The organism is Saccharopolyspora phatthalungensis, from assembly GCF_014203395.1.
In the GTDB taxonomy this organism is placed as follows: Bacteria; Actinomycetota; Actinomycetes; order Mycobacteriales; family Pseudonocardiaceae; genus Saccharopolyspora; species Saccharopolyspora phatthalungensis.
The window spans coordinates 1,777,841-1,893,183 of record NZ_JACHIW010000002.1 but is presented as its reverse complement, the minus strand read 5'-3'; the positions used below and the strand labels follow the sequence as shown (position 1 = coordinate 1,893,183).

The 115,343-nt window shown below is 67.1% G+C and carries 101 protein-coding genes and 1 pseudogene (2 of these 102 running past the window's edge); 56 read left to right on the top strand and 46 right to left on the bottom strand.

Annotated elements, in window-relative coordinates:
- From BJ970_RS34490 to tatA, 3 genes are all read left to right on the top strand, one after another.
- Nucleotides 1-776, top strand: partial view of a PHP domain-containing protein gene (locus BJ970_RS34490; RefSeq protein ID WP_184731992.1) — the 3' portion only. The gene continues 928 nt to the left of window position 1, outside the view; only the last 776 of its 1,704 coding nucleotides appear in the window; the start codon falls outside the window, past its left edge; the stop codon is at nucleotides 774-776.
- On the top strand, nucleotides 773-1,381 hold the full coding sequence (locus tag BJ970_RS34485; RefSeq protein WP_184731990.1) for a hypothetical protein: 609 nt from the start codon (nucleotides 773-775) through the stop codon (nucleotides 1,379-1,381). The genes BJ970_RS34490 and BJ970_RS34485 overlap by 4 nt, the downstream gene beginning before the upstream one ends.
- A 233-nt stretch (nucleotides 1,382-1,614) precedes the next feature.
- The gene (tatA, locus tag BJ970_RS34480) at nucleotides 1,615-1,896 is read left to right on the top strand and encodes a Sec-independent protein translocase subunit TatA (protein ID WP_184731988.1); all 282 of its coding nucleotides are present in this window, start codon (nucleotides 1,615-1,617) and stop codon (nucleotides 1,894-1,896) included.
- A gap of 122 nt (nucleotides 1,897-2,018) precedes the next feature.
- Here the strand turns inward: tatA and BJ970_RS34475 are convergent, their stop codons facing one another.
- From BJ970_RS34475 to BJ970_RS34465, 3 genes are all read right to left on the bottom strand, one after another.
- Nucleotides 2,019-3,140, bottom strand: a complete 1,122-nt coding sequence (locus BJ970_RS34475) for an NsdA family TPR-like regulatory protein (protein ID WP_184731986.1) — start codon at nucleotides 3,138-3,140, stop codon at nucleotides 2,019-2,021.
- 815 nt (nucleotides 3,141-3,955) lie between these two features.
- The gene (locus tag BJ970_RS38570; protein ID WP_246471950.1) at nucleotides 3,956-5,239 is read right to left on the bottom strand and encodes a tetratricopeptide repeat protein; all 1,284 of its coding nucleotides are present in this window, start codon (nucleotides 5,237-5,239) and stop codon (nucleotides 3,956-3,958) included.
- 430 nt (nucleotides 5,240-5,669) lie between these two features.
- Nucleotides 5,670-5,945, bottom strand: coding sequence for a helix-turn-helix domain-containing protein (locus tag BJ970_RS34465; protein ID WP_184731984.1), 276 nt, complete (start codon nucleotides 5,943-5,945; stop codon nucleotides 5,670-5,672).
- Nucleotides 5,946-6,504: 559 nt separating this feature from the next.
- On the opposite strand from BJ970_RS34465, the gene BJ970_RS39780 reads away from it, so the two are divergent.
- The 3 genes from BJ970_RS39780 to BJ970_RS34450 all read left to right on the top strand — a co-directional run bounded on the left by BJ970_RS39780 (nucleotide 6,505) and on the right by BJ970_RS34450 (nucleotide 8,470).
- The gene (locus BJ970_RS39780) at nucleotides 6,505-7,038 is read left to right on the top strand and encodes an FxLD family lanthipeptide (RefSeq protein ID WP_221468391.1); all 534 of its coding nucleotides are present in this window, start codon (nucleotides 6,505-6,507) and stop codon (nucleotides 7,036-7,038) included.
- Nucleotides 6,986-8,128 (top strand): methyltransferase domain-containing protein, encoded by a 1,143-nt coding sequence (locus BJ970_RS34455; RefSeq protein ID WP_312864605.1) that lies wholly within the window; start codon nucleotides 6,986-6,988, stop codon nucleotides 8,126-8,128. The genes BJ970_RS39780 and BJ970_RS34455 overlap by 53 nt, the downstream gene beginning before the upstream one ends.
- A gap of 165 nt (nucleotides 8,129-8,293) precedes the next feature.
- Nucleotides 8,294-8,470 carry a hypothetical protein gene (locus BJ970_RS34450; protein WP_184731982.1) on the top strand — a complete coding sequence of 59 codons (177 nt, stop codon included), beginning with the start codon at nucleotides 8,294-8,296 and terminating at the stop codon, nucleotides 8,468-8,470.
- A gap of 8 nt (nucleotides 8,471-8,478) precedes the next feature.
- Here BJ970_RS34450 and BJ970_RS34445 read toward each other — a convergent pair whose 3' ends face one another.
- The gene (locus BJ970_RS34445) at nucleotides 8,479-9,900 is read right to left on the bottom strand and encodes a helix-turn-helix domain-containing protein (protein WP_221468390.1); all 1,422 of its coding nucleotides are present in this window, start codon (nucleotides 9,898-9,900) and stop codon (nucleotides 8,479-8,481) included.
- A gap of 229 nt (nucleotides 9,901-10,129) precedes the next feature.
- Between BJ970_RS34445 and BJ970_RS34440 the strand changes: the two genes are divergently transcribed.
- Nucleotides 10,130-10,393, top strand: a complete 264-nt coding sequence (locus BJ970_RS34440) for a hypothetical protein (protein WP_184731978.1) — start codon at nucleotides 10,130-10,132, stop codon at nucleotides 10,391-10,393.
- Nucleotides 10,394-10,441: 48 nt separating this feature from the next.
- Here BJ970_RS34440 and BJ970_RS34435 read toward each other — a convergent pair whose 3' ends face one another.
- Nucleotides 10,442-11,509 (bottom strand): aldo/keto reductase, encoded by a 1,068-nt coding sequence (locus tag BJ970_RS34435; protein ID WP_184731976.1) that lies wholly within the window; start codon nucleotides 11,507-11,509, stop codon nucleotides 10,442-10,444.
- 222 nt (nucleotides 11,510-11,731) lie between these two features.
- Between BJ970_RS34435 and BJ970_RS34430 the strand changes: the two genes are divergently transcribed.
- Nucleotides 11,732-12,712, top strand: a complete 981-nt coding sequence (locus BJ970_RS34430; RefSeq protein ID WP_184731974.1) for a galactokinase — start codon at nucleotides 11,732-11,734, stop codon at nucleotides 12,710-12,712.
- A gap of 34 nt (nucleotides 12,713-12,746) precedes the next feature.
- On the opposite strand, the gene BJ970_RS34425 is transcribed toward BJ970_RS34430, so the two are convergent.
- From BJ970_RS34425 to BJ970_RS34405, 5 genes are all read right to left on the bottom strand, one after another.
- Nucleotides 12,747-14,384 (bottom strand): NAD-dependent epimerase/dehydratase family protein, encoded by a 1,638-nt coding sequence (locus BJ970_RS34425; protein ID WP_184731973.1) that lies wholly within the window; start codon nucleotides 14,382-14,384, stop codon nucleotides 12,747-12,749.
- 170 nt (nucleotides 14,385-14,554) lie between these two features.
- Complete coding sequence (locus tag BJ970_RS34420; RefSeq protein ID WP_184731972.1) at nucleotides 14,555-16,555, bottom strand: NAD-dependent epimerase/dehydratase family protein; 2,001 nt, start codon at nucleotides 16,553-16,555, stop codon at nucleotides 14,555-14,557.
- A gap of 3 nt (nucleotides 16,556-16,558) precedes the next feature.
- On the bottom strand, nucleotides 16,559-17,332 hold the full coding sequence (locus BJ970_RS34415) for an N-acetyltransferase (RefSeq protein ID WP_184731971.1): 774 nt from the start codon (nucleotides 17,330-17,332) through the stop codon (nucleotides 16,559-16,561).
- 23 nt (nucleotides 17,333-17,355) lie between these two features.
- Nucleotides 17,356-18,180 (bottom strand): glycosyltransferase family 2 protein, encoded by an 825-nt coding sequence (locus BJ970_RS34410; protein WP_184731970.1) that lies wholly within the window; start codon nucleotides 18,178-18,180, stop codon nucleotides 17,356-17,358.
- Nucleotides 18,177-19,013 carry a class I SAM-dependent methyltransferase gene (locus BJ970_RS34405; protein WP_184731969.1) on the bottom strand — a complete coding sequence of 279 codons (837 nt, stop codon included), beginning with the start codon at nucleotides 19,011-19,013 and terminating at the stop codon, nucleotides 18,177-18,179. Before BJ970_RS34405 ends, BJ970_RS34410 begins: the two co-directional genes overlap by 4 nt.
- Nucleotides 19,014-19,333: 320 nt before the next feature.
- Here BJ970_RS34405 and BJ970_RS34400 point away from each other — a divergent pair, with 320 nt between their 5' ends.
- Nucleotides 19,334-20,782 (top strand): N,N-dimethylformamidase beta subunit family domain-containing protein, encoded by a 1,449-nt coding sequence (locus tag BJ970_RS34400; RefSeq protein ID WP_221468389.1) that lies wholly within the window; start codon nucleotides 19,334-19,336, stop codon nucleotides 20,780-20,782.
- A 53-nt stretch (nucleotides 20,783-20,835) separates the two neighbouring features.
- Here BJ970_RS34400 and BJ970_RS34395 read toward each other — a convergent pair whose 3' ends face one another.
- From BJ970_RS34395 to BJ970_RS34385, 4 genes are all read right to left on the bottom strand, one after another.
- Nucleotides 20,836-21,540 (bottom strand): HAD family hydrolase, encoded by a 705-nt coding sequence (locus BJ970_RS34395; RefSeq protein ID WP_221468388.1) that lies wholly within the window; start codon nucleotides 21,538-21,540, stop codon nucleotides 20,836-20,838.
- A gap of 2 nt (nucleotides 21,541-21,542) precedes the next feature.
- Nucleotides 21,543-22,361: a serine/threonine protein kinase gene (locus tag BJ970_RS34390; protein WP_246471949.1), complete on the bottom strand. Its 819-nt coding sequence runs from the start codon at nucleotides 22,359-22,361 to the stop codon at nucleotides 21,543-21,545.
- Nucleotides 22,362-22,435: 74 nt separating this feature from the next.
- On the bottom strand, nucleotides 22,436-22,654 hold the full coding sequence (locus tag BJ970_RS38560; protein WP_246471948.1) for a hypothetical protein: 219 nt from the start codon (nucleotides 22,652-22,654) through the stop codon (nucleotides 22,436-22,438).
- A gap of 58 nt (nucleotides 22,655-22,712) precedes the next feature.
- The gene (locus tag BJ970_RS34385) at nucleotides 22,713-23,810 is read right to left on the bottom strand and encodes a radical SAM protein (protein ID WP_184731968.1); all 1,098 of its coding nucleotides are present in this window, start codon (nucleotides 23,808-23,810) and stop codon (nucleotides 22,713-22,715) included.
- Between the two features lie 432 nt (nucleotides 23,811-24,242).
- On the opposite strand from BJ970_RS34385, the gene BJ970_RS34380 reads away from it, so the two are divergent.
- Entirely contained in the window at nucleotides 24,243-24,938 is a 696-nt protein-coding gene (locus BJ970_RS34380; RefSeq protein WP_246471947.1) for a dienelactone hydrolase family protein, read from the top strand.
- Between the two features lie 10 nt (nucleotides 24,939-24,948).
- On the opposite strand, the gene BJ970_RS34375 is transcribed toward BJ970_RS34380, so the two are convergent.
- Together BJ970_RS34375 and BJ970_RS34370 are read right to left on the bottom strand one after the other, a co-directional pair.
- The gene (locus BJ970_RS34375) at nucleotides 24,949-25,869 is read right to left on the bottom strand and encodes a glycosyltransferase family 2 protein (RefSeq protein ID WP_184731967.1); all 921 of its coding nucleotides are present in this window, start codon (nucleotides 25,867-25,869) and stop codon (nucleotides 24,949-24,951) included.
- A gap of 67 nt (nucleotides 25,870-25,936) precedes the next feature.
- Nucleotides 25,937-27,631 (bottom strand): carbamoyltransferase C-terminal domain-containing protein, encoded by a 1,695-nt coding sequence (locus BJ970_RS34370; protein WP_184731966.1) that lies wholly within the window; start codon nucleotides 27,629-27,631, stop codon nucleotides 25,937-25,939.
- A 180-nt stretch (nucleotides 27,632-27,811) separates the two neighbouring features.
- Between BJ970_RS34370 and BJ970_RS34365 the strand changes: the two genes are divergently transcribed.
- The 6 genes from BJ970_RS34365 (at nucleotide 27,812) to BJ970_RS34340 (ending at nucleotide 33,331) form a co-directional block, all read left to right on the top strand.
- Nucleotides 27,812-28,546 (top strand): creatininase family protein, encoded by a 735-nt coding sequence (locus BJ970_RS34365; protein ID WP_184731965.1) that lies wholly within the window; start codon nucleotides 27,812-27,814, stop codon nucleotides 28,544-28,546.
- Nucleotides 28,547-28,837, top strand: a complete 291-nt coding sequence (locus BJ970_RS34360; RefSeq protein WP_312864604.1) for a WXG100 family type VII secretion target — start codon at nucleotides 28,547-28,549, stop codon at nucleotides 28,835-28,837.
- On the top strand, nucleotides 28,838-29,530 hold the full coding sequence (locus tag BJ970_RS34355) for a WXG100 family type VII secretion target (protein WP_184731964.1): 693 nt from the start codon (nucleotides 28,838-28,840) through the stop codon (nucleotides 29,528-29,530).
- A 29-nt stretch (nucleotides 29,531-29,559) separates the two neighbouring features.
- On the top strand, nucleotides 29,560-30,276 hold the full coding sequence (locus BJ970_RS39775; RefSeq protein ID WP_184731963.1) for a CdiA C-terminal domain-containing protein: 717 nt from the start codon (nucleotides 29,560-29,562) through the stop codon (nucleotides 30,274-30,276).
- 126 nt (nucleotides 30,277-30,402) lie between these two features.
- Nucleotides 30,403-30,672, top strand: a complete 270-nt coding sequence (locus BJ970_RS34345) for a hypothetical protein (protein ID WP_184731962.1) — start codon at nucleotides 30,403-30,405, stop codon at nucleotides 30,670-30,672.
- Between the two features lie 1,822 nt (nucleotides 30,673-32,494).
- Nucleotides 32,495-33,331, top strand: a complete 837-nt coding sequence (locus BJ970_RS34340; protein ID WP_312864633.1) for a transposase family protein — start codon at nucleotides 32,495-32,497, stop codon at nucleotides 33,329-33,331.
- A gap of 23 nt (nucleotides 33,332-33,354) precedes the next feature.
- Here the strand turns inward: BJ970_RS34340 and BJ970_RS34335 are convergent, their stop codons facing one another.
- The 5 genes from BJ970_RS34335 to BJ970_RS34315 all read right to left on the bottom strand — a co-directional run bounded on the left by BJ970_RS34335 (nucleotide 33,355) and on the right by BJ970_RS34315 (nucleotide 39,354).
- Nucleotides 33,355-34,359, bottom strand: a complete 1,005-nt coding sequence (locus BJ970_RS34335) for an LnmK family bifunctional acyltransferase/decarboxylase (protein WP_184731960.1) — start codon at nucleotides 34,357-34,359, stop codon at nucleotides 33,355-33,357.
- A 425-nt stretch (nucleotides 34,360-34,784) separates the two neighbouring features.
- Entirely contained in the window at nucleotides 34,785-35,831 is a 1,047-nt protein-coding gene (locus tag BJ970_RS34330) for a methyltransferase (RefSeq protein WP_184731959.1), read from the bottom strand.
- Nucleotides 35,832-35,975: 144 nt separating this feature from the next.
- Nucleotides 35,976-36,983, bottom strand: coding sequence for a 3-oxoacyl-ACP synthase III family protein (locus tag BJ970_RS34325; protein ID WP_184732645.1), 1,008 nt, complete (start codon nucleotides 36,981-36,983; stop codon nucleotides 35,976-35,978).
- Nucleotides 36,980-37,618 (bottom strand): SRPBCC family protein, encoded by a 639-nt coding sequence (locus BJ970_RS34320; RefSeq protein WP_312864603.1) that lies wholly within the window; start codon nucleotides 37,616-37,618, stop codon nucleotides 36,980-36,982. Before BJ970_RS34320 ends, BJ970_RS34325 begins: the two co-directional genes overlap by 4 nt.
- 5 nt (nucleotides 37,619-37,623) lie before the next feature.
- Nucleotides 37,624-39,354 carry a thiamine pyrophosphate-binding protein gene (locus tag BJ970_RS34315; RefSeq protein WP_184731957.1) on the bottom strand — a complete coding sequence of 577 codons (1,731 nt, stop codon included), beginning with the start codon at nucleotides 39,352-39,354 and terminating at the stop codon, nucleotides 37,624-37,626.
- A 519-nt stretch (nucleotides 39,355-39,873) separates the two neighbouring features.
- On the opposite strand from BJ970_RS34315, the gene BJ970_RS34310 reads away from it, so the two are divergent.
- The 4 genes from BJ970_RS34310 to BJ970_RS34295 all read left to right on the top strand — a co-directional run bounded on the left by BJ970_RS34310 (nucleotide 39,874) and on the right by BJ970_RS34295 (nucleotide 47,392).
- The gene (locus BJ970_RS34310) at nucleotides 39,874-41,049 is read left to right on the top strand and encodes a nucleotide disphospho-sugar-binding domain-containing protein (protein ID WP_184731956.1); all 1,176 of its coding nucleotides are present in this window, start codon (nucleotides 39,874-39,876) and stop codon (nucleotides 41,047-41,049) included.
- Nucleotides 41,050-41,069: 20 nt separating this feature from the next.
- Nucleotides 41,070-42,329 (top strand): class I SAM-dependent methyltransferase, encoded by a 1,260-nt coding sequence (locus BJ970_RS34305; RefSeq protein ID WP_184731954.1) that lies wholly within the window; start codon nucleotides 41,070-41,072, stop codon nucleotides 42,327-42,329.
- Entirely contained in the window at nucleotides 42,329-43,084 is a 756-nt protein-coding gene (locus BJ970_RS34300; RefSeq protein WP_184731952.1) for a TylF/MycF family methyltransferase, read from the top strand. Before BJ970_RS34305 ends, BJ970_RS34300 begins: the two co-directional genes overlap by 1 nt.
- Nucleotides 43,085-43,360: 276 nt before the next feature.
- The gene (locus BJ970_RS34295; protein WP_184731950.1) at nucleotides 43,361-47,392 is read left to right on the top strand and encodes a WXG100-like domain-containing protein; all 4,032 of its coding nucleotides are present in this window, start codon (nucleotides 43,361-43,363) and stop codon (nucleotides 47,390-47,392) included.
- Nucleotides 47,393-47,407: 15 nt separating this feature from the next.
- On the opposite strand, the gene BJ970_RS34290 is transcribed toward BJ970_RS34295, so the two are convergent.
- The 8 genes from BJ970_RS34290 to phzG all read right to left on the bottom strand — a co-directional run bounded on the left by BJ970_RS34290 (nucleotide 47,408) and on the right by phzG (nucleotide 55,183).
- Nucleotides 47,408-47,623, bottom strand: a complete 216-nt coding sequence (locus BJ970_RS34290) for an MbtH family protein (protein WP_184731948.1) — start codon at nucleotides 47,621-47,623, stop codon at nucleotides 47,408-47,410.
- A gap of 11 nt (nucleotides 47,624-47,634) precedes the next feature.
- The gene (locus tag BJ970_RS34285) at nucleotides 47,635-48,894 is read right to left on the bottom strand and encodes an MFS transporter (protein ID WP_184731946.1); all 1,260 of its coding nucleotides are present in this window, start codon (nucleotides 48,892-48,894) and stop codon (nucleotides 47,635-47,637) included.
- A gap of 16 nt (nucleotides 48,895-48,910) precedes the next feature.
- Complete coding sequence (locus BJ970_RS34280; protein WP_184731944.1) at nucleotides 48,911-50,029, bottom strand: iron-containing alcohol dehydrogenase; 1,119 nt, start codon at nucleotides 50,027-50,029, stop codon at nucleotides 48,911-48,913.
- A complete protein-coding gene (gene pgk, locus BJ970_RS34275; protein WP_184731942.1) occupies nucleotides 50,026-51,234 on the bottom strand; it encodes a phosphoglycerate kinase in 1,209 nt (402 codons plus the stop codon). Before pgk ends, BJ970_RS34280 begins: the two co-directional genes overlap by 4 nt.
- Complete coding sequence (gene argC / locus BJ970_RS34270; protein WP_184731940.1) at nucleotides 51,224-52,321, bottom strand: N-acetyl-gamma-glutamyl-phosphate reductase; 1,098 nt, start codon at nucleotides 52,319-52,321, stop codon at nucleotides 51,224-51,226. The genes pgk and argC overlap by 11 nt, the downstream gene beginning before the upstream one ends.
- Nucleotides 52,318-53,397: a zinc-dependent alcohol dehydrogenase gene (locus tag BJ970_RS34265; RefSeq protein ID WP_184731937.1), complete on the bottom strand. Its 1,080-nt coding sequence runs from the start codon at nucleotides 53,395-53,397 to the stop codon at nucleotides 52,318-52,320. Before BJ970_RS34265 ends, argC begins: the two co-directional genes overlap by 4 nt.
- A gap of 3 nt (nucleotides 53,398-53,400) precedes the next feature.
- Nucleotides 53,401-54,402, bottom strand: a complete 1,002-nt coding sequence (locus BJ970_RS34260) for a hydroxyacid dehydrogenase (RefSeq protein ID WP_221468387.1) — start codon at nucleotides 54,400-54,402, stop codon at nucleotides 53,401-53,403.
- Between the two features lie 100 nt (nucleotides 54,403-54,502).
- Nucleotides 54,503-55,183: a phenazine biosynthesis FMN-dependent oxidase PhzG gene (gene phzG / locus BJ970_RS34255; RefSeq protein WP_312864602.1), complete on the bottom strand. Its 681-nt coding sequence runs from the start codon at nucleotides 55,181-55,183 to the stop codon at nucleotides 54,503-54,505.
- A gap of 806 nt (nucleotides 55,184-55,989) precedes the next feature.
- Here phzG and BJ970_RS34250 point away from each other — a divergent pair.
- From BJ970_RS34250 to BJ970_RS34200, 11 genes are read left to right on the top strand one after another with little or no spacing between them, the layout of a single operon-like run.
- Nucleotides 55,990-57,132, top strand: a complete 1,143-nt coding sequence (locus BJ970_RS34250; protein ID WP_184731935.1) for a pyridoxal-phosphate-dependent aminotransferase family protein — start codon at nucleotides 55,990-55,992, stop codon at nucleotides 57,130-57,132.
- The gene (locus BJ970_RS34245) at nucleotides 57,129-59,426 is read left to right on the top strand and encodes an FAD/NAD(P)-binding protein (protein WP_184731933.1); all 2,298 of its coding nucleotides are present in this window, start codon (nucleotides 57,129-57,131) and stop codon (nucleotides 59,424-59,426) included. Before BJ970_RS34250 ends, BJ970_RS34245 begins: the two co-directional genes overlap by 4 nt.
- Nucleotides 59,427-59,475: 49 nt before the next feature.
- Nucleotides 59,476-60,336: an isocitrate lyase/phosphoenolpyruvate mutase family protein gene (locus BJ970_RS34240; protein WP_184731932.1), complete on the top strand. Its 861-nt coding sequence runs from the start codon at nucleotides 59,476-59,478 to the stop codon at nucleotides 60,334-60,336.
- A 32-nt stretch (nucleotides 60,337-60,368) separates the two neighbouring features.
- On the top strand, nucleotides 60,369-61,340 hold the full coding sequence (sbnA, locus tag BJ970_RS34235) for a 2,3-diaminopropionate biosynthesis protein SbnA (protein ID WP_184731931.1): 972 nt from the start codon (nucleotides 60,369-60,371) through the stop codon (nucleotides 61,338-61,340).
- Between the two features lie 28 nt (nucleotides 61,341-61,368).
- On the top strand, nucleotides 61,369-63,078 hold the full coding sequence (locus BJ970_RS34230; protein ID WP_184731930.1) for an amino acid adenylation domain-containing protein: 1,710 nt from the start codon (nucleotides 61,369-61,371) through the stop codon (nucleotides 63,076-63,078).
- A gap of 17 nt (nucleotides 63,079-63,095) precedes the next feature.
- Nucleotides 63,096-64,235 (top strand): nucleotidyltransferase domain-containing protein, encoded by a 1,140-nt coding sequence (locus tag BJ970_RS34225; RefSeq protein ID WP_184731929.1) that lies wholly within the window; start codon nucleotides 63,096-63,098, stop codon nucleotides 64,233-64,235.
- 29 nt (nucleotides 64,236-64,264) lie between these two features.
- Nucleotides 64,265-64,921, top strand: coding sequence for a maleylpyruvate isomerase N-terminal domain-containing protein (locus BJ970_RS34220; RefSeq protein ID WP_184731928.1), 657 nt, complete (start codon nucleotides 64,265-64,267; stop codon nucleotides 64,919-64,921).
- Nucleotides 64,922-64,953: 32 nt separating this feature from the next.
- On the top strand, nucleotides 64,954-65,604 hold the full coding sequence (locus BJ970_RS34215; RefSeq protein WP_184731927.1) for a dTMP kinase: 651 nt from the start codon (nucleotides 64,954-64,956) through the stop codon (nucleotides 65,602-65,604).
- A gap of 31 nt (nucleotides 65,605-65,635) precedes the next feature.
- Nucleotides 65,636-66,472: an amino acid kinase family protein gene (locus BJ970_RS34210; protein ID WP_184731926.1), complete on the top strand. Its 837-nt coding sequence runs from the start codon at nucleotides 65,636-65,638 to the stop codon at nucleotides 66,470-66,472.
- Nucleotides 66,469-66,729, top strand: coding sequence for an acyl carrier protein (locus BJ970_RS34205; RefSeq protein WP_184731924.1), 261 nt, complete (start codon nucleotides 66,469-66,471; stop codon nucleotides 66,727-66,729). Before BJ970_RS34210 ends, BJ970_RS34205 begins: the two co-directional genes overlap by 4 nt.
- Nucleotides 66,730-66,775: 46 nt before the next feature.
- Entirely contained in the window at nucleotides 66,776-74,674 is a 7,899-nt protein-coding gene (locus tag BJ970_RS34200) for a non-ribosomal peptide synthetase (RefSeq protein ID WP_184731922.1), read from the top strand.
- 92 nt (nucleotides 74,675-74,766) lie between these two features.
- Here BJ970_RS34200 and BJ970_RS34195 read toward each other — a convergent pair whose 3' ends face one another.
- Nucleotides 74,767-75,417, bottom strand: a complete 651-nt coding sequence (locus tag BJ970_RS34195; RefSeq protein ID WP_184731920.1) for a GntR family transcriptional regulator — start codon at nucleotides 75,415-75,417, stop codon at nucleotides 74,767-74,769.
- A gap of 72 nt (nucleotides 75,418-75,489) precedes the next feature.
- Here BJ970_RS34195 and BJ970_RS39770 point away from each other — a divergent pair, with 72 nt between their 5' ends.
- From BJ970_RS39770 to BJ970_RS38550, 6 genes are all read left to right on the top strand, one after another.
- Nucleotides 75,490-75,606: a putative leader peptide gene (locus BJ970_RS39770; protein ID WP_312864601.1), complete on the top strand. Its 117-nt coding sequence runs from the start codon at nucleotides 75,490-75,492 to the stop codon at nucleotides 75,604-75,606.
- A gap of 293 nt (nucleotides 75,607-75,899) precedes the next feature.
- Nucleotides 75,900-76,571 carry an ABC transporter permease subunit gene (locus BJ970_RS34190; RefSeq protein ID WP_221468386.1) on the top strand — a complete coding sequence of 224 codons (672 nt, stop codon included), beginning with the start codon at nucleotides 75,900-75,902 and terminating at the stop codon, nucleotides 76,569-76,571.
- 2 nt (nucleotides 76,572-76,573) lie between these two features.
- Entirely contained in the window at nucleotides 76,574-77,290 is a 717-nt protein-coding gene (locus BJ970_RS34185) for an ABC transporter ATP-binding protein (protein WP_184731916.1), read from the top strand.
- A gap of 52 nt (nucleotides 77,291-77,342) precedes the next feature.
- A complete protein-coding gene (locus BJ970_RS34180; RefSeq protein ID WP_184731914.1) occupies nucleotides 77,343-78,413 on the top strand; it encodes an NrtA/SsuA/CpmA family ABC transporter substrate-binding protein in 1,071 nt (356 codons plus the stop codon).
- Nucleotides 78,400-79,764 carry an LLM class flavin-dependent oxidoreductase gene (locus BJ970_RS34175; RefSeq protein WP_184731912.1) on the top strand — a complete coding sequence of 455 codons (1,365 nt, stop codon included), beginning with the start codon at nucleotides 78,400-78,402 and terminating at the stop codon, nucleotides 79,762-79,764. Before BJ970_RS34180 ends, BJ970_RS34175 begins: the two co-directional genes overlap by 14 nt.
- On the top strand, nucleotides 79,761-80,180 hold the full coding sequence (locus tag BJ970_RS38550) for an OsmC family protein (protein ID WP_184731910.1): 420 nt from the start codon (nucleotides 79,761-79,763) through the stop codon (nucleotides 80,178-80,180). The genes BJ970_RS34175 and BJ970_RS38550 overlap by 4 nt, the downstream gene beginning before the upstream one ends.
- A 66-nt stretch (nucleotides 80,181-80,246) precedes the next feature.
- On the opposite strand, the gene BJ970_RS34165 is transcribed toward BJ970_RS38550, so the two are convergent.
- Entirely contained in the window at nucleotides 80,247-81,434 is a 1,188-nt protein-coding gene (locus BJ970_RS34165) for a cytochrome P450 (RefSeq protein ID WP_246472147.1), read from the bottom strand.
- A 553-nt stretch (nucleotides 81,435-81,987) separates the two neighbouring features.
- A complete protein-coding gene (locus BJ970_RS34160; protein WP_184731906.1) occupies nucleotides 81,988-82,974 on the bottom strand; it encodes a cytochrome c oxidase assembly protein in 987 nt (328 codons plus the stop codon).
- Between the two features lie 189 nt (nucleotides 82,975-83,163).
- Here BJ970_RS34160 and BJ970_RS34155 point away from each other — a divergent pair, with 189 nt between their 5' ends.
- Nucleotides 83,164-85,470 (top strand): heavy metal translocating P-type ATPase, encoded by a 2,307-nt coding sequence (locus BJ970_RS34155; RefSeq protein ID WP_184731904.1) that lies wholly within the window; start codon nucleotides 83,164-83,166, stop codon nucleotides 85,468-85,470.
- Here the strand turns inward: BJ970_RS34155 and BJ970_RS34150 are convergent.
- The 4 genes from BJ970_RS34150 to BJ970_RS34135 all read right to left on the bottom strand — a co-directional run bounded on the left by BJ970_RS34150 (nucleotide 85,439) and on the right by BJ970_RS34135 (nucleotide 90,653).
- A complete protein-coding gene (locus BJ970_RS34150; RefSeq protein WP_184731902.1) occupies nucleotides 85,439-87,436 on the bottom strand; it encodes a bifunctional copper resistance protein CopD/cytochrome c oxidase assembly protein in 1,998 nt (665 codons plus the stop codon). The genes BJ970_RS34155 and BJ970_RS34150 overlap by 32 nt on opposite strands.
- 7 nt (nucleotides 87,437-87,443) lie before the next feature.
- A complete protein-coding gene (locus BJ970_RS34145) occupies nucleotides 87,444-88,082 on the bottom strand; it encodes a DUF5134 domain-containing protein (protein WP_184731899.1) in 639 nt (212 codons plus the stop codon).
- Nucleotides 88,083-88,213: 131 nt separating this feature from the next.
- The gene (locus BJ970_RS34140) at nucleotides 88,214-90,001 is read right to left on the bottom strand and encodes a chloride channel protein (RefSeq protein ID WP_184731897.1); all 1,788 of its coding nucleotides are present in this window, start codon (nucleotides 89,999-90,001) and stop codon (nucleotides 88,214-88,216) included.
- Between the two features lie 148 nt (nucleotides 90,002-90,149).
- Nucleotides 90,150-90,653: a MarR family winged helix-turn-helix transcriptional regulator gene (locus BJ970_RS34135; protein ID WP_246471944.1), complete on the bottom strand. Its 504-nt coding sequence runs from the start codon at nucleotides 90,651-90,653 to the stop codon at nucleotides 90,150-90,152.
- Between the two features lie 263 nt (nucleotides 90,654-90,916).
- Here BJ970_RS34135 and BJ970_RS40290 point away from each other — a divergent pair.
- Nucleotides 90,917-91,006: pseudogene (locus BJ970_RS40290) on the top strand (hypothetical protein); the annotation flags it as partial.
- A 78-nt stretch (nucleotides 91,007-91,084) separates the two neighbouring features.
- Here the strand turns inward: BJ970_RS40290 and BJ970_RS34130 are convergent.
- Both BJ970_RS34130 and BJ970_RS34125 read right to left on the bottom strand, forming a co-directional pair.
- Nucleotides 91,085-91,294, bottom strand: a complete 210-nt coding sequence (locus BJ970_RS34130) for a DUF397 domain-containing protein (RefSeq protein WP_312864598.1) — start codon at nucleotides 91,292-91,294, stop codon at nucleotides 91,085-91,087.
- A 26-nt stretch (nucleotides 91,295-91,320) separates the two neighbouring features.
- Nucleotides 91,321-92,232, bottom strand: a complete 912-nt coding sequence (locus tag BJ970_RS34125; protein WP_184731895.1) for a helix-turn-helix domain-containing protein — start codon at nucleotides 92,230-92,232, stop codon at nucleotides 91,321-91,323.
- Nucleotides 92,233-92,581: 349 nt separating this feature from the next.
- On the opposite strand from BJ970_RS34125, the gene tgmA reads away from it, so the two are divergent.
- The 3 genes from tgmA to BJ970_RS34110 are packed head-to-tail and all read left to right on the top strand — an operon-like array spanning nucleotide 92,582 to nucleotide 95,013.
- Nucleotides 92,582-92,908, top strand: a complete 327-nt coding sequence (tgmA, locus tag BJ970_RS34120) for a putative ATP-grasp-modified RiPP (RefSeq protein WP_184731893.1) — start codon at nucleotides 92,582-92,584, stop codon at nucleotides 92,906-92,908.
- 3 nt (nucleotides 92,909-92,911) lie between these two features.
- On the top strand, nucleotides 92,912-93,868 hold the full coding sequence (locus BJ970_RS34115; protein WP_184731892.1) for an MvdC/MvdD family ATP grasp protein: 957 nt from the start codon (nucleotides 92,912-92,914) through the stop codon (nucleotides 93,866-93,868).
- Complete coding sequence (locus BJ970_RS34110) at nucleotides 93,865-95,013, top strand: methyltransferase domain-containing protein (RefSeq protein WP_184731890.1); 1,149 nt, start codon at nucleotides 93,865-93,867, stop codon at nucleotides 95,011-95,013. Before BJ970_RS34115 ends, BJ970_RS34110 begins: the two co-directional genes overlap by 4 nt.
- A gap of 308 nt (nucleotides 95,014-95,321) precedes the next feature.
- Here the strand turns inward: BJ970_RS34110 and BJ970_RS34105 are convergent, their stop codons facing one another.
- Nucleotides 95,322-96,785 (bottom strand): ROK family transcriptional regulator, encoded by a 1,464-nt coding sequence (locus BJ970_RS34105; protein WP_246472144.1) that lies wholly within the window; start codon nucleotides 96,783-96,785, stop codon nucleotides 95,322-95,324.
- Here BJ970_RS34105 and BJ970_RS34100 point away from each other — a divergent pair.
- From BJ970_RS34100 to BJ970_RS34055, 10 genes are all read left to right on the top strand, one after another.
- Complete coding sequence (locus BJ970_RS34100) at nucleotides 96,769-97,725, top strand: substrate-binding domain-containing protein (protein WP_221468382.1); 957 nt, start codon at nucleotides 96,769-96,771, stop codon at nucleotides 97,723-97,725. The genes BJ970_RS34105 and BJ970_RS34100 overlap by 17 nt on opposite strands.
- 43 nt (nucleotides 97,726-97,768) lie before the next feature.
- Entirely contained in the window at nucleotides 97,769-98,809 is a 1,041-nt protein-coding gene (locus BJ970_RS34095; RefSeq protein WP_184731883.1) for an ABC transporter permease, read from the top strand.
- Nucleotides 98,806-99,597 (top strand): ATP-binding cassette domain-containing protein, encoded by a 792-nt coding sequence (locus tag BJ970_RS34090; RefSeq protein ID WP_184731881.1) that lies wholly within the window; start codon nucleotides 98,806-98,808, stop codon nucleotides 99,595-99,597. Before BJ970_RS34095 ends, BJ970_RS34090 begins: the two co-directional genes overlap by 4 nt.
- Nucleotides 99,594-100,574 carry a nucleoside hydrolase gene (locus BJ970_RS34085; RefSeq protein WP_184731879.1) on the top strand — a complete coding sequence of 327 codons (981 nt, stop codon included), beginning with the start codon at nucleotides 99,594-99,596 and terminating at the stop codon, nucleotides 100,572-100,574. The genes BJ970_RS34090 and BJ970_RS34085 overlap by 4 nt, the downstream gene beginning before the upstream one ends.
- Nucleotides 100,575-100,607: 33 nt before the next feature.
- The gene (locus tag BJ970_RS34080; protein ID WP_184731877.1) at nucleotides 100,608-101,498 is read left to right on the top strand and encodes a sugar phosphate isomerase/epimerase family protein; all 891 of its coding nucleotides are present in this window, start codon (nucleotides 100,608-100,610) and stop codon (nucleotides 101,496-101,498) included.
- Complete coding sequence (locus tag BJ970_RS34075) at nucleotides 101,491-102,150, top strand: nucleoside/nucleotide kinase family protein (protein ID WP_184731875.1); 660 nt, start codon at nucleotides 101,491-101,493, stop codon at nucleotides 102,148-102,150. Before BJ970_RS34080 ends, BJ970_RS34075 begins: the two co-directional genes overlap by 8 nt.
- Before the next feature lie 102 nt (nucleotides 102,151-102,252).
- The gene (locus tag BJ970_RS34070) at nucleotides 102,253-102,468 is read left to right on the top strand and encodes a ferredoxin (protein WP_184731873.1); all 216 of its coding nucleotides are present in this window, start codon (nucleotides 102,253-102,255) and stop codon (nucleotides 102,466-102,468) included.
- Complete coding sequence (locus BJ970_RS34065; protein ID WP_184731872.1) at nucleotides 102,465-103,652, top strand: NAD(P)/FAD-dependent oxidoreductase; 1,188 nt, start codon at nucleotides 102,465-102,467, stop codon at nucleotides 103,650-103,652. Before BJ970_RS34070 ends, BJ970_RS34065 begins: the two co-directional genes overlap by 4 nt.
- Entirely contained in the window at nucleotides 103,645-104,826 is a 1,182-nt protein-coding gene (locus BJ970_RS34060; protein WP_184731870.1) for a cytochrome P450, read from the top strand. The genes BJ970_RS34065 and BJ970_RS34060 overlap by 8 nt, the downstream gene beginning before the upstream one ends.
- An 80-nt stretch (nucleotides 104,827-104,906) precedes the next feature.
- Complete coding sequence (locus tag BJ970_RS34055) at nucleotides 104,907-105,908, top strand: helix-turn-helix transcriptional regulator (protein ID WP_184731868.1); 1,002 nt, start codon at nucleotides 104,907-104,909, stop codon at nucleotides 105,906-105,908.
- On the opposite strand, the gene BJ970_RS34050 is transcribed toward BJ970_RS34055, so the two are convergent.
- The 6 genes from BJ970_RS34050 to BJ970_RS34025 are packed head-to-tail and all read right to left on the bottom strand — an operon-like array spanning nucleotide 105,905 to nucleotide 111,551.
- Nucleotides 105,905-106,423: a flavin reductase family protein gene (locus tag BJ970_RS34050; protein ID WP_184731866.1), complete on the bottom strand. Its 519-nt coding sequence runs from the start codon at nucleotides 106,421-106,423 to the stop codon at nucleotides 105,905-105,907. The two genes, BJ970_RS34055 and BJ970_RS34050, sit on opposite strands and share 4 nt — an antisense overlap.
- Before the next feature lie 28 nt (nucleotides 106,424-106,451).
- Nucleotides 106,452-107,696: a bifunctional 3,4-dihydroxy-2-butanone-4-phosphate synthase/GTP cyclohydrolase II gene (locus tag BJ970_RS34045; protein ID WP_184731864.1), complete on the bottom strand. Its 1,245-nt coding sequence runs from the start codon at nucleotides 107,694-107,696 to the stop codon at nucleotides 106,452-106,454.
- A 16-nt stretch (nucleotides 107,697-107,712) separates the two neighbouring features.
- Nucleotides 107,713-108,900, bottom strand: coding sequence for an FAD-dependent monooxygenase (locus tag BJ970_RS34040; protein ID WP_221468381.1), 1,188 nt, complete (start codon nucleotides 108,898-108,900; stop codon nucleotides 107,713-107,715).
- 12 nt (nucleotides 108,901-108,912) lie between these two features.
- Nucleotides 108,913-109,587: a maleylpyruvate isomerase family mycothiol-dependent enzyme gene (locus tag BJ970_RS34035; RefSeq protein ID WP_184731862.1), complete on the bottom strand. Its 675-nt coding sequence runs from the start codon at nucleotides 109,585-109,587 to the stop codon at nucleotides 108,913-108,915.
- On the bottom strand, nucleotides 109,584-110,429 hold the full coding sequence (locus BJ970_RS34030) for a fumarylacetoacetate hydrolase family protein (protein WP_184731860.1): 846 nt from the start codon (nucleotides 110,427-110,429) through the stop codon (nucleotides 109,584-109,586). The genes BJ970_RS34035 and BJ970_RS34030 overlap by 4 nt, the downstream gene beginning before the upstream one ends.
- A 12-nt stretch (nucleotides 110,430-110,441) precedes the next feature.
- Nucleotides 110,442-111,551, bottom strand: coding sequence for a cupin domain-containing protein (locus BJ970_RS34025; RefSeq protein ID WP_184731858.1), 1,110 nt, complete (start codon nucleotides 111,549-111,551; stop codon nucleotides 110,442-110,444).
- A 173-nt stretch (nucleotides 111,552-111,724) separates the two neighbouring features.
- Between BJ970_RS34025 and BJ970_RS34020 the strand changes: the two genes are divergently transcribed.
- The 4 genes from BJ970_RS34020 to BJ970_RS34005 all read left to right on the top strand — a co-directional run bounded on the left by BJ970_RS34020 (nucleotide 111,725) and on the right by BJ970_RS34005 (nucleotide 114,398).
- Complete coding sequence (locus BJ970_RS34020; RefSeq protein WP_184731856.1) at nucleotides 111,725-112,471, top strand: IclR family transcriptional regulator; 747 nt, start codon at nucleotides 111,725-111,727, stop codon at nucleotides 112,469-112,471.
- 574 nt (nucleotides 112,472-113,045) lie between these two features.
- Nucleotides 113,046-113,585, top strand: a complete 540-nt coding sequence (locus BJ970_RS39765) for a DddA-like double-stranded DNA deaminase toxin (protein WP_184731854.1) — start codon at nucleotides 113,046-113,048, stop codon at nucleotides 113,583-113,585.
- Nucleotides 113,586-113,596: 11 nt separating this feature from the next.
- Complete coding sequence (locus tag BJ970_RS34010) at nucleotides 113,597-114,133, top strand: Imm1 family immunity protein (RefSeq protein ID WP_184731852.1); 537 nt, start codon at nucleotides 113,597-113,599, stop codon at nucleotides 114,131-114,133.
- A 76-nt stretch (nucleotides 114,134-114,209) separates the two neighbouring features.
- Nucleotides 114,210-114,398: a hypothetical protein gene (locus tag BJ970_RS34005; protein WP_184731850.1), complete on the top strand. Its 189-nt coding sequence runs from the start codon at nucleotides 114,210-114,212 to the stop codon at nucleotides 114,396-114,398.
- Nucleotides 114,399-115,191: 793 nt separating this feature from the next.
- Here the strand turns inward: BJ970_RS34005 and BJ970_RS34000 are convergent.
- Nucleotides 115,192-115,343, bottom strand: the final stretch of a protein-coding gene (locus tag BJ970_RS34000; RefSeq protein WP_184731848.1) for an Imm1 family immunity protein. It continues 304 nt past the right edge of the window; only the last 152 of its 456 coding nucleotides appear in the window; its start codon lies off the right edge, out of view — the gene reads right to left on this strand; the stop codon is at nucleotides 115,192-115,194.

The window sequence follows — 115,343 nt, the reverse complement described above, 5'->3', positions numbered from 1 at the left end:
CCTACGGCGGGTTCGACTGGATGACGGCCAAGGTCGGCGGCCTGTGGGACTCCCTGCTGGCCGAGGGCAAACCGTGGTGGATCACCTCCACCTCCGACAGCCACCAGGTCTTCACCGACACCTTCAAGCCCGGCACCCAGGACTACAACGCCACCGGCAGTCGCGGCACCCCGATCGACACCGGAACGCCCCAGAAGTACGGCGACTTCTGGCCAGGCTTCTACAGCCGCACCTTGGTCGGTGCGCGTTCGAGGTCGTATGTGGACGTCATGCAGGCGTTGCAGGCGGGCAAGATCATCGCCGTGCACGGGCGGCTCATTGATGGCTTGGACCTGCGGGTGCGGGCCCTCACTGAAGGCGACCGCCGCGGCGCAACCATCGGCGGCCATACGTTCGTCCGCCGAGGCAGCGACGTCGAGGTCACCATCGATGTCACCCCGGCCGGCGGAGCGAACTACCACGGGTTCGTACCGAAGCTGGCCAAGGTCGACCTCATCGCCGGCCCGGTCACCGGACCCGCCGGCGACCCCGACGCGCTCGCCGCGCCCGCGACCAAGGTCGTCAAGACCTTCGAGGTGCCCGGCAAGGCGCGAGGTGCGGTCCGCTTCACCCACGTCTTCAAGGGCGTCGACGGCCCGTTCTACCTGCGGTTGCGCGGCAGCGACGGCAACCGGCTCGCCGCCGACGGCGGGCCCGTGATGGACGTCTCCGGTGCCGCCGACCCGTGGTCGGACCTGTGGTTCTACGCCAACCCCGTCTTCATCGACACCCTGTGACCTGGGCGATGAGCAACGGCTACTGGATCGGTGTCGCCCCCAGCCGCGCGGCCGGGGGCGACACCCTCGCCCACGTCGACGCGCACATCCTGTCCGCCCTGGACCGCAGCGGGCTGGCGGCCGACCTGGTCTGCACCCACATCGACCACAGCGGCCCGATCGCCGCGATCACCGCCTCGGCGCGCCTGGACACCCCGCCCAGTGCGGACGCGCTCGATGCGCTCGCCCGCCACGTGGACGGCACCGCGGTCGGTATCGGCCCGAACCACGAACCAGTCACCGAGCCTCAGTCCGCATCCGAAGAAGCTGCGGTGCGGGCCGCGCTGGCAGCCCGCGCGGGGCTGGATGGGCGGTGTGTGCGGTTCCCTGGGCAACGATTGATCACCGACGTGCACCCGGCGGCCCGGATCATTGCCGATTCGGCCATCGAACAGGTGCTCGGCGTTGGCATCGAAGTCACGCCGGAGGTTCTCGTGGATACCCGCGGATTCCTCCGCCCGCAGTACCGGGACCACCAACTCGTCCTGCTCGTCGAACCGGCCGCGGGCGGGATGCTGCGGCCGGTCGAACTCGAAAACCCCCACCAGTGCTGCGGCGGGCACTAGCGAAGAAACGGACACGAACGGCACAACCTTCAAAAGGGCGTTCGGCGTTCAAGACCACGTTCGGCCTGACCAGGGCATGGGCGGGCATCCTGGACAGCGACCGAACTGAGTAGACTTTCCACACGGGAGAAACCAGGCCAGCTGATCTCGCCGGGCTGACAACACCGCAGCCACACACCACACGCCCGCCACCCGTGGCCCGGGTGGCCACGACAGCGAAGGGAACGATTCCCATGGGTTCGCTCAGTGCCTGGCACTGGCTGATCGTGCTCGCCGCGGTCGTGCTGCTGTTCGGCTCCACCAAGCTTCCGCAGATGGCCCGTTCCCTCGGCCAGTCCGCCCGCGTTTTCAAGGCGGAGGCGCGCGGCTTGAAGGCCGATGAGGAAGCGGCGCGCCTAGACAGGGCCGAGCGGGAGCAGAAGCGGGAGTCGGCCGCCGGTGACTCCGGTCCGCCGTCGGCCGCATCGCCGTCGCCGCTTGACGAGAAGCAGCGCAACGACCCCAGAACTGACTGACGACGGGAAAACGGTAGGGCTGTTCGGCGCTACCCGAACCCGTTTAAGACCGCCGTCGGGTGGGTGCGCAGGCACAACCCCGAGGGCACCATGGTGCTCGTCCTCACTCCCTTGTTCTGCGACTACGCCAATGCATCGAGTCGGCTGGTCAGTTTGTCTAGACGCTCTCGAGCCTGTACAGAGTTGACTGTGGCCATTGCCCGCCGGGCCGCTTCTGCCTGCTCTCGTGCATCCTCTACCCGGCCCTGAGCTAGACGGACCAGGCCGAGACGGACCATGACCGTGACCCTCCCCCGGCCCCTCTCTGGGCCGAAGCCCCGGAGGGCTTGCTGGCAGTACGAGGCAGCCTTTTCGTACTCCCCGATCGCTTTGTACGAGTCGCCCAGTATCGCGCACAGGTGCGGTTCCGACAGGAATCCGGCCCACGAAGGCAACCCGTCCGGGTAATCCTTGCCGATCAAGTCTTCAGCCATACCTAGCAGGTTCTTGGCTTCTCGAACCTCTCCCGCGTTGCCAAGGTGGAGGGCTCTCCCAGCCGCCACGTTGGCACGCTCCAACGGATGCACCCCGCTCTGTTGGGGGATCCCCGTAAGCATCGCAGCCGCGTCTCGCGGCATCGTCTCCATGAACGCGGCAACGTTCAGCCGAACATGTGCGGTAAGGGTCGGATCGTTTCCCTCGCTGCTTGTACGGATCGCCAACTCAGACAGACGCCGAGTCTGGTACTTAAGCCCGGAATCGTGGAATGACCACGCAACCCTGTCCGTGAGCGATGCCACGGCACTCGAAAGCGCCTTGCGGGTTTCGGATGTCATGGGCCGATCCAAGAGGCTTACGGCCCACCTCAGGGACTCCCCTGCGACGTTGGCTGCGACTTTGCCGCCGTACTGGAGATCCATCGCTGAGTGGTGCCGGGCGGCCTCCCGAATGGCCTCGACTTCGATCCTGCCAACTTGCCCGGCTTCCGCTGGGGCCACCAGCCCGTCAAGGAGTCGTGTCAACGGTTCGCCCGCCGCAGTTGCGGCGAGCGCTCTGAGGAGTGCTCTCCTGTCCATGTCGTCTGCCAGTCCTTCCACACCTAGAGCTCGTTCGTATGCCTTTATGTGGCTGGGGAGTACTGGTCGCTTTCCGGTCTCAAGCCTGGACAAGTGGGGAGCGTCGATACAGACGCGCAATGCCATCTCCCGGAGGCTGACCCCCGCGCCTATCCGCGCGGCTCTCAGTACGGCACCTATACCGGTCACGGGTTTCCCTAACCTATTGGCAACCCCTGGCAACACTTATCCACTTCCCAGGATAGCGACAGGCGATCAAGGTGGATACCGAGCGGGCCCGGTTCGCACAAAACCGGGGAACTGCATCCGACGGGGCAGCAGCAAACCGGTTTGTCTTCCCCCTCGACCGGGCCGGGTCCGCTCACCCAAATGGACGGCATTAGGTAGGTGTTGCTGTGGACAATGCGGCCCTGGATCAAATCTCCTGGGATCTCATCCGAGTCGCTTACCGGATCATCGGTGATCCGGCCGTTTCTCAGGATGATCTGAGCAAGCTAGCTGAGACTCTGACCGAGATAACCGAAAGGCTCCGAAAGCTAGAGCTGTGATGAGACCCGCTGTGAGCGCATGGTTCTCTGTGTCCGGGGAGTTGGACGACGGTTGTCAATGGTACCCGGGATTTTCCGTGCCCTGCGGCACCGTATCGGACCAGACGCACGCAAGGTGAAAATACACGGGCGAGTTTTCCTCTTCTCGCTATGCGGCTCCGCAGTTGTGGATAGGGAAGCTTCCCAGGATATCGAGCAGTGCCCGAAGTGTAAGCGGCATCCGTGAGCCGAAAAGGCCCCCGGCCAGCAGCTACCTACCGGGTCCGCCAAAGACTCTACCGCGCGTAGCGCGTAACGATGAATGTGGGTGTGAGTTGTCGATAGAAACGTTTAACCCCGATGAGCCTCTATCGTGGCCCTGCGCCGCTGATTGCTGCTCATTTGCTGACGAAGACCCTGATGTCTTGGGACAGCACGAGCGCGACGCGCACGGCCCCGCGTTCATGTCGGGATCATCTACCGTGATTTTGTCGAACGACCAATAGACGTGGGGAGATCTGTTGGGGTCGGTAAGCGACCAGACGGTTGGGCTTCATCCGCCTGAGGGCTGGCTGATCTTGGATATGGCCGGGCTCGATGTCGCCCGGTGCCTGCTCGCAGAGCGCGGAGTCCCGAACGAAGATGTTCGTCAGGCAGCCTCGACACTGCGGGACGGCGCGCCGTTTCCGGTCGAGTCCGGCCCGTAAGGCCAAGATGCTGGAAGAGCATCGAGAGTTGGAGCGGCGGCCGGAAACGCCTGCCGACTGGGGTGCTGGGATCGACCAGGCAGCTGAAGCAGTCGCAAACGCCGTGGTCGCTCTGCGCGATCGGGATCAACGCCTTGCCGGTGCTGCCCTGGTGCTCGGCGGCGTCGTAGTAGCACAACCACGGTGGGTCCGTGCCCGGATCGCTGTCCTGGAAGTGGGCGTCGGCGCGCTCAACATCTGCTTGGGCTTCGTCGTGCCTGCCGATCAGCGCGAGCAAGCGCGCTCGAAGGGTCCGCAGCATGGCTCGTGCGGTCGCGGTGAGCCGGTCGGCGCGGACTTGTGCCAGCTCGATCAGTGACAGTGCATCGTCGAGCTCGCCCAGGTAGGCGGCCTTACGTGCCATCTCCGCGAGGGTGTTCGCGCGCAACTGCCAGGATCCGCCTTCGTCGGCGCACCAGAGCGCGAACTCGAAGCAACGATCGGCCGCCGAGTATTTGGCGATGTCGAACGCGGAGTACGCCACCACGCTGGCAAGGTTGCCGACCGCCTCGGCCATAGCGTGATACACGTCCTTGCTCGCCCGAATCTCCAGGAGCTGACCTGCCCAGCGCAGCTGAGCTACCGCTGCGTCGCACGACAACCCGCCTCCGAAGAAGTTCTCGGACAGTGCGACGGCCCGCGTGGTCGCGCGAACGTGCTCCACCTCAGTCCACCCCAGGGCCTTGGGCAAGGGTGTATCGACCGTGGTGCTGGCCAGAAACTCCGTCGGGCTTGCACCGAGGTCGATACGACCGCAGTAATCCGGAACCGATCGCGTGGTTCTTTCCGCGCGGGTCGGCGTGGTGGTATTTCCGCGTCGGGTGGGATGGAACCCCAAATCCGCATCGGTGGCCGCGCCGAGTACCGCGCGGAATCCTGACCGATAGTGGGCGCTTGGCCAGCGGACGTCGCCTCGCTCGTAGCGTGCGATGGCGTGGGCGTCCAGCTCGTGCCGCTTGCCGGTGGTGTCCCAGAGGTAGCGGTTGACGGCTTCCGCCAGCTCGGCACGGCTCATCGGTTCTCCGGGAGCAATGCGGGAGGCGATGGCCTCCCGGCGCGCGGAGATTCGTGTTGGTCGCAGCCACAGTTACCCCCTTCGCCGCACGCTGCGGCGAGCCAGTGTACCGCCACTGATCATCTTCTGCGTCGCAGATTGTCCTGCCCTGTCCCTGAATGCCGCGCAGAGTGCACTCCTCCTCCGCATGTATCTGGTCGACAGTGGACGCATGGCCAGGACGGCGCAGACCTTGAAGCGCGCAACCAGCATCGACACGACGTCCTGCAGTGCTTCCAAGGGCAGTGTCTGAGGAGACGTGGTGGATGTGATCGCCGAGTTCAGCGAGGAATGCCGAGCGGATAACCGCTGCGCTGGAGGGACTCCGACCCCCACCCACACCCGACAAGGCCATACGGGCACTGGGAATCGAAGAAGACGATCACGCCAGCTATGTAGGGGACCGGCCGAACCGGGGGACGGGTCCCGCCGCTGCACCCCGAAGGTGTCGGCTGGGCACAGCGGAGACCCGGGATTGGGACAAGCCGAGCAGGTCGGCGAGCTGGAGTTGCGACAGACCTGTCTGCTGCCGCACGGCGGCGAATACCGCACCGAAGTCGTAGTTTGCCAACGCGGCGCGCAGGTCCGCGTCCTCGTAAAAGCCCTCCGGGATCGGCTTGCGGAACCCGGCGGCGCGGGCGCAGGGTCCGCACAACGAGTCATTCACGCCGACACGCAGCACAGGCCGCAGCGCCAGCAGCGTTGTCCCGGACCATTCATTGCTTGCCTTCCATCAACGGACGGGTGCTCGTCCGGGGCCAGAGCGTAAACCCCGCTCGGTACCAGTCGGTCGTGTCGAGCCCGGCACTGTCAAGCCCCAACGGGGCTAGCACCACTGGGGATCGGAATGGTCGGAGCGGACCACGATGGTGATTGACGTGGCCACGCCACTATCGACGACAGATCAGGACGCACCTGGGTCGATCCTCGCTGGTCCACCCCGCTGTGCGGCGGGCCGGACTCGTCGATGACGGCGGCGGCCGACGCAAGCCCCCGGGGGTCCGACTCGGACCCCCGACCCGGGTCGGACCACCGGGTTCCCACCGCCGCGCCGTCAGCCGGGCGCCCAGCGCTGACCTTCCCCACCGGAAGCTGGAGAACGAGGCCGAGCCGATCATCGAGCTCCGCGACCCGCGCGTGCTGGCCGTGCCGCTGGAACCGGTGCCAGCAAGCGACATCCGCCTCAACGACCTTGGTGCTTCCCGACCTCGGGGAGCTTTCCCCCCGTGATCGGCGTCTGGCCGTGCTCGGATCGGTACGCGCGCCTGCTGTACGTGTGCACCGACAACGGCGACTGGGCACACCGCTGCGCGGACAGCCCGCTGCTGCGCGCCAACATCCGCTCCCCGACCCGTCCCGGTCACCTGGCGCGCTGGACGGGACCACAACAGGGTCCTGCCCAGAAGTCCTTGCCCTGCAACGCTTTCACTGCCAGGTCAATGAAGATCCACCTATCAAACAACGGGAGGTTCATGATGTCCGCAGCCCTCACCACCAAGTCCCCGGCCACGAGCCCGGCCGCCGCCACCCCTGCCACCGAGGACCCGTTCGCCCTGGACCTTCAGGTCATCACCGGTGTCGCGGCGGGTCATCCGCTCGCCGCCGGCAAGGGCGGCACCGACGACGGTTGTGACCCGACCTGCGCGTCGGCGTGCATCAGCGACGGGATGCCAGCGCCATCGCCCACCTACTGGCACAAGGAGCGACGTGACCACAGAGTGGAAAGACCGAGCCGCAGCCCTGGCGGACACACTGATTGACCAGGACAAGCTGTTCTCGCCGGAGTGGATCGCCGCCGTGCGGGAAACACCCCGGCACGTGCTCGTCCCCCAATTCTACGAACAAGAGCCAGGCACCGGTGAGTGGCGCGAAGTCACCAGCTCCGGCGACGGGCTACAGCGCATCTATTCGAACACCGGGCTATTCACCAAAATCGGTCCTGATCCCTTGTGGGGTTACACGGTCGGGCTGTCCTCGACCAGCACCCCGGGGTTGATGACCCGGATGCTGGAGGCACTGGATGTCCACGATGGACACCGTGTGTTGGGGATCGGCACTGGGACCGGTTACAACGCGGCGCTGTTGTGCCATCGGCTCGGTGAGCAGCATGTTGTCAGCGTGGATGTCGAAGCCGATCTGGTCGAGTTGGCTCGCGGCCGGCTTGCCGAACTCGGCTACCGGCCCACGCTGGCGGCCGTCGACGGTGCAGGCGGCTTCCCCGACGCGGCGCCATATGACCGGACGATCGCCACCTGCGCCGTGCCCAGAGTGCCCTGGGCCTGGATCGACCAGGTTCGCGACAGCGGCCTGGTGCTCGTCGACGTCAAGCGGGCCATCAGCGCGGGAAACCTTGTCCTACTCCGTCGCAACGGCGACTACGCCGAGGGGCGGTTCGACTCCAGCTGGGGCAGCTTCATGCCCCTGCGCACCAGGGACACCCAGCACGTCCAGCCGCCCGACCGCGACCGGACCAGCACGAAGCCCCGGACCAGTAGCATCGGTTACCTCCGCCCGTGGGAGAACACCGTCGCCTGGTTCCTCGCAGCGCTGACCATGCCCCAGAACGTCGTATTCGGGTTCACGCCTGATCCCGACACCGGCCAGCCCGGCGACGTCTTCCTCTACGCCCCAGACGGCTCCTGGGCCGAGATCGCCAACCAACCCGAGGACGGCCACTTCCTCGTCTGGGAAGGCGGACCGCACCGCTTGTGGAGCCACGTCGAACAGGCACGCACCCTCTACAAGCAAGCCGGGCAACCCGGCTGGGGCAGGCTCGGGCTGTCCGCGACCCCGCAGCGGCAATGGATTTGGATTGATGACCCCCGGGGGACGCTGACCTGGGAAATCTAGGCCCGTTGGCTTAGGAGGTCGCCCCGTCCAGCGTCGGCCGTCGCGGCTCTGTTCCTCGACGCTTCTCCGGGCACACCCCCGAAGATGATGGCTTCGCCGCCATTTCTTGCCCAGACGCAGAGACTTACCACGACGCCTCCACAGGTCCACGGAAGTGAACGTGACATGGCTGAGCAGCACGACAACCACGATGGCCACGTCGAGATCATCTTCACTCAGGACCGCCGGAGCTATTACCCGGTCATCCAACGTCAAAACTGTCCGACGACACTGATGTTGTCGACCGTATCGAACAAGTCCTGTAGTGCTGGCAGGCCCGGGCAGGCGGCTTTCGCGCGCTGACGGTTGGCTTACCGGCTGCTAGCGGCTGTGGTGACCGCAGTGCGGATGTGCTCGCGGAGGTCGGCGACCTCGGATTTGCCGCTGTGCGGTGCGGCGACGGTGTCCAGGACGCGCAGCCGGGCGTAGCCGCGGGTGGAGGACAGTCCGGTGATCGTCTTCACCGCGTCGTACCCGGTAGTCACCGCGGCGTCGATGTCACCGGCCTGGAACTGCGCCGAGGCCAGCGGAGGCAGGGTCACGGCGCGGGTGCGTTCGTATTCCGCGCCGTACGTGGTGGTTGCGCTGGTCAGTTTTTCGATGGCTTGGGGCGCGAACTCCGGGCGGGACAGCGATAGCAGGTACAGGGAGTAGCCCTGTTGGCCGTTGATCTCGGCGTTGGTGACGAACTTTGTCCACGGCGATGTGGTGGCCGGATCGGCGGCGGCGTAGGTCTCTTGGGCTTGTCCGATGGCGCGGCGGGTGGGCTCGGGCTCGCCGAGCGCGGCGCGGCACCAGCCAAGGACGGAGAAAGTGTGGCCCTGTGTGATCGTGCTGACCGGGTGTTTGCGGTTGGCGGCGGTCGCCGAGGCGAGCTGCACCAGGCGCAGTGCTTCATCTGCGCGTTCGAGGTGCAGTGCTTGGTGTGCCATATCCAAGAGCACGTGGACTGCCAGGTCGGTGGCGCGGGGATGATCGTCGGCGCGGCGGGCAGTGTCCAGGGCGTAGGTCCAGAATCGGCGGGCAACGTCATGATCGTCGACATCATAGGCATTCCACGCGGCAATGCGCGCCAGGTCGGCGATGGCCACCAGCAGTCGGGTGCGGGTCTCCGGCGAGGCGAGGGCGTCCTCCAACTGGCGCACCTGGTGCAGTTGTGTGACGGCTGCGGCGCGGCATAGCCCACCGCCGTAGGCAAAGGCTGAGCGGCTGAACCCTTCGGTGACCGCCTCGACGGCGTCGACATCCGCCGCGCCGATCCGGGGCCGGGTTACCGGCTCGACTTGGCCGGGCAGCAACGTGCCTAGCCGGGCGAGTTCGGGATTGAGGCTGGATCCCACCGTGGCGGCCGTGACCAGGGAGAGAAAGTCCCTGCGTTCCAACCAACTCACCTCCTTGGCATTCACGTTATCAGTCATGTCGGTTTGGTTGGTGGGAAATCCGAGCAAGGAGGCCGGGATACGCAGGACCGTGGCCAGCCGGGTGACGATCCTGACGTGGGTCAACCGCCGCTTGCCCCGCTCGACAGCGGAGACCCGGGATTGGGACAAGCCGAGCAGATCGGCGAGCTGGAGTTGCGACAGGCCTGTCTGCCGCCGCACGGCGGCGAAAACCGCACCGAAGTCGTAGTTTGCCAACGCGGCGCGTAGGTCCGCTGCCGCGTAAAAATTCTCCGGGATCGGCTTGCGGAACCCGGCGGCGCGGGCGCAGGGTCCGCACAACGAGTCATTCACGCCGACACACAGCACAGTGTCGCAGCACCGGCAGCGTTGTCCCGGACCATTCATTGTTTGCCTTCCATCAACGGACGGGTGCTCGTCCGGGGTCATGGCGTTACGCCCATTCAGTCGAGGTGTGCCGTGCACCACCACAGCATTCGATCATAGTCAGTCGCGTCGGCTACCGCGCTGTCAAGCCCCATTGGGGCTAGCAACGTTGGGGATTGGAGACGTCGGTGCGGATGTGGACGCTGAACGGCATGGCACTGCCAACGTCGCCGCCGCTGTGGAAGACCGAGCACGACGGGAGCACGAAGACGACAACGACGAGATCCTGCCGACGATCTTTCTCGGCCAGGTCGCTGACTGGTACGTCGAGGGATGGCGTCGGCGACAGACCGAGCCGAATGCCTTCGAAGAGGCCGAGCGCTTCGCGGCCCGACTGGCAGCGTGCTACCCCAACGGTGAGCGCTGCCGAGCAGAACATGATCGCGGTCGGGTTCCTTGAGTCGCTCCCGAAACCGCCGCCTCCGGGATGTGGCGACTTCAATGGAAATCAGCGCGTCGTTTTCCCCTGAAATCGCCCGTGGAGGGCGCGGTCGGGTTGGCCGAAGCGTTCGGCGGCGAGGGTGGCTTGGTGCCAGTGGGGGTAGATCAGGTCGGGGGTACTGATGGTGTCGAGGGCGGCGAATTCATCCTCGGCCAGTACGACCTCTGCCGCGCCGAGGTTGTCCCGCAACTGGGCTTGGGTGCGGGCACCGATCAGCACCGAGGCGACGCCGGGTTTCTTCAGCAGGTAGGCCAGGGCGATCTGTGCGGGCGACGCACCGTGACCGTCGGCGATGCCGACGAGGGTTTCTATCGTGTCGTAGAGCTTGTTCATGTCGCGCACCGGTGGTTCGTCCCAGCGTTCGTCGACATGGCGGGTTCCGGTGGGTGCGTCGGCGTCGCGCCGGTATTTGCCGGTCAGCAGTCCACCCGCGAGCGGACTCCAGACGAGAATTCCCAGGCCTTGGTCCAAGGACAACGGGACCAGTTCGTACTCGGCGTCCCGGGACTCCAGCGAGTAGTAGATCTGATTGCTGACGAAACGCTGGTATCCACGGGCGTCGGAAACGGCTAGGGCCTTCATCAGTTGCCAGCCCGCGTAATTCGACACCCCGAGGTAGCGGACTTTGCCCGAACGGACCAGGGTGTCCAGCGTTTCGAGGGTTTCTTCCAGCGGCGTCTGCCCGTCCCACTGGTGCACGTGGTAGATGTCGACGTGGTCGGTGCCGAGGCGGCGTAGGCTGGCTTCCAGCTGCCCGATGATGTGGTGGCGGGAAAGGCCGCCGTCGTTGGGACCGGGGCCGACGACCATGCGGACCTTGGTGGACAGCAGGATTTCATCGCGTCGACCGGCAATCGCTTTGCCCAGAAGGTCCTCGGCGGCACCGGCCGAATACGCGTTGGCCGTGTCGAAGAGGTTGACGCCGGCGTCGATCGCCATTCGTACCTGTCGCGCGGCCTCGTCCGCATCGGTTCTACCTACGATCTCCAGAATTCCATTGCCCGCGAAGGTCATGGTGCCCATCGCCAGTGTCGACACCCGCAAACCCGAACGGCCGAGTTGCCGGTACTCCATGTTCAGCCTCCCGCGAGCACGGCGGTCACGATCATCCGGTGGGCACTGTTACACGAGTCCTGGTTGGAATGGCGCGACATTGTCGGAGTTCACCGAGATATACCAGTTGGTGCCCTACCGGTTCCACCCTGATGGCCCTAGGCCGTCGCGGAGATGTCCAGCATGATCATCGAGGCGCTGATCTCGTGCCGGAGTGGTCGATGGACACTGGGGAGGACCGGTATGAACGAGCGAAGTGGACAGTCCCGGCGCGAGTGGTCCGCCGCCTCCTCCCACCCGGTCAGGGCATGCCTGTCCGGTGAGGATCTGGACTGGCTAGGCGGCAAGTCGGTCTGCGTCGCGCTGGACCTGCACACCACGGTGCGGGCCGATGATCCCGGTGCGGGCGAACCCGAGGGCGATGGGATTCCCGTGGAGCCCTGGGCGACCCAGGTGTGGACGTACCTCCGAGAGCGCGTACCCGGGATGGCCGCCGAGCCGCCCGGAGTCGTGGCGAGCACGCGGGCTCCCTCCGCCAGCGGGTTGTCATCGTCCACCGCGCTCATTCTGGGGTTGTTCGAAATCTTCGCGGGATCTTCGCCGGCCTGCGCGGGGATTCCGCTGAGCATCCTCGTGCAGTGGGCCTACGAGTTCGAGTTCACCATCTTCAACGGCGGCGGAATGGACCACGTGTCCATCACACGAGGCGGTGCGACCCTGTTCCAGGGGCGTAGCCGGGGGCTGCCCGTGCTGGCCGAGCAGATGGCTTTCCCGGCCGAATGGGCCTTGCTGGTGGTGGATTCCGGGATGTCGAAGAATACCCAGGATCACGTCCGGTCCGTTCGCAGGCAGGAAGCGGCAGGTGATCCCGCGCTGGCCAGATACATGCGGGTGGCCAACGATGCCTCGGAGGCGGTGTGGTCGGCGATCCGTTCCCGTGAGCTGGTAGCGCTCGGGGAAGGCATGGAATTGGCGCATACCGCGATGCGCGACCATCAGGGTATGTCGACGCCCTTTCTGGAACAGTTGCGGGATATTGCTTGGGCTACCGCGTGGGTAAGGCTGAAGCTCAGCGGGGCAGGAGGCGGGGGAGCGCTGGTCGCGGTGTGCGCTCGGGCCGACGCCGCAAGCGTGTCGGACGCGCTCCGATCTCGGTATGGCGCGGTCTTTCCGGGAGTACGGGTACATCTGGTCGATGCGGTAGCGCCGCGAGACGAATGGTGATGCGGCGCAAGGCCTTCTTTCAAAAGAAGGGTGTTCAGCCCGTAATGACCGATCCACTGGCATCGTGCGATTCCAGGGGTAGCGGCCGGGTTTCGTAGGCCAGCCACTGGGCAAAGGTGTGCAGGCCGAATCCGAGCTCGACGAAATTTCCTTCGCCGATGCCCGAATGCGATTCCGCCGTCGGCCGGGCATTGGCTTGGCAGCCGAACTCGATCGGGACCGGTCTGACGGTGTTTCGGATGCACTCGGCGATTTCAGCGATCGTGTGCGCTGCCGGGTGCGGCAGCCGTACGTGCTCGCCGACCGGACGAGTGCGCAGGACTTCGTGCAGGGCTTTGACAAGATCCTCGACATGAATGGGACGCAGGCAGGTGTCGGGATGTTCGTCCACGTGGATCGCGCGACCAAGAACCGCGGCGAAGACCATGCGGCCGATGCGGGACCGCGGCGAGCATCCGGGGCCGTAAACCTCTCCGACGTGGAGCAGTTGGCTTCGCGAGCGGCGTTGGTCGCGAGGATTCCAGATCAACCTGATGGAACCTTGCGCTTGCGGCACCTCGCCGGGCGGCACGGACGCGACTGCGCCGACGTCCAGGATGACATCGCACTCGTGATCTTTTGTGTGGAACGGCGTGGCATTCCAACCGTGGTCTCGCAGTCCGCGGACAAGGAAGTCCACCAACGCAAGCTCATTGCCGGCAACACCGATCCGTAGCATAGGCCCGCCGGACAGAGTCGTCCTGGCCTGGATGTCGGCGGCATGGCCCGCGCCTGCGCGGATACCGCGTTCGGCCACCTCCGCGAGAATCTCGCTGACCTGGGCGAGCTTTCCGGCCGGGGTGTTATGGCACAAGCCGCCGGGACCTATCGTGCGGATCGCTTCGGCGACAACCTTCGGATCGGGACAAACCCCATGCGGGTTCACGAGAGAGACGCCGGGGTCGATATGGCGGACCACCCCCATCGCGAGGCCGGTCAGCCACACTTGCCATTCGATCGCGGCGTCGCACCTGCCGGAAGGAGTGAATTCGCGTTCTAGTCGGGTGCGTGGCAGGCCCACGCTCGCCAGATATCGCTCGGTGGGGATGTCGTGCCACCTGGGCGGCTGCGTATCCGACATGCGCACCGAGCACTGCGCCTTGCCGAGTTTGTAGAAGGGGATTACGGACATGCCCGTGAGCAAAGCATCTTCATCGGAGGTTGCGTCTTCGTCCGGCCAGCAAACGGATTTGCGAGGTCCGCGGAAGCGATTGCCCGAGATGCTGGGAAGGTCTGCGTGCTCGGCGGCGTTGGGGACGCTGACGTAGCTGGCGACTCCTGCCTCTCGCAGGTACTGGCGCATCAGGATGTCGTCGGGCCAAGTATCCGTGCGGCGCTCGGCGAACTCGACGAACCCAGCCGCCACGGATCGAGGAAGCAAAAGCACCGCGCTCGGGGTGTATTCGCTCGCGGCAGCGACCCACCGGGCGCCGGCGAGCGCACCGAGACGGACGGCACCGCCGTTGCGGGAGTCCCAAATCGAGAAGAAGGACAGCGCCGCGTCGGGCATCGCGGACGCGGCTCGCCGAGCGCGCTCGACAAGTCCGTCGGAGAGGATCATGTCGTCCTGAACGACGAGATGATGCGTCGCTTCGGGCTCGATGGAACGCCAAGCGGCCAGCGCGGTGCGCAACGCGGACGGCGGCCCATCCGGATCCGGGTCCATGACCAAGGACAGCGTGCCGTGCGGTTCGCGGTCGACCAGCCGTCGCGCGAGGTCGGCGCGGCTGGGATGGGCGAGCACCGAAGCGGTGAGCTTGATGTCGTGGCCGGGACGGCGCACGAGGCAGTCGCACCGGTCGGTCATACGAGCCCCGCCCATGTCGCCCACGAGGCGACCTGGCTCATGCCCGCTGGAAGGTCGGTGGTGGAGCCGAACCCGGCCTTGCTGAGCCGTTTCGTTCTGATGGTCGTTTGTCCGGCGTAGAACCGCCGGAGCCGATCGGGCCATTTCACGTGATCGGCGATGCCGTGGTTGCGGAGTCCCAGCATGGCGCGATAGTGGTCATAGAAGGTGCCCCAGCTCACCGGCTGCGGGCCGCTCAACAGGAAGCACTCGCCGTCGACCCCGTCGGCGGTGGCCAGAAACGCGACGGCCGCGGCGACGTCGAGCACATACACGGCGTTGCAGATCCCGCCGCCGGAGCCGCTGGGCAGGGATTCATTGTCGGCGCGAAGCGCGTTCAGTGCGTCGACAGTCCATTTTGGACCCCATGGTCCGTAGACGACGCCGGGTTGCAAGCAGCTCACTTCCAGCGATGCTCCTCCGTCGTCGAAAGCGATGCGTTCGGCGGCGAGCTTCTGCTGCGCGTACGAGCGGTCGTCTGGGCGGTATGCAAGTCTGGGAGAATCTTCGTCAATCTCGGCTGTCTCGCCGGTGTCGTAGACGGCCATGCTGCTGATGTGGATCAGCCGCCGCACTCCCGCCGCCTTCGCCGCTTCGACGACAGCTGCCATGCCGTCCACCGTGGTCGACCACCGCTCGTCCTCGTTTCCGGACTTGCCATACGCGGCGTGGACGACGACTTCACTGCCGTCGAACGCTGCGCGCAGTGCGGCGGTGTCACGAATGTCGAGGGGCCGATGGCCAACCCTGGAAGGGTCGAGGTGCGCGAGCCGGGCGAACGACGGTCGGCTATGGCCGATGGCGGTCACGGCGGTTTCGGCGTCCTGATCGAGAAGTTCTTCCACCACGTTCGAACCGATGAATCCGGTCGCACCGGTGACCGCCACGCGAGCCGGTCGCGGAATCCGGTTGACGGTGCGCCCGGAGCGCCACGGCCGAGGTAGCGGATCCGCCGCCAAGGAATGACATTCCTCGATCAACCGAATCGTCGATCCGATATCGGCCAGCTGCGGCAGGCGCGAGGGTGCACCCGTAATGGCTCGCCGGAATTCAAGCAGCTGCTCGTGGAAAAGCCCGGCCCGGTCGCGCAGCGACGGCGGATCAGCCGGAACGTCACCCTCGTCCAGCACGCTGCCGTCGGGTTCGTACTCCACGTATCGGGCGGCCCGGTTGGTATCGACCCGCAGTGTTCGTCGCTCGCCTTCGATCACCACGGTATTGGAAAGTTCGCGCAGTCGGCTCAGGTTGATCAGCGCGTCCACCCCGGCGTATGAAGTGCGCAGCTCAAGCTCGGTGCCGGTGCTTCCAATCCCGTTGTGGGCGGTGGAAATGACCTCGGCGGGGCCGCCCAGCCAGTATCCCAGCAAATCCAGAATGTGCGGGCCCAGGTCGTTGAGCAGTCCGCCGCCCGCGGATACCGGACCAAAGGTGAACGTGCTGCTCAGTGGCCACGAAAACGGGGACCCCTCGTCCCAGCGGACGTTGCGGACCGGGCCCAGCCGCCCGCTGGCAAGCACGTCCGCGACCCAGCTCGACGCCGGGTACAAGCGGCGCACGTGAGCGGGAACCGCGATGGCGGAGCTGTTGTCCATCGCGACGTGCAGCCGCGCAAGTTCGGCGGAGGAGCAGGCGACGGGCTTTTCCACGAGAACGTGCTTTCCCGCTCGGACCAGCGCCGCGGCGATGTCAACGTGACTGTCTGGCGGGGTCGCCACGATTGCGGCGTCGAATTCGTCGAGGACGTCCTGGACGTCGCTCGCGGTACGGACGGCGGGTCGGTCCTGGACGCCGTGGGTGGCGAGCAGTTGCGAATACAGGTCCGCGGTCGTGCGCGCGTGTTCGGCGGCCCGGTCTACGAGCGTGGTGAGCCGGAACGGCCCGGGCGTGACCAAAGCCAGAAGGTGACACAGCCTGGTAACGGCTCCGCATCCGATGATGGCCAGACGATCCCCGGTCACGGTTCAGTCTCCTTCGGGTTCGGCCGTGATGTCCGTCGGGTGCACGATCCACACGTTGGGTTCCCAGTAGGATCCCAGGTCACGGCCTCGGTCGATGTGCAGCGGCGCGAGGCCACCCGGGAAGATGTAATCCCCGTCGCCGGGAAACGCCATACCGGTCCACGACTCCCACTCCGCCACGGATCCGGTGATCCGAGAAGACAGCGGAATCGCTTTCGCGATCACGCCGCCATGTCGCACGTGCAGACGGACCCAGGGGTCGAAGGGCGTTCCGTCCTCCCGCGTCCACCGGGCGTACTGCTCGATGGGGGTGAGCGGATACCGGTCTTTGCGGGTGGGGCGCACCGGAACGATCACACTGGACAACCCGCATGATCGCGCGCCGCGACACACCTCATCGAGCATGCGTCCGGCGTATCCGGAACCCTGGTGCCGGGGCGGCACCTCGATGCCGATCGCGCAGAGCACGTTGGGCTGGACGCCCCTGTCGTAAGTGTCAAAGCTTCCGGTGATCGCCTCGTCCAGGCCGGACCCGAGGTCGGCGGCATTCCCGTTCCACGTAACCGGAATCGAGCGAGCCGCTGCCACCACGTCGTCGGCTTCCTCGTCGTAGAGCACGAACTGGTACCGGTCGAAGTCGCGGTGCAGACGTTCCCAGCGCCCGCCGGCCATGACGTCGCCGTGCAGGTTGTACTCCGGCCAGACGCCGGCGAACAGTTCCGGCAACCTCGACCACAGGTCTGGTCGGTCGCGGTATCGTAAGGCGACCAATGACATCGTCGATCACTCCGCGGATTCAGTCAGTCCACCGTGAACACTTCGCCATCGGCTCCGTGCACGGTAACGGGTCTAGGAATGGGGTAGTGGTCGAGTGCCTGCCGGATCTCATCCGCGCGGGCCCGGATCTGGCTGCTCGGCAGGCTGTGCTCGGTCATGCGCAGGTGGTGTTCGCGGGAGAACGTGTTGCCGCCGTGGTAGGTGTAGAGGTAGAGCAGCCCCATGTCGTCCGGGGTGACGACCTCGGCGTCCCGGTGCAGGTCCAGCATCAACTGCCAGTCCTCGCCGAAGTGGGCGTAGCGGCCCGACTCGGGATAGCGGAAGCGCGGGTCGCGCCGCATGATCATGGTGGTGGGCAGCAGCGGATACCGAGGTTTGTTCCTGCTGTTGCGCCAATCGATCCAGTGCAGCGACCCTTCCGGTTCGAAAAACTGAAGGTGCGCGGACAGGAACGAGGCTTGCGCGCCGGCTCGCAGCAGATGCCGCACCTGCCGCAAGAGCCGATCGGGGTGGCTGCAATCGTCGTCGTCCCAGACACAGACGAGCTCTCCGCGCGCGGCGTCGAGCGAGACATTGCGCAGCGCCCCCAACCGTAACCGTGGGCTAGCCGCGATCACCCGAGCGTCCGGTACGGCCGACGCTTCGATGTGGCGGCGTAGTTCGTCGCGGTAGCCCTCGTTGCCTTGGCACACAATCACGAGTTCACGGTTCTGGTACCGCTGCTGCTGGTAGCACCGTATCGCGCGCTTGGCGAGACCGAGGCGGTCATTGGTGACCATCAGGCAGCTGACCAGCGGCGAATCTTGTCCGGGTAAGGCCGGAAAAGGTGCCTGGACCGGGATGTTCACGCTCGGACCCGAAGGTGCCATACCAGGACGGACGGGATGCCGGCCCAGGCGGCCTGCGCCGCTTCCGCGATCCGCTCCTCGTGTCCCTCGGGCGGCAGCAGACCGTTGAAAAGGGGTTCCGCGCACGATTCCACGACAAGCCCGGCCGCGGCGAAAGCATTGAGGTACTTGCTGACCGGATGGAAATGGTTCCGCACGAAGGCGAGCTCGCCGCCGTGTGCGAAAAGGGCTTGCCCGCCCTGCAGGATGACCAGGATGGGGTGCACGTCCGTGATGATCACGTGGCCGCCTTCCCGGGTGACGCGCGCGAATTCGCGGACCGCTGCGGAGACGTCGGCGAGGTGGGTCAACGCGAGCGAGCACACGGTCAGGTCCACCGAACGGTCGGGCAGCGGCAAAGCGGTCAGGTCCCCGGTGCGGAACTCGGCGTCCGGTGCCTTCGCGCTGGCCTGGGCGAGCATTTCGGCGGACTGGTCGACGCCCGTGGTGTCGTGGCCGCGCGCGACCAATGCTGCCGCGTGGCGCCCGGTACCGCAGGCGGCGTCCAGCGCCTTGCCCGCCGGGAGCCGGTCGATGATGCCATGGACAACCGGCTCTTCGGTCTGAATGACCGAACTGGGCAATGAGTCGTACGTCGTAGCCCACGAGGCGTAGCCCGGGGATACGCCCAACTCGGTCACCGCCTTCGAGGGGTCGTTCGGTTCACCGTCCAGGAGGCTCTGTATTTCCCGCAAGCGTGCGTCGACGAATTCCTGCGATCCGTCGATGGCGTTTCGCAGCAGCGCGACTCCTTGGATCCCAAGCATCATCTCGCGCACGCGCAGGTTTTGCATGGTGCTCCTCTCTCCCGGCAGGACCAACGCTAGGGATTCTCCTTGCCACCGGCAAGTATCCGGCGGCTTTTCCACCAATGGGCGCACCCGTCCTCACAGAGCGTGATCTTGATTTCCGGTGGATCGGGAATGCCGGTCCTTCGGATGGCGGATTACCGAATATAACCGCTCGGGTTAGGGTCGGTTTTCCCTGCGGACGGGCCGGCGTAGGAAAAGATTTGTTTGGGAGTAGCAGTTTGGGAGTAGCAGTTTGGGAGTGGCAGGTTAGGAGTGGCAGGTTAGGAGTGGCAGGTTAGGAGTGGCAGGTTAGGAGTGGCATTGTGATCGAAGGGTATCTGGGGCGGGAGAGCGTGTGTCTGGGAGACCGGCTCGCGATACACGTCGCTACCACGGCTGTCCGGTTCCGGGTGGATTTCTATCGCCTGGGCTCGGTGTTGGAATTCGTCGGCAGTTCCGACTGGTTCCCCGGCGTGGCTGCGGCACCGCCACCACACCCGGACGGCCTTGTCGAGCACGCTTCACCTGCGGTGGACTGGAACTGGCCCGGTTACGAGTGCGCGGTGCCCGCCGACTGGCGGCCCGGTCTTTACCTTGCTGTCTTCGTCGAAGAATCCGACGAGCGCGTTCCGTGCACGCTCCCGAACGAGCCCGGCACGCTGCGTGGATTCGGCCGGGAATTCTTCGTCGTCCGGCCCCGTCCAGGGGCGGAAACCGGGCCCATTCTCTACAAGAAGTCCACGCTGACCAGGCATGCCTACAACCATTCGGACAACGAATCCCAGATTCGCGGTAGCAGCCTTTACGACAACCCGGTCTACGTCCTGGACAAGCCGACGGAACCGCGCGGGCACAAGGTGAGCATGCATCGGCCCGGTGGTATCAACGATGTGGCTTACTGGGATGCTCCTTTCATCAAGTGGCTCGCGGACAACGGGTATTCGGTCGATTTCTGTACCGATCTCAATCTGCACGAAAACCCGGAAATGCTGTCGCGCTACCGGTTGTTACTGAGCGTCGGGCATGACGAATACTGGACCGAGGCGATGCGCGCACATGTCGAGCGCTTCATCGCCCAAGGCGGCAATGTCGCCTTCCTCAGCGGCAACACGTGCTGGTGGCGGGCGCACTTCGTGGACGACAACACGGCATTCGTCGTGGACACGGACCATCACGTCGGCACTACCTTTCCGAATCTACCGGCCACCGACCAGTGGTGGACGCCGCCGTCGGACGGGGTGGGCCGCCCCGAGAACTCCTTGACCGGGGTCAGTTTCCGCAACGGCGGCATGTGGCCCGGTGACTGGCCCGGCGACCGCCCGCGCACGGGTTTCGCCGTGCAGCACGCCGATCACTGGGTTTTCGCCGGGACGGGCCTACGGGACGGAACCGACGGGAGACCACAGGATTTCCTCGGAGCGGGTACACCGCTGATCGGCTATGAGTGCGACGGTGCCGCGTTCGAGTACGACGATGCGGGCATCGCCCATGCCACCGGCGTCGACGGCACCCCGGAATCGTTCCGCATCCTCGGCCTCGCCCTCCTCGAACCGGTCAACGACGACTACTACACCATGCACATGAGCCACTGGAACTGCCCGGCACGGGAACCCGAGATCACCAGCCCGCGCGCCGCCACGATGGGCATCTACACGGCCAATGGCACGGTATTCACCGCGGCCACGACCGACTGGCCGGTGATCGTCGGCAACCGGCTCGACGCGAACGTCGAACAGGTGACCCGTAACGTACTGAACAAACTGTCCGAATGACCGCGGCACCCGGCGGGGGTGAGGGGCGATTCCGCGCGAAATCGCCGCCGACACTAGGAAATCTGGCCGATGACTTCATACAACGATGACAGTCTCGGTACATCGGCTCGCCGCGGCGGGGCGGCTTCGGCCGCCCGCTCGGGACGCCACAGGTGGACGGCGCGAATTCCCGCCGCCAGCGGGCCGATCACGTCGGCCTGCCAGCTATCGCCGACGAAAAGCGCCTCCGCGGGTTGAAGCCCGCACAGCTGCAGCGTCCGGTGGAAGATCAGCGAATGTGGCTTGCGGGCCCCGGCTCTGGCCGAGGTGACGGCCACGTCGACCAGGTCGGTCAGCCCGACCTGGTCGATGACGGCATCGAGATCCCAGTACCAATTGGAACACACCGCAACCGCCACGTTCCGGCGACGCAGCTCGCTGAGCACCTCCACGACGTCGTCATAGAGCGACATGGTGAGGGTCTTGTTGGCGCGATCCAGCTCCCGCACCACACCGTCGATCCGGTCCGCGGGGACTCCGCAGCGGCGAGCGCGTGCCGCGAGGCGGGACAGCTCCCACCGGTGGTAGCCGTCCCGGTCCTGGGAATGCTCGCGGTGGTCTTCGCCATCGACCGGACCGACGAGCCAGCCATCACCCCACCGCTTGCCGGCCGCGGTCAGCCCCCACCGGTCGAACACGTCCTGGTGGCTCTCCCCCCAGCTTTCCAGCCGGGCGAGGGTGCCGTTGAAGTCGAACAGCACCCCCTGCACGTCGGGCACGATCAGAATCTCCCGTAGCGCACCGGGAAGTAGTCCTCCAGCACGCCCTCGCGCTCGATGTCCACAGTGGCGCAGTGCAGGCCGCCACCGAAAGGTGCGACGGTGCGGAATGGCACCGGGACCACCTCGAATCCGTACTGGGTGAGCTGGTCGGCGAGCCGGGCTTCCTTCTCCTCGATGCAGAGGGTCTTGGGGTCGAGGCTGAGCATGTTGACCGCCAGCCACGGACTGCAGAACGACAGCCGCTGCTTGTGTTCCCAGCTCTCCGGCTGCACGGCTTCCACGATTTCCCAGTCGTTGGCCCGAAAGTAGCCCATGAGTTCGGGTTCGGCGGGCCGCTCCCCGCAGTGCAGCACGAGCCCGGGACGCAGCGGCACCCAGGTGGAGTCGATGTGCAGCGGGTGGGTATTGGTGAACGTGATCGGGTGCACGCGGTGATCGGGGAAGTGCCGCTTGAGCCATTCATAGCCGCTGCGGTTGGTCACCAGTGACAGCTGGACGAACAAGTCCTTGCCGCAGCGCGCGATGTCGGCGGCATCGAAAAGCGGCTCCTCCTCGGTGAGCACCAGGTCGTGGTTGCGGACCCGTTCCAGTTGCTCACCCAGGGGGAGTTCGTTGTAGGTGTCCCAGAAACCGTGCCGATAGGAGGCATCGGTCAGCCGGGGTTTCGGGGCGGCTTCCCATCTCATGTTCGGGTCGGCGTTGAACAGCGATTGCAGGATCGGGCGGTAGCACAGGTACTCGAACCACCGGCTCCGATAGCACATGGTGGCTTCCAGGATCTCGTTGCCCACCGTGAGGAGCACGTCACGCGGTGGCATGCAGCCGAACATGGACTCTTGCTCCCAGTCCGGCGTGCTGACCTGCCGGCCGAAATCCAGTGGAGCCGGCCGCTCTACCCGGATGCCCCGGCGCTCCAGCAGGCCGCGAAGTTGTCGAGTTGCTCGTTGGCCGCCGCCGTCATCTCCTCGGGGATGCGTCCGTAGGTGCCCAACGGGAACCCGTCCTCCGGAAAGTCACGCTGTACCGCGGGTTCCGGGGCCTGCACCATGGTCCCATCCGCCCTGCCGACGATGACCTGCTTGAGTGGATCCCAGCCGTTCCACGAATTCACTTTGATGGGGCTTGAGTTCACAGCCGTCCTTTCCGCAACGGATCAGTTCGCCGTTTGCTCAGATGAAGGGGTCTTCGTCGGTGTCGAGCGCCGGACGGCCGCGGCCGACCTTGATCGCTTCGAGTTCCAGGTTGGAATCGTGCCTGGCACAGTGGAACCTGCAGTCCACGCTGGGGTCGATCAGGCCACGGTCGGCGTTCTGCCATATTTCCGGCAGGCTCTCGGTCACTGCGTCGCCGAGCTGTGCTTTGGGATTTCCTCGGTGGTATGGGCAGATGTAGACGCCGGAGGGCGTGACCAGAGTTCTCAGTTCGGCGATGCGGCAGCGGTCGTAATCCTTGGGCTGCACGGGGCCGCTGCGCGTTCGAAGCGAGAGCATGGTGGAGGAGTCGATGATCGAGAATCCGTCGTCCTCCAGCTTGCGGGCCTGCGCGATCTGGCTCTCGACCGACTCCAGGACTTCGTCGGGGACGCCGACGATGTGGTGGTCATCGTCGAACATCGCCTTGACCTCGAAGTAGTCGCAGCCGATTTCCTTTGCCAGCTCGGCTGCTTGCAGCACCTCGTGGTGATTACTGACGGCGCTCGGTGATTCGTCCTCGCGAACCATGACCAGGAATGAATATCCCAGCGCGCCCCGCTTCGACTCGGCCAGCGCACGCATGTTTTCGATTACCTTGTCGAAGACGCTGCCGCCCTTGCGATCGGGGCGGAAGATCCCGAAGGTCTCGCGAGTGGCCGCATCCACCGAGACCCGCACCCAGGATGCATAGGTGCTCAGCTCGTCGAGGTTCTGCTTGATCAGAGTGCCGTTGGTCACCACACCAACGGCGATTCCAGCCTCCCCGAGTGTCTTGAGGACACTGCGCGTGCCTCGGTGAGCGAGCGGTTCACCACCTCCGATGAGGATCACCGCCTGCACACCCATTGCGATGATCTCGTCGGCCAGCGAACCCAGCCGCTCCGGGGTGAACCGGCCTTGATTCAACAGTTTTCCGCTAATGCACTCAGGACAGGCCAGATCGCAGAAGGTCGTTGGATCCAGGTCGACGACCACCGGGCCGGTCGACGTCGAGCCGTGGGCGACGTCGGTCACCTTCTGCAGCATGGCGGGCTGGTACAGCTTGCTCACGAGATCGAGTCGGTTGAGTGTCAAGATGTATCCCAACTGCGGACAGGGAACCCGGGCGGATTTGTCCGCGGAGATCGACGCCACAGTGCGAGTCGAGAAAGGCAGCTCCGAAAGAAGCCCGGCGGGCCGTCTTGTGCGGTGGTGCCGAGGAATTCCTCGGAAGACGTTACGTCGCGGTCGCTGTGCCGGATAGGGCCGATCGCGTGAACGGAATTCGGCGGATTTTGTCCGCCAATCGGAGCTACGCACTGCTCGTCTCTTGGCAACCGAGTAAGCCCCGTCCACTCGTACGGACGATTCGCTGCGGCATCCGCTGTGCTTTGGTGGAATTGCGAATTGTCGCCAATGTGGAGGCGCTTCCGTCGTCCGGTATGGGAAGAATCCGCCACGCCCTAGGGGTTCGCCCGGGGCGAGTGCCGGCGCGCGTGTCGCGCTTCACAGTGGAAAGGGGAACTGTTGGTCGAGCCTCGGTTTCTGCGCGTGGCCTATCCGAGCAACGAGTCCACGGCCCACGGCTACCTGGCACTGCCGGAGCGCGGTTGCGGACCCGGGGTGGTCGTGATTCAGGAGTGGTGGGGCCTGACCACGCACATCGTGGCAATGACCGATCGGCTTGCTGCCGAGGGTTTCGTCGCGTTGGCGCCGGATCTCTTCGGCGGGTCCACGACCCACGACGTCGCGGAGGCGGACCGGTTGATGCGCGAGTTGCCGGTTGGCAGGGCGGCCCGCGATCTCGCCGGAGCGGTGGATTTCCTGTTGGGGCACGAAGCTGTGACGAGCGGATCGGTCGGAGCAATCGGGTTCTGTATGGGAGGCGGGTTCGTTCTCGTGCTCGCGGCGCAGCAAGGTGACCGGGTCGGCGCGGCAGTTCCGTTCTACGGCGTTCTTGGCGAGGAATATCCCGGTTTTGGCGATCTTTCCGCCCCGGTGCTGGGTCATTTCGGGCTGCAGGACACGACGCCGTCCCCGGCGGAGGTGCTGGCGCTTGCCGAGCGGATCGAAACCGAATCGGGTCGTCGCCCGGAGTTCCGTTTCTATCCAGCGGGGCACGCCTTCCTCAACGACGAGAACGTCCTGGGAACATACGACTCGGTCCAGGCCGCGGAGGCCTGGACCGCCACTCTCGACTTTCTCCGAGCGAACCTGTCCTGACGCGAACCTGTCATGATCCCGGGATCTGGCCCCCCGGTGTCGTGTGGGCAGCGCGGTCGGCCTCGATCATCGCCTCCGCACCTGCCATGAGTCGTTCGACGTAGCGGGAATCGTTGGCCCTTTCCGCCGCGGAGCCGGCATACGGGAGGGAATGCTCGAAATGCAGGCAGCAGAGCGACGGTTCGGCCCGCCAGCCGCACACGACCCGACTGCGCGCGGTGACCTTCGTCAGGAGATCGTCGTCTTCGCGGCCCCACCCCGAATACTGCTCGCAGTATCCCGCCACGGCCCAGAAGGTCCGCGTTTCGACCAGCAGGCCGCCCCAGTGATACGGGGCTCGCCACTGATGTCGCTCCAGATTGCCGGGATCGAGCGTGGTGTTCGGCGCGAGAACCATCGGTCTCTTGACGGGGTCTTCGTCGCGGCCAGGGTCTCGCCAAACGAACCGTTCCCCCTTGATCGGCCGGAGTCGTCCGTCCGGCCTCATGGCAACGAAACAGAACGAACCGGTGCCTTGCAGCCGGGCGTCTACCGCCGCGTGCGAGGCCAGCGCCTGCACTCCTCCCGGCAGGCGGTACATCCAGGGCTGGGCGAGCGCTCCACTGCCGGCCAGCCGGAGGGCCCGGTCGAGATAGTCCCGCCCGAGAGGGGCGATGTCCGCATCGGACAGATAGAGCCAGGGCGAATGTGCCTGGGATGCTGCGATGTTGCGCAGCAAGCCCGGCGCCGTCGCTCCCGGGGCGGCTCGGACCACCCGAACCCTCCGGTCGCTATCGATGTCATCGGCCACAGACACCGGGATCTCCCCGGCCGTTGCCACCACGACTTCGCACGGCACTTCTTGTGCCAGCCAGGCCGACGTGACCGCGGCGAGGCTGTGGCGGCTATCGTGCTCTCCGTATGCGGGGATGATCACCGAGACGTCGGGCATCTGCGCCCCCATTGGACGAATCGCCGTACATGGCAATGTGGTGATGGGCCCGTTGTCCGCCCTGGCGTCAGGAGCGCTGCACGACATAGGGTGGCATCACGAGCATGTCGATGTCCTCGCAGCCCGTCATCAGCTCGATGGCCTGATCCGGGCGAAGGGCCATCGGTTCGCCCCTGGTGTTCAGCGACGTGTTGATGACGGCCGGAATCCCCGACTCCTCGCCGAACGCGGTCAGCAGCGCCCCGAAGCCTGCCGTGGAATCGGGAACATGCTGGGCCCTGGTCGTGCCATCCACATGCACGCCACCGACCACCCGGCGTGTGCCCGCCTCGCCGACCGCGTGAGTGCAGAGCATGTAATCGGACAGTCCCCGCACCGGAGGTTCCATTCCCAGTTCGGCAAAGCCCTGCGTGGTCAGCGAGAGCGCCGCCGGACGCCACGGTTGACGGCCTTTCACCCTGTTCAGCCGGTCCAGGGTGGCGCGGTTATGAGGTGCGGCGAGAAGACTGCGGGCGCCCAGCGCTCGGGGCCCGAATTCGTTGCGTCCGTCGAACCAAGCCACGATCGCATCCCGGTCAAGGGCCTGTGCGACCTGCTTGCGCAGTTGGTCGGGTTCGGCTACCGCGGCCTCGATGCGGTGCTTCTGCAGAGCCGTTTCGATGTCCTTAGTGGACATTCTGGGCCCAAAGAAGATCGGCGGGGCCGCATCGCTCGGCAGCGGCTGCGGCGTCTTTCCCAGCAGCGCCTCGGCCAGCATTGCCGCACCGAACACCGTGCCGCCATCATTGGGTGCGACCGTGCCGGAAACGACGCGATAGCCGCTTTCACGAGCTATCCGGCGATTCATGTGGGCGTTCAGTGCGACTCCGCCAGACAGCAGCAGGGCGTCCGCACCGGAGAGCTGACGCAACCGCGCGGCAAGCCCCAAGCCAAGTTCCTCAACGGTCAGCTGGACATCGGCGGCAAAGGTCGCGTAATCGAATGCGTTCGCCGAGGCGGAACTGAACGGGAAGCAGCGCTTTTCGAATGCCTCCAGCCATTGCTCGCCGAGCAGGTCCCAATCCCGCGCGTCCACCAACGATCCCCGCAACCGGGAGTCGAGGTGGAAGGAAGCGGTAGCCGAGTCGAAGGTCATGAACCGCATCCCCGTTGAGTGCCCGTAGGAACTCAGACCCATCAGCTTGCCCGCGCCCCACCAGCCGAGGTTGGCGTATGCTGAGGCGGCACCGTAGAACATCCCGAGCGACCAGCACTTGTCATACCGTTCCAGCAGGCGGAACCGGCCGCCCTCCGCATGGAACAGCGATGTGGACCCGTCTCCTCCCCAGCCGTCGGCTACCAGGATGTCCGCCGAGTGGTAGGGGTTGAGGAAGTAGGCCTGTGCCGCATGGCACAGGTGGTGGTCGAAGAAGATGATGTCCTTCGTGCCAAGTTCGTCGGCCAGCGTGGGTAAGAAGGTTTTCGTCAACTGATCGCTGATGTGTACCCCGCAGGGCAGCTCCGTTTCGACCCGCGGCGTGCCCTCCGGCGCATCGGCCCACGCATAACCGATCGCCTGCACCTCGGACGGGTGCACTCCGTGGTCGTCCAGCAAGGCCCGAACAGCGCCTTCCGCGCCTTCGCCATGCGCGTGGCGGAGTCTGCTGATCCTTTCCTGCTCCAACGCCCCGACCACCTCGCCGTCGATGACTAGACATGCCGCGGAGTCATGGCACGCCGGCACATCGGGGCGACCGACCAAACCGAGAACAATCACCTGCACCCTCCAGACGGGACAATGTTGGATGAGACAACACTGGCCAGATAGGGCAACGTTGCCCCCAGGCGCGGAACGGCAGCACGCGTCCATTGCGGTCCGACGCGATGGATAGCGGTAACGCCGGACTTCCGTCAGCTGTCCGGTGATGTCATGGTTTGAACCAAACAGCTGTCCCAATGTGCCATGAAGATCACGCGCAGGAGAAGCAACGACATCCAAATGGATCAACGCCGACCGAAAAGTCCCTTGTGGGCGATTTCAAGGGAAATCGACCTGCCGGTTTCCATTGTTGAATACGCGACCTCACCAATCGGGGACCCCATGTCGCCCATTGGGAGCTGCCACTCGGCAAAGTCCGGGAGGGATGCCCGTCATGGCGACGGCAGCTTTGCTGCGATTGCGGTCCCGAGGACCATGTCGCGGTCACGAGCACATGAGCAGGCGCAATGCGTGCTCACCAATCACCAGGACCTGCACGCTGGCGAAGCCGAGGCCAGCATCCTGCTACACGCCGCGCCCGACCTCGTCCACGACACCTACCTCGATGCCGACCATCGCGCCGACGACCGCCCGGATCTTCTCCTCCACGGAATGGTTCACTACACCGCCAGCGGCGTCATCGGCCAACCCTCCGCTGCGACCGTGGAGAAGGGCAAAGCCTTACTCTTACGTAGCTGCAGTCTCGGCCATAGCGCGCGACGCTGCGGCTCCGTCGGACCCGCGCCCGTCCCGGTACCTCGCACTGTGTCGCCGGACACACGCGCAGTCTCCGGCCTGCCCGGAAGATTCGAATATCGTTGGTGCCGTTGGGCGGTTCTGGGGTTGACGTTCGCTGAATCGGTTGTGAGATCCGCTGCCGTGTGTAGATTCGGCGGTCCGTCAAGGTGGCGGGCTGACGATGGACTGGAGAGTGGATAGGTGGATCAGATCGCGGTCGATTTCCGCGCTCTGGAGGCCGGTGAAGATGCGTTACGGCGGGCAGTCGACGAAATCGATTTTCGGCTCACAGACCTGGAAGGCGTTGCAGGGCGACTGCTCAGCACGTGGACCGGCGAGGCCGCCGATGCGTATCAGGCCGCGCAACGCGAGTGGAACCAGGCCGCCGCCGGGATGCGGGAGAACGTGCGCGAGATGCACCAGCTTCTGGTGACCGCGCACAGCAACCAAGCGACAGCGGTGCGGTCGAACGCCTCGATCTGGGAGGTCTGAATGTCGTCGCCAGCACCGTCGCCCTTGGCACCTGCGCCCGAGCCTGGGCCGGCCACACCGGTTGATATCCGCCCGGAGGACTACTACCGGGTCGCCCAGGACTTTCTGGCCGGGCAAAGCCACGTCATGCGAGCCTACGAAGCCCTTGGCGACGGTCTGCGGGATCTCAGTGGAGCGGCGGGAGATGATGAACCGGCGCAGAAGTTCGCCGAGTCCTACACACCCGCTGTGCGCAACATCTTCGATGGGTTCGTGCGACTGCACGAGTTACTCGGCGGCATCGCCCGCGGCATTGCCGCCTCCGCCGAAAACCACCGGCGAGCTGATGCCGAAGCCGCAGGCGCAGACCCCGGTGGTGGCTTTCCGCCGCTGTGGCCAGATAAATGTCCTGCGGCAGCAGAGCCACCGCCGATCCTGGGGGATGGAGACAGCAACCTACTGGCCAGGATCTCAGACTGGGCGAACCCCTACTACCCCAACGGCGACGTTGCCAGAATGCACGACGTCGCAGGAAAGTTCGCCGCAGCACGCGACGGCGTCACCACGATCGCCGATGACTTACACGCCCAGCTACGCTCGCTGGCGAGCAACACATTGCCGAAGACCTCGACGCGCTGGAGGCGTTCTGGCGGCGCGTCGCCATCGGTGAGACAGCACTGCTGGAGGCGTTGCCCACCGCCTGCGACGCCGTAGCCAGCAGTTGCGGCGACTACGCCTCATCGGTGGAACACACCCGCAACACCATCGGTGACATCGTCGAAGACACCAGCGCCGAACTGGCCGCTGTCACTGGCGTCGCCATCGTCGTGTCGCTGCTGACCACACCCATCGGAGGCGGCGTTGTTGAAGGCGGCGCCGGTGCCGCCGTCGTGGACGCGGCCGGGGTGCGCATGGCCGCAGTCGCCAGCGAATTCGTGATCGCGATCGGTGGTGCCGTCAGCACCGTCGCAGCCGCAGAAGCAGGGGCCGCCCTCGCGATGGCCATCAACAACACCCCCGATCCCAACGTCACACAGCATGAAGCCACCCAAGTGAGCAACGACGTCGGGCGAGGCACCATTGACGAGTCTGCGGGCAAATTCACGCCCGAGGAACGGCGACTTGCTGAGCGTCTCGCCGCCGAAGGCAAAGACGTCAAGAAGATCCCTGAGTCGACAACACCAGGACTACGTACTCCCGATGCGCTGGTAGATGGTAGGCCCACAGAATTCAAGGGATTCACGAAGCCCGACCCGAACGACCTCACACTCAGCCGAACCCTGGAAGGAAGCTCCAAAAAAGGCGGCCAGGCAAGAGAAATCATTATCGATGCAACCGACAAGCCTGGGTTCACGCAGGAGATGGCAACCAAAGGTGTTGAACGGTTCCTAGGGAAAGACATCGACGGCTACGATAAAATTCGAGTCATTGGTGATGGATGGAATTTCACATGGCCGTGACAAGCGAACCGATCAACAAGGGATGAGACCGTGAGCAGGCACTACGAAATCTTCCTTCGCCCCCTGGCTCCGTCTGCGACCCCTGACGATGTCGCGGCTGACGTTGGGCGAGCGTCTGGAACGACCATGTCGGTAGTGGCCTCGGCGCCCGAGCAGGAGTACGGAGGGCGTGCTGCAACGGCAGTCGTGGAAATGTTCGTCGGACACGATTTCGAGGATGACGACGACCTGCCGTTCAGCAGTCATCAGTACATGATCCAGTTTCGTGACTTCGAGCAGGATCTGGACCGTGAGAAGCAAACCATGTGGGATGCCTACCGATCGATCTCAGCGACCGGACGGTACCACCTGTTCGCCACTCTCGATCTCCAAGTTCGTGCTGATCCACAAGACTGATCTGCTTGACGATTGACACGCCGAGCACCGCGCGACCTCGTCAAGGGAGCGGAGCCGCGGGGCGAGGCCGTGGTGGGCTTCACGGTCGGGCGTTGGACGAAGTTCGTTCCGGGCTTGCCGACAAGCACCGCTGTGCACAGGCGGCTCCCCAACGGGGAGGCATTCGGCATACCAGAGCCAGATCGAGTCAAAGCTTGCCCAGTGACGGGCTTCTGGGAGCGTCTTGTCGCTCCGCCACCGGACGGGGCGCTGCTCGGCGAACCGCACCAGATCGGGCGTGGCAGCGGCCCGACGGGCCAGAGCACGGCCATGAGACCACACACATCAGCCGCGAGGCAACGGCTAGGTCACCACATCCACTGGTCAGTGGTAAGTCGTTCATGTCGAGACCGTGGTCGACGAACTGAGTGACGTGCAGGTGTGGTGTGTCCGGCCGGGCACGAGTGGTCCGAATCGGTGAGGGACCGCACCGCGTCGCGGAAGTGGAAACGTGGCAGTGTCGACGCGTGCGGCCTTTGCCTCGGCTACCACGTCATGGAGGTCTGCGCGTGCGGGCAGCAACGCCTAGCGAAAGCCGCGTCGCCTCCCCCGGGGTACAAGTGCCTTTCTTGCCAGTCGGCGAAGATGCAGCCACGTCGGCGGTATGAGCGACTGCGGGCCGAGGCCCGCACCGGCTACGTCGCGGACTTCGCCGACAGCCAGGCGCTGCTGGATCGCGTCGTTCCTGCCCTGCTGCCCCCAGCGCTGGCAGCCGAGTGGCGCCGCGTGGTCGGGCCGCGTCTTCGCCATGCGATGGAGGACGAGCTCGGTCACGGGAAGCTCGGTACCGTTGGCGCGATTGACGCGGCGCTGCGGCGGTTTCCAGGGCAAGGGAAAGTTGCTCTTGCGTCAGCCCCCATTGCGCGCGCTGCCGTGCCAAGCGAAGTCGCGTCCGGGCGCACGTCCCCGATCTGCCCGCCCATATCTATTTGCGCAGGTTGAGATCGTGCGAGCAGCGTTGGTGCAGCATTCGTGCAGCGGCCCTGCTCTGGTTTACCGTGCCCACCGCCGGTTGACTGCCAGGTCAGCAACCCACTTCCACCGAGGTTCTGACCGAGTGCCGTGAGCGGGGCTCTGTCCTGGCAGTTAAGGGGCTCGCTGGATAAGGAGACATCGTGAAGTTCTCTCAGCGATTCGTTGGCGAACGCGCGCCGCGATCCCATCGCGTAGACCATTGGCTCGCATTGCGCACCATCTTCTACCGTCCGATCCACCGGGGCTCGCTGGCCGCTCGTGCAGGACATCGGGCAGACGGGAGAAACTGGTGGTGAGACGATACCGCTGGCTGCGTTCTTCTCTCCGGGTTCCTGCCAGCGGCGGTGATGCGATGGTGCAGGACCGCATCCCGTGTCGGGACGGCCGGGGACGATGCGTGTGGATCTGCGTCCGCGTTCTTCTCGACGGCAACGTTGGGATCGACTTTCCGGAGCAGGGCACGCTCTACGTCCGTCCGCTCGATCTTGGACGCCTACGTAGCGCCCTCCGGTCGGCCGTACTGATCGAACAGGCATCGCTCGAATGGCAAGGACGCCTTGCGCCGTAGGTGTTCTCCGCACAAGTGCGTTTCCTCCTGATCTCCGATCCTCGTCCTATATGGAATGTTCCATGCTGCGGGAGACGTGAAACGGGCCTGAAACGCCCGCACCTTCACTGAGGTGATCTCAGAGAAATGGGGGCGGGGTGCGGGAGGCTTGTGAGCAGGGGGTTGTGAAGACAGGACGTGGGGTCCTGGTAGAAGAAGGTCTCGCTACAAGATCGTCTTCGTTACCAAGGACCCCACGTGATTACCTATACTGCCACGCTCGATGTCGACGACGAACTCACCCGCTACCTGTCGCGGCTGCTGGCCGCCGAACGCCGCCGGCGCCTCACCCCGCGCGGGCGACGGGCGTTGACCCCGTTCAAACAAGCGGTTCTGGGGCTGCGGTGGTTCCTCGACCGCACCCCGATCCCGAAACTGGCCAGGGACAACAACATCGGCCGCGCCACCGGGTACCGCTATATCGACGAGGTCATCGACGTCCTCGCCGATCAGGCCCCTGATCTGCACGAAGCACTCGAAGACGCCGCCGGGCAGGGGGCGGCCTACGTCATGGTGGACGGCAAACTGTTCAGCACCGACCGCCTCGGCGAAACCACCGAGAACAAAAACGGCATCCTCATCGACCGGTGGTTTTCCGGCAAACACCACACCCAGGGCGGCAACGTCCTGATGATCACCGACCCCACCGGATTCCCACTGTGGACCTCACCGGTGGAACCCGGCAGCGTCCACGACAGCACCAGCGCCCAAGAGCACGTCCTGGGCGCCCTGTACTGGGCCTATTCCGAACTCGACCTACCGACCCTGGGCGACGGCGGATTCCAGGGCTCCGGCATCGGGGTGTTCACCCCGATCAAACACAGCAAAAGCGCCCCCAAGGGCTGCCCACTGGATATCGACAACAAAACCTACAACGCCCTGCTCAGAGGCCTGCGCGCACTCTGCGAACGCGGCTTCGCCCTGCTCACCCAACGCTGGCGCACCCTCCAACACATCACCGCCAGCCCCCGCAAGATCACCACCATCGTCCAAGCCGCGCTCACCCTCACCCGCCACGAACACGGCAAAATCCACTGAGATCACCTCAGTGAAATCGCCGGTTATGGCACGCCGCCGGCGTCCGCGAAGCGGAGGGTGCAGACCGCGAGGGCACGGCTGGTGTCGGCATCGAGGAGGACCACATCGGCACACTGTTCCGTCGGGTCGCTCGCCCGCGTGAAGCCCTGCACGTCGACCGCGATGACCGTGTTCAGGTCGGCGTTGCCGAGAAAGCACAGCTTCTGGTCCAGCACTACGCGGTTGAGGAAAGCTGCGTCGGTGCGGCCAAGGGCGCGCCAGAATTGGAGGAGCGACCAGTCGACGATGGCGAAGTAGGTCGCGAAATAGAGCAGTCCTACGCCGTTGAGATCTCGGCTGACATCGACCGGATACTTGAGCCGGAGCGGCTCCCCGAAGGGACGATATTCGTCGGATCTATCCGGCAGAAATGTGTGCTGGGAGCGGGCCATATGGCAGGTGGGACGCGGCGAGTATTTGCGCGGTAAGGTCGGCAGATGGGCATGCCGGAAATCGACCGGGGACGACCGCAACAGATTTGTGTTCCCGCCGCCGTCGCTTCGCGTGATCCAGCGGTTGAAGGTCTCCACATACAAGCAATCCGGATTGCGGGAAGAATAGAATTCTTCCGGATCGACGCTAGTTTCGGTCAGCGTCGGGTCAGGATCATGGCCGACCGGTGTCCGCGCGATGCGGTGCAGCGTGAGAACCGATTCACTACCGAGGCTGAATACGCTTGAGGTAACGTGCAGCAGGTCGCCGAAACCGGGGGTACGAAGATGAAATTCGCTGGAACCCCTGATGTGGTAATAGTAAAAGGAAAGATAGGTGGGCGCCCCCGACTGATTCCGGGCGTTGAGGACCTGGATACCACACAGAGCGCTCACGGCATCCCATGTCCAGTCGCCGATACGCCCGCACAGCAGCGAGGTCTGACCGCACATGCTGGGTTGTACCAGCTCGGTCCGGGCAACGGTGGTGCTATCGACACGCCGCAGGTTCGGCACGAGCAGCGGCGGGCTGGACTGCCTCGAGAGTGCTATCGACATGGTAGGCAACTCCATCCGTCTCGAACACCGAACATGACGCGCGCGTCGTTGCCGAGGCACACCGGAGCCACTACCGTGCCCGCTTCGCAGCGTTCAGTGGCGAAAAGAAATAAGGATCATGCCGGAACGTGATATGTTTATGTCTCCGCGATGAGTTATGAGATCAGCGACGTCGTTCTTTGCCGAACAAGCTATAGCCGCGGCTAAGGCCGCGCAACGCCTACCGCCCGTTTGTGCCCGTTTGTACTCAAAATTTGACCGGCCGGGCAGATTCTTCGAATGGTGATTACGTGTGACATGCCTTCCGCTTGCACGTTTCAGTGCTTTTTAAGCTGAGAAACCCGGAAATGGTCGCGTCACGGGCCTTTTCGGCGATTGATCTCGGCCACCCACCGCTACGCACACACTTGTGAAACACTCTCTGGTCAGTGCCCGGGGTTACGTGCTTCGATCAGGTGTAGGTAGGAGGTAGGAGTAGCTCCCGTGTAGGTGAGCCCCGCCCGTTCGAAAAGTTTGGCGAAGTCGTCCTCGGCGCGTTCACGCGCGCCGAGCAGGACGAACATGTGTAGGTCGATCATTGCTTCGGCCGCGGACAGACGTCCAGTGTCGTCGAGCAGAAGCTCAAGGACGACGACACGGGCTCCTGGCCCGGCAGCCTCGGCACACCGGGACAGGATGCGCACGCACGTTTCGTCGTCCCAGTTGTGCAGCACGCCGCGGAGCAGGTAAAGATCGCCCGCGGGTGGGACTGATTCGCGCGCGTCACCCGAAACGATCTCGCACCGATCGGCCAGCTCGCCGCAGCGCAGGTCGGCAAGGGCGTGGGCCACCACCTCCTCGGTGTCGAACAAGACGCCGCCGATGTGTGGGTGGCTGCGCAGGAGATCCCGCAGCAAGCTGCCTTCGCTGCCGCCGACGTCGACGACCCGTTTGACGCCGGTCAGGTCGAGGGCATTGATCAGTTCGTCGTTCCTGGCGGGCTCGTTGGGGTCATTCATCGCCGCGTGGAACGCTTCGCGCTTGTCCTCGTGACGTGACAGGAAACCGTAGAAGTCCAGCTCGTGGAGCGTGACGAATGGGCAGTCGCCGTTGCGCACGCCGTCGGCCAGTCGATTCCACGCCTGCCAGAAGCTCTCCTCGGTGAGAGCCTGAACGATCAGCTGTCCCACTCGCCCCGAGCGAAGCAGGTCGGAGGCCGCGTTCTGCTCGTATTCGTTCTCGCCCACGGGGCGGAAAACGCCGATTGCGCTCAGGGCTCGCAGCAGGCGTTGCAGGATTGCGGGGTGACTATCGGTGCGTCGTGCAAGTTCTTGGACCGACACGCTGTCATCGCCAACGGCATCAGGCAGCCCGAGTTGCATGGCGGCGCGCAGCACGTGCGCCGCGCAGGCATAGGTCATGAGTTGCCCAAACGGGTCGCGTTCGCCGTCGTGCCTATTCGGTACCGGGCCGCTTGACGTTTCGGTGGTCATCAGGTGTCTCCTCTGCCGTCAGGACAGCCATCGCGCGAGCTGGGCATACATAAGTCGGGGATCCCGGAGTCCAGGCGGCGACGGTAACTCCCGCAGGGGGGCGCTACCGGCACCGCTACGCAAATCTAGTGCTCCGTTAGCTGGTCACGGCCGCCAGCGCACGGCTGCTGCGGCGGCGAAGTCTCCGGTGTGTGCGAACCCGGCCAACATGAGCAACGAGCCACCCGGGATGGTGCCGTCCTGGATCGCGCGGTCGAGAGTCACCGGAATGCCTGCGCCGAACATGTTGCCGCAGTCGTCGAACGTGTCGGGGTGCCGTTCCGGCGGTAGCCCGAGCTCTTCGCGCCAGTTGCTCAGGAAGGTCCGGTTGGGCTGGTTGGTCACCAGCACGTCGATGTCTGTGGTGTGGGCACCGATTCGCCGGCAGGCCCTCCTGACCACCTCGGGTACTACTCGGTTGCCGTGGTGCAGCACTTCCTTGACCGAGGCGTCGGTGAATTGGAAATGCAGTTCGCCGGTTCCGGGCTGCCAGTACTTGCGGCCGTCTGTGCAACCGAGTTTCATGTGGCCGGCGAGGTCGCTGTTCACCAGGGTTTCGACATGCAGAATCGGCGAATCGGCGGACGCCGTCAGCAAGGCGACAGCCGCGCCGTCGCCGGGGATCGCCGCCTGGGACAGCTTGCGGACCTGGGGCTGGACGAACATCTGGCCGCCCATGTTGGCGACGTTGCACACCAGCGCGGATGTCGCCTGCTCGGCCTGGAGCAATTGGCGCGCCACCTTGAGCATGTAGACAAACGACACGCAGGTGGCGTTGTGCAGGTCGATCACCCACTCCGGATTCGCACCCACGCGGTGGGCAAGTTCGCCGCCGCAGCCATAAATGGGAACGTCGAGCAGCATCGTGTTGGTGACGATGGCATCGACCGACCGGATGGCCGCCGACCCATGCCGTTCGACCAGTGCGGCAACGGCGCGCTCGGCCATGTCCGCGGCCGTTTCGTCCGGGGCGATGTGGTGCCGGTACGACGGGGCCTTGAACATCACGCTTCCGGCCTGTTCATCCGATTCCGCGTAGCGGGTGAAGTACTCCACCGGAATTCGGTTCTTGGGCAGGTAGCTGCTGACATCCAGCAAGCTGATCTGCTTCACGCGTCCACCTCGGACCAGTTGGGGATCAGAGACGTGCCTGTTGCGTGGCGATGTTCGCAGATATTCTTGAGGTTTTGCAGTTCGAGCCAGTGCGCGGCGTAGAACAGGTCCCACAGTTCCCCGACCCATTGCCGGTTGGGACTGGGAACCAGTTCCGGCCACGGATTGTCGGCGTAGAAGGGGTGGCGGCAGTTCGTCCACAGCAAGACGGTGCCCGGCCGGTTGAAGACGAGCTGGGAGTCGATGACCCGGAACAGGTAGATCATCCACAGATGCTTCCCCTGGTCCCATGCACAGTGGTAGTCCACCGTCATGGCCTCCGGGTTGGCCACCGTCCGGGTGTAGATCTGGGTGCTGTCGCCCATCATTTCGTCGCCGACCCACAACCCGGCCTCGTCGGTCTCCCGCAACTTGCGCAGGGTCAGGGTCCACTCGGCGAGGCTACGGGTGTCGGCCATGTACTCGTAGACCTCGCGTGCCGGGGCATCGATGTGGTCGCTGATCGAGCAGTACTGGCCGAAAACCTCGTCGTGCCGCCATTTTCCCGGTGTGATGTCCCGCATCTTGGCTAGGACCTCGTGCCGTGAACAGTTCTCGATGCGGAACAGGCCGGGTACGCCGCTCAGGGTGGACACGATATTCATCTCCTTGCGAGGAAAGAGGTAACGGGCGGGATCTCGTCAACGTCGCAGTCGACCGAGATGAACACTGGTCCCGGCGACGTGCGCGTGTCGGTGAGTGCTTGTGCCAGTTCCTGGGCCGATGCGGTGCTGCGCGCCTCAAGCGCGGGGAACATGGCATCAACACCAGCGGCCAGGTTCGCTGGGCCGAATCGGTTGTAGCTGTACTCGCTTCCGTAGAAGACCTGTTCTCGGGTCACACACATCGCGTGGGCGTTGTTGTTCAGCACGATGAAAGTGATCGGCAGGCGGTACTCGACCGCGGTGTGCAGCTCGGAACCGTGCATGTAGAACGCGCCGTCACCGGCCACGACATAGGTCCGGGCGGATTTGTCGGTGTTCGCGAAGTGCGCACCGATCGCGGCGCCGAAGGTGTATCCCATTCCGCCCATGCCGAGCGTGAGCACGAATCGCCCGTGCCGGGGCGCGGAAAGATGGTGGATCGCTGCCGCACCGCAGTTTCCCGCGTCGACGAACACTGCCGCGTCGCTGGGCAACGCATCGCCGATGACGGTCATGGTCTCGCGGTATCCGAGCCCGTTGCCGGACCGCGGAGGTACGACGAGGTTCCTGATGCCCGTCGCCCTGGTGATCGACCGTGTAAACCCGGCACTCAGGCGGGTGGTCAGTGCGGGCAGTGTCTCAGTCAGCAGCCCGGCCACCACGAGCGCCTCGATATAGGGAGGCTCTTCGGCCACGCATACCACGGGAATCTTCGCGAGCAGATCGTCCAGCCCGTCACGAGCTATCACCGGAAGCCGGGTGCCGACCAGAAGGCACGCCGACGCCTCACCCAGGTGCTCGGCCACGGTGGGATGCCCCATGCCCCCGGTGACACCGACGAAGCGCGGATCGCTGTTGTCGAAGACGTCTTTGGCGTCCGGGGTGACGGCAACCCTAGCCCCGAGGGCATCGGCGAGTTGCCGGAGAGAACCGCGAACGTCAGCTCTGGCCACACCATCGCCTGCGACCACGATGACACCGCTTGCGTTACGTGCCTCTTCCAGCACCGAGACCGCGCGGGAGAGGTCGTATTCGGGCGGTGCGTCTGCGCCCCGCGCACGCGGCGGCATGTAGTGCGTCCGGCTGCTCACGTCCTGCTGCATGTCCTTTGGCAGCAACAGGACAGCAGGTCCGCCAGGGGAAGACAAGGAGGCGGAGACGGCGTCACCGAACCGGGCAGGCAGTTCGTCGGGGGAACTCACCCGGGCGCAATAGCGCGATACCGAGCCGAAAATGTCTTCGGCGTTGAGGGTTCCGCTTTGCCCGCTGGAGTCTTGGAAGGACCCCCTTCCGTTGAGCTGGGATGGGGGCTGACCGACCAGCGCGAGTACGGGAACGCGGGACGTGTACGCCTCGCCCAGGGCGGGTACTACGTTCAAGGCCGCGCCACCCGAGGTGGTGGCGACGACACCGAGACGACCGCTGGTCCGAGCGTAGCCATCCGCCATGGTTCCCGCGGAGAATTCGTGCTTGGCGAGGATTCCGGTCACCGCCGGGCTGTGGTGCAATGCGTCGTAAAGATCCTCGATGTTGGCCCCACCCACGCCGAACACGTGCGTGGTCCCGAGGGCGGCCAGCTCACTCACCAGGTAGTCGACCGCCCTGGCCGGTGCCGTGGCCCGAGGAGCTGCGGTGCGGCAGGCGGTATCGCCCGCTTGCGCCGAATTTGAGCAGTCCGCGCTTCGCATACAGTCCTCTGAATATCTTGAGGTGAGCCAACACTGGAACGACGGCCATGTCGTGGTGACCCGCATACCGCAGGGAGGTCTTGCACAGAATAGGGCAGGGCAGCCTCTTCCACGAGCGTATCGAGGCCATGATTTCCCGGTTCATCCAATGGGGTTCAATAGCAACCCAGACCTAGCAACCCAGATCCTGCCCTGCCCTGTCTATCGTCCCAGCAGGAGTGACAACCACCGATCCTGGATGGCGGAATTGTGTCTTGCGCTCGCAAATGCTGACCAAGCGTCAATGATGTGCGGCAGCGGCGCACGGCCACCCAATCGTGCACTCGACCGGGCGTCGCGCTAGGCCGAAGATCTCCTAGTAAGAGGCCCAGACGGCGAGGCATCGCCACGGATTCCTGAAGGGGCATCGAGGAGACCAACAGTGCACCAGCCAACGGAAACATCTAGGTGTCCGAAACTTCATCGACATTTGTCCAAGGCCACCGACCACACCGGATGCACAACGGAAGGACGGAGCACATGCGGGTACTCTTCGTGGCGTTCCCGGCACACGGACACCAGCTCCCGCTGGTTCCGCTCGCTTGGGCCGCACGGGTTGCCGGCCATGAAGTCCTGTTCGCCGGCGATCGCACGACCGCAGATCTGATTGTGCCTGCCGGCCTCCCCACGATCGAGATCTCCGACATTGATGTCTTCGCCACCTGTGATCGCATACTTGGCTTCACCCGCGCTACCGACACGCAGATCTACCTGGAAACCATCAGGGAATGGCACTACAACGGAGCGCTCCCCGATGTCATCGCCAAGATCTTCGCCCTGGCCGGAGATCTCACGGCAGAAGGGCTCATCCGCGTCGCGCGGGAATGGTCGGCCGACGTCATAGTCTACGAGCCGTTCATGCCGGTGGCGCAGCTGGCAGCGAGCGTTCTCGGAATCCCGGCTGTCATGCACGGAATAGGAATTCCCTTCCCCAGCATGACAACGATGTTCGCCAAGACGAGCAAGGCTTGGAAACAATGTGGCGGTGGTATTCCGCCAACCGCACCCGCGGCGACGATCGACGTGTGGCCCGCCAGCATGCGACCGTCCTATCTGGACTCCGGCTGGCCCATGCGATACTGCCCGTACAACAAGGGGGCCGTGCTCCCGAAGTGGCTGCACGAACCGCTCGTAAGACCTCGTGTCTGCATCACCATGGGCACCGCGGTTCCGGTGACCGGGGGCACGCAAGCGCTCGACTTGGCAATAGACGCGGTGTCCAAGTGCGACGTCGACGCCGTGGTCCTTGACTCCTCGGCGCGTGCCGGGGACTCGCTACCCGACAACTGCCGTAGTGTCGGCTGGATTCCCCTGAACGCGATTTTGCCCACCTGCTCGGCCCTCATCCACCACGGTGGCGCGGGAACGACTTCCGCCGCGCTGGCAGCCGGCGTCCCGCAACTGGTCATTCCGCATTTCGCGGATCAACCCGCCAACGCGGAGGTGGTCGCGGACCGCGGCGTCGGGTTGTGCCTGCGGCCGGATGAAGTCGAGTCCGACTCCATCCGCAACTGCCTCGGCCGGATCCTTGACGACGCCGCGATATCCATCGTCGCGGCAGCGGTACGTGCGGAGATCAACTCCATGCCATCGCCCAGCGAACTGGTCGAACGGCTGGCTGCGCTGGCCGCCGCACGGTCCACCGAAAGTCGATAGCACGCAGAAAGAGGTGCCGGATGGCAAAGGTGAAAGTGAAACCTTGGGGCCCGGTGGAACCGCTGCTGCGAAGTGCGGCATGCGGCGAGCACGAGCTGGCCTCCACGATCGAGCGTATCGGGCTGGAACAAACGACCGACGTCGTCGTAGCCGAGATGGAGATGCGCTGTGAGCCGCCTCGGCTCTCGTCGAGCGTTCCGTTCCGATTCGAGGTGCTGTTCAAGGACGCGCGATCAACACGCGATCTGACGATCGGCAGCAACGGACTCGCGGTCGCGCACCACCACGAAGCACCGGTTGCCGTTGTCCGGTTTGACGCGATCGACCTGCTCGAAAGCCTTTTCGGGCCGTCCGGCCGCCGACCGCATGTCAGCCGCGAGGTGGAGTGGGATTACGACAGGGCGCTGACGAGCTCAACCGACTGGGACGTGAATTTCCGGCGCTGGCACGAGATGACCACGGCGATGGAATGTCTGGTCGCGGCGTGCTCGGTCGTTGCCGATGATCTCGGCAGGTTGTCGGCGCGTTGCGGCTCCGACAAGTGGGCCAACCTCCACTGGTATACCCAGCACTACGAACACCACTTCGCCCGGCTTCGCGACGAACCCGTTCGCATGCTGGAGATCGGGATCGGCGGCTATCAGCTGACGGATCAGGGTGGGGCGTCGCTGAGCATGTGGCAGCGCTACTTCCGCCGAGGGCTCGTGTACGGTCTGGACATCTTCGACAAGCCCGGGGTCCGCGGCTCACGCATCCGGGCCGTCCAGGGGGACCAGAGCGACCCCGAGTTCCTTGACGATCTTGGTCGTGAGCTCGGCCCGTTCGACATCATCATCGACGACGGCAGCCACGTCAACGATCACGTGAAAACATCGTTTGCGGCGCTTTTCCCGCATGTCCGGTCCGGCGGCCTGTACGTCATCGAAGACCTGCAAACCGCCTACTGGCCGGGATTCGGTGGAAACGACCGTGATCGGACCGCCAGCGACACCTCGATGGGCATGCTCAAGACACTCGTTGACGGGCTCAACCACAAGGAAATGCCTATGCGGGCACGAAACGGTCAATCCTACACTGATCGTCATATAGTGGGCGTGCACTTCTATCACAACCTCGCGGTGATCGACAAAGGCCTGAACGCGGAGGCGCCGATTCCCGCTTGCATCAGCGAGGTCTTCTCGGAGGAGAAGCAGTACACCGGTGGGGCCGTGAACTTCGGAAGCTTGGCCTCCGCGTCAACCCCTGACGGGTCCGCCGCGCAACCTGTGGGGGAAGACTGATGGACGGCAACGCCGAGAGGTACCTTGGCCTGCTCAAGAAGACCTTGACCAACGTCATCTATGAAGACACCCCCACGCCGAACCCGTGGCTGTCCGGTGGCACTCCCTACGACGCCTCGGCCAGAATCGAAGGACGGGACTGGCCGAGCGCGGCGCACACAATGGTTGGCCTGAAACGACTCGACAGCCTGCATGAGTGTCTGAATCGGGTTCTTGCCGACAACGTGCCCGGGGATTTCATCGAAACCGGAGTATGGCGGGGCGGAGTCTGCATCTTCATGCGCGCCTTCCTGGCGGCGCACGAATGCACGGATCGCACCGTCTGGGTGGCAGACTCGTTCGAGGGTTTTCCCGACGTGGCGCAGGGAAGTCACGAACTGGATAGAGAAATCCCGTTCCAGGAAGCGAACGAGGTGGTGGCGGTGCCACTCGCCACCGTCCAGGACAACTTCAACCGGTACGGGCTGCTCGACTCGCAGGTGAAGTTCCTACGTGGCTGGTTCAAGGAGACCTTGCCTCGCGCGCCGATGACACGGCTCGCGCTGCTACGACTCGACGGCGATCTCTACGAATCGACCGCAGACGGGCTCGAAAACCTTTACCCCAAGCTGTCTCCCGGCGGATTCGTCATCGTCGACGACTACGCCCTGCCGAGCTGCCGGCAAGCCGTGCACGAGTTCCGGGAAAGGAACGGGATCCAGGACCCCATCGAGAACATCGATTACACCGGGGTCTTCTGGCGGCGTTCGGCGTAGGAAGCGGGCGTTTTCGCGCGAAATCGTCGTCGGCTCCGCACCAGGGCCGCCGATTTCGCGCGAAAACGCCAACCCATCCGGAAGCCAGGCTCGGCCCGGGCCTGCGGTCAAGGTGGGGCGAAGGGGAAGGGTTAGGTTGCCTTTTTTCCAGCTTCTTGACGGCTGACGGCGCATAGTCGCCGCATCTGTGGGGTGCACGGTCTGGTGCCGGGACTTGGCTGGCTCATACTACGGTGTGATGGTTGTTTCTGGCTGGTTCAACGTTGAGCTGAGTGGGTGGCTGGTGTGTCGGTGCTGGTGCCGGAGGAGGTGAGGCGGCTTTTTCAGGTGTTGACCGGCGAGGACATGACGGATGCGGACGAGGATGCGTTGTTCGCGGTGGCGGAGCGGTTGGAGTTGGGTGCGGCAACGGTGGAGGTGTTGGGTCCGGCGGTGCGGGAGGTGGTAGGTCGGGTGCGGGGTGGGTTTTCGGGTAAGGCGGCGGACCGGTTCGTGCAGCGGTTGGAGGCGTTTGGTCCGGTGCTGGAGGCCGGTGGTGCGGGGTTGCGGGAATTGGCGATGTTTGTGCGGAATCTGGCCTTGCAGGTGCAGTATCTGAAGTTCGTGACGGTGGGGGGCCTGCTGCTGTTGTTGGCGGAGGTGGCGTGGGCGGTGTCGATGGCGGGGCTGACGGCGGGGGCGAGTATGGCGTGGTTAGCGGCCCGGTTTGCGGTGATGCGGTTCCTTTTATCGCGGTGGTGGGGGCAGTTATTCACCCGTTTGGCGGTGGCCCAGGTCGTGGGGATCGGGTTGCAGCTGATGGTCGAGGTGGGGGCGCAGGGGGCGCAGTTCGTACTGGGGACCCGAAAGAAGTGGGACGGCCAGCTGACGGCCATGGCAGTGGGAGTGGGCTCGTTCAGTGCCTTGCTGGCAGTGCCGCTGTCGGCGTTGGGCAATGTGGTGGGTAATGCGATCACCAAGGTTCTGGTGCGCGGTCTGGGCGATGAGATCGATGCAGAGTTGCTGACGGCAGCCGCGAAACATGCGGCGGAGGAGCATGCGCAGTTTTATCCGTTGTCGTCGATGGCCCGCTTCGCTGATGTGGTCTCGAAGAATATTGAGGATTACACCGGGATGTCGGTGCGGGCGATGTGGGCGGCCCGTTTCGGTCACGGGCTGGGGGAGTCGCTGGAAGAGGGCCTGACCGAGATGTTCGGCGAGGCGGGGTATGGGGCGCTGAGTGGTCTGGGGGCGCAGTGGAATCCGTTCTCCTTCACCGCGGGGTTGTCCGAGGCGGTGGGGTCGGGTATCGGGAACATCGCGGGCCTGGCATTGCGGGGTCAGTTGACTCCGGAGGGTCGAGCCCGGGACACCGCCGCCGACGCGGATACCGGTGCCGCAGTGGATGGGGATGCCAAGGCCGGTGTGTCTGAGGCACCGGATACCGGGGCGCTCTTGTGGCATGACGGTGATACGACGGCCCCGGGTGTGCTGCGGGCGCAGGACAGGGCGGGCGCGCCGCCGCCACCTTACAGCGCGCGTCAGATTGACGACCGCGTTAGCGGCGATTCGTCGGGTTCGGGCGGCGCAGCCAGCGTAAGGGATTCCCGTGCCGGTACGCCCCCGCCTGCCTACAGCATGGTTGCTGGTAATGACTCCAGCACAACTCGAAGATCGTCTGATGTGGACAGTTATCCGCAGCAGGCCAGCGAGGGGTACGAGGAGCTGGATGCTTTGGTGAGCCCGTCGACTGCTGTTCCTGCGGGTGAAACGCTGGTTGTGGGGTCGACGGAAAGTGCGGAGACGGTGTCGGGGGGTGCCGATGCTGATTCCACGGCTACCGACACAACAGCTACCGAGACGGCCGAGTCCGAGTCGGAGATGCAGAGCCATGCCGAGCAACGACCGGCTTCGACCGGTGTAGCGGGGTGGACGGTGTCGGATCTGCCTTGGGAGGCCGAGCGGGCTCGATCGGTCGGCGGGCCCCGTGCGGTAGCAATGCGGATAGTGCAGGGCACGCATGATGTGGTGGCGTTGGCGCGTGGCGATGCGGGTGTGTCGCTGGATGATGTGGTGGTTTTGGTCGCGGCGAGAGCCGGCGAGTTTGGCCGCGACGCGGCCATGCGGTTCTCCCAGGAATTGGCGGCCGCACTTGGTACCCCGGGCACGGGGTTCGCTGTCCGCGCCGGAGCAGGGCCAGATCGGCAGGGCGTGGGGCTTGAGGACGTTGCGTATAGCGGTCAGAGAAGTGAATGGATCGCCGAGCGTGAAGACCGTGGCCTTGAGGGGCGTCGTGTCGATGATTCGGTCGATGAAGGTGCCGCACGAACGCCTGTGGGTCCGGATGACGCGGCGGTAAGACTTAAGAGCGCGGAAGAGTTGCGGGAGCAGGCGCGGGTGGAGGCGCGGCGTGCTCATGACGCGGGTGAGCCCTACAACGGTGCGACCTTGGCGGAGAGGTTTGGGAAGGGCGAAAGGTGGGGTTGGCAGCGGCTTGCGGAGATCCGGGATTCGGGTGCCGCGAGCCGGGAGGCATTGGAGGAGCAGGAGCGGGCGCGGGTGGAGGCGCGTCGTGCGCGTGACGCGGGTGAGCCCTACAGCGGCGCGGCCTTGGGGATGAAGTTCGGGAAGAGCGGAAGGTGGGGTCGGTTGCGGCTCGCGGAGATCCAGGATGAGGGTGGCGTGGACATACACGCATTGAGTGAGCAGGTGCGGGCGCAGGCGCGGGTGGAGGCGCGGCGTGCCCGTGACGCGGGCGAACCCTACGACGGCGTGACACTGGCGAAGAAGTTCGGGAGGGGCCCGTCGTGGGGTAGGCAGCGGCTTGCCGAGATCCGAAATCAGCACGATCTGAGTGATGCGAGCCGCCAGGTTTCGGGGCAAGGGGAGCAGGATGCGTTACTCGCGTTGCTTCAGCTGAACCGCGGCGATCAATCATCGGGTACGGGCGCCGCGGCCGGCGCGGTGGTTCCGGGCTTACCGTCTGGTCCTGCGACGGTGTCGGCGGCCCCGGATGCTCGTACGGCGGCTACCGGCATGACTGTGCCTGAGGCGGTCTTGGGCGGGCCCGGCCGGGTCGCCGCCGAGTCGGCAGGGGGTGCTGCCGAGAGGGCTGGATTGGCTGCGGTCTCGGTGGATTTCGTTGGTGAAGGCGGTGGCCGTAAGCGACGTCGTGTCGATGATTCGGGCGATGAAGGTGCCGCACGCAGGCCGGTGGATGAGGCGGTGCGTGAGGAGCGGTCGGAGGAACATGCGGTCCCTGAGGAGCAGTTGTGGGAGCAGGCGCGGGAGGAGGCGCGGCGTGCTCGTGACGCGGGTGAGCCCTACACGGGCGTGGAACTGGGGAAGAAGTTCGGGAAGAGCGAAGGGTGGGGCCGGTCGCGGCTTGCCGAGATCCGCAATGAGCCTGGTGCGAGCCGGGAGGAATTGGACGAGCAGGAACGGGAGCGGGCCCGGGTGGAGGCGCGTCGCGCTCGCGACGCGGGTGAGCCTTACACCGGTGTGGCATTGGCGAAGAAGTTCGGGAAGAGCGAAGGGTGGGGTCGGTCGCGGCTTGCGGAGATCCGGAATGAGCCTGGTGCGAGCCGGGAGGAATTGGACGAGCAGGAACGGGAGCGGGCCCGGGTGGAGGCGCGTCGCGCTCGCGACGCGGGTGAGCCTTACACCGGTGTGGCATTGGCGAAGAGGTTCGGGAAGAGCCAAACGTGGGGCGCGGCGCGGCTTGCGGAGATCCGGTCTGAGGAGGGTGTGAATTTGGCGGTGCGGCGGCAGGAAGCGATGCGTGAGGAGCAGCTGCGGGAGCAAGCGCGGGTGGAGGCGCGGCGTGCGCGTGATGCGGGTGAGCCCTACAACGGCGCGACGTTGGGGGAGCTGTTCGGGAAGAGCGAAGGGTGGGGGCGGCAGCGGCTTGCGGATATCCGGGATGCGGGTGGTACGGGCCGGGATCCAGTAGGTGACCAGCTGCGGGAGCAGGCGCGGGCGGAGGCGCGTCGCGCTCGTGACGCGGGTGAGCCCTACACGGGCGTGGAACTGGGGAAGAAGTTCGGGAAGAGCGAAGGGTGGGGCCGGTCGCGGCTTGCCGAGATCCGCAATGAGCCTGGTGCGAGCCGGGAGGAATTGGACGAGCAGGAACGGGAGCGGGCCCGGGCGGAGGCGCGTCGCGCTCGCGACGCGGGTGAGCCCTACACCGGTGTGGCATTGGCGAAGAAGTTCGGGAAGAGCCAAACGTGGGGCGCGGCGCGGCTTGGGGATATCCGGTCTGAGGATGGCGTGAATTTGGCGGCGCGGCAGCAGGAAACGTGCGAAGCGTCGGGCCGGTCGCGGGGGTAAGCGTCGCTTCGGGGATTACGTCGCGCGCGTCGGGTCGACCAGGCTCTGGGGACGCAGGTCCGTCCAGTGCCGGTGCACGTAGTCGAGGCTGTGCTGCCGGCTGTCCGCCGGCTGGGCGATGGTCCATCCCTGCGGCACCTCGATCTGGGACGGCCACAGGGAGTGCTGGCCTTCGTCGTTGACCAGCACCAGATACTGGCCGTCGGGACTCTCGAACGGGTTGGTCGGCACGGCGTTCCTCCTCAGTCGTTGTCGTGTTGCGTTGCGGGAGCGCGGGATTCCTTGGACGTGGGTAGCTCCCGCATGGAGCGCAGGGGAGACAACAGGACCCAGACCGCCGAAAGCACCATCCCCGCGCCCGCGAGGGCCAGGGCGGCACGGACGTCGATCCACTCGCCGAGCGCACCACCGATGACGCCGCCCAGCGGGATGATTCCCCAGATGAAGAAACGCACCGTGGCGTTCAGCCGCGACATCATCTCATCCGGGCAGATGCTCTGCCGGAAGCTCATCTGGGCCACGCTGTAGACGATCAGGCCGTAGTTGACGACGAACCACGGCAGCGCGAACAGCAGCACGCCCCAACCGGCCTGGGTCAGCGGCACCAGCAGCGCGGCGGGCATGCAGACCAGGAAAGGCAGCCAGAGCATCCGCGCGGGTCCGAACCGCCGCGACACCAGCTGGGTCGTCATCGCCCCGACGAGGCCGCCGATCCCGCCGAAGGCCATGAGCGCGCCGACCATCCACTGGGGCAACCGGGCCTCGTCGACCAGCAGGACGATGAGCAGCGGGGTCGCCACGGCGTAGCTGAAGTTGAAAGTGGCCGAGGAGCCGGTGATCGCACGGATCAGCGGGTCACCGAGGACGTAGCGAAGCCCAGCGGCGATCTCGGGTAGCATCGGCTTGCGCTCGCGTTGGTGCTGCGGCCGTTGCTGTGCGCTGATGCGGAAGATCGACGCAGCCGACGTCGCATAGCACAGGGCCTGGAAGCCGACGGCGTTGGAAGCACCGATCAGATCCGCTAGCCCACCGCCGACGGCGGGGCCTGCCACCTGCGAGACCGAGCGGCTGCTTTCGAGTTTCGCGTTGCCCTCCAGCAGGTGTTCCTTGCCCACCAGGGTCGGCAGGTACGACTGGTAGGCGACGTCGTAGAACACCGCTGCCACGCCGCCGAGCAGCGTGACGACCAGCAACTGGGTCATGGTCAGCCAACCGAACCACCAGGCGAGCGGGACGCTGCACAGCAGCAGCGCGCGGGCGGTGTCGGACAGCACCAGCACCGGGCGGGCGGGCAACCGGTCCACCCACACACCTGCGGGCAGCCCGATGACCAGGAACGCCACCGTCTGTGCCGCGTAGAGCAGCCCCAGCTGGAACGGCGTGGCGGCCAGCGCTGTCGCGGCGACCAACGGCATGGCGACCCGGCTGACGTAGGTGCCGAACATGCTCGCGGTCTGCCCGGTCCACAACCGGCGGAACTCGGGGTGTTTGAGCAGTGACATCTCAGGAACTTCCGGGTCAGTGGGAGTCTTCGTAGATCTCGCGGATCAGCGCCAGGTCGATGTCCGGAATCGGGTCGTTGCCGATGTTCCCGGTGATTCCGCCGACGAGCTGGTCGATGTGCTCGTGGGCGAACCCGTTTGTGCGCAACGTGCCCCCGGCACCGATGGTTTCGAGCATCTTGCCGATCGCGGTGACGGCGTCGTCGTGGCCGAGCAGGCGGCCGATGGTGGCGAAGCGGACCTCGGCATGCGGCTGGGCGCGGCGTAACCAGGCCGGGTAGACGATCGCCAGCCCGCGTCCGTGCGACACGCGGACTCCGGGCACCGAGCCCATTGCCTGCTGGAGGCGGTGGGGCAGGCACGTGCTCGCGTTGGCGACGTTGATCCCGCCGAGCAGCGCGGCGAGCGCGATGTCATCGAGCAGCCCGGGTTCCCGGTCTCCCGCGGCGGCGCGGGGCAGTCGCGTGCCGAGGATCTCCAGTGCCTGCTCGGCGAGCAGCCGGGTCACCGGATTGGCCCGCCGCGCCACGTACCCCTCGACCGAGTGCGCCAACGCGTCGAAACCCGCGTCCACCGCGACCGTTTCGGGCATGGTCAGCAGGAGATCCGGGTCGATGACCGCGATCGCTGGGAACAGCCGGTCGCCGCGGATGCCAGACTTCAGGTTCCGCTCGTCGTCGGTGATGATGGCGCCCTTGGTCACCTCGGCACCGCTGCCCGCCGTCGTCGGCACCGCCACCACGGGCACCGCGTCCGGGACGGCGGGCAATGTCGTGCCCACCAGCGGCCCGATCGGCCCTTCGCGGAGCCCGATGGCGGTGGCCTTCGCCGCATCGATCGCGCTGCCACCGCCGAGCCCCACCACGACGTCGCAGCCCGACCGCCGCGCCAGGTCGGCCGCCGCGTCGACCTCGCTGGCCAGGGGATCGGGGGAGACGCCGTCGTACACCGTGACGGCCACGCCACTGGCTTCCAGCGCTGCCGTGGCGGCATCCAGCACACCGTGGCGGCGCATCGCGCTCCGACCGCACACCAGGAGCGCGTGCCCGCCCAACGACTTGGTCCGCTCGCCGAGGTCGGCGAGCTTGCCCCTGCCGAAGACGACGACGGTCGGGTTGTGCAGTTCGATGATCACAGCGCGAGTTCCCTATTCGTCGGGGTGAGCGCATCGAGGACGGGTACCGTCCCGTGCGCGAGGTAGTGCAGGGCTGACCCGCCACCGGTGGAAACCGGTCCCTGCCAAGGCAATTCGGCAACCGTGTCGCCGCCGAGGAGCAGTGCTTGCACGGCGGGTGCGCCGAACGCGTCGAGTACGGCAGTGGCGCTGGTGCGGAATCCGTCCGAGAACCGGCACGGGGTACCGGCGACCAGCGCCCGGCCCCCGCGGGCCGCCAGCGTGCCGAGTCGCTCGCGCATCCACGGCATCGGTACGAAATCGACGATCGCCCAACCGCTGGGGATTCCGTCGCTGATCGCCACCGTCCTGGCGTCGTGGAAGCCGTTCTCGCCGATCCTGGCCATGACGACCTCCGACGGGATGTGCACCTCAGCGCGATCGTGTCGGCCGAGAACCGTGGTGGCCAACCGCAGGCAGCGGTCGGGCGACTCGCCCAGCTCGGAAGATCCGATGTCGTGGCCCAGTGCGCGCAGCACCGAGTTGAGCACGGCCCCGCCGGGGATCACGACGTCGTAGGTGCCGGTCATCGCGTCCAGGCCGATCACGGTCTTCTCGGGCTTGACGCCGCCGAGCACAGCCACGGAGTACCGGTCGGCGCGGCCGGCCCACGGCGCCAGCAGCTCCAGCTCGGTGAGCACACTATCCGCCAGGTAGCCGGGGCGGTGCTGGAGGATGCCGACATTGGAGGCGTGCGCGCGGTGGGCTTTGGAGAAACCGCCCACGGCGACGAAATCGCCGAGCGCGGCGAAGCGCCGCGCCAGCGTGGGATCGTTGCGCTGCTCGCCGTGATGTTCGCGGGTGTTGCCGAACACTGCCGCCGTACCGGGGCGCAGGGCGCGGGCCCGAGCCTCGGCCGCCGAAGTGTCGTTTTCCGGCACGTATGCCACGGTCCTGTCGAGCCGATCCGACAGGTACTCGGCGACGAAGTCGAGGTCGACCGCGGTACCGTCGCGGTGACTGCCCTGGTGGGAGAGGATCGCCACGCGACCGCCCGAATCCATGATGCGGCCGATGTCGCCGAGTTCGGTGTCGATGCGCGCGGTGCTAGACAGCGATCTGTCCACATTGAACCCCGCCGAGTAGATCCACCGTTCGCCTTCGCGGATCGGGCGATCGCGCAGCCGCGGTACCGCTGTCGCGACGCCGTGATGTTCAGAGCGCATAGCTGCGCAGTCCGAGGGTTTCGTCCAGGCCGAGCGCCACGTTCATGTTCTGGATCGCCGATCCCGCGGCTCCCTTGATGAGGTTGTCGGTCACCGCGACTATCTTGGTGATCCCGCGCCGGGCGTCGTGGTCGAGCCCGATGTGGCAGAAGTTGGAACCGACGACGCCGCGGAGGTTGGGGTAGATCTCGTAGCGCTTCTCGTTCAGTTCGCCCAGTTTGGGGAGGTCGACGACGAGGACGAAATGCTCCTTTTGGTGCCCGGCACCGTAGAAGTCGTGGTAGAGCCCGAGGAGTTCGTCGCGGCCGTGCTCGCGGGTCAGCCGCAGGTTCGCCTGGAGGTGGATGCCGCGGGCGAAGTTGCCGTGGCTGGTGTTGAAGTCGACCTCGACCGGTTCTCCGGTCAGTGCGCGGAAGAACGTCTCCAGTTCGGGCCCGTGGCGGTGCCCCTCGAGGCTGTAGGCGAGCATCGCGTTGCTGACTTCCGCGTGCATCAGGGCTTTCTTCGGTGTCACGCCCGCGCCGGAGGTGCCGTTGACGGCGTGTATCGACAAGGGCGCGCCCGCGTCGACGAACCCGTGCGCCAGTAGCGGTGCGAGTCCGAGGATCGCGGTGATCGCGTAGCAGCCGGGATTGGCGACGAGCCGGGACTTCCTGATCCGTTCGCGGTTGAGCTCGGTGACCCCGTACACCGCTTCGGCGAGGAGCTCGGGACTGGCGTGCCGCTTGCCGTAGACCGCCTCGTAGTCGTCCGGGCTGGGAAACCGGAAGTCGGCGCTGAGGTCGACGACGTGCGCACCGAGTTCGAGGAAGCGGCCCGCTGCCCGCATGGCTTGCCCAGAGGGCGTGCAGAAGAACACCACGTCGAGCTCCCCGGCCTGTTCGGTCAGCTCGTCGACGGTAACGAACTCCAGGCCGCTGCCGAGGAGATTGGGGTGCGTCGTGGCGAACGAGCCGGCGCCGCGTGCGGTGGGCAGGATGGTCCCCACGGCAGGGTGGCCGAGTAGCAGCCGGCAGAGCTCACCGCCGGTGTAGCCGGTTCCGCCCACCACGCCAACCCGCAACGCCTTCAGGTCGTGCCGGCTCATGCGTCCTCCCTGCCGTGCCGTTGTTGATCTGGTGCCGCGATGAGCAAGACCTTGCCCACCTCGCCCCTGCCGTAGTCCATCATGCGCAGCGCCGTCGCGGTCTCGGCGAGCGGGAAGCGGTGCGTGACCAGGGGTACGGGGTCGACGGTTCCGGTCGCGAGCCAGTCGATTACCTCGGCGAAGTCGCCGGGCGTCGACAGCGCGGAGAACCGCAGCGTGAGCTCGCCGGAAACCATCGAGTTCAGCTCCACTTCGTGGGGCCCGTCGAAGTAGCTGACCACGACCACCTGTCCGCCGGGCCGGGTGATCCGGGTGGCGTCGTTGAGAACACCGGGATGGCCGGAGGCCACGAAGGTCACGTCGGCGCGGCTCGGGAACCAGGCACGCACGCCGTCGGCGACGTCCGCGGTACTCGCGTCGACGTAGCCGTCGGCGCGCACGGCGGTTGCCAGTTCCGCCTTGCGCGGGCCGATGTCGACGCAGACGATCCGGTCTGCCCCTCGTTGCCGGGCCGCGATCGCGCAGGCCAACCCGATGGTGCCCGAACCGAGCACCGCCACGTCCCCCATCCCGGCGTGGTGGGCGAGCGCCGCGGCATGCAGCCCGATCGACAGCGGTTCGACGAGGGCTCCTGCCTCGGCGCTGATCGCCGGGTTCAGCGCGAAAGTCATGTTCTCCCGCAGGATCAGGTGCTCGGCGAAGGAGCCTTCCCAGCCCAGGTGGCAGAGATTGTCCTTGTGGCGGCACAGGTTCGTGGCACCGCGCGCGCAGTCGGCGCACCTTCCGCAGTGCGAGAACGCGGCCGAGCACACCTTGTCACCGGGGCGGAACCGGGTGACCTGCTCGCCCACCTCCTCGACCACCGCACACAGCTCGTGGCCGAGCACGACCGGTGCTTTCTTGTAGGGGTGGAATCCGCGGTAGGTGGCCAGATCCGAGCCGCAGATGCCGGTGGCCAGCACCCGGACGAGCAGTTCGTGCGGCCGGGGCGCGGGCAGTTCGATGGTGCGGCACTCGACGGTGCCGGTGGCGGTGAGCACGGCCGCTGTCGTGCGGCGCACGGTCGTCCCGGTCATGCCTCAGCACACCCGGTTGGCCACGGCGCGGCCGTCCAGCGCGGCGGTGACGGAGTCGACGACCACGTCACCGATGACGCGCTGCGCGTCGGCGGACATCGCGCCGATGTGCGGGGTCAGCACCACATTGTCCAGTTCGGCCAGGCCGCTGTGCTGGCCTTCCTTGGAGTGCACGTCGAGCGCGGCTCCCGCGATCACGCCGTCCCGCAGGGCGGTGTGCAGGGCTGATTCGTCGATGACCGCGCCGCGGGAGATGTTCACCAGGTACGCCGAGCGCTTCATGGCGCGCAACTCGGCCGCGCCGATCAGGCCGCGGGTGCGGTCGTTGAGCGGCACCGCCACGCAGACGAAGTCCGACTCGGCGAGCAACGTGCCGAGGTCGACCAGTTCCGCGCCGCGGGCTGCGAGATCGTCGCGGCGGCTCTCGATGACGCGGTCGACCGCGGTCAGCACGCGCTGGGAGAAACCGCCCGCGATTCGGGCGATCCGGGAGCCGATGGCGCCGAAGCCGACGATTCCCAGCGTCTTGCCGGTGAGCTCGACGCCTTCGAGCGCTGGCTTGTTCCAGACGTTCGCGCGGACTTGGCGGTCGGCGAGCGCGATCTTGCGCGTGACCGCGAGCAGGAGTCCGACGGTCAGCTCGGCGACGGCGGTGGCCGACTGGCCGGGGACGTTGAACACCACCACTCCGGCGCGGCGGGCCGCGTCGAGATCGATGTTGTCGGTGCCGGAACCCGCGCGCGCCACCACCTTCAGGTTCGGCGCGTGCTCGAACACGGTGGCGGGCAGCCGCACGCCGCTGCGCACGACGATGACGTCGATGTCGCTGACGAGCCGGAGGAGTTCGTCGGCGGAGGGGCGCAGTCGCACGACCACGTCCCAGGTGCGCCGCATGCGCGCGATGGCGTCGTCGTGGATCGGGTCCACGAGCAGGACTCGAGCCGGTGGTCGCCCGGTCGTGCGGTCGCCGGGACCGTCGGTTTGGCGCACGGGGGTTTGACTCATGGCCGATCTCCTTGCCACGGGCCGATATTCGGCCACGACGGAGTAGGGTGACGTCGCATGCGGCGTCACCGGGGATGCGGAAATACCCGGTTCGTACCGGTTATGGCTGGAGGCGCCGGTGGGCCCAGGCGGCGCCGTCGCGGGTGTACTCCAGCCTGCGGTGCAAGCGGTTGGCCCGGCCGTGCCAGAACTCGATGGCATCGGGCCGCAGGAGGTACCCGCCCCAGCCCGTGGGCCTCGGCAACGGGTCGCCGGCGTCGATGAGGCGCTGCGCCCGGTCGGCCATCTCCTGCTCGTCGGAGAGCGTGGTGCTCTGCGCGGACACCGCCGTGGTGGCCTGCGCCGCCACCGGGCGTTCGGCGAACAGCTCGTCCGAGCGGGCCGCCGGGAGCGGTTCGACCGGGCCGGACACGTTGATCTGCTGGAGCGTTTCGCGCCAGTAGAAGTTCACCGACGCCCAGGGAGTCGCGGCGAGGTCGCGGCCCTTCCTGCTGTTCACGTGCGTGGTGAACACCAATTCGCCGTCGTCGGTGATCTCCTTGAGCAGCACCACTCGGCTGGACGGGCGGCCCAGTTCGTTCGCGGTGGCCAGGACGACGGCGCGCGGTTCGCGCACCCCCTTCTCCGTCGCGATGTCCAGCCAGCGGTGCAGGAGTTCGACCGGATTGCGCGGCGGAGCGTCGAATTCGGGAAGGTGCAGGCTCTCGTCGCCGGTCAGGGTGGCGGCCTGCCGCGAAGGCAGTTCGGCTTTCCGGACCGAGCCCGAGGTAGTCGAGTCCACTTTGTTTTCCCCAGTGCGGCCGTAGGTGATGTCGTCCGGCGGCGATGCTACCGCACGAACGGCGTTTCGCAGCAGGTTTCGCGCGGCGCGTGGCGCGGCGTGGCGCGAATCTCCCGGTAGTAGGGAAGGGAATTGGGCCGCGGTGGTCGTTCAAACCGATGTGCTCCTTTTGTCCGCCGCGATTCGGCACATTGGCGTGGCACTCGACTTTAGTTGGAGCCGGCCTTACCCGTACTTGACCCGTACTTGTTTAAGGGCCGTTTCGCACTGCTCCGAATATTCCAGCCGATTACTCCTTGTGTCGCAGCGGGATGGGGCCGGCCGGGCTTCTTGCGCTAAACGGGTGAATATGTCGAGATCGCAGCTCAAGGGGCTGATCGGTAACCGGATCGGACCAAGTTGGGCCGGTTGGCTGAAATTTGCTGGTTGCTGAGAGTTCATGTTGTGTTACGATCGTGTTGATCGGCCTACCGCGTCGTTAGTCAATTCCCGCTTGATCGTTTTCGACGAGGCTGGGGGATCTCTTTATGTATCGGCTGAAGCTGGGGAGCTGACTGTCCATGTGATGGGGAATCATGGGTGATCCGCCTCCTCGGGGGACGGCGGTGCTACTCCTGATTGTTTTTTCTGCGCCAAGGGATCGGTAACCCGGACGCTTTTTTCGGAAACGGCCGGCCGATGCCTTCGTGCCATTGCGCCCGGAATCGTCCCGGGCGGTTGCGTGCCTCCTCGCACGATCATGCGTCCATGCCGAATGGCCGGGCCGCCGCGCCCGGTGCATTCCCGATGACGGAAACAGGAAGGTCATGATTGCGTCTACGCAGACCAGCCCGCCGCGGGCCGTCGCGCCTCCCGAGAAGGCCGTCCTTCTTAATCCCGGGCCGGTGAACGTGCATTCCCAGGTGCGCGACGCCCTGGCCTATCCGGACGTGTGCCACCGCGAGCCCGAGTCGATCGAGCTGCTGACCCGGGCGCGGGAGAAGGCCACGCTTGTCTGCGGTGGGGATGACGCCCACACCAGCGTCCTGCTGTCCGGTTCCGGCACCGCTGCGCTGGAGGCGGCGCTGTCCTCGATCGTCGCGCCGGACGGCAAGATTCTGGTGCTGGACAACGGAAACTACGGGGAGCGGATCCACCGCATCGTCGCCGCCCACGGAATCGCCGGCATGAGGCTGGAGTTCGGCTGGACCACGCCGATCGACGTGGACGCCGTCGACGCCGCGCTCACCGCCGACCCGGCCATCACTCACGTCGGGATGGTGCACCACGAGACCAGCACGGGCATGCTCAATCCGCTGCGCGAGATCGGTGCCGTCGTCGCCAAGCACGGGCGTTCGCTGGTCGTCGACGCGATCAGCAGCGTCGGGTCCGAGGACTTCGACATGCGGCTGGACAACGTCGACTGGTGCGTCGGGACGGCGAACAAGTGCCTGGAAGGGCTGCCGGGCATCAGTTTCGTGTGCGCACCGCGTGCCGCCCTCGACGCGCTCGCCGACGTACCACCGCGGACCTTCTATCTCGACCTGCACGGTCATTACGTGGCGCAGGACAAGGACAAGGCGCCGCTGTTCACCCCGGCCATGCAAGTGCTGTACGCCTTCGACGCCGCGCTCGACATCGCGCTTCGGGAGGGCGTGAGCGCCCGCGCCGCGCGCTACGGACGGCTGGCCGAGCAGGTCAGGGCCGGTTTTACCCAGCGGGGACTGCGGTTTCTGCTGCCGGCGGACCAGCGCGCCAATTCCGTGACCCACCTGCACGTCCCCGACGGCATCACCTATGAGGAACTGCACGACGGGCTCAAGGCGGCGGGTTTCGTCATCTACGGCGTGCAGAAGCGGCTCGGCGCGGTGTTCCGGGTGGCGAACATGGGACAGCTCGACGAGCAGCACATCGCCGAGTTCTTCGCCGCGTTCGACCGGGTTCTCGACGGGGCGGGAGCGTCGGTATGACGAGTACCGAACCGACCACGGAGGACACCGCACCAACCACAGAGGACTCTGCCGTGCCTGGAAATCGGGAACCAGTGCGCTTGGCCGTCGTGGGCGGCGGGCCGAGTTGTACCTACACGATGGAACGGCTCGCCGCGACGGTGATGGCCGCCGATCACGACATCGCCCTGGAAATCCACATCTTCGACCGGTCCGGGCAGTTCGGGGCCGGCGAGGTCCACAGTGCACGACAGCCGGTGACGAGCTTCCTCAACCGCATCGTCGGCCAGGTCGCCTTCGCCGCCGACGAGAGCGTGGTGGGCGCCGGCCCGCTGCTGCCCGCCGACCAGCGGCCGACCCTGCACGAGTGGTGCCGGCAGCGCTACGCCGAGACCAACGACCCGGTATTCGACCTCGCGCCGGCGGACTGGCCCAAGCGCTACGTGCACGGTCTCGCGCTGAGCAGCATGTTCGAGCGCTATCTGGGGATCCTGCGCCGGCACCCTTCGGTAGCGGTTTTCCTGCACGACGAGGAGGTGGTAGACCTCGTCGAGGAAGCTGGCGGCCTGCGGGTCGTGACGGCCTCCTCGGGCACGGATGGCACCTTGCTGGCCGACCACGTGCTCATGGTCACCGGACACTCGACCAACAAACCGGACCACTTCCCGCTGCGCGCTCGGTGGGCGGAGTTCGCCCGGAATCACGAAGTCGTCTTCGCGCCGTCGGCGTACCCGCTGGAGAGCTGCCTCGACCGGGCGGTGGCCACGCCCGAACGCACGGTCGCCTGCATCGGGATGGGCCTGACCGCCATCGACGTGATCCTGCACCTCACCGAGGGACGCGGCGGGACGTTCGAGCGCGAAGCCGACGGGCGGACCCGCTACCTCCCCTCCGGGGCGGAACCGAAGTCCATCCTTGCTTGCAGCGGCGCGGGGCTGTTCACCTTCGCCCGGCCGTACAACGCCAAGGAGCGCAACCTCGCCGAACTGGAGCATGTAGGGGTTTTCCTCACCGAGAACGCCATCGACGAACTCCGGAAGTCCGCCGGGGTCGCGGTGCGCATCGGTTCGCTGGAGCAGCGGCAGCTGGACTTCGAGCGGCACGTGTTCCCGCTCGTGGTGCTGGAGATGGCGCACCTGTACTACACCACGCTGCTTGGCCCGGAGTTCGGGCGTCACCTCGCCGCGCGGGTCGCACCCGCTCATGAGGCGTTCCTGACAACCGGGGGCGGAGATCTCGCGGCGGACGAGGCGCGCTCGGCGCTGCTGGCTCCGCTGGAATCCGCGATCGACGAGGCGGTGGCGGTCATCGACGGGATCTTCGGCGGCACAGTGCGCGTCGAGGACGCCGAGGTCGCGCAGGCCTGGCCGGTGCGGGCAGCGGTGCAACGCTACGTCTCGGTCGTGTTCGGACCGGACGCGGTGGAACGCGTGCGGTCCGTTCTGGACCAGCCGGACAAGCTGGTGGCGCTGCTGGGCGAGCTGGAGTCGCCCTGGCGGCACGCACATTGCTTGGCGGACAACCGGTTCTCGTGGCAGCGGTCGATCGAGCCGATTCCGGCGGAGGCGGCCACCAGCCCGGCGGACTACCGCGCCGCCGTGATCGACTTCATGACCACCGACCACCTCTGGGCGGCGCAGGACAACCTCACCAACCCGGCCAAGGCCGCCGCCGACGGGGTGTGGCGGGACCTGCGCCCGGTCCTCGGTCACGCCGTGGACTTCGGCGGGCTGAACGCGGCCTCGCACCAGCGGTTCCTGGACACCTACATGCGCCACCACAATCGCCTCGCCAACGGTGCCGCACTGGAGGTGATGGAGAAGATCCTGGCCCTCGTCGATCACGGGATCGTGGACGTCTCCACCGGCCCGGGGGCCGAGGCGCACGGCGACGAGGAGACCGGCCGGTTCGTGGTGCGGGGACCGCGGACCGGGGTGCGGCGGGAGGTCGACGTCCTCGTCGACGCCAGGGTGCACCCGTTCGACCCCGAGGCGGACGTGGCACCGATCTATTCGCAGCTGCTGCGGCGGGGTCTCGTCCGCAAGTGGCGCAACCCGGGCCCGGCCGGCGGGGGTTTCGAGCCCGGCGGCCTGGACCTGACCGCCGAGTTCCACCCCGTCCGCGCCGACGGCACCGTCGACCGGCGCCTGACCTTCCTCGGCCCGCCCAGCGAAGGGGTCATGTTCTTCCAGCTCGGGGCGCTGCGCCCGAACCAAAACCACCACGTCATGCAGGACGTCCTGTGCTGGGTCAGGGAGTTCTGGGGCGATGTCGAACGACGCTTCGCCTCCGGTGCCGTGGTACAGCCGAACTGATCAGGTGCGTTCGTTTCCTACCGGAATCGAGCCCATCGGAAAGAGAGCCATGCAGAAGCAAAGGTATCCCTCCTTCCGCACGGTCCTGGAGCGCGGGGACATCCTCCGTGCTGCGGGGGCGCACGACGCGCTTGGTGCGGTGCTCGCGCAGGAATCGGGTTTTCAGGCGGTGTGGTCGTCGAGTTTCGAGGTGTCGGCGGCGCGCTGCCTGCCCGACGCGAGCCTGCTGACGATGACCGAGTACCTCGAAGCCGCCGCGGCGATGCAGAAAGCGCTGAGCGTGCCGGTCGTGGCCGACTGCGACACCGGATACGGCAACTCGCTCAACGTCGCGCACATGGTGCACGAGTACGAGCGAGCCGGGATCACCGCCGTCTGCCTGGAAGACAAGATCTTCCCGAAGATGAACAGCTTCGCCGAAGCCGAACAGCAGTTGCTGCCGGCACCGGCCTTCGCGCACAAGATCGAGACGGCGAAGAACGCGCAGTCCGATGCGGACTTCTTCGTCATCGCCCGCACCGAGGCGCTGATCGCCGGCCTGCCGGTGCAAGAGGCCCTGGCCCGGTGCCATGCCTACGTCGATGCGGGCGCGGACGCGGTGCTGATCCACTCCAAGGCCAAGACCAAGGACCAGGTGCTGGAGTTCCTGGAGCAGTGGGACCGGCGTCGTCCGGTCGTCGTGGTGCCGACGACCTACCCGGACTGGCACGTCGACGACGCCGCCCAGGCCGGGGTGTCCGTGGTCATCTACGCCAACCAGGGCCTGCGGGCCACCGTGTCGTCGCTGCGTCACACCTTCCGCTCCATCTACGAGACGGGGAACTCGACGGCGCTGGAGGGCAGCATCGCCTCGGTTTCCGACGTGTTCTCGCTGCAACGGCTGGCGGACTGGCAGAAGTTGGAAGCCTGAGAATGGCCCGGGGACGGAAGGGGAGCTGAGCCGTGCCGGTCATCTCGGCGCCACACGAGCTGCTTGACTCCGGCGTGTACGTGGACCTGCGTGCCGCGCTGGGGCGTCCGCTGTACCTCAAGTGCGAGGGGTTCAACTTCGCCGGTTCGGTCAAGATGCGTACCGCCGCCGGGCTGGTCGCGGCGGCCGAGGCGGAGGGACGCCTGGGGCCGGACAAGATCCTCATCGAGTCCTCCTCGGGGAACCTGGGTCTCGCGCTGGCGATCATCGCCGCGGGCAAGGGAATCCGGTTCGTCTGCGTCACCGACCCGAGGTGCAATCCCACGACGCTGCGCCTGCTGCGGGCGGTGGGCGCGGAGGTCGTGGTGGTCTCCGAGGCCGACGAGGAACGGGGTTTCCTGCACAGCAGGCTGGAGTACGTCCGCCGCAGGTGTGCCGAGGACCCGCGCTACGTCTGGCTGGACCAGTACGCGAATCCGGCCAACTGGATCGCGCACTACGAGTCGACGGCCGCCGAGATCGCCAAGCAGTTCCCGGACCTGGACCTGCTGTTCGTCGGCGTGGGGACCGGGGGGACGTTGACCGGCTGCGCCCGCTACTTCCGCGACAACGGCGACCGGGTCCGGGTCGTCGCCGTGGACGCGGTGGGCTCGGTGACCTTCGGGCAACCCCCGGCCCGGCGGCTGATCCCCGGGCTGGGGACCAGCGTGCGGCCGCCGCTGCTGGACCCGTCGGTGGCCGCCGATGTCGTGCACGTCGCCGAAGTCGACACCATCCGCCGCTGCCGGGAACTCGCCGCCAGGGGCCTGCTCTTCGGCGGTTCCACCGGAACGGTCCTCGGCGGCGCGCTGGAGTGGTTGGACACGCACGATCCGGATGGGCAGCTGACCGCCGTGGCGATCGCACCGGATCTCGGTGAACGCTACGTCGACACGATCTACGACGATGCCTGGGTGAGCGCGCACTTCGGTGCCGACGTGCTGGAACACCTCGCGAACGCGTAGCGACGAGAATCCCTACATGGAGCCCGACATGACCGCACCCACCCCGGAAAGCCCGGATACCCCGGAAAGCCCGGATACCCCGGAAAGTCCGGAGCCGCTGGAGATCAGTGCCGCCGAGGCCCGGTCGGCGATCGGCCGGTCGCTGCGCCGACCGCATGTGTTCGCCCCCACGGCGTCCGTGATCCGGCAGGTTGTCGCCCACGCCGAGCAGAACCCGGACAAGGTCGCCGTCGTCGACGGTGCCGCCCGGCACACCTACCGAGAGCTCGTGTCGCGGATCGCGCAGATCCGCGGGCTCTTGCTGGCCGAGGGGTGTCAGCCGGGCGACGTCATCGCCGCAGCCGGTCGGCGTGGCGCGGATACCGCGGCGATCTTCCTCGCGCTGGAGAGCATCGGCGCGGTCTACGTTCCGGTCGACCCGAGCTGGCCGCAAGCGCGTTCGGCGACGGTGTTGCGGCGCAGCCGCGCCGCGATGTTGGTGAGCTACCTGGCCGAGCCGGGAGCGGAGCAGAAAGCCGCCGCGCAGGTGGGTGTTCCCATGCTCACCGTGCCCGCGACCACGCACGAGCCGCCCGCACCTGGCGGCGAAATCGTGGGCCGGGAGTTGGTGGGGGAGTTGGTGGGGCGAAGCGTGCCGGGCGAGGAACCCCGCTACGTCATCTTCACCTCGGGCACCACGGGAATTCCCAAGGGCGCGGTCGTCGAACAGCGCGGCATGCTCAACCACATCCAGGCCAAGGTGCTCGACCTCGGCCTGTCCCCGGATGACGTCATCGCTTTCACCGCGCCGCTGGTGTTCGACATCTCGGTGTGGCAGATGCTCACGGGCTTGGTGCTTGGTGCGACCACGGTGGTGCTCGGGGACGCCGAAATGGCGTTCCCACGGCGGTTGCTGAGCGCCATGCGACGTGAATGCGTCACCGTCGTCGAGCTGGTGCCGACCGTGGTGGACTGGCTCATCGCCGAGGTGCGTCGCCGCGCAGCCGAGCTGCCCGAGCTGCGCTGGTGCATCTCCACGGGTGAGGAGCTGCATCCCCCGGTGGCGGGGCGGGTCCTCGACACCCTTGGCCACGTCGGGCTGCTCAACGCCTACGGGCCGACGGAGTGCTCGGATGACATCACCCATCACGTGATCACGCCGTCTGATCTGGACAGTTCTCGATTGCCGGTCGGCGCGCCCATCGCCAACGCCGTGCTCTACCTGCTGGTGTCGGCCGGCACGTCGTGGCGGGCCGCGGAACCTGGTGAGGTGGGGGAGTTGTTCGTGGGTGGCGTGTGCGTGGGCCGCGGCTACGTCAACGACCCCGATGCCACCCGTGCGGCGTTCTTCCGGGACGTGTTCGATCCGGCCTCGGTGACCGGACGGCTGTACCGGACCGGGGATCTCGCGCTGTTCCGCGACGGGGTCGTGCACTACCTCGGCAGGGTTGACCGGCAGGTGAAGGTCGCCGGGGTGCGCATCGAGCTGGACGAGGTCGAGGCGGTGCTCAAGCGGCATCCAGCGGTGGTGCACTGCGCCGTGACGACTTTCCGCGATGGGGGCGCCGTTCGCGTCGTGGCGCATTACGTGCCCGGAGACGACGCGGTCACCGACGAGGAGCTGGAGCGTTTCGTCGCGGAACTCCTCCCGCCGGCGATGGTGCCGTGGCGCTGGCGGCGGCTTGCCGAGATTCCGATGACTGACAACGGGAAGGTCGATCACAAGGCGCTCGCATCGGGCGGATCGGGCCGGCCATGAACACGAAAGGAGCGACAGTGTCAACCGAGGTGCCAAGCGCGTTGCCCGCCTATGCCGACATGCTGCTGCGGCTGGCGACGGACCGGCCGGACGACGACGCGGTGGCGTTCTGCCGCGACCTGATCGACCGCGACGAAATCGACTGGGCGGCGTTCGTCGACGCCGCTGGCCGCCACAAGATCCTTCCCTTGGTGGGCAAGCACATCGCCGGGCACCACCTCGACCGCGGGTACACCCACGACGGCGCGCAGGGCATCCCCTATCCGTGGCTGTACTCCTACACCTACCTGGCCAACCGCCAGCGCAACCTTGCGCTCGCCGACGAGTGCCGCAAGGTGTTCCGCGCGCTCGACGCCGCGGGCCTGCGTTTCGCCGTGCGCAAGGGGTTCGTGGTGGCCGAGCACGCCTACCACGATGTCGGCGCCCGCCGGATCAACGACCTCGACATCCTCATCGAGCGCTCCGACGCGCCCGCCGCGCACGAGGTGCTCGCGCGGATCGGCTATGCGCAGGGCAAGATCGCCGTTGACGGGGACCGGGTCGAGCCGTTCAGCCGCCAGACCCAGATCTTCTGGCGCACCAATCTCAGCAACCAGCTGCCCTACGTCAAGCCGGGCAACCGGCCGGACATCCCGGTCTTCAACGTCGACCTGTGCCACCACATCTTCCAGCCGAAGTCCGGTGTCACCGCCCCGACCGCGGACCTGCTGCGGCGGGCCAGGAAACTGCCGATCTGCGGGGACGACGCGTGGGCGCTCAGCCCGGAGGACCACCTGCTGGACCTGTGCGCCCACCTCTACAAGGAAGCCACGGGCGTGCTGTTCATCAAGGACGGCATGGACATCCAGCTGAGCAAGTTCCTCGACATCGCGCTGACTTGCGCGTCCTACTCGGCCGCCGACTGGCAGCGGTTCTTCGCGCTGGTGGCCGGCTACGGGGCGGAGAAGATCGCCTTCTACTCTCTGCACTTCACCGGCCGGCTCTACCCTGAGGCGGTCCCGGCGCTCGACGAGATCAGGCCGCACGATCTCGGGTACCTCGACGAGTTCGGCCTGCTGGACGGGAAACCGACCCGATGGGAGGTCGGGTTCCCGCAGCGTTTGTTCGCCGTCGAGCGCCGACACGAAGCCGGCGAGTCGGCCGTCCTGCACGACTGACCCGCCACCGAGGAAGAAGGAGAAGGTACGTGGGTGCTGCCAGCTGGCCCGAACCGGCCGAGGCCGCGGTCTTCATCGCTCGAATCGAAAAGGCGCAGGCCGCGCTCGACGAATCCGTCGCCGAGCTGACCGACTCCGAGGCCGCGGCAGCGTCCCGGCTTCCCGGTTGGAGCAGGGGGCACGTGCTGACCCACCTCGCCCGGCACGCCGACGCCACCTCGCGGATGGTCGAAGGAGCGCAACGCGGTGAGCTGGCGCCACAGTACGTCGGCGGGGCGGCGGGCCGGGCCGCCGAGATCGAACGGGGTGCGTCCCGGTCGGCCGCCGAGCTGATCGCGGACCTGCGCGGCGCCGGCGAGCGGTGCGGTCGGGTGCTGCGCTCGACGACACCGCTGCACTGGGCGGAACGCATCGGCAGTTCGGGGGAGTTCCCGGCGACCAAGGCGCTCGTCTCGCGCTGGCGGGAGATCGAGATCCACCGCGTGGACCTCGATCTCGGCTACCACAGCGGCGACTGGTCGGCGGAATTCGTCGAGTTCTTCCTCCCACAGGAGCTCTCCCGGCTCCCCGAACGCGCACCCGGCGTGGCGGCACCGCCCGGGATACCCGATCACGCCGTACTCGCATGGCTGGTGGGCCGCGCGCAGACCGGCGCCGGCATGCCACCGCTGCCCGCGTGGGGCTAAGCGGTACCGGCGCAACGACGAACGGAGAACACATGCTGATTTCGGTGGTCGGAGCCGACGGTGCGGGTAAGTCGACGCTGACGCGGTTGCTCGCGCGACGGTTGACCGAGCTGGGGCGGCCGATCGAGCGGATCGATCGATGGGACATCGTGGACAACCCCGCTTATCCGGCGACGCGCTTCATGCGCCCGGATGTCCCGGACACGCGGCTGTGCGTCGCCGAGATGCCCACCGAGTCGCGCTTCCTGTTCCTCATGTGGTCGATCAGCATGGCGGTGCTGGGCAAGCGCAACCCTTCCGGGTCGGCGACCCTGCTGGACGGCTACTGGATGAAGCACGCCGCCAGCGAGATCGTCTACGGCCTCGACCGGCCCTGGGTGGAGGCGATCACCGCCGGACTGCCGAGCTCGGACGTCGTGCTCTACCTGCGGGTGGATCCGGAGGCGGCGTGGGAGCGCAAGCGGGACGGCGACGTCGTGCCCTACGAGTGCGGGATGGACCCGAACTGCGGTGAACACACTTTCCTCAGCCACCAACGGAAGATCCGCGCCGAGCTGGACTCGTGGGCCGAACGCGACGGGTGGATCGTCGTCGACCCGCATCGTCCGGTGCCCGAGGTGCTCGACGACCTCGTGCGCCGGGCGGAGTCCGCATTAGACGAACACAGCGTGTCGGCCGGCTGAAGGCAGGCGACGGACCAACGGAAAGACAGACATGACACTCGCGAATCCCGTCTCCCGCGCCGACGAGACGTTCCTCGTGCTCAAGGTCGGCGGGAGCCTCGTCTCGGACAAGCGGCGGGCCCGCAACATCGACACTGCCGTCCTGGAGCGGTACGCCAAGCTGGTCGCGGACCTGGCGGTCGAGCACCCCGGCCGGATGGTGTTCGTCGCCGGGGGCGGCGCGTTCGGGCACGGCGCGGTGCGGGACCTCGACGAGAACGACCCGCTGGCCGCGCTCGTGCTGACCGAGGCGACCTTCGCGGTGAAGTGGGCCTGGACGACGGCGTTGCGCGACAACGGAGTCCGGGCCATGCCGCTGCAGCTGGCCGCGACCTGCCTGCTCGACGCGGACCGCGCCGTCCTCCAGCCGGGGGTGCTGCGCCGGGCGCTGGACAAGGGGATCCTGCCGGTGCTCTCCGGTGACAGCCTGCTCACCGACGATGGCGATCTGCGGGTCTTCGGCAGCGACCGGGTGCCCGGGATCGTCCTCGGTCAGGTGTCGACGCCGATCCGGATCGTCACGCTCACCGACGTCCCCGGAGTGCTCACCGGCGGGCCCGGCAGCGACGATGTGCTGCCCTACATCGACCCCGACCTGCCGGAGGCGGCGTTCGCGCACCTGTGGGACAACAGCGCCTGGGACACCAGCGGCTCCATGGGCGGGAAGATCCACGAGCTGACCGAATTCGCCCGGCGCGGCGCGGAATGCCTGATCCTGCGGGGCACCCCGGACGTCGCCAGCCTGCGCTTCCTGCTGTCCCCGGTCGCCGAATGGCCGGCGGACATTTCCTACACCCGAATCGCCAGATCCGAGGAACGTGACCGATGAGCACAGCGTGGACACCGGAATTCGACGCAGTCGTCCGGGCGCACCTACCGGACCTCAGCGCCGAGAGCCCGCTGACACCGGAGCTGTCCCTGGCCGACTGCGGCCTGGACTCGATGGGCATCGTGGCCCTGCTGGTCGCCCTGGAGGAGGCACTTGCGCTGACCTTCCCGGACGAACTGCTGACCCCGGAGACGTTCGCCACGCCGACGAGCCTGTGGACGGCGGTGCAAAAGGCGCCGTCGACGGCGAGCGGCTGAGAACTGGTCGGGCACAGGACAACCGGTGGACTCTGGGGAGGTTTCGGTGACGAACCGCGTGCGCGAGAACGGCGGCCGGCCGCTGTCTTTCGGCCAGGAACGATTGTGGTGGCTCCAGCAGTTGGATCCGGGCAGTGCCACGTACAACATCACCGTGCCGGTGCACTTTCCCGGCGGGGTCCGCGCGGACTGCCTGCGGCGGGCGTTGGCGCGATTGGCCGACCGGCACGCCCTGCTTTCCTCGGCCTACGTCGAGGACACCAATGGGCAGCCCCGCACCCGGCGTGTCGACGGGTTCGCCGTGCCGGTCGAGTGGATCGACGACGACCGGGCACGGGGATGGCGTTGGCACGCCGAGGAAATCGCCCGCGTGCCGTTCGACCTGTCCGCCGCGCCGCCGGTCCGCGCCGCCGTCATCCGGTGCCAGGACGGTTCCGGCGTTGTCGTCCTGGTCCTGCACCATCTGCTCGTCGACGGCTGGTCGATCCGGGTCCTCATCCGCGATCTGGTCGCCCTGTATCGGGCCGCGCTGGAGGGCAGCGAGCCCGCGTTGCCGCCCCTGCACGCCCAATTCGACGATTTCGTCGCCTGGCAGCGGGAGACGCTGACCGATGACGTGGTCGCCGAGCACGTGGATTACTGGCGCGCCGAACTCGACGGGTTCCAGCCCGTCGAGCTGCCGCTGGACCACCCCCGCCCCAAGGCGCCGGCCTACGACGCGGGCAACGTCGAATTCTCCCTCACCGCCGAGGAAACCGCCGCACTCCGGGGTTTCGCGTTGCGGCAGCGGTGCGCGTTTCCCAGCGCGGTGGCGGCAGTGTTTCAGGCACTGCTGGCTGTCTACACCGGCCAGCCGGACATCACGGTCGGGTCGGTGCTCAATGGGCGGGGTCGGCGCGAGTTCGACGACGTGGTGGGGTTTTTCGTCAACACCGTCGTGCTGCGCTCCCGGATCGCCGACTCGACGACGTTCCGCGAGATCGTGCGCGAGGTCCAGCAGAAGCTGACCGCCGCGCAGCAGCACCAGGACGCGCCGTTCGAGCGCGTGGTCGAGGCGGTGCAGCCCGAACGCGATCCCGACCGAAATGCCGTGTTCGACATCGTCTTCGCCCACCACGGAGAGCTGGCCTCGCCACCGGTAGACGCCGCCGCGTCGGGCGAGATCGCGCGGCTGACCTGGTCGGAACCGCTGGCCCGCTTCGACCTCGAACTGTCCACCAGGGTCGTCGACGGCAGGTTGGTCGGCACCTTCAACTACCGGACGGACCTGTTCGAGCACGCCACGATCGCCGCGCTGGCCGACGGCTACGTCCGCCTGGCCCGCGAAGCCCGCACCCAGCCGGACCGGCCGTTGAGCCTGCTCGCCGTCGTCGGCGAGGAGACGCCGCCGGTGGCCGTGGGCGGGGACAGGCCGGTGGTGGCGGAATCTCTGGGCTGGCTGTGGGCCGACCAGGTCCGGCGCAGTCCCCAGGACATCGCGGTGCGCTTCGCCGGGACTCGGCTCAGCTACGCCGAACTCGACGAACGTGCGAACCGGATGGCGCGTTTCCTCCGCGCCGAGGGGGTTGGCACCGAGCAGGTCGTGGCGGTGCTCATGGACCGGTCCGTCGAGCTGGTCGTGGCATTCCTGGCGATCGTCAAGAGCGGAGCGGCCTACCTGCCATTGGCCGCCGACGATCCGATCTCCCGCACCCGGCAGGTGCTGGCCGAGACCGACGCGTCGATCCTGCTGGTCGGCACCGGCCAGTCCGGGCACGCCCTGGTCCGCGAGGCGGCCGGCGGCCCCCGGACCGCCGTCGTGGACGACCAACTCTTTGCCCGGTTCTCCGCGGACAACCTGCGGATCGAGGTCCATCCGGACAACGCCGCGTACGTGATGTACACGTCCGGATCGACGGGGCGTCCCAAGGGCGTCATCGTCAGCCACCGTGCGATCGCCGAGCTGGCGTTCGACGGCCGCTGGACGCGCCCGGAGCAGGTGCTGATGCATTCCCCGCACACCTTCGACGCGTCGACATTCGAAATGTGGGTGCCGTTGTTGCGCGGCGGAAGCGTGGTCATCGCGGCGCAACGCTCGCTGGATCCGGCGGCGTTGCGGCGAGCGGTGACCGAGGACGGGGTGACCTGCGCATGGCTGACCGCCGGGCTTTTCCGGGTTTTCGCCGAGGAATCGCCCGAGTCCTTCCGAGGGCTGCGCCAGGTGTGGACCGGCGGTGACGTCGTCGCGCCCCATGCGGTCGCAGCCGTGCTGGAGAACTGCCCGGACGTTGTGATCGCCAACGGCTATGGGCCCACCGAGACCACGACCTTCGCGACCTCGCACACCGTCACCCGGCCTTTCGAGCCGCGCCAGGGCGTGCCGATCGGGCTTGCGCTGGACAACACCCGGTGCTACGTGCTGGGGCCCGGGCTTCAACGCCTGCCGCGCGGAGCCGTCGGCGAGCTTTACATCGCGGGCACCGGTCTCGCGCGAGGCTACTTCGGCCGACCCGATCTGACGGCCGAACGCTTCGTCGCCGATCCCTACGGCCCGCCCGCAAGCCGCATGTACCGCACCGGCGACCTGGTTCGCGCCGACCCCGACGGCCGGCTCCGCTTCGTCGGGCGTGCGGACGACCAGGTCAAGATTCGCGGCTTCCGGATCGAGACCGGCGAGATCGAAGCGGTACTGGCCGCCTGCCCCGGCGTGGCACAGGCCGCGGTGGCGGTCCGCGAAGACGTCCCCGGCGACAAGCGCCTGATCGGCTATGTCGTGGCCCCGACCTTGCCGGACCTGCGGGCGTTCGCGGCGGAGCGTCTGCCGCGATACATGGTGCCGGACGCGTTCGTCCTCGTGGACGCCTTGCCCTTGACCGCCAACGGAAAGCTCGACCGCCGGGCGTTGCCCGCGCCCGACACCCCGGCAGGTGCCCGGACCACCCGCGCTCCGCGCTCACTGCGCGAGGAGGTCATTTGCACCGTCTACGCCGAGGTGCTCGGCGTGGACGCGGTCGGCGTCGACGACGATTTCTTCGCCCTCGGTGGGCATTCCCTCATGGCGACCAGGATGCTCAGCCGCATCCGCGCGTTGTTCGGGGTCGCCCTCGGCGTCCGGGCGGTCTTCGAGCACCCGACGCCGGCCGGGCTTGCCGCCGCCATCGATTCCGCCGCCGGAGACCGGTGTGTCCTGACCCGGCGGACGCGGCCACCGAGAATCCCGCTGTCCCCAGCGCAGCGGCGGTTGTGGTTCATCGACCAGACCCACGGACCCAACGCCCTCTACAACATTCCGGTCGGCCTGCGGCTCACCGGCGAGCTCGACCACGCCGCGCTGGAAGCGGCGCTGGGCGACGTCGTCGCGCGGCACGAAACGCTTCGGACGGCGTTCCCGTCCGTCGACGGAGAACCCCACCAGCGCATTTTCCCCGCCGAGGACATCGCCGTCGCGCTTGCGGTTACGGACGTCGACGAAGCGTCGTTACCCGACGCGCTCACCTCGGCCGCGCGCCACACCTTCGACCTGACGGCCGACATTCCGCTGCGCGCCTGGCTGTTCCGCCTCGCACCGCAGGAACACGTCCTGTTGCTGCTGATCCACCACATCGCCGGTGACGGCTGGTCGCTGGCCCCGCTCGCCAAGGACCTGTCGGCCGCGTACCAGGCACGACTCGACGGCGGCGAACCGGACTGGCCAGCGCTCCCGGTCCAATACGCCGACTATGTCCTGTGGCAGGACGACGTCCTGGGCAGCGAGGACGATTCGGACAGCGTCACCGCACGCCAGTCCCGGTTCTGGCGGGACGCGCTGGCGGGACTCCCCGACGAGTTGGCGTTGCCCCTCGACCGGCCGCGCAGCGCCGAACTCGACACCGCCGGGGACGAGGTGCCGATTCACCTCCCGCCGGACGCGCACGCCCGGTTGCGGGAGGTGGCCCGAGCCGCGCAGGCGACCACGTCGATGGCGCTGCAAGCCGGTCTCGCGGTCCTGCTGTCCCGCTCCGGGGCGGGGGAGGACGTGCCGATCGGCGGCGTGGTGGCCGGGCGCGGCGACGGTGCGCTCGACGACTTGGTCGGCTTCTTCGTCAACACCCAGGTCCTGCGCTACGACCTCTCCGGGGCACCCACGTTCCAGGAATTGCTCGCTCGCGTGCGCGAAACCGATCTCGCCGCCTACGACAACCAGGACCTGCCGTTCGAGCGGATCGTCGAGATCGCGAACCCGGCGCGGTCGCTGTCCCGGCATCCGCTGTTCCAGGTGATGCTGGCCTCGCAGAACACCATCGACCGGGACTTCGAGATGCCGGGATTGCGTGTCGAGACGGTGCGCGCGGCCGTGGGCACCGCCAAGTTCGACCTCAGCTTCAACCTCTCGGAGTCGCTGTCCGAGGATGGGCTCGCGGCCGGCGTCGACGGCGTGCTGGAGTTCAGCACCGCCCTGTTTGACCACACGACCGCGCAACGGCTCGCGGACCGGTTCGTGCTGCTGCTCGAACGGCTGGCGCAGGCCCCGGACCGTCCGATCACCGAGGTCAGCCTGCATACCGAGGAAGAACTGCGTCAGCTCGCGGTCTGGAACGACACGGCCGTGCCGGTTCGGGAAACAACGCTGCGACAACTCATTGCGGAGCAGGCCGCGCGCACCCCCGAGGCAACGGCCGTGACGACCGAGGACCGTAGCCTCTCGTACGCCGAACTGAACGCGCACGCCAACCAGCTGGCCCGGCTGCTCGTCGCGCGCGGAGCCGGGCCGGAAAAGGTCGTCGCCGTGGCGGTGCCGCGCTCGCTCGAACTCGTGGTGGCGCTGGTCGCCGTGATCAATGCCGGTGCCGCGTACCTCCCGATCGATCCGGACCTGCCCGCCGGGCGGATCACGATGATGCTCGACGACGCACAGCCGTTGGCGGTCATCGGTGTGACCGAGACGATCGGACTGCTGGGCGAGCATCGCGACCGCGCGCTCATCCTCGATGACCCCGCCACGACTGCCGAACTGGCCGCATCCCCTGACGGCATCGAGGCAGCCGACGGGTTGTCCCCCTCGGCACCGGCCTACGTCATCTACACCTCCGGTTCCACCGGGCGTCCCAAAGGGGTCGTCGTCGACCATCGGGCGATCACCAACCGCCTGCTGTGGATGCAACACGAGTTCGGGCTGGCCGAGCAGGACCGGGTGCTCCAGAAAACGCCGTGCGGCTTCGACGTTTCCGTCTGGGAGTTCTTCTGGCCGTTGATGTGCGGCGCCACGCTCGTCGTCGCCAAGCCGGGCGGCCATCGGGACCCCGCCTACCTGGCCGAGGTGATCCGCGAACATGCGGTCACGACAACGCATTTCGTGCCCTCGATGCTGCACGCTTTCCTCGCCGAACCCACCGCGGCCGAATGCACCGGCCTGAGCCGGGTGATCTGCAGCGGCGAAGCGCTGCCCGCGGACGTCCAGGAGCGCTTCTTCGCGACCCTGCCCGCGTCGCTGCACAACCTCTACGGCCCCACCGAAGCCGCCGTCGACGTGACCTCCTGGGCCTGCGACCCTGCGGCGCGCAACCACCACGTGCCCATCGGAGCACCGGTGTGGAACACCACGACCCACGTTCTGGACGACGCGCTGCGCGAAGTCCCGATCGGCGTCCCCGGTGAGCTCTACCTCGCCGGTGTGCAACTGGCGCGCTGCTACCTGGGCCGTCCCGACCTCACCGCGGAACGGTTCGTCGCCAACCCCTTCGGTCCGCCCGGATCGCGGATGTACCGCACCGGAGACCTCGTCCGGCGCAACGCCTCGGGCGACCTGATCTTCCTGGGGCGCGTGGACGACCAGGTGAAGATCCGCGGCGTCCGGATCGAACTCGACGAGATCACCGCGGCGCTGACCGGACACGAGAGCGTCGACCAGGCGGCCACCATCGTCCGCGCGGACGAGCAGCGGCTGACCGCCTACCTCGTCCCGAGCGAAGACTCCGCGGGACCGGTGCTGCGAATGGCCAGGCTGCGGCGGTCCGGTCGCCTCGATGGCCTCGCATGCCACCGGATGCCCGACGGCACGGCGTTCGTGGGGCGCGGCAAGGCCGAGATCGAGTTTCTGCACCAGGAGATCTTCCAGCGGCAGGAGTACCTGCGCCACGGGGTGCGCATCAGCGACGGGGCCACGGTCTTCGACATCGGTGCGCACGTCGGACTGTTCTCCACCTTCGCCGCCCAACAAGCCGAGAACGTGACGGTCTACGCGTTCGAACCCATTCCGGCGCTGTTCTCCGAGCTAGCCCTCAACACCGAACTCCACGGCGTGCAGGCACAGCTGTTCCCGTGTGGGATGGCCGAAAAACCCGGCGAGGCGACGTTCACCTTCTATCCCGAACTGTCCATGCTCTCGGGTCGGTTCGGCGAGCAAACCGAAGACCGCGCGCTGGTCGACGGCTACCTCCGCCACGGCACAAGTTCCTCGGATCAGGCCGACCTCGCCGAGCTGATCTCCGCGCGGCTGGCCGACCGGCAGGACGTGACGTGCCAGTTGCGGACCGTCTCCGACGTCATCGACGAGCACGACGTGGCACGCATCGACCTGCTCAAGATCGACGCCGAGAAGAGCGAGCTCGAAGTCCTGCGCGGCATCCGGGAGGAGCACTGGCCCCGGATCCACCAGGTCGTCGTCGAGGTCCACGACGTCGAGGGCCGGGCCGAGGAGGTCACCGCGCTGCTGACCGGCCACGGATTCGTGGTGGGCACCGATATCTCCGCGGAACTCGCCGAAACGGCACTGGTCAACATCTTCGCGACCCGGACGCCGGCGCAAGCGCCCCGACCGCGCGTGGCGCGGCGGACGAAGTGGACCGCCGCGGAGGACCTGGTCGCCGATGTCCGGCGCGGCCTGAGCACCCGGCTACCCGAGTACATGGTGCCCTCGGACATCGTGGTCCTGGACCGGTTGCCGTTGTCGCCCAACGGGAAACTCGACCGCAAGGCGCTGCCGGCCCCGCAACGCTCGTCCGGCCCCGGCTACCGCGCGCCGGCCACGCCGCGAGAACAACTGCTGTGCGCACTGTTCGCCGAAGTGCTGAAGCTGGAACGCATCGGCGTCGAGGACAATTTCTTCGAGCTTGGCGGGCACTCCCTGCTGGCGGCCCGCCTGGCTGGCGTCATCCGGGCGGTGCTCGCCGTCCCCGTCTCGGCGGCAGCGCTGTTCAAAGCGCCGACCGTGGCGAGCCTGAACCGGCTGCTCGACGGGGACGAGCCGGACAACGCGCACGCCGTTCTGCTGCCCCTGCGCGAAAACGGGAGCGGCGCACCGGTGTTCTTCATCCACCCCGGGGTCGGACTGAGCTGGTGCTATGTCGGTTTCGCCCGGCACCTACCGTCCGAGATCCCGCTGTACGCGCTCCAGACCCCGGCATGGGGAGAAGGCTCTCCCGAATACCGGGGGTTGGCCGACATGGCCGCCGACTACGTCGAGCGGATTCGCAAGATCCAACCCACGGGGCCCTACCGGCTCGCCGGGTGGTCGTTCGGCGGTAACGTCGCCCATGAGATGGCCGCCTTGCTCCAGGGCGCAGGTGAACACGTCGCCCTGCTCGCGCTGATCGACGGCTATCCGTATGCCGGGGAGCCCGGGAGCAGCGACGGTGACCGCGCGGCCGAAGTCCTGGAACAGTCCATCGTGGACACGGTGCGGACCGAACATCTCGGTCGGCAGGCCGCCGGTGCCCTCAGCGAGACCCAGCTTGCCCGAGCCGTGGACATCGTGGTCAGCAACACGAGGCTCGCGAAACGCCACGAACCCGGAACGTACCGCGGCCGATTGCTGTTCTTCCGGGCGCAGGGCCATCCCGACGTCGCTCACCTTCGGCCGCACGCATGGGCCGCCCACGTCGACGGTGACATCGTCGTCCACGACGTCGACTCCGGCCACCACGGAATGCTCGACCCAGAGCCGTTGTCCGACATCGCTCGGGTCATGGCGGCGGAACTCGACGTCTGAGGACCGACGCCGGGTCGGGGAGTGGGGCCCGGGAATGGACCAGCTCAACGGCGGCGACCCCAACAGTGGCGATCTCAGCAGCGGCGACTCGGTCAGCCGCCGCGGCGGGCGAGTGTCGCGATCCGCAGATCTCGCGCCCTCGTCTGGTGCGCCGTCATCTCCGCGCGCGCCTTCTCCGCGTCACGGTCCCGGACCGCTTCGAGGATCCGGCGGTGCTCGTGGCTGATCAGCTCCAGGTTGTCCGGCGCCGAGGTGGATGTCGAATCGTGGGCGGCGAGCCGTGTTTCCAAGCCGTCGAGCAGCCTGCTGATGGTGCTGTTGCGGCCGGCTGCCCGCAGCGCGAGGTGGAACTCGTGGTCCAGCCGGAGCCGGTCGGCGGTGTCCTTGGCCTGTCGCGATTGTTCGAGCAGATGCTCCAGCCGGGCGAGATCCAGTTCCGAGGCGTGCCGCGCGGCCGCCTGGGTCGCGGCGGCGTCGAGCGCGATGCGCGCGTCGCAGATCTCCAGGATCTCCTCCGCCGAGCGCAGTGGGACGAGATAGCCCGCCACCGTGCGTTCCACGAGTCCTTCCAGTTCGAGGCGACTGAGCGCTTCCCGCACCGGTGACCGCGAGACGCCCAGCTCCCCGGCGAGGCCGCTGGAGGTCAAGGTGCTGCCCGGCGCGAGCTCGCCGCCCAGGATGCGCCCGCGGATCGCCCGGTAGGGCGTCGTGTCGCCCACCGAAGCGGAAGCAGAGATCGCCATGCCCTTCATTCTGACCTACCCGGGAAACCGTCGACAGCTGTCGACAGCCGCATTCATGTGCCGTCGATCGCATTGACACGTCGGCATCGCATCGGGAAGGTAGTGGTCATGAGCGACCACGCCGAGCTGCTGTTCACCAGCCGTCGGCATATCGACCTGATGCGCACCGCCGGCGACTTCTGTCGCTGAGCCGCGGTGGCGCTTTCGTGCGCTTTCGCCGCTTCCCGGCCCCCTTTACCCGGTTCTCTGTCCCGGTTCTCTTTACCGGTTCTCCTTGCCGGTTCTCCTTTCCCGAAGGCTGCGAGATGCCCGAACCCGTACTCGCGGCGGATGCTGCTCCGCCGTCTTCCCCGCCGGTGCCCGCCGCGCCGCGCCGCGCTCGGACCCGCCTGCTGTGGCGCGCAGGACTGCCGTGGCTGGTGCCTGTCGTCCTGCTGGTGGTGTGGCAGACCGGCTCGTCCAGCGGGCTGATCCCGGATGAGGTGCTGCCGCCGATCAGCGACGTGCTCGACGTCGGCCGCTACCTGGCCGGCACCGGCGAATTGCCACGCCACCTCGTGATCTCCCTGCGGCGCATCGCGATCGGTTTCGGCGTCGGGGCGACGGCCGGGCTGGTGCTGGGCTTCGCGGTCGGCATGTCGCGGCTCGCGGACGGCCTGTTCGACCGGTCGCTGCAGATGGTGCGGACGATCCCGCATCTGGCGTTGGTGCCGTTGATGATCGCCTGGTTCGGCATCGGCGAACTGCCGAAGGTGTTGCTGGTAGCGCTCGGCACGCTGTTCCCAGTCTATCTCAACACGGTCAACGGAATCCGTGGCGTGGAGCCCAAACTGATCGAGCTTGGCCGGTCCTACGGCCTCGGCGGGTTCGGCGTGATCCGCAGGGTCGTGGTGCCGGGCGCGCTGCCGTCGATCCTGACCGGCATCCGTTACGCGCTGGGCGTGGCCTGGCTGACGCTTGTGGTGGCCGAAACGATCGCCTCGCGCGACGGGATCGGCTTTCTCGCGCAGAACGCGCGCGAATTGCTGCGCACCGACCAGATCGTGCTCGCGGTCCTGCTGTATGCCATCGCCGGGTTCCTCGCCGACGCGGTGATCCGCGGGATCGAGCGGCTCACCTTGCCCTGGCATCCCCACTTCCGGCGAGGAGCGTAGGCATGACAACGACGGTGCGCCTGCGCGGACTCGCCAAGACCTACGACCGTCCCGTACTCACCGATCTCGATCTTGACGTCGAGGCGGGCTCTTTCGTGTCGCTGATCGGCGCGAGCGGCACGGGCAAGTCGACTTTGCTCCGTTTGGTCGCCGGGCTTGAACGGGCCGACAGCGGCGAGATCGGCCTCGCCCAGCCGGCGGGCGGCCCGTCGCGAGTGCGCACGATGTTCCAGGAAGACCGGTTGTTGCCGTGGCTGCGCGTCGCGGCGAACGTGCGGCTGGGCCTGCCGCGTTCGGCGGATGTGGGCGGGTTGCTGGAGGCGGTCGGGCTCGCCGGGCGGCACCGCGCCTGGCCCGCGGACCTGTCCGGCGGCCAGCGCCAGCGCGTCGCTCTCGCCCGCGCGCTGGCCCACCGGCCGGACCTGCTGTTGCTGGACGAGCCGTTCGGCGCGCTCGACGCGCTCACCCGTGTCCGCATGCAGTTGCTGCTCGAAAGGCTTTGGCAGGAGCGCGGCAGCACCGTGCTGCTAGTGACCCACGATGTGGACGAGGCGCTCGCGTTGTCCGACCGCGTGCTCGTGCTTGCCGGCGGCCGGATCGTCCGTGACCTGGCCGTCGACCTACCTCGTCCCCGGCGGCGCGGCGACGAGCGGATCTCGCGGTGGCGCGACGAACTGCTCGACGAACTGCTCACGCAGGAAGCCGCCACCGCCCCATGACCGCCACTGCCCCATGACTCCCACCTTTCCTTCCCCGAACGGAGTTCTTCCCATGTCTGCAACGCTTTCGCGGCGCCGGTTGCTCGGCCTGAGCGGGGCCGGGGCGGCGGCGCTCGTCCTCGCCGCCTGCGGCTCCTCCTCCGGCGGCCCGGTCGGCACCGGAACCCAGTCCGCGCCCTCGGCGCTCCGGTACGCGGTGATCGGCGACGGCCGGGTCGGCATCCCGGCCGCGCTGCGCGCCAAGCTCGGCGGTGTCGACCTCGGAGCCGCGCTCGGCGGCGTGCCGGTCACCTGGCAGCCCGGCTTCACCGCCTCGCTGCCGGTGATGGAGGCGCTCAAGGCCGGGGAGATCGACTTCACCTTCGCCACCGCCACCGCGGTGATCTACGGTGTCGGCGGCAAGGTTCCGCTGGTGCCGCTGGCCGCGTTCCCGCTGCCCGGCAACGAGGTGGACATCCTGGTGCCGAAGGGCTCGCCGATCACCGGCGCGGCCGACCTGCGCGGCAAGCGGGTCGCCGACCAGCAGGGCACCACAGGCACCTACAGCCTGATCAAGTATCTGGAGACCGCGGGCCTGACGCTCCGGGACGTCCAGTACCAAAACCTTGCCGCCGCCGACGCGGAAGCCGCGTTCGCGAACGGCTCGGTGGACGCGTGGATCAGCTGGCAGCCGCAGATCGAACTTGCCAAGCGCCGCCACGATGCGGTCGCGCTGCCCGGCGTGCGGACCTACGACTACGCGTACTTCGTCACCAGCGAGGCGTTCGCCGAGTCGCACCTGGACACCGCGGTTCAGGCGGTGAAGGTGGTCCGCGACGCGCAGAACTGGCTCAACGCCAACCCGGACGCTGCGGTACAGGCATTCGCGGCCGCGGGCGGGTTCGGCAACGACCAGCTGACGCAGCAGGTCTACCGGGACCTGATCGTCGCGCGGCGGCTTTCGGAGTCTCTGGCGGGCCCGCGGCTCGGACCGGTCGCCGACGCCGCGGCGGCAAGCACCCAGGAACTGGCGGACAACTTCCATGCGCTCGGGGTCTACCCACAGCAGATCGCGGTCCGGGACTGGCTCACCGACAGCCGTTTCGGCCACGTCAAGAAGGCGGTATCCGATGTCCTCGCCTGAACGGCAGCTGCACCTCGCCGCGTTCGTCACCGCCGGCCCCGGACGGCCCGGCGGGTGGCGGCACCCGGATTCGGTCTCCGACTGGCGTTCGGCGGCCTACTACCAGCGGATCGGGCGCACCCTGGAACGGGCGAAGTTCGACCTGATCTTCTTCGCCGACATCCTCGCCGTGCCCTACCGCTACGGCGACTCGCTCGATCCGCAACTGCGCTACGGCGCCCTCGGCTCGATGCGGCTGGACCCGACGCCAGTCCTGGGCACGATCGCGGGCGTCACCGAGCATCTCGGCCTGGCCGCCACGGTGTCGACCACCTACGTCGAGCCGTTCGCCGTGGCACGCTCGTTCGCCACGCTCGACCACCTGTCCAACGGCCGGTCCGCGTGGAACATCGTGACCTCCTTCCAGGACGCTGAGGCCCGCAACTTCGGCAAGGACAGCCACCTCGACCGCGCGCAGCGCTACCGCCGCGCCGAGGAGTTCCTTCAGGTCACCGCGAAACTGTGGGACAGCTGGGAGGACGACGCGCTGGTCCTCGACCCGCAGGTGCCGGTGTTCGCCGATCCGGAGCGGGTGCACCGCGTGGATCACCACGGCGAGTGGTTCGACGTGCAGGGGCCGCTCAACGTGGCACGGCCACCGCAGGGCTACCCGGTGCTGATCCAGGCCGGCGCCTCGCCTTCGGGGCGGGACTTCGCCGCCCGGTGGGCCGACGTGATCTTCTGCAGCCACGCTTCGCTGGACGCGGCGAAGGACTTCTACGCCGACATCAAGGGCCGCGCCGCCGCGCACGGTCGAGACCCGGGCCAGATCAAGATCCTGCCCGCGATCACCCCCGTGGTCGCCGAGACCACCGAAGCCGCGAAGGAGAAGACACGGCGGCTGGCCGACCTCGTGGTCGCCGAGGCCGGACTGTCCACATTGTCCTATCACTTGGACATCGACCTCGCACCGTTCCCGCATGACGAGGCGCTGCCCGAAATGGACGTGCCGGGGGTGCAGGGCCACTACGAGGAGGTTCGCGAGCTGACCGAGAAGCACGGGATGACGCTGCGCGAGCTGGGAAAGCAGTACGGCGGCACGCACGAGGGCGATTTCTCCGGCACGCCCTCGGAGGTGGCCGACACGCTGGAGCAGTGGTTCACCGAGGGCGGCTGCGACGGGTTCACCGTCAGCGCGGTCTATCAGCCCGGCGCCTTCGACGAATTCGGCGAGCAAGTGGTGCCTCACCTGCAAAAGCGTGGGCTGTTCCGCACCCAGTACACCGGCTCGACCCTGCGCGACAACCTCGGCCTGGACCGGCCGGCCAGCGGCGACTGGCGCAAGCGCGCGGTTCACGAGGAGGGCCGGTGACAAACGCACAGGACCGGATCACCGCCGTCTCCGGCACGCTGACCGCGACGGAGGGTCGTTTCCTGCTCAGCGCGGGCGCGAACCATTTCGTCTCCGATGCGCGCACCGGACCAGGTGAGGCGGTGACCGCGGGGCAACTGTTCATTTCGGCCGCGGTCTCCTGCGCCCTGACGAACGTCTACCTGCACGGCCGCGAGCTCGGCGCCGACCTGACCGGCGCTTTGGTGACCGCGCAATCCGAACGCGACCCCGAGGACCCCACGCGGTACCGATCGGTGGAGCTGAGCGTATCGCTGCCACACGTCCGGAAGGCGGCGGCCCAGGAGATCGTGCACCGGTTCACCAGCACCTGCCCGATCTACAACACCATCCGCCGCGGCGGGAACATCGAGGTGACGTTGCTGACGCAGGAGTGAAGCGAGCCACCGTGGCCGAGCTGCCCCGCCGTTGCTTTCGACTAGGGCCCTGCCTGCCGGAGCCGCCTACTTCAAGTGCACGGGAAGGGATTCCAGCCCGTAGACGATCGAGGCCCGCCGGAAGTTGAGGGTCTCCGGTGCGACCGCCAGGCGCATATCCGGGAAGCGCCGGACGAGGGCCGGGTAGGCCGCGCGGAGTTCCAGACGGGCGAGTTCCGCGCCGACGCATCGGTGAATGCCGTACCCGAAGGCCAAGTGCGATGCGGGGCGACGCTCCGGATCGAGCCGGTCCGCGTCCGGGATGAGCACGTCATCCCGGTTCGCCCCGGCCAGCGAGCACACCACGACATCGCCTCGCGAGATCCGCACGCCGGCGATTTCCACGTCCTTGCGGGCGAAACGAGGAAAAGCAACCTGGACGACGGTGAGGTAGCGCAGCACCTCCTCGACGAAGTCGGCCACCGCGGCATCATCGTCGCGGACCAGCGCCAGGTGGTCCGGGTTCTGGAGCATGACGAGCGCCCCCAGCGAAAGCATGCTCGCCGTCGTCTCGAACCCACCGGTAAGCACCCCGTCGGCGAGTTCGGCTAGTTCGCGGTCGCTGACCTGATCGCCGTGTTCCTTGAGCAGAGCACCCAGCAGACCATCCCCGGGACTCTCGCGCTGCTCCGCGACGATTCGGTGCAGGTACGCCAGCGACTCCGACATCGCGCCGAGCGAGGCGGCGACACCCCCGAAGAGATCGAACCTCGCGACACTCAACTGCTGGAACTCCGCGCGGTCTTGATAGGGCACCCCCAGCAGCTCGCAGATCACCAGCGACGGGATGGGGAATGCGAATTCCTGCACCAGATCCACCGGCTCCGCGGCCGCCGCCATCGCGTCCAGCCGCTCATCGACGATCGTTCGGATCTCAGGTCGGAGTCGTTCCAACCGCCGCATGGTGAACTCCGGCGTGAGCATGCGGCGCAATCGCGTGTGGTCCGGAGGATCGGTGAATCCGAGCCCGCCTGGGTTGTCCGACGCCTGGACACCGGCATTTCCGACGAGGTGACTGAAGTCGTTGCTGAAGGTTGCGGCATCGCCCAGCACCGCCTTGGCCTCCTGGTATCCGGTCACCAGCCAGACGTTGACCCCGAACGGCACCGGGAGCCTGCTCACCGGGCTGTGGCGCCGGGCCAGTTCCAGCTCCGGCACCGGATCCAGGCCCGACCGCTTCAGCGGCATCAACGCTGCGTCCGGCAACAACGCCATCGATGCTGTGCCCAATCCCTTTTCCCGGATGCGGGCGAGGTAACGACGCGCAAACCAAGAAGAGAGCCGAGACCGAAGTTTTTCCACCGAGCAAAACCTCTCATTGCCATTTGTTCCAGACCGGCGGCGTGCCCTACGCAAGCGGGACGCCGTTTCGCGTACCCGGACAAAAGGCACGCATCGGCTGCCACTGATGAGATCACGCATCCACCCTACCCGGCGTATAAGCAACTATTGTCCTATGCAACATTCTGCGCGGCGACGTCGCCGCACCCGGCACTTGCCGCCAAGCCGACGAGCAGCGCCGCGTCAAGCACCGTCCGCGCACGCATCCCGTCGTGGATTGTGCGGATTCTGTTACTCAGGTCGGTCAGGCCCGGAAGATTCTCTTTTCAGGGTTTCACTTCGGACGCTTTCGCGACTGCCCGCCGGGCAGTGCTCGGCGAGGGATCCCGCGACCTTCCGGCTTGCCTTGGGGAAACGCCGTTTTCGCGCGAAATCGCCCCTGGGCTCCGCACGGGGAGTGTCGTTTTCGCGCGAAAACGCCGCAGGCTCAGGGGCTGCGACGTTGGCGAGCGTCATCGGCGGCCAGCCGTGCGAGCATTGCGTTGTAGGCGCGCAGCGCTTCGTCGTCCTCGTCGATGTCTTCCCTGGATGCCAGGTACGTCGAGGCTTGGTCGCCCGTGCCGGCGAGTGCGCAGCGGCGTGCGGATTCCAGCCACGGACCGAGATCGGCGCCGCCGCCGGGGGAGTTGACCCATCGGCCGATCACGATGGCGACGAGAGCGAGCATGAGGACGTCGCCGCCGATCCACATCGCCGCGCCGCCCCAGTGCAGGTCTTCGATGAGGCCCGGGCCCCAGGTGCGGCCGGTCGCGGCGTAGGCGGGGAAGGGCTCGAAGGTGGTCATCAGCAGGGTGAGTCCGACGACCGTGTCCACGACCATGCTGATCAGCAGCAACGTCAGCCGTATGAAATGCGGCAACGGCCGGCGGATCGGCTCGTGGCCGATTACGGGCAGCAGGAGCAGGTAGCCGCTGATGAAGTAGAGAGCCTCCTCGCCGGCGTGCACCCACGGGCTGGTCAATGCGTCCTGTTGGAACGATGTGAGGTGAGTCCCCGCGACGACTGCGGCGTAGCAAAGGAACGCGACCACAGGGTGGGACGCCATCGCGAGGCCTCGGCCGCGGACTGTCCGAGTCACCACGTGGCGCACTCGGCCGGTAGTGGCGCGTCCCGCGAGATCCAGTGGCCGCCCGAAGATGATCAACGTCGGCGCGACCATGATGAGCAGCAGGTGCTGGGCCATGTGCATGGAAAAGAGCACACCGCTGTAAGTGTTCACGCTGCTACCCACCGCAAGCGCGATGACCGCGAGACCGGCCACGAAGGCCGCCGTGCGCTGCTTCGGCCATCGCTCGACCCGCATGGCGCCCCACGCGTACCATGCCGCGCCCGCCGGCAGCAGGACCGCCGCAAGGCTGGGCATCGTCCAGGCGCTCACGAGCGTGTGCCAGGTCAGTGGCTCGATGGCGGACATAGCTCCCCGGGGGCCTTGGCCTGCGGACGGCGGGTGACGTGCTGGGAGGAATGGCACGGTACCCTGCAATTATTGCACAAAGCAAGAGTTGCATAATGCGGCATAGTGTTGCGGGGTGACAATCCCGCCCGGCCGGGTTCGCCGGCGGGTCGCGCAACCGACCGTCGAACGGACGTCGAGAGGCACCACATGGCGTTGGCATCCTTGTCCGGAACTTCACAGTCCGGGACGCACACGGTTGAGCTGGTGGTGGGCGGGATGACCTGCGCCGCCTGCGCGGCACGGGTGGAACGCAAGCTCAACAAGCTCGACGGCGTGCGCGCGAGCGTCAACTTCGCCAGCGAGCAGGCGATGGTGCACGGCGCCGAACCGCTCGACGTCGATAGTTTGATCGCAGCGGTAGTGAAGGCGGGATACACGGCCAAGCCGGCGCCGAGCATGGCCCCGGACACCGAGGCGGAGCCCGACCGGGTTCGCTTCCTGTGGCACCGACTCGCGGTCGCTTTGCTGCTCGGCGTTCCGGTCGCCGATCTCTCGTTCACCCTGGCACTGGTGCCAACCCTGCGGTTTCCGTATTGGCAATGGGTGGTCCTGGCGCTGACCTTGCCGGTCGTGGCGTGGAGCGCCGGGCCGTTTCATCGCAAGGCGCTCGCCGCCGGCCGGCAGGGCACCAGTTCCATGGACACCTTGATCTCGCTGGGCGTTGTCGCGGCGACCTGCTGGTCGACCTACACGATGTTCGGCCACGGGAGCGCGGGCCAGGAGACCGACGGAGTGTGGGGTCTGATCCTTCGGCCGGGCGGATCCATCTACCTCGATGTCGCCGTCGGCGTCACGATCTTCGTGCTGGCCGGCCGGCTGTTCGAGGCGAAGGCCAAGCGGAGCGCCGGCGGGGCCCTGCATGCGCTGGCGTCCCTGAGCGCGAAGGACGTGACCCTGCTCGACGATGCTGGGCAGGAACGCCGGATCCCGGTCGGTGAGCTCCGGGTCGGCAACCGGTTCATCGTCCGCTCCGGAGAGACGATCGCCACCGACGGGGAAGTCGAACAGGGCGACTGCGCCGTGGACAGCAGCTCCATGACCGGCGAGTCGATCCCGGCCGAGGTTGGGGTTGGCGGCCGGGTTCTCGGCGGCACGGTGGCGTTGGGCGGGCGCCTGATCGTGCGGGCCGTCCAGGTCGGCAGCCGCACTCAACTGGCGCAACTTGTGCGGTTGGTGGAGCAAGCGCAACACGACAAAGCCGCGGTGCAACGCCTCGCCGACCGTGTCTCGGGTGTCTTCGTGCCGGTCGTCTTCGCGCTGGCCCTGGCAACCTTCGGCGCCTGGTTCATGCTGGGCAGCCCCGTCGAGGATGCGTTTCGCGCCGGGCTGGCGGTCTTGATCATCGCGTGTCCCTGCGCCCTCGGGCTGGCCACACCGACGGCGCTCATGGCGGCGTCGGGTCGCGGGGCCCAACTCGGGGTGTTCATCAAGGGGCACCAAGCGTTGGAATCGGCGCGGGCGATCGACACCGTGGTGTTGGACAAAACCGGCACATTGACCACGGGGGAGGTCACCGTCGTCGAGGTGCGGTTGGCCCGAAATGCGAGCAGGGAAGCCGTGTTGCGCCACGCGGGTGCGGTGGAGAACGCCTCCGAGCACGCAATCGCCCGAGCCATCGCCACCCTCGCTCGCGAGGAGATCGGCGAGCCGCCCGCGGCCGAGGACTTCCGCGGCCTGCCGGGACTGGGCGCGCGGGGCAACGTGGATGGCCACGAGGTGCTTGTGGGTTCGGCACGTCTGCTCGCCGAGTCGGGGATCGCGTTGCCTGCGGAACTGGAGGCGACCCGCGTCCAATGGGAAACCGCCGGCCGCACCACGGTGGCCGTCGCCTGCGACGGCATCGTCACGGGACTGTTCGCGGTGATGGACACGCTGCGTCCCAGCGCCAAGCGTGCAGTCTCCCAACTGCACGCCATGGGTCTGCGCACGGTGTTGCTAACCGGCGACAACGAGGCCACCGCGCGAGCCGTCGGCGCCGAGCTCGGTGTCCAAGACGTCGCAGCGCAGGTGCTGCCGGCGGACAAGGCCGCCGCGATCGAGCGGCTTCAGGCCGATGGCCGCACGGTCGCGATGGTGGGCGACGGCGTCAACGATGCGCCGGCACTCGCCCGCGCCGACCTCGGGCTGGCCGTGGTCACCGGCACCGACGTCGCACTCGGCGCGGCCGATCTGATCCTGGTCCGTACGGATCTCGACGTCGTCCCCGGCGCCATCAAGCTTTCCCGGGCGACCCTGCGGACCATTCACGGCAATCTGATGTGGGCATTCGGCTATAACCTCGCCGCGCTCCCACTGGCGGCGTTGGGGCTGCTGAACCCGCTGATCGCAGGCGCCGCGATGGCGCTGTCGTCCTTGTTCGTGGTGTCCAACAGCCTGCGGCTGCGCCGGTTCGACGCTCCAGCCGCGCCGAAGTACGGCGATTTCAACGGAAATCAACGCGCCGATTTTCATTGAAATCGCCAATGGATCGGTATCCCTCCAGGCCGGACTCGCCCGGCGAATCGTCGAGCTGACTCCACCGCGCGACCAGCGCGACCAGGACGACCAGCAGCACCAGTTCCCCGATGGCCAGCGCCAAGAGCCCGGCGAATCGTTGGTCCGCATGCAAATCCGGCACCCAGGGCAGTGCCAGGGCTTGGTACATGTTCGAGGCGGCAGCACCATTGCCGATGACCCGGTCGGTGCTTATCAGCGTCGCACCGAAGACTACGTCCAAGGGCATCGCCGCCAGCAGCATGCCGACCCGCGCGATGTTGGGCAGCGCACGGGGCATCGGATCAACTCCCACTACCGACCCCAGGAAGACGTAGCCGACGATCAAGAAGAAGGCGTTGATGGCCAGATGCGCCCAGTGGAACCGAACGGCGGCGTCGTAGATGCCGGTCAGGTACAGCGCGAACGGCGCCCCGGCGAACAACGCCACCGTGACCACTGGGTGCGTCATGCCCCGAAACAGCGCTGAATGCACTAGAAAATCCACCACGTCCCGCACCCGAGGCAGCGTTGCACCATCGGTGCGCGAAGCCGCCGCCCGCACCAGCGTCAGGGGCCCGCCCAAGGCCAGCAACAATGGCACCAGCATGGATACGAGCATGTGGCTGGCCATGTGCATGCTGAACATCGCAGCCGCGTACCGGCCGAGTCCGGACGAGGTCGCTACCAGCAGTGCCAGGCACCCCGCCAACCATGCTCCCGTCCGGATCACCGGCCAGGACCGCCCCTGAGCGCGGAGACGCCGCACGCCCAGCAAGTAGCCGACCGCGAGCAGCAAAGCCAAGGGGGCGAAGAAGACATCGATCCGCCAGTCGAGCACCAAACGCGACAGAGTCGGCGGCCCCGCCAAGTCATAGCCCAGCAGTGTCTGGGTCGTCGTTCTCGCCCTGCCGAAGAAGTCGGGTAAGGGCAGGTGGGTGAGATCGACAGAGACCACCAGCACGCCCAGCAGCATCGCGAACTCGGCCACTCCGAACCGGATCAGTCGAGTCGTGCGTTTCCCCGCCGCATCCTTTTTCGCGTGCTCGCGAAGGGTGATCCCGGCGATTCCGAGCACGGCGACCACCACCACCTTGACCAGCAGCGCACCACCGTAAGCGCTAGTGAACACGGCGGCAGGCGGGACGAACACCGCGCTCAACACGCCGCCGGTGATCAAGAGCACCAGCCAGCACCCGTTGGCCCACCAGCCGTACCGCCGCAGCTGCTCGGGAAGCAGGTCGGCACCGCGACGGGTCTGGCGCAGGACGGCAAACAGCAGACCGATCCACAACATCCCGGCAGGCACGTGGATCACGATCGCGGCGAGGGCCAGGTCATGTCCGGCATCGGCGGAACCGTGCGCGGTCACCAGCGGAGGAAGGACCGCGAATTGCGCGCCGACCAGCAACCACAACGCCGACACCCAACGCAGTGCCGCCCGGCATCCCACCGCGACAATCACCGCCACTAGCGCGGTCATCAGCCACGCCCGGGGTGTCTCCAGCGCTCCGAGCAACCCGATGAGTTGTCCGGGAACCACCACCTCGGTAAGAGGTGATCCCGCCGTGTCGGCCGCGCTGAACGGCACCAACGTCAGCGCACTCGCCGACCACACCCACGCCGAGGCACCGGCCATCCGAAGTTCCGCGAACGCACCGGCGCAGACCTGGCCAGACCGCTGCGGACGGGTGAACAACACGGCGAACGCCAGCGAACCGACGCAGACGGCGGCGGACAGATCCGCCAGCAGCTTCAGGACCGGTGTCCCTATGGCCGTCAGTGCGCCAGGATTGGCATTTCCCACATCGAGGTACGGCTGCGCACCAGCTGCCCACGCCAGCGCCGCGACCGCCCCGGCCGCCAGTACGACAGCGGCGGCGATCCAACGCCGCCTCGACGGCCATCGAGTTTGGCGACGGGGCTGCGCTTCGTCCGATCCTGCCATCACGACCTCACATCGCCACGAGCATGTACGCCATGCCGCCGGCCATCAGGGACAGGCTCGCCAGCACCGTCGGCGACGAATGCGCGGTCAACGCGACGACTCGCCGTTCGAGCACGCAGCCACCATCGGGGACACCGCCACCATCGGGGACACCGCCACCACCGGCCTCATTCGTCTCGGCTGCGACCTGGGCCGACCGGTCGAGCAGGGGAATCCGCGTCCACAGCCCCAGCGCCCACGCCGCGACCTGGCAGCCGAGGTAACCGGCGAACAAGCAGGTCAGCACCGAGGTCCGCACCGACATGGGTGCCAGCATGTAGACCATCACCACGACGTCAGCGGTCGAAGCCGCCCACAGCGGGTTCACAACGCCCTCCCGGCCCGCGAACCACGATGTGGCGGCCACGAGCAGCACTGCGAAAACGATGAACACCACCAGCCCCACCCGATACGGCAGCGGATGCGACAGCCTCGGCAGCGCGTACATCAGCATCATGCCGGCGGCCATGATCGAGTGACCGGCGTGCCACCAGCGACGTTGTCCACTCATCGTGATCGCGTGCCGCGTGTGCAGCACCACCGTTGCGGCCAACAGCACGGCCCACCCGATCCGAAGCCAGTCCGGTAGCAGCGGCGAGCCTGACATCTTGACCTCCTCTCCCGCCCGGCGCGGCCTCTCTCAACTTGACAGTCCTATGTGGAGTAAATTTGCGAATTTCGCTGCGGCGTAGTAGGAAAAGGCGCGGTTTTTGCGGGCGCCGATCCGCGGAACCGGTCTCATCTCGGCACGGCCGAGCCGTATAGGGCGTTGAGCACGGACTGGTGGGTAACCCACCCCGTGAGCCGGTTCTTCTCCGCTAGGACGGGAAGTCCCGTTCCCCCCGCATGGGAAAGCGCGGCGAGCGCATCGGCCAGCGGTGTTTCGCGCGTCACCAGCGGTGGCAGCTCGGCAAGATCGGCCACGGTGGACCCGACCGACGAATCGGCCCCCAGTGCCTCGGCGACCGCGCGCGCGGTCACGCATCCGTGGTACTGGCCGTCGCCCCCGACCACCGGCAAGATTCCATGCCCCGACAAGGCGAGTGCACGAGCGGCGTCCGCCAACGCGGCGCGCTCCGGCAGCGGCTCGGGAAGTTCCTCCATCGCCGTCCCGACCACGGTGCCGGCCATCCGGCGCTCGTCCGGACTCCGATCGAGATGGACACCCCGCCGACGGAGCTTGAGGGTGTAAATGGTGTCGCGGGACAACGCCCGGCTGGTGAGGGTGGCAATGACGATCGCCGTCATCAGCGGGAGAATGATGCCGTACTGGCCGGTGAGTTCGAATAACACGATGATCGCGGTGATCGGGGCACGAGCGGCCCCGGCGAAAGCGGCTCCCATTCCGATCAGGCCGTACATTCCGGGCGACGCCGTCAGCTGCGGTAGCCAGCTGTGCACCACGATGCCGAAGGCCGTGCCACCCATCGCCCCGATGAACAACGAGGGCGCGAACACGCCTCCGGAACCGCCGATGCCGATGGTGAGACTGGTCGCCAGGATCTTGCCCAGTAGGAGAAGAAGCAAGAACCCGAACAGGTATCGGCCCGTGACCGCGTTGTGCAGGACCGGATAACCGACACCGTACATCTCGGGCAGCGCCAGCAGCAGCCCACCCAACAGCACGCCGCCCACCGCGGGACGCAACCATTCCGGGCCGCGCCATGCCCAGTCGCACACGTCCTCGACGAGGTATAGCACCCGCGTGAACAGAACCCCGCATCCACCAACGACAACGCCGAGACCCAGGAACAGCAGGTACTCGATCGGATTGTGCACAGTGAACGCGGGCAGCTCCAGGAAGGCCGTGTTGCCGAACGCCGCGCGGCCGACGACGCTGGCGGTCACACTGGCAAGCACGACCGCGCCGAAGGAATCCACCGCGAAGTCGCCCAGGATCAACTCCATGGCGAAGAACGGACCCGCCAGCGGTGCGTTGAACGTTGCGGCGATCCCACCGGCCGCGCCGCAAGCGACCAGGATCCGCAGGCGCGATTCGGGAAGCCGGACCGCGCGACCGAGCGTGGATCCCAGCGCCGATCCGATCTGCACGATCGGCCCTTCCCGGCCGACCGAGCCCCCGGACCCGATGCACATGGCCGAAGCAAGCGCCTTGACGGCACTGACCTGAGTCGGGATCCGGCCGCCGCGCTCGGCGACCGCGTACATCACTTCAGGCACACCGTGCCCCCGGGCCTCCGGGGCGAATCGCTGCACCAGCAGCCCGTACACCAGGCCGGCCAGTACCGGGGCCAATAACAGGAACCACGGCCCCAGCCAGGGAAACCAGGGATGCGCCGCACGGCCCGCGCCGGAGTAATCGTCGTGCCCGGAAAAGACGTGCGTGAACGTGACGATCAGCCAGCGGAACACGATCGCGCCGAGGCCGGCACCGGCGCCGATCGCCAAGGCCAGCGCGACGAGTCCCGTCGAGCTCTCCCGCAGCCAAAGTCCGAGCGGCTGGCGCGCGGGTACCGGAAGCGTCCCGGCACCCCGTTCACGATTTCCACCGTTGGCGAGCGTCACGCATGCAGTGTGCAATACTTGCCCACGGCATGAATAGGCGATGTGCCGCCAGCCACACCGATGCGATCGCGCCCAGCGAACGCCTGAACGTGCGGCGTCGAACGCAAGGAGTGACTGTCGGAGGGGATCGCGAGGTTCGCGAGCAGGATCAGCGCCAATCCGGGGCGTCATACGGCGAACTGCGGACCGGCGGTTCCCCGCCTGCCTCGGCGAAAGCGGAGAGCGCATCGACCAGGCCGGTGCGCGCCGAGGCGGGCATCCGCCCAACGATTTTCGCGATCTCGGTCCTGCGCTTTTCCGTGATGCCGCGCACCACCTCGACGCCGGCCGAGGTCAGCGACACCACATTCTCCCGCCGCGACGACGGATTGGTCTGCCTGTCGACCAGTTCGGCCGCCACCAGACGATCGACCATCCGCGTCACCGTGGACGGGTTGACCCCGAGCAATTCCGCGACCGTGGCAAGTTTGAGCGAGCCACGTCCCGAAAGGGCCACGAGCAGCCGGAACTGCGGCAAGGTGAGCGACTCGTCGACCGCGGCGACCGAACGGGCCGAGACCGCCACCAGCAGACGCGACGCCGTCAACACCGCATCCGTGACGGCATCGACATCATCAGCGGGCATCCGGCCGCCACCCTTCGTTCTGGACATGCGTCTGTTTTACCCCACGACTTCGTCCACAGCTCCCATCGCACCTAGGGAGACACGGATATTCGATGGCTGCGGCCGGGAGAGCGGTCCTCGGTGAGTCCGTCTTGACCGATCGTCACCGGCGGGAATGATCAGGCGATATCCGCGCAGGTCAGGCGGGAAGGAGTGCACGAATGTAGCAGCTGCTTACGCCGGGTGAGCTCGCCGCGTTCCTTCAGGTGGCGACGGGCACGCTCCGCGACTGGCGATAGAAGGGAACCGGTCCCGCGTATCAGCGCCTAGGCGGGCAGGTGCGGTATCGGCGCGCCGACGTCGACCGGTGGCTCCGGGAGAACGCGGTCGACTGCGAGTGAACATGAACGCAAAAGCGCCCCCGCCCTCCACTGTGGAGAGACGGGGGCGCGGTTGTGTTGGCTGCTTTGGCTTTCTGATCAGCCGAGCTCGCCGGACTTCACCCGGTCTAGGAATGCGGAGAAGGTGTGCCCGCTGAACTCCAGCATGGGGCGATTCGGGTCGGCCGCCTGCTTGGTATCGCGGACGGCGCGGCCGGTGTCGCCTAAGCCAACTTCGACGCAGTTGCCGCCGTTGGTGCCGGACCGGCTCGACTTGCGCCATGCGCGGTAGGCTTGTTCGGGCATCATGTGTGCCCCTCTCAGGTCTGCTCGCTTCACTGGTTGGCTGCCTCGCTCAGCATCTCGCGTGAGTCGGCTGGACTCAACGAGAGCCGTTCGAGCTCGGCGACGATGACCGTATATCGATCGATGTCGCCGGGGTCCTCCTGGTAGACCGCGCCGCGCTCGTGCTCCAGGTAGACAAATGCGGGCGCGTCCTCCTCCGGAAACTGAAACATCACGAACGGTCCGGACATGCCCGGATGCGAACCGGCAGAAAACGGCACGATGCGCAAATCGACATGATCGAGCTTCGACGATTCGATCAGGTGCGCGAGTTGTTCGCGCATAACCTCCGGAGGGCCGACAGGCCGACGGATAATCGCTTCGTTGATGAAGAAGTGCAAGCGCGGCGGATAGTCTCCGTCGAGTCGTTCTTGGCGTTCCCGCCGAAGTCGGACCTGTTGCCCCACTTTCTCATCCGTCATGGTCGGCTGATTGCTTCGCATGAGCGCCCGAACATAGTCCGCAGTTTGCAGCAGGCCGGGCACGTATTCATTTTCGTACGTCCACAAGTCGAGCGCGTCGGCTTCAAGTACGATGAATTGCCGGAACCAATCCGGGACTGTTTCGCGGTACTGCGACCACCATCCGCGTTGATTCGATTCGTTCGCAAGCTTGATGAGGTAGTCAGCCTTCGATGCGTCGACGTCGTAGAACTGGCAGAGCGCGCGAACGGTCTGGACTTTGATCGCCTGCTTCGCCTTTTCGATCTTCGACACGTTGGACTCGCCCATACCGAGCCACGCAGCGGCGTCCTTGACCGTCTTGCCGGACTCGTGGCGAACGGCCGAGCCATGCCACCGGCCGGGACGTGGCGAGTCCGCGTCCCGGCCGGTGGTCCCGCAACGCGCCACGGGCGGCCGGTATGCGGGTGATCCTTGCGCGCCGCCGCGACGGCGATTCATTGCCGGGGGGCCGCCGTCTGTCCGAACCGCCTGTACGAACTTGGTTCACGGCCTACGTCGAGCCCGATGCTCCGGCGTGGCCGAAGCGGGACGAGGATCGCGAAGCCGATCGCCTGCGAGCCGAAGCGGCTCACGCCGCCGTCTCCCCGGTGCAGTGCCCCCCGGAGGTTCTGCTTGAAGTGATCGACGCTCTCGAACGGCTGTGACCTCAAAGCGACCGCGCCCGATCAGCGGTGCTCGGCGCGGTAGTCCGTCCGCACACTCCGAACGGAGGTGATCCGCAAGACCGGGTGAACGTTGAGTCAAACCGTGGACACGACCAGGACTGATTACGGGAGGGTTTCCAACCATGACCGGAGCACTTACGCGAGGCACTGACGAAGAGATCGATCCGCTCGCCTCTCACGGGATGAAGTTCGCGCCAGGCGTGCGTGAGCTCGGCGAGCCGACCGAGCTTGCCCAGGCGGCGCCGACGCCGTTCGGCCTGCGCTGGCGCACCCCGGTCGAGCGCCCGGCGGCGCCGGAGTACCACTTCGACGGCGAACGACAGATCGCCGTCGACCGGTCCGGGGCGCCCTTGGCGCCGCAGATGGATAAGGACTGGACGACGACGGACTACTCCACTGACGGCGAAGACGGGCCGTCGAGCGAGGAATTCGGTTGGGAGGAACTGTAATCGATGTCGGTGCTCGTACTCGCTCGTGACTTCGACCCGACGGCGGACGCGGTCGTCGAACGGCTGACGACGGCGGGCGTTCGGGTGCTCCGCGCCGACCTTGCGGAATTCCCGCAACGGTTACAGCTCGACGCCCGCCTACGCGGCGGCCGGTGGTCTGGTCTGGTGAGTACCGAGCACCACTCGGTGACGCTCGAAGGGTTGCGGTCCGTGTGGTACCGCAACCCTTCGGGGTACTCGGTTCCGCCCGGATTGGACGCCGCAGCGCGGAACTTCGTATTCCGTGAAGCGAAGCTCGGGCTCGGCGGTGTGCTCGCGGCGCTTCCCGGTGTGATTTGGGCGAACTCTCCGAACCGGTGCGCCGACGCGCTCTATAAGCCGTATCAGTGGGCGGTTGCGGCTGAATGCGGGCTCACCGTTGCCGACACCGTGATCACGAACTCTGACGACGCGGTCCGGGACTTCGTTGCCGAGCATCCCGACGTGGTGTCGAAGCCGCTCGGCGGCGCCGGGATGACGTCGCACGGGCAGGCTTATCTGAGCTACACGCACCGCCTCGCGGCCGCCGATCTCGACGAACTCGACGGCGTAGGGATGACGGCGTCTACCATTCAGCAGTGGGTACCGAAGGCGTACGAGGTGCGCCTCACCGTCATTGGTGATTCGTGGTTCCCGATCCGGATTGACGCCGGAGACGGCGGCCGAGAGGACTGGCGAGCCGATCCGGAAGGCGCGAAGTATTCGCTCATCGAGCTTCCGGCGAGTGTCCACGAGGGACTATCGCGGCTCATGCGCCGGTTGGGGTTCACCTATACCGGCGCCGATTTCATCGTCCGCCCGGATGGCGAATGGGTGTTCTTGGAAGCCAACTCCGGACCTCAGTTCGGTTTTTTGGAATCAGCGACCGGCGCCGACATGGTCGGCGCGATGGCGCGGCTACCGACGAAGGGACTCACATGACGGTCACAGCATGGCCAGGTCTTGCCGATGACCTGGTCCACGAACTGGTGGAAAAGGGCAAGGTCGCCGCGCCGGAATGGCAGGCGGCGATGCGGGCGGTTCCCCGGCATGAGTTCGTGCCGAAGTTCTACGAACAGCGCGATCGGCAGTGGCACGAGGTCACCGCAGACTCGGACCCTGAACGCTGGTTGGAACGGGTCTACGCCAACGCGCCGTTGGTGACTCAGCTCGGCGAGCTGCACCACGGCGGAATTGGGCCGACGTCGTCGTCTTCGGCGCCCGGTCTCATGGCGCGGATGTTCGAAGCGCTCGACGTCCATGATGGGGACACGGTGTGCGAGATCGGGACCGGGACCGGGTACAACGCGGCGTTGCTGTCGCATCGGCTTGGCGACGGGAAAGTGTTCTCTGTGGACCTGGACGGCGAGCTCGTCGAGCAGGCGCGGAAGAACCTTCACCGCGTCGGCTACGCGCCGCATCTTGCGACCGCCGACGGCACCGCCGGGTGGCCGGGCGGCGGAACGTTCGATCGGATCATTGCTACCTGCGCGGTGAACCGGATTCCGACGGCGTGGATGGAGCAGACCCGCGAAGGCGGGACGATCCTCGCTGATCTGAAAGTCGGGACGAGCACGGGGAATCTCGTGTCGCTGCGCCGACACGGCAACGGCGCCGAAGGATGGTTCGTTGACGGCTTCTCGGCGTTCATGCTCATGCGGGGCGAGACGCATCCGCCGCGTTCCGGATACCCGAAGCGGGACCGGCAGCAGGCGCGCCACCGGTACACGTCGGTGATGGAAAAACGCCCGTGGGAATCCCCGGTGTGGTGGTTCCTGGCGTGCCTGTGCATGCCGTCGGGCGTGCGGTTCGGCTACACCCTGAATCTCGAGACGGAGCAACCCGAAGCCGTGTCGCTGAGCTGTCCTGACGGCTCGTGGTGTGAGGTCTCGCTCGACTCCACCCGCGACGGCCGGAAGGTGTGGGAAGCCGGTCCCGTGTCGTTGTGGTCGGCCGTCGAACAGGCGCGGGACATCTGGTCGGCGCACGGTCGGCCGGAGTGGTCGCGGCTCGGACTCACGGTGACCGATCGGGCTCACGTGGTGTGGGTCGACAGGCCCACCGGGCCGAGCTGGACGCTTCCGTGACGGCGTAGTCCTGGTCGACGTTGAGCGGTTCGGCCTGAGGAATACCGGGTAGGTTCAAGGCGCTCTCCGTCCGGGGCGCCCTCGACCGGACCGAACTTCGCATCGCCGCAGGCGTTGCGGGCAAGCCGAAAACCGCGAAGTCGGCGATGTCACCACCGTCGCCGACTCCTCGGTCATGGACCTCATCTCCAAAGGCATCAACAAGAACACCGAAGGCTGAGCAGACCGCGTCCGGTGCGATTGTGCTTGTCCGTTGAGGACTTTTGGTCCCATGACCTGTGTGGCGGTGTGGCCCGGAATGGCTTTGTTCACTCGCGTGGTGCGGTTTTTGTCAGTATGGCGTCTACGGCGGCGGCTGAGTTGACTTGGTCTGCCAGCAGTTGCGCGAGGCCGTGGACACCGGGAGCGGACAGTGTGGTGGCGGCGATGCGCAGGTTTCGTGTTGCCAGCGGTAGTGATCGGCCGTAGATCACGTTCCGGGCGGTGGCGAGCAGGATGTCGTCGAGTTCGGCGAGTTGGCCGCCGAAGACGACGATTCGTGGGTTCACCATGTTCACGATGTCGCTGACCGCGGTTCCGACGATGGTCGCGGCCTGCTTCACCAGTTGTAGCGCCATGCGGTTGCCGCTGCGCACATGGTCGATGAACTCGTTTACCGATCGCGCGGGGAAGCCGGCGGCGCTGAGGTCGCGCGCGAGTGCCCAGCCGCCGGCATAAGCCTCGACGCACCCGTCGTTGCCGCAGCGGCACTGCGGCGCCTTGTCGGTCGGCTGCCCGTGCAGCGGTACGTGGCCGATGTCGCCGGCTGCCCCGTCGGCGCCGCGGTAGATGTCGCCGTGGATGATCAGGCCGGTGCCGACCCCGGTGCCGATTTTGACGAATACCAGTGCCGGGGTGTGCGGGTAGACCTGCCGGTATTCGCCCAGTGCCATGGCGTTGGCATCTTTCTCGACGGTGACCGGGCAGGCGAAGTCGCGAGCCAACCGCTCGGCGATGTCGTAGTCGTCCCAGCCGGTCATGATCGGTGGCCGGACCACTCGCTGGCGGTCGTGGTCCACCGGTCCGGGCAGGCTGAGGCCGATGCGAAGGACCCTGTCGTGGGCGACCCCGGCGCGCTGCAGGAGATCGTCGAAGCGGGCCGCGATCAGCGACAGGATCTGCTCGGGGCCCTCGGTGATGTCGAGTGGCCCGCACTGTTCTTCGAGCACCGCGCCGAGCGGATCGCAGAGCGCCGTTCGCACCTCCGTTGCGCCGGTGTCGGCCACCAAAAGCACGCCTCTGCGGACATGCATGGTGAAGCGTTCGGCCGGTCTGCCCCGAACATCGCCGGCCGTCGTCGACCCAGAGGTCAGGTAACCGGCTTCGACCAGTGCGTCGATGCGTTGGGACACGGCGGTCCGGGACAGGCCGGTGAGCCGCATCGTTTCGGACTTGGTGAGTCCGTCGCGGTGCTCGCGGAAGAGGGGGATCAGCGCACCGGGCGTGTCACGGAGCCAGACGTTGTTCGAGGGCATGAGGTCAGCTTGGCACCTCCCATTACGTTTTTCAAATTCATAATTGTGTACTTGGAAGTCGTAATGTACGTTGATGCGAACAGACTGTCCCACCTGGACAAAGTCACTCATCGACGGAGCTGAGATGGCACGCTTTCGGACTCGTCGCACGGTTCTGGCAGCGGGTGCCGTGGTTACGGCAGCCGCAATGGCACTCACCGGATGTTCCGGGAACTCCAGTGGCAACGCCGCCGACCGTACGTTGCACGTCACGATCATCACGAAGGACCCGAGTGACCCGTACTGGGTTGCCATGATCAACGGCGCGAAGAAGGCCGCCGAGCAGAGCAACGTGGACCTGGCGGTCGCGTCCGGAAAGGACCAGACCGACACCGACGGCCAGATCCAGGCGATCGAGAACGCGACCGCCCGCGGGGACGACGCCATCATGATCGCCAACAACGGCCCAGCCGTCAACGATGCGATCAAGAAGGCGCAGGCGGCCGGCGTTTTCGTCATCGCGCTGGACACCCCGACCGCGCCCGCGGACCTCGTTTCGGCGACGTACGCCTCGGACAACCGCCATGCGGGGCAGGTGGTCGGCCAGTGGACCGCGGGAAAGCTGGCGGGCAACAAGGCGACGATCGCCCTGATCGACCTGTTCGCCGACAAGGTCGTCAGCGTCGACTACGAGCGGGACCAGGGTTTCCTCGCGGGTATGGGGATTGCGCTGAACGACCCGAATCGCAATGGCGACGAGGCCAAGTCCGGCAGGTACGCTGCGGGCGATTACCGGATCGCCTGCAACGAGGCCAGCGATGGTGCCGAGGATGGCGGGCGGACCGCCATGGAGAAATGCCTTTCCCTCGACTCGGGCATCAATGTCGTCTACACCGCGAACGAACCGTCCGCTCTCGGTGCCGTGCAGGCGTTGAAAGCCGCCGGGAACACCACCGCGCAGGTGGTGACCATCAACGGAAGCTGCGACGGCATCAAGGGTGTAGTCAGCGGCCAGTTCGGGGCGGACGCGCAGCAGTACCCCGGCAAGATGGGCGCGAGTGGGGTGGACGCCGTCGTCAAGTACAAGCGCAACGGCGTCAAGCCGAACCCCGACCCCGGGAAGAACTTCACCGACACCGGTATCGCCCTGGTCACCGACAAGCAGGTCAGTGGGCTGCAGGGCATCACTTCGCAGCAAGGCATGCAGAACTGCTACTGATCGAGCCAACGCCGGTCGGCTCGATTTGAGAAAGAAGTGCACTGTGTCAACCGTTACTCGTAGCAGCGACCTGACCGCTGCCGAAGCGTTCAAGCGGCGCCCGCTGAGTCCGCTCCAGCGCGTGCAGCGCGTATTGCACCGACATCCCGAGATCAGTCCGCTCGTGGTACTGGTGATCGCCGCCATCGCATTCCAGTTCACCAACGACCGGTTCCTGTTGCCATCGAACCTATCGCTGATCTTGCAGCAGGTGTCGATCATCGGCGCGTTGGCGGCGGGTCAGACCCTCGTCATCCTGACCGCGGGAATCGACCTGTCGGTCGGCGCGCTGATGATCTTCGTGTCGATGGTGATGGGCTTTCTCGCCGGTCTTGCGGGCGTTCCCGGCCCCTGGGCCTTCGCCATCGGGATCGGCGTCGGCGCGGCCGCCGGGTTGATCAACGGCGTGCTCGTGGCACAGGTGAAGCTACCGCCGTTCATCACCACACTCGGCATGCTCAGCGTGTTCACCGCGCTCGCGCTGCTGATGACCAACGGGCAGTCGGTCAACGGCGAGAAGCTTGGGGATTTCCTGACCTGGACGTCCACGTCGTTCCCGGTCGGGCCGTTCCAGCTCACCGTCGGCGTCGCGCTGGTGATCGCCATGTACCTGGCGCTCGGTTTCGCGCTGTCCCAGACCGCATGGGGCAAACACGTCTACGCGGTGGGTTCGGATCCGCAGGCGGCTCGGCTGTCGGGTGTGAGCACCAAACGCGTTCTGCTGAGCGTGTACGTGGTCGCCGGGGTGCTCGTCGCGCTCTCGGCTTGGGTGCTCATCGGCCGCAACAACGCGGCGACGACCAGCGCGGCGGTCGATGTCAACCTCGACTCGATCACGGCGGTCGTCATCGGCGGAACCAGCTTGTTCGGCGGTAGGGGCCGACTGCTTGGCACGTTCCTCGGCGCGGTCACGGTCGGGTTCTTCCGCAATGGCCTCTCGCTGGCCCGCGTCGACGTGCTCTACCAGACGCTCGCGATCGGGCTGCTGATCATCGCGGCGGTCGCGCTGGACCAGTGGATCCGCCGGACGGGAGCAACCCGATGACCGCGACGGCCGACAGCACGCCGGCACTCTCCGCCCGAGGATTGGTCAAGACCTACGGGCCGGTGGTCGCCCTCGACGGGGTTGACATCGACCTGTACGCGGGCGAGGTCCTTGCGCTGATCGGTGACAACGGGGCCGGGAAGTCGACCCTGGTCAAATGTCTGACGGGGGCGGAGATTCCGGACGTTGGCACCATCTCCGTGGCGGGAGCCGAGGTGCGCTTCCGCCGCCCGCAGGACGCCCGTGCGGCCGGGATCGAAACGGTGTACCAGAACCTGTCCCTCGCGCCCGAACTCGACATCGCGACCAATCTCTTCCTCGGCCGCGAGGTGCGCCGTCGTGGCCCGCTGGGACGCGTGCTGCGGATGCTCGACCACCGCGCGATGCGGAGACAGGCCGAGGAAAAGGTCGGCGCCCTGGGGATCCGAACCATCCAGAACATCACGCAGGTGGTGGAGACCCTTTCCGGCGGGCAGCGTCAGGCCGTGGCCATCGCGCGGGCGGTGGCGTTCGGCGGTCGGGTGGTCGTTCTCGACGAGCCGACCGCGGCGCTCGGGGTCCGGGAGACCCAGCAGGTGCTCGACGTCGTGCGGGAGCTCCGCGACCGCGGTCTGGGCGTCATCCTCATCAGCCACAACATGCCGAACGTCTTCGAGGTGGCCGACCGCATTCAGATCCAACGGCTCGGCCGCGCGGTGGCCGTGGTGACGCCGCAGACCCACACACCCGCCGAGGCCGTCGCCATCATGACGGGCGCGCTGCCGGCGGACAGTGGTGGTGCGTCATGAACACCGGTCCACGCAAGATCATCCTCGATACCGATCCGGGCGTGGGCATCCCCGGCACCGACGCCGACGACCCCATCGCACTGCTGCTGGCGCTCAGCGATCCACGGCTGGAATTGCTCGGCGTCACCACCACCTTCGGCAACTGCCCGCCGGCACTCGGGGCGCGCGGTGCTGCGGCGGTGCTGGACGCGGCCGGCCGCAGCGATGTGCCGGTCTCGGTCGGCTCCGCTGCGCCCTTGTCCGGGCGGCTGCCCCGCGAGCTCGAACAGGCGTATGCGGGCGAACGCGGGCGAGAAGGCCGGATTCCGTTGCCGCCGCTTGCCGAGGCGGCGAGCGGGCAGCGCGCAGCGGAGTTCATCATCGATGCCGTTCGTGGCCATCCGGGCGAAGTGACGGTCGTGGCGGTCGGCCCGCAGACCAATCTCGCGATGGCGATGCTGGCCGAGCCCGCGGTCGCCACCGAACTCGCGGGTGTGGTGTTCATGGGCGGTGCGCTCGGCATGAATACCGAATACGGCCGGGGAAACATCACCCCGACCGCGGAGTGCAATATCTACTTCGACCCGCAGGCCGCGGACATCGTGTTCCGCTCCGGCGTGGACCTGACGATGGTGGGGCTGGACGTGACCAATCCCGCCACCGGACTGGTCCTGGAAGAACAGACGATTCGCGCGCTCGATCCCGCCCGGGCCGGCCGGACCCGCATCTTCGCCGAGGTGTGCGAGACCTATCTGGAAGCGCCGATGTTCGACTGGGCGCCGGGGTGCGTGCTCTACGACCCGCTGGCCGTGGCGGTCACGGCCGACCCGGGGCTTGGCGGTTTCACCGATCTCGCCGTTGCCGTGGAGACCCAGGGAGAACTGACCACCGGCCAGACCGTGATCCTGCCCGGCGCAAAACCGAACATGCGAGTGCTCACGTCCATCGACGGCGGGGCGGTAGTCCGCGAGATCGTCGACGCGATCTGCACCGAATAGACCGTTTCAACTGCAACAGGCAAGGAAAAGCTCATGAATAAGCCCCTCCGGGCGAACTCCCTGGGCATTCACGCCCTCGTGTGGGTCGGCGACACCACCCCCGACTCGATCCGGCACGCGGTCCGCAGCACGAGCGAAGCCGGCTTCGACCTGCTTGAGCTGTCGCTGCATGACCTGGAACGGCTGGATGTGCCGGGAACGCGGACCCTGCTTGCGGAGGCGGGGCTCGGCGTCGTGTGTTCCCGTGGGCTGGCCTTCGACGCCGACGTGTCCAGCGACGATCCGGCGGTCGTCAAGCGGGGTGCGGCGCTGCTGCGTGCCAGCCTGGAAACCACCGTCGGCCTGGGCGGCCGGATCTTCACCGGAGCACTGTTCAGCGCGCTGGGCAAATACCCGGCCGCACCAACGCCGGCGGGCCGGGCCAACGCGGTCAGCGTCATCCGCGAACTCGCCACGGCTGCCGCGGACAATGACGTCACGCTCGGCCTTGAGGTCTGCAACCGCTATGAGACCAACCTTGTCAACACCGCGCGCCAGGCGGTGGAGCTGGCCGACGACATCGGCGCCGACAACGTCATGGTCCACCTGGACACCTACCACATGAACATCGAAGAGGCCGACATGGCGCGCCCCGTCCGCGAGGTGGGCGACCGGCTCGGCTACGTCCACATCGGAGAGAACCACCGCGGCTTCCTCGGCTCGGGGCACATCGACTTCACCAGCTTCTTCCACGCGCTGGGAGACATCGGCTACCGGGGCCCGATCACCTTCGAGTCGTTCTCGTCCTCGGTCGTGGCCAGGGGACTGTCCGACGACCTCGCCGTGTGGCGAGACCTGTGGGAAGACGGCAGGGAACTCGCCGACCACGCGCTGAACTTCACCACCGCGATGCTCGCGGTGAGCGGACCGGCCAAGCATGGATGACGAGCTGGTCGAGCGGCTGGAGCGGCTCTGCGAGCGTCAGCGGCGAACGATCGTGGGCATCGCCGGATGCCCGGGTGCCGGGAAGTCGACGCTCGCCGAATCGCTCGTCGATCGCATCGACCCGGACCGGGTCCGAGCGACCTGCGTTCCCCTGGACGGTTTCCACCTCGCCGACGCCGAGCTCGACAGGCTCGGGATCAAGGCGCGCAAAGGCGCGATCGAAACCTTCGACGCACACGGGTATCTGGCGCTGCTGACCAGAATCCGGCACGACACCCGGAACACCGTGTACGCCCCGAACTTCGACCGCGACATCGAACAGCCGGTGGCCGGCCACATTCCGGTGTTCCCGGGCACCCGACTCGTCCTGACGGAAGGGAACTACCTCCTCGACAGCGCGCAACCGTGGCCCGAAATCCGGGCACAACTGGACGAGGTCTGGTTCTGCGACATCGACGACGAGACACGCCAGGCGCGGCTGGTGGCCCGGCACGTCCGGTTCGGCAAGACACCGGCGCAAGCCCAAGAGTGGGTGGCGCGGGTGGATGAGCGCAACGCCGAGCGAATCAAGCGAACCGGCCACCAAGCCGACCTCGTTCTCCCGGCCGTCCCAAGGGCGCCGAGCCCTGCGAGCCTTCGCAATCTGTCCTAACGTCTGCGCGAACGGTCCGCTGCTGGGCGACAGACGCTCTTACCTTCGCTCCTCGGACGATGCTTTCGGGCTCGCCGACCTCACGACGGGCGAGGAGGACACATGGGTGCACAGGTATGGACTGTGATCGCGGACCTAGAGCGCTGTGAAAGCCACGGACTTTGCGTTGAGGAGGCCCCCAACCACCTCCGCATGGACGACGACCTGTTGGTCGTCACCGACGAGACCGTTGCGGCCGATGATCTGCCCGCGCTGCGTGCGGCGGTCCGCGTATGCCCGGTGGCCGCGCTGCGGCTCGAAAAGCGACCGGTTTCATGAGCCCGATCGTCGTGGTCGGTGCGTCGGCCGCCGGATCGAGCGCCGTGGACGAGCTCGTCTCGCTCGGCTACGAGGGACGCGTGGTGCTGGTAGGTGCCGAGCAGCATCCTCCCTACAGTCGGCCGGCGCTCTCCAAACAGTTCCTCGCAGGCGACTTGACGTCCGAGGCTGTCGCGCTTCCGGGATTGCCGGATGGCGTGGAGTTCTGGCCGGGCGCGACCGCGACGGCACTGGACCTGGAGCGTCGCACCGTTACCGTCCACAACGACGCGGGCCGGTCCGCCGAGATCCTGCGCTACGGCGGGCTTGTCCTCGCGACAGGGTGCCACCCGCGACGAATCCTTCCGCCGGCCTTTGGCGCACTCACCGTCCGCACAATCGACGACGCGACGAGGCTGGGGCGGGCGCTACGCGTCGGCACGCACCTCGTCGTGGTGGGCGCCGGTTTTTTGGGGCTTGAGCTCGCTACTTCGGCTCTGCGGCGCGGAGCCACCGTGGACGTGGTCGACCGGGAGCCGCCGCTGAAGCGCCTGCTGGGCCCGGAGATGTCGGCTCTGGTCTCTCGTCGCCTCACCCAGGCAGGAGCCAACTTCATCCATGAGCCGGCCGGCGTTCCCGCGGAGCAGGACCATTCCCTCGGGCTCCGGCTCTGCTCGGGCCGACGCCTCGGAGCCGACCTGGTGGTCGAGGCCGTCGGTGACCGGCCGGCTACCGACTGGCTGCGCGGATCAGGGATCCCGTTGCATACCGATGGGAGCGTGATCACCGCTGCCTCGGGGCGCGTGCGTGAGCGCGTGGTGGCGGCCGGTGACGTTCGCGCATCGGTTGGGCCCCACGGGCTGACGCGTACCCCTTACTGGTCGGCCGCGATCGCCGACGGACGGCGGGCGGCATGCACGCTCCTGGGGCTGCCCGACGCCGTAGCGCCGCCCGGCTACTTCTGGACCGAGGTATTCGGGCTGTCGGTGCGCGTCTTCGGCTCGCTTCCGGTCCATGGGAGCCTCCGCGTGATCGACGGCGACCTGGACCGCGACACCGCCGTCGTGGGCTGGCGGTCACCCACTGGTCAAGCGGTAGCGGTCGCAGCGATCAATCATCCCATCTCGTCGCGACAGCTCCGGCGTGCCCTCGGCGAGCCCGCCATCGCCCCTACCGAACCAACCGAGGAGACGACCCATGTCTGAAGACCGGACGGCAACGCCGCCGTTCAACCCGCTCGACGCCGCGCACCTGAACGATCCCGATGGGCCGCTGGCCGTCGCCCGAACGCGATGCCCGGTGTCGTTCCCGCGCCCCAACCTGGCCAGTGTCGTCACCGACGAAGATGTCCGGTATGTGCTGAGCCGGCCCGAGGTGTACTCCAACCGCGGCAACTTCGCCATTGACGGTGAACTCGAACTGCCGGCGCAGCTGATCACGATGATCGACCCGCCCGAGCACACCGAGCTTCGTGGCCGGCTTCTGCGCTGGTTCGCACCACCACGGCTGCGCGCGTTGCGGCCCGAGGTTGAACGCATCGTGGACAAGGCCATGGCGGGCTTGCCCGCCAGCGGTGAGGTTGACCTCTACGAGTCGTTCGTCCGCGCGGTGCCGGCGTCGGTTGTGTTCGCGTTCATCGGGCTCCCCGAGCATCTGTGGCGAGACCTGGAGGATTGGACCGACGTCATCAACGAGACGATGCCAGAGCCGCTGATCGATCTCCCGGAGATGGGCAACATGATCCAGGCCATCACGGAGGTCGTTGACCGGCGTCGCGCCGGACCTCCGGAACTGCGAGATGTCATCGACGGACTCCTGCACCCGCAAAGCGGCGAGCAAGAGCTCAGCAACGTAGCGGCGGTCACCCACATCATGCAGCTGATCCTCGCGGCTACTGACACCACTCGGAGCCTCATCCTCAACACGGTCTACTCGCTGCTCGCCACGGATCAATGGCAGACCCTCGCGCGTGACCGGAGCAAGGTTGCCAACGCCGTGGAGGAAAGCCTCCGGCTCGATACTCCGCTGCAGTTCGTGCTCCGCACTGCCGTGCGGGAAGACACCATCGGCGACACCGTCATTCCCGCGGAGACGAAGGTGCTCATCAGCCTTCAGTCGGGCAATCGTGACGAGCAATCGTGGGGACCGGACGCCGAGGAGTTCCGGCTGGACCGCGATGCGGCCTCGGCGCACCTGGCGTTCGGTCGTGGCATCCACACTTGCATCGGTGCGCCGCTGGCCCGGCTGGAGAGCGTTTGTGCCCTCAACGCACTGCTTGACGCCTATCCCCGGATGAGCCTCAGTGACTCCTACCAATGGGAAAAGGTGCGCGCCCCGATGATGCGGCGACCGAAGAACCTGCTGGTGGTACTCGGCTGAGCCGGACCGCGTGCCGCCGTGGCCATTGACGTGCGTTGCGGCCATTGACACGGCCGTAGGAGATTCGACAGACTTGTGGAATGCGTCACAGTGGCACGTCCTATCAGGTGCCGCCGAGCCAACCCGTTCTCGCCCCGATCACCATCACCGATCCCGACGAGGCCAGCTCGGCCTTTGAGGCCGCTTACGCTCCCAACTTTCTCACCATGCTCGGGAGGGCGAGTCGGCTCGAACTGCGGCTGGCGACCAGCCGGCTCCCGCTGATCGATGTCGGCGCGGTTGAGATCAGCGGCAATATCCGGCTGGAAGCGCCGCCACCGCGATCATGCTGCGTCGTGCTGCATCCACGGCGGGGAGGGGTCACGATCAGTGCGGGACGCGAGTCTGTGCGCGTCTCGCCCGACAAGCTGGCCTTCCTTCCGCCCGGGGCCCGCCTCCGATATGAGGATTGGGGCCCTGACACGGAACTGACCACGCTGCGCATCGACAACTCTGTTCTCTCGTCATACCAACCACTTGCGGCAGAGCACGTCCTGCGCGAGCCTGTCGCGCCGCTTCTGGTAGACCTCCGGGATGACGCTGCCCGAGTGCTGGCCTGGGTCATGCGCCTGCTCGCGCTTGAGATGCGGCAACCGAGCGGCACGCTGACGAAGGGCGTGATGGCCGAACACGTCTCGGGTCTCGCGCTTAGCGGCCTGCTGTCCACACTGGACCCGGATGCGGCCGATCCGGTTTCCGCAAGGAGCCGCGTTCTACGGCGTGCTCTAGCAGCAGCGGAAGGGGATGAGTACACCCTGCCGTCGTTGGCCGATCTGGCGAAGGCGGCCGCAGTGAGTGTCCGGACCCTGCAGGAGTTGTTCCGAACCGAGTTGCAGACGACCCCGACGGCATACCTGCGTCAAGTCAGGCTGCGGCGGGCACATCAGGAGCTCGTTCGCAACGACTTCTCCCGCACCACCACCGAAGCGGTGGCGCAGCGGTGGGGTTTCACGAACTACGGGCGTTTCGCGCGTCTCTATCGGACCCACTACGGCGTCAGCCCGTCTGCAACGCTCAAGCGCGTCAATTCCGAGATGCTTTAGCGCGTGGCTGAAGGAGCATCCCGGTGTGGAGATCCTAAGCGGGAGGTTCGGGCGTAGGCCCCGCGGTGGAACAGCAGCGGCTGGCGGTCCGGTTTCGCGGACAGGTGCTCGACGGCGCCGACGACGATGAGGTGGTCGCCGCCCGGGTGGATCGCCTCGATGTGGCAGTCGATCCACGCGCAGGCACCGTCGAGGACGGGCTGGCCGAGCGGTGAGGGAGTCCAGGCGACATCGGCGAACTTGTCGGCTCCGGACCTGGCGAATCTGGTGCTGAGTTGATCCTGGTGGTCGGCGAGGATGTTCACGCAGAAGCGGTCGGTATCGGCGATCCGCGGCCAGCTGGTGGACGACTTCCCGGGCAGGACGACCACCAGCGGTGGGTCGAGGGACAGCGAGGAGAACGACTGGCAGGTGAACCCGGCCGGCCCGTCGTCGGTGATCCCGGTGATGACCGTGACTCCCGAGGCGAAGTGTCCGAGCACCTCGCGGAACGACGTTGCCTGCTTGGCGGTCATCGGTGACCTCCCGGGTCGTGAGGGGGCTTCAGCGCGCGGCATCGAGGTGGTGGCCCATTCGGGTTTGTTTGGTGCGCAGGTAGCGGACGTTGTGCGGGTTTTCCACCGTCGGCAGGGCGATCCGGTCGACGATCGTGAGCCCGTAGCCGTCGAGTCCGCCGTACTTGGCGGGATTGTTGGTGATCAGGCGCAGGTGCCGGATCCCCAGCTCGCCGAGGATCTGGGCACCGACGCCGTAGCTGCGCGAGTCGACGGGCAAGCCCTGCGCGATGTTGGCGTCCACAGTGTCCAGTCCGCCTTCCTGGAGCGCGTAGGCGCGGATCTTGTGGCCGAGACCGATGCCACGGCCCTCGTGACCGCGCAGGTAGACCACCGCGCCGCAGCCCTCGTCGGCGATCGCGCGCAGGGCCTGCTCCAGCTGGGCACCGCAGTCGCAGCGCAGGGAGCCGAGGATGTCGCCGGTGAGGCATTCGCTGTGCACCCGGACCAGCGCGCCGCGCTCGGACCGGCCGGCCGAGGCGACGTCGCCGAGCACCAGGGCGAGGTGCTCCGTGCCGTCGAGTGTGCAACGGTAGGCGACGGCCCGGAAGTCGCCGAACACCGTCGGCATGGTCGAGGTCGCGACGTGTTCGACCAGCCGCTCGGTGGCCCGGCGGTAGCGAACAAGGTCGGCGATGGACAGCATCGGCAGGTCGTTCTTGTCGGCGAACCGGCGCAAGCGCTCGCCGCGAGCCATCGAACCGTCCGGGGCGACGATCTCGCTGATCACTCCGACCGGCTCGCGCCCGGCCAGCCCCATCAGGTCGACGGCGGCCTCGGTATGCCCGGCCCGGACGAGCACGCCACCGTCGCGGGCGCGCAACGGGAACACGTGGCCGGGCCGGCGCAACTCCTCGGGCCGCAGATCGCGCCGGGCCAACGCGTTCAGGGTCAGCCGCCGGTCGGCAGCCGAGACGCCCGTTCCGCTGTCGACGTGGTCCACGCTGACCGTGAACGCGGTTCCGTGGCTGTCGCTGTTCTCCGCCGAGGGCACCATCTGAGGCAGTTGCAGCGCCTCGACCCGGCTCGCCGCCATCGGAGCACACACGATTCCGGTCGTGTGCCGCACGATGAACGCCATCTGCTCCTCGGTGACGGCATCGGCCGCGACGATCAGATCGCCCTCGTTCTCCCGATCCGCGTCGTCGACCACGACCACCATGCCACCGGCGGCCAGCGCGGCGGCGGCTCGTTGCACGGCAACCGGTCCGTTGAGATCGTTCGTGTCGGTCATCTTGTTGAAACACCCTCTAAGCGGCATAGAGCCAGTCGATGTGGCGGTAGTCAGCGGGATCGCGGTCGGTGAGCAAGGCGTTGCGGGTGGCTCGGAAGAGGCCGTCGCAGTGCCAGAGATCGCCCCATTGCCGAGCAGCGCGCTGGACCCGGGCGGTTCGCGCGCTGCGGGTCTCGGCGTAGCCGACGAGTGCCGCGTCCCAGTCGGTTCCGGTGTCTGCGGTGTGTTTGCCGACGTATTCGGCGAGGCATTCGGCGTCCTCGATGGCCTGGCAGGCGCCTTGGGCGAGGTATTGAAGCATGGGGTGGGCGGCGTCGCCGGTGAGGGCGAGGCGGCCATCGATCCAGGCGTCGATGGGTTCGCGGTCGTACATCCGCCACCAGCGGTCGCGCCAGAGGTTGGGCAGGGCGGCGCGGACGGGGTCGCAGGTGGCGGCGAAGGCGGCGTCGAGTTCGTCGGGGGTGCCCCAGTCGTCCTGCCCGGCGAGGGCTTTGGCGGAGCGGAAGACGGCGACCTGGTTGAACATCTCGCCGCGGCGTAGCGGGTACTGGACCAGATGGCAGCCCGGTCCAATGTGGACGACGACGTCGTCGAGGGCGAGGCCGGAGGTGTCGGGCAGGTCGGCGAGGGGCAGCGCGCCGCGGTAGGCGACGTAAGCGGAGCTGACGGGGTCGTCGTTGCTGAGCCGCCCGCGTAGCCGGGAGCCGAGGCCGTCGGCGGCGATGACGATGCGGCCGGTGTCGCGGCGGTGTTCGCCGATCGCGGTGGCCTGGTCGGTGGCGGTCTTGACGTCGGTGACCGCGGCGTTGGTGACGAGGTCGACGCCGGCGGCCCGGCAGGCTCGGACGAGGATGGCGTGCAGGTCGCTGCGGTGGATCACGATGTAGGGGGCGCCGTAGCGGCGGGCGGTGTCGGCGAGATCGAGGTAAGTGAGTTCCTTGTTGTCGAGGGCGTCGCGCATGACGAGCCGTCGGGGGGCGACGCCGTGATCGATCACCTCGTCGAGCAGGCCCCAGCCGCGCAGGATGCGGGTGGCGTTGGGGGCCATCTGCAGGCCGGCGCCGACCTCGCCGAACTCGGGGGCCTGCTCCAGGACGCGCACGGTGCGGCCGGAGCGGGCTAGGGCGAGGGAGGTGGCGAGGCCGCCGATGCCGCCGCCGACGACGAGGGCATCCACGTCGGGGTCCATGTCGGGTGTGGTCATGAGGTCGCTCCTCTACAACCAGCGCGGCAGGGTGGGCAGGGTCGCGTCGTTGTGGCGTCCGATGAGCCAGGCGGCCGCGGTCGCGAGCGGCAGATCCACCGGTATGGGCTCGCCGTCGCCGGTGATCTCGTGGCGGGTGTGCGGTGTGGTCAGCAGGATCGCCGGTCCGGGCCGGGTGGAGCGCCAAGCGGTGACATCGTCGAGCAAGGCCACGAGGAACCCCTCCGGCAGCTCCGGATAGGTCGTGCCGGAATCGAGGTCCACGGCGTGGATGCATGTCTCGCGAGCCCGCATCCACGGTGTCTCGCTCGCCTGCACGGTGCGGCCCTGGGCGGTCACGACCTCGGCCGACCATGCCTGGGCGGGCAGGGCGTCCATCGCCCGCGCCAGCTCGGTCGCGGAGTCGTGGACCCAGTTCCGCAGGTCGGGCCGGGTGGCGCCGGTCTCGATGTCGGCGGCGCGTTGCTCGGGCGAGGAGTACATGGGGTTCTCAATGCCGGTGCGGGCCCAGGTCAGCAGCCGCCCGATTGCTTCGGCGTTCGAGGCGACGTGGGCGAGCAGGTGGCGGCGGGTCCAGCCGGGCAGCGCGCAGGGTCCATCGAGGTCGGTGTCGGTGAGCCGGTCGAGGCCGCGGAGCAGCAGCCGGGTGCCCTCGTCGGCCCAAGACCGGGTGTCGCCGGGGCTCATGCCGGCACCCCGGCGGTGGCGCGGACGGTGTTCTGCTGGGCGCCCAGGCCCTGGATCTCGGTGGTCAGCGTGGCACCGTCGGTCAGGTAGCGCTTCGGGTCGCGGGCGTGCCCGACCCCGCCGGGGGTGCCGGTGGCGATGACGTCACCGGGATTGAGGGTGACGATCCGCGAGATGTAGGCGATCAGCGCGACCGGATCGAACACCAAGTCGGAGGTGTTCGCGGCCTGCACGGTCTCGCCGTCCACGGCACAGCGCAGGTCCAGCGTGGGGCGCGTACCGCCGGGCAGCTCGTCCGGGGTGACCAGGTACGGGCCGAACGGCGTGGTGGCCTCAAAGGTCTTGCCCTGCAGCCATTGCAGGGTGCGGTACTGCCAGTCCCGCATGGTGACGTCGTTGAGCACGGCGAACCCGGCGATCGCCGCCGCCGCTTCGGCCTCGCTGGCGCGCCGGACCGGTGTCCCGACGACGACGGCGAGCTCGGCTTCCCAGTCAACGGCCGCCGACGCCGGGTCGAGTGCGATCGGATCGCTCGGGCCGATTAGGGCGTCGGCGAACTTGGCGAACAGGGTGGGGTTTTCGGGCAGGTCGCGGCCCATTTCCAGGATATGGCCGCGATAGTTCAGCCCGACGCAGAAGATCTTCCCCGGGCGTGGCACCACCGGCGCCAGGTCGGCCGAGGCGAGGTGGTGCGCCGGCCCGTCGGCTGCGGCGCCCCGATCGCGCCAGGCAGGATCGGAAAGCAGGGCACCAACGTCGGAGGAGTCGATCTCGATCGCGGTGTCGCCGTCGATCCGTGCCGCGCGGGTGCCGTTCGGCGTGCGCAATGTCGTGAGTCTCATGGGGGCTCTCCTTCAGGAAGCGTCGACCTGAACGCGGTCGGCGTTCAGCCGCTCGAAGATCGGGGAGTCGGAAAAGCGGAACAGGTCCAGCTGGGACCCTGCCGCGATCGTCAGCGGCTGCCAAGAGGGCACGGCGACCAGGTCACCGCGGTCGACCTCCCACTCCCGCTCGCCGACTCGCACCCGCCCGGTGCCGTCGAACACTTGCCAGACGGCCGAGCCGACCTCACGGCGGGTGGCGCTGCTCCCCCCGGCGCGCAGCCGGTGCATTTCCGCGCGGATGGTCGGCATGACGTCGCCACCGGTCGTCGGGTTGGAGAACCGCACGGCCGCGTGTCCGGGCTCCAGCACGCCGGGATGCCCCGCGGCCTCAAGATCGAGTTGGTCGGCCAGGGCGGCGTCGGTGTGTTCCCACCGGTAGGCGGCGATCGGCGAGCTGGTCTGCGCCTCGGGCTGCGAGACCGGGCGCAGGCCAGGGTGTGCCCACAGTCGTTCGGCGCGGGATCGGTCGGGGGTGGAGCGGTCCGCGACCTTATCGGGGCCGAGCTCGAAAAACGACGACCCGGTGTGGTGGACGAAGGGGATGTCCAGGCCGTCGAGCCAGGCCATCGGGGTGTCGGCCTGGTTGTGGTGACCGTGGAAGCGCCAGCCCGGAGTGAGGAGGAAGTCCCCGCGGCGCATCGCGACCGGGTCGCCGTCGACGACGGTCCAGACACCCTCGCCCTCCACAACGAACCTGAAAGCATGCTGCGTGTGCCGGTGGACCGGGGCGTCCTCGCGCGGGTTGAGGTACTGGATCGCCGCCCACAGCGTCGGCGTCGCGTACGGAGCGCCACCCAAACCCGGGTTGGCCAGCGCGATCGCCCGCCGCTCCCCGCCGCGGCCGACCGGAACCAGCTCGCCGGACCGCTGCGCCAGTCCGAGCAGCTTCGCCCAGCGCCACAGGTGCGACCGCGCCGCGGGCCGTGGCGAGCTGGGCATCAGATCACCGATCTCGGTCCACAACGGCACCAAGAGCTCCTGCTCGAACCCCCGGTACAGCTCGTGCAGCTCCGGTGTCGGGTCGGGCTGCCCGGGCCCATCCTTAACCTGCAGGGTGACCGGCGAGACGGTAGCGGTCATGCGGCACCTCCTTGTGTGCGAAGACAGTCCGGCGCGGCCAGCCGGACCGGGAAGACGTGGGGACAGGGGAGACGCGGCGGAGCGCGGCAGCGATCGCGAAGATCGGCGCGCGGACCTCAATGCCACGCCCAAACGCTACTTCCGTTCTGCCAGCAAGCAGCTATCGTTCTGACATGAAGAACAAGCCGGCCTACGGGATCGACTCGGTCGATCACGCGCTGCACCTCGCGACGCTCTTACAGCAGGAAGGGCCGCTGCGGGTGACCGACGCCGCGCAACGGCTCGGTGTCGCTCGGTCGACCGCCCACCGTCTGCTGGCGATGCTCGTCTACCGAGACTTCGCCGAACAGGACGAGGATCGTCGTTACGTCGCAGGGTCCGTGCTGCGCAGGCACACGGTCCCGGAGCCCGTCGCGGACCTGCGCCGGATCGCGCTGCCCCACCTGCAAAGCCTCGTTGCCCGGACCGACGAGACCAGTAACCTGCTCGTCGTCGTGGCCGACCAGGTCCGGTTCGCGGCGACGGTCGAGTGCGGCCAGGTGCTGCGGGTCGGCGACAGGGAGGGGAAAGTGCTGCCCGCGCATCTGGCTTCCGGTGGACGAGCCGTGCTCGCCACGCGCAGCGAGGCGGAAATCCGTGAGCTTTACGGCGATCCGGACTCCGGCGTCGCCGACGTGGACGCGCTGCTGCGCGACCTGCGCCGGGTCCGCCGCCAGGGTTTCGCAATGAACGACCAGAAGACCGAGGTCGGCGTGACGGCGCTCGGCTGCGCGGTGGCCGGCCCCGCCGGAGCGGTCCCGGCGGCCGTTTCGCTCGCGATGCCGACGGCGCGTTACCGGCGTGAGCGATTGGGCGAGTGGGTTCGCCAGGTCACCACAACGGCCGAGCGCATCTCGAAGGAGCTGGGGGCAGTTTTATAAGCGGCGTAAGCCGTTTGCGGTATTGCACTCAGCTTGCACCGCCGACCCACAGGGGCCACACAACCTCAGATCAACTCGGCGCACGGTGACAAGGGAACTGCTCTAGACCTTCGTAGCGACCTGCGGCGACCGAACCACTGGGTCGGGGAAGAGGACGACGCTGATGCCGGGCCGCCTCCAGGCCTCGCATAGGGCCTAAGTACGACGGATTCCGGGTGATCGGGGTCGGCGAATCTGGTGTGCTGCAGCTCAGGCCCTCGGCTCAGACGTTCTAGAAGAGCTTCCGGAGCACTCGGCTGCTCGCTGACATCTTCATCGCTGGCGAGCTCGCCGGACCTGTTCAACCCGACTCCTGGCCCCTGTCGCTGCCGATCGGGTGTCGGCTCTATCGGATGCTGCCGGGCTCGAGCAGCTCAACGACGAAGCCGAGGGCTGTGACCCGCTATTTGCCCTTCAGTAGCTCAGCAACCGTCGTCGCGCCGGGCTAGTGCATATGGCTGTCGCTGCAAAGGTGGTACCTGACAGCTAGTAGCCGCTTGTAACCTTCCGTCGCCATCTACCTGCGGGAGGGTTTGTGCGCCGAGCGCTGCTTCTGCTGCTGACAGTTATCGCGCTGCTGACCACGACCGCGCCCGCATGCAAACCGATCGAAGGCAGTGCCCACTTCGACGGCCCTCCGTGGGCGACAAAGGAATGGGCCACCGGCAAGTTTGACTGGCTTCCAGTATTCAACGGCACACCAACCGATGGCATTCTGTTCGCCAACCCGGACAACGGCTTGCTGCTGATCAGCGGGACGAGGAATGTGAACGGGAGGAAACCCGATCCGCTGCTCGAATCCGGGACAGAGTTCCTGAACGAGGCTCGGCAGCCCGGTGAGGACCATCTGAGTTTCAAACAGGCCGCCGAGCATGTTGAGGCCAAGGCCGCGACGCTAGCGCGACTGAAGGAGTTCGAGTCCACAGCCCTGGTGATGAACAATCCCAAAGGACCGTGCGGGTGGGCGTCCAGGATCGGCTGCGTTCGGTCGGTCAGCCGTATCTTGCCAAGCGGGTACACGATGGTGGTGCGGTGGCCTAACGGGTCACGAACGTTCCACGGACAGGCGAAGTAGGGGGAGACACCATGAACACCACAGGTCAACTCACCATTGACCGCCGCGCATGGGACGCTCCTGAGCTGACAGCGACGACGGAGCACGACAAGATCCAACTCCTCGACGCTGTCCTCGCTGAGCCCGACGACAGCGAGGTGCATCTGCTCGTTGAGCCCCCTGCAGACCGAAAGGTGACCTGGGACGGAACCCCGGTCGGAGGCCGCGGCGTCATGGTCTTCGGCTATCGCGACGGATGGGGTGCCATCTCCGCCCAAGTCCCTCATCCTTACCGGCACGAATACATCGAGCTCGTGACCTTCGCCCTAGATCACGAGGACAAGCTCGCCATCCCGTACGACTCGGACATCCCCTGGTTTTTCCCGCCCACTGCGGTCATTCCGCTGCCCGAAGCCCGGGCAGCGCTGATCACGTTCGCCACCACGATGCTGCTCGATCCGGTCGTGGCCTGGCAGCCGCAAGCAAACATCACCTGGGACGAGCCCGAACCCCAGGTCAGCAGGCGTTCGCTGTACTCCGGGCCCGCGCGGCATTGGCCTGCTGGATAAGCACCCCTCCAACGTGGGGCAACACGAGGGCACCTCACCCTCGAGGCAGGCACGACGCGGCACCTCACCACCCCGCATGTGCTGGTCCTGGCGGCTCGGATCGCCGGGGCAGGTGGCGCACGGTCGGGATTACGCATCCGATGCCGGGGCCACGCGCGCCGCGGTCCAGGAGGCCGTGCGCCTGAGCCCGGAGCCGGAGCGCGCGTTGCCGGGGATCGTCGTGGCTGGGCTCACTGGTGCCCAAGCCATGACCTACGTGTGGTGATCGAGTAGTGGTGATCGAGTACGCGACCGATGGCGTCATCGAATACTCCCGATATCGACATCGCGTACGGGGGCCCTGCGCCTTCGCTGCGACCTCGACCCCGCCGAGGTCGCACCCCTGCGAACCCCCAGCCCGACGGGCACGCAGCGTAGCCGTTATGCGGACAACGTTGAGTGGATCAAGCAGATCTCGACAGATCGAAAAGAATGTTGAAACATCAATTACCTGATCTGGGTTGGTACGCTCAGCGCCGGGGCAGTGGCTGTAGCGGAGCGCTAGTGACCCGGCGCTGACCGTCCCCACTGGCTTCCTCAAACGGCGCTCGTCCGTCACCACAACGCGTGTGGGCGCCCGTGTTGCCGACATCCACAGGTGCCCGACGACGATCACGCTTGTCGCACTCGGGCGATGTCGGGATCCGCAGGGGCGCTGCCGATGTGTACCGGCGCGTTGACGGGGGCGTTGAACATCGTGACGTAGGCGGTCTCACGCTGTGGCGGGACGGTTCGTGTTTGCCTCCGCGCTGCGGTGGCGTGTCTGTCGGCGAGGTGCCCGTCAATGATCTGGGCGACGAGCTCGGCCGGCGGCCGCGCGCCGCACCTTCTCGTCGTAGCGGTCAGCCTGGGACTCAGGCAATGCACTCCTCTGCGGCGGTCTTGGGACAGGGGCAGGCGTCGGCGAGCGCGGTGGTGATCTCATCACGTAACGGGTGGTCCCAGGCCCAACGGCGACGGGGCGGATTCGCCAACAGCGTCCCGTTCACCGAGTGCGGGGCGCTTTCGTCGTCTCCGGGTCAGTACCACTCGCCGAGCTGCCACAGAACGCACGTCGGCCGCGCCCCGGTGCGGCAGTATTCGGTGACCGCCTCGCGCACCTTCTCCAGCGGCAGGGACGCCGAGCGCGGGAAGTCAACGCCGTCCGTGTCGAGTGGCAGCACCGGGCAAT

Excerpts from the sequence above, each read along its gene's own strand:
- BJ970_RS34390 (WP_246471949.1), bottom strand. The coding sequence starts at position 22,361 with ATGCCACCGCGTGACGTGCTCCTCACGGTGGGCAACGAGATCCTGGAA.
- BJ970_RS34115 (WP_184731892.1), top strand. The coding sequence starts at position 92,912 with ATGTCGGTGCTCGTACTCGCTCGTGACTTCGACCCGACGGCGGACGCG.
- BJ970_RS34195 (WP_184731920.1), bottom strand. The coding sequence starts at position 75,417 with ATGGCGATCTCTGCTTCCGCTTCGGTGGGCGACACGACGCCCTACCGG.
- BJ970_RS34065 (WP_184731872.1), top strand. The coding sequence starts at position 102,465 with ATGAGCCCGATCGTCGTGGTCGGTGCGTCGGCCGCCGGATCGAGCGCC.
- pgk (WP_184731942.1), bottom strand. The coding sequence starts at position 51,234 with ATGCGCTCTGAACATCACGGCGTCGCGACAGCGGTACCGCGGCTGCGC.
- BJ970_RS34085 (WP_184731879.1), top strand. The coding sequence starts at position 99,594 with ATGAACACCGGTCCACGCAAGATCATCCTCGATACCGATCCGGGCGTG.
- BJ970_RS34215 (WP_184731927.1), top strand. The coding sequence starts at position 64,954 with ATGCTGATTTCGGTGGTCGGAGCCGACGGTGCGGGTAAGTCGACGCTG.
- BJ970_RS34050 (WP_184731866.1), bottom strand. The coding sequence starts at position 106,423 with ATGACCGCCAAGCAGGCAACGTCGTTCCGCGAGGTGCTCGGACACTTC.
- tgmA (WP_184731893.1), top strand. The coding sequence starts at position 92,582 with ATGACCGGAGCACTTACGCGAGGCACTGACGAAGAGATCGATCCGCTC.
- BJ970_RS34230 (WP_184731930.1), top strand. The coding sequence starts at position 61,369 with ATGACCGCACCCACCCCGGAAAGCCCGGATACCCCGGAAAGCCCGGAT.
- BJ970_RS34105 (WP_246472144.1), bottom strand. The coding sequence starts at position 96,785 with ATGATCGTGACGTGCAACGTACGGTCGGCGGCGTTGCCACTGGAGTTC.
- BJ970_RS34250 (WP_184731935.1), top strand. The coding sequence starts at position 55,990 with ATGATTGCGTCTACGCAGACCAGCCCGCCGCGGGCCGTCGCGCCTCCC.
- BJ970_RS34260 (WP_221468387.1), bottom strand. The coding sequence starts at position 54,402 with ATGAGTCAAACCCCCGTGCGCCAAACCGACGGTCCCGGCGACCGCACG.
- BJ970_RS34375 (WP_184731967.1), bottom strand. The coding sequence starts at position 25,869 with ATGCCCGACGTCTCGGTGATCATCCCCGCATACGGAGAGCACGATAGC.
- BJ970_RS34090 (WP_184731881.1), top strand. The coding sequence starts at position 98,806 with ATGACCGCGACGGCCGACAGCACGCCGGCACTCTCCGCCCGAGGATTG.
- BJ970_RS34155 (WP_184731904.1), top strand. The coding sequence starts at position 83,164 with ATGGCGTTGGCATCCTTGTCCGGAACTTCACAGTCCGGGACGCACACG.
- BJ970_RS34060 (WP_184731870.1), top strand. The coding sequence starts at position 103,645 with ATGTCTGAAGACCGGACGGCAACGCCGCCGTTCAACCCGCTCGACGCC.
- BJ970_RS34345 (WP_184731962.1), top strand. The coding sequence starts at position 30,403 with ATGTCGGTAGTGGCCTCGGCGCCCGAGCAGGAGTACGGAGGGCGTGCT.
- BJ970_RS34150 (WP_184731902.1), bottom strand. The coding sequence starts at position 87,436 with ATGGCAGGATCGGACGAAGCGCAGCCCCGTCGCCAAACTCGATGGCCG.
- BJ970_RS34045 (WP_184731864.1), bottom strand. The coding sequence starts at position 107,696 with ATGACCGACACGAACGATCTCAACGGACCGGTTGCCGTGCAACGAGCC.
- BJ970_RS34135 (WP_246471944.1), bottom strand. The coding sequence starts at position 90,653 with ATGTCCAGAACGAAGGGTGGCGGCCGGATGCCCGCTGATGATGTCGAT.
- BJ970_RS34040 (WP_221468381.1), bottom strand. The coding sequence starts at position 108,900 with ATGACCACACCCGACATGGACCCCGACGTGGATGCCCTCGTCGTCGGC.
- BJ970_RS34110 (WP_184731890.1), top strand. The coding sequence starts at position 93,865 with ATGACGGTCACAGCATGGCCAGGTCTTGCCGATGACCTGGTCCACGAA.
- BJ970_RS34160 (WP_184731906.1), bottom strand. The coding sequence starts at position 82,974 with ATGTCCGCCATCGAGCCACTGACCTGGCACACGCTCGTGAGCGCCTGG.
- BJ970_RS34005 (WP_184731850.1), top strand. The coding sequence starts at position 114,210 with ATGTGCTGGTCCTGGCGGCTCGGATCGCCGGGGCAGGTGGCGCACGGT.
- BJ970_RS34020 (WP_184731856.1), top strand. The coding sequence starts at position 111,725 with ATGAAGAACAAGCCGGCCTACGGGATCGACTCGGTCGATCACGCGCTG.
- BJ970_RS34180 (WP_184731914.1), top strand. The coding sequence starts at position 77,343 with ATGTCTGCAACGCTTTCGCGGCGCCGGTTGCTCGGCCTGAGCGGGGCC.
- BJ970_RS34205 (WP_184731924.1), top strand. The coding sequence starts at position 66,469 with ATGAGCACAGCGTGGACACCGGAATTCGACGCAGTCGTCCGGGCGCAC.
- BJ970_RS34210 (WP_184731926.1), top strand. The coding sequence starts at position 65,636 with ATGACACTCGCGAATCCCGTCTCCCGCGCCGACGAGACGTTCCTCGTG.
- BJ970_RS34315 (WP_184731957.1), bottom strand. The coding sequence starts at position 39,354 with ATGCGAAGCGCGGACTGCTCAAATTCGGCGCAAGCGGGCGATACCGCC.
- BJ970_RS34265 (WP_184731937.1), bottom strand. The coding sequence starts at position 53,397 with ATGACCGGGACGACCGTGCGCCGCACGACAGCGGCCGTGCTCACCGCC.
- BJ970_RS34030 (WP_184731860.1), bottom strand. The coding sequence starts at position 110,429 with ATGAGACTCACGACATTGCGCACGCCGAACGGCACCCGCGCGGCACGG.
- BJ970_RS34125 (WP_184731895.1), bottom strand. The coding sequence starts at position 92,232 with ATGAATCGCCGTCGCGGCGGCGCGCAAGGATCACCCGCATACCGGCCG.
- BJ970_RS34245 (WP_184731933.1), top strand. The coding sequence starts at position 57,129 with ATGACGAGTACCGAACCGACCACGGAGGACACCGCACCAACCACAGAG.
- BJ970_RS34285 (WP_184731946.1), bottom strand. The coding sequence starts at position 48,894 with ATGTCACTGCTCAAACACCCCGAGTTCCGCCGGTTGTGGACCGGGCAG.
- BJ970_RS34330 (WP_184731959.1), bottom strand. The coding sequence starts at position 35,831 with ATGACCACCGAAACGTCAAGCGGCCCGGTACCGAATAGGCACGACGGC.
- BJ970_RS34130 (WP_312864598.1), bottom strand. The coding sequence starts at position 91,294 with ATGATGCCCGAACAAGCCTACCGCGCATGGCGCAAGTCGAGCCGGTCC.
- BJ970_RS34175 (WP_184731912.1), top strand. The coding sequence starts at position 78,400 with ATGTCCTCGCCTGAACGGCAGCTGCACCTCGCCGCGTTCGTCACCGCC.
- BJ970_RS34450 (WP_184731982.1), top strand. The coding sequence starts at position 8,294 with ATGGCTGAGCAGCACGACAACCACGATGGCCACGTCGAGATCATCTTC.
- BJ970_RS34415 (WP_184731971.1), bottom strand. The coding sequence starts at position 17,332 with ATGTCATTGGTCGCCTTACGATACCGCGACCGACCAGACCTGTGGTCG.
- BJ970_RS34055 (WP_184731868.1), top strand. The coding sequence starts at position 104,907 with ATGCGTCACAGTGGCACGTCCTATCAGGTGCCGCCGAGCCAACCCGTT.
- BJ970_RS34405 (WP_184731969.1), bottom strand. The coding sequence starts at position 19,013 with ATGCAAAACCTGCGCGTGCGCGAGATGATGCTTGGGATCCAAGGAGTC.
- tatA (WP_184731988.1), top strand. The coding sequence starts at position 1,615 with ATGGGTTCGCTCAGTGCCTGGCACTGGCTGATCGTGCTCGCCGCGGTC.
- BJ970_RS34070 (WP_184731873.1), top strand. The coding sequence starts at position 102,253 with ATGGGTGCACAGGTATGGACTGTGATCGCGGACCTAGAGCGCTGTGAA.
- BJ970_RS34080 (WP_184731877.1), top strand. The coding sequence starts at position 100,608 with ATGAATAAGCCCCTCCGGGCGAACTCCCTGGGCATTCACGCCCTCGTG.
- BJ970_RS34145 (WP_184731899.1), bottom strand. The coding sequence starts at position 88,082 with ATGTCAGGCTCGCCGCTGCTACCGGACTGGCTTCGGATCGGGTGGGCC.
- argC (WP_184731940.1), bottom strand. The coding sequence starts at position 52,321 with ATGAGCCGGCACGACCTGAAGGCGTTGCGGGTTGGCGTGGTGGGCGGA.
- BJ970_RS34165 (WP_246472147.1), bottom strand. The coding sequence starts at position 81,434 with ATGGCGTTGTTGCCGGACGCAGCGTTGATGCCGCTGAAGCGGTCGGGC.
- BJ970_RS34335 (WP_184731960.1), bottom strand. The coding sequence starts at position 34,359 with ATGTCGATAGCACTCTCGAGGCAGTCCAGCCCGCCGCTGCTCGTGCCG.
- BJ970_RS34305 (WP_184731954.1), top strand. The coding sequence starts at position 41,070 with ATGGCAAAGGTGAAAGTGAAACCTTGGGGCCCGGTGGAACCGCTGCTG.
- BJ970_RS34300 (WP_184731952.1), top strand. The coding sequence starts at position 42,329 with ATGGACGGCAACGCCGAGAGGTACCTTGGCCTGCTCAAGAAGACCTTG.
- BJ970_RS38570 (WP_246471950.1), bottom strand. The coding sequence starts at position 5,239 with ATGAGCCGTGCCGAGCTGGCGGAAGCCGTCAACCGCTACCTCTGGGAC.
- BJ970_RS34365 (WP_184731965.1), top strand. The coding sequence starts at position 27,812 with ATGAAGATCACGCGCAGGAGAAGCAACGACATCCAAATGGATCAACGC.
- BJ970_RS34435 (WP_184731976.1), bottom strand. The coding sequence starts at position 11,509 with ATGGAGTACCGGCAACTCGGCCGTTCGGGTTTGCGGGTGTCGACACTG.
- BJ970_RS34035 (WP_184731862.1), bottom strand. The coding sequence starts at position 109,587 with ATGAGCCCCGGCGACACCCGGTCTTGGGCCGACGAGGGCACCCGGCTG.
- BJ970_RS34355 (WP_184731964.1), top strand. The coding sequence starts at position 28,838 with ATGTCGTCGCCAGCACCGTCGCCCTTGGCACCTGCGCCCGAGCCTGGG.
- BJ970_RS34185 (WP_184731916.1), top strand. The coding sequence starts at position 76,574 with ATGACAACGACGGTGCGCCTGCGCGGACTCGCCAAGACCTACGACCGT.
- BJ970_RS34430 (WP_184731974.1), top strand. The coding sequence starts at position 11,732 with ATGAACGAGCGAAGTGGACAGTCCCGGCGCGAGTGGTCCGCCGCCTCC.
- BJ970_RS34010 (WP_184731852.1), top strand. The coding sequence starts at position 113,597 with ATGAACACCACAGGTCAACTCACCATTGACCGCCGCGCATGGGACGCT.
- BJ970_RS34240 (WP_184731932.1), top strand. The coding sequence starts at position 59,476 with ATGCAGAAGCAAAGGTATCCCTCCTTCCGCACGGTCCTGGAGCGCGGG.
- BJ970_RS34025 (WP_184731858.1), bottom strand. The coding sequence starts at position 111,551 with ATGACCGCTACCGTCTCGCCGGTCACCCTGCAGGTTAAGGATGGGCCC.
- BJ970_RS34075 (WP_184731875.1), top strand. The coding sequence starts at position 101,491 with ATGGATGACGAGCTGGTCGAGCGGCTGGAGCGGCTCTGCGAGCGTCAG.
- BJ970_RS34310 (WP_184731956.1), top strand. The coding sequence starts at position 39,874 with ATGCGGGTACTCTTCGTGGCGTTCCCGGCACACGGACACCAGCTCCCG.